The sequence below is a fragment of the Polaribacter sp. M10 genome, assembly GCF_054968445.1.
Genome location: NZ_JBSSBG010000004.1, coordinates 115,343 through 201,556 on the forward strand (window position 1 = coordinate 115,343; position 86,214 = coordinate 201,556).

The 86,214-nt window shown below is 29.6% G+C and carries 74 protein-coding genes, 1 other RNA gene and 2 pseudogenes (1 of these 77 running past the window's edge); 43 read left to right on the forward strand and 34 right to left on the reverse strand.

Annotation, left to right across the window (positions count from 1 at the left end):
- Positions 1–59, reverse strand: the start of a protein-coding gene (locus ACWYN7_RS06420; protein WP_462859033.1) for an SDR family oxidoreductase. It extends 745 nt beyond the left edge of the window; 59 of the gene's 804 nt are visible here — the first part of the coding sequence; its start codon is at positions 57–59; its stop codon lies off the left edge, out of view.
- A gap of 73 nt (positions 60–132) precedes the next feature.
- An RNA gene (gene ffs, locus ACWYN7_RS06425) (signal recognition particle sRNA small type) lies at positions 133–231 on the reverse strand.
- Between the two features lie 169 nt (positions 232–400).
- Between ffs and ACWYN7_RS06430 the strand changes: the two genes are divergently transcribed.
- The 4 genes from ACWYN7_RS06430 (at position 401) to ACWYN7_RS06445 (ending at position 5,549) form a co-directional block, all read left to right on the forward strand.
- Positions 401–919, forward strand: coding sequence for a DUF4199 domain-containing protein (locus ACWYN7_RS06430; protein WP_462859034.1), 519 nt, complete (start codon positions 401–403; stop codon positions 917–919).
- A gap of 77 nt (positions 920–996) precedes the next feature.
- A complete protein-coding gene (locus tag ACWYN7_RS06435) occupies positions 997–1,953 on the forward strand; it encodes a glycosyltransferase family 2 protein (protein WP_462859035.1) in 957 nt (318 codons plus the stop codon).
- Positions 1,954–2,004: 51 nt separating this feature from the next.
- Positions 2,005–3,720, forward strand: a complete 1,716-nt coding sequence (locus ACWYN7_RS06440) for a phospho-sugar mutase (RefSeq protein ID WP_462859036.1) — start codon at positions 2,005–2,007, stop codon at positions 3,718–3,720.
- Positions 3,720–5,549 (forward strand): ABC transporter ATP-binding protein, encoded by a 1,830-nt coding sequence (locus tag ACWYN7_RS06445; protein ID WP_462859037.1) that lies wholly within the window; start codon positions 3,720–3,722, stop codon positions 5,547–5,549. Before ACWYN7_RS06440 ends, ACWYN7_RS06445 begins: the two co-directional genes overlap by 1 nt.
- A gap of 57 nt (positions 5,550–5,606) precedes the next feature.
- Here ACWYN7_RS06445 and ACWYN7_RS06450 read toward each other — a convergent pair whose 3' ends face one another.
- Both ACWYN7_RS06450 and ACWYN7_RS06455 read right to left on the reverse strand, forming a co-directional pair.
- On the reverse strand, positions 5,607–6,257 hold the full coding sequence (locus ACWYN7_RS06450; protein ID WP_462859038.1) for a DUF1647 domain-containing protein: 651 nt from the start codon (positions 6,255–6,257) through the stop codon (positions 5,607–5,609).
- 79 nt (positions 6,258–6,336) lie between these two features.
- Positions 6,337–7,752, reverse strand: coding sequence for a CCA tRNA nucleotidyltransferase (locus ACWYN7_RS06455; protein WP_462859039.1), 1,416 nt, complete (start codon positions 7,750–7,752; stop codon positions 6,337–6,339).
- Positions 7,753–7,871: 119 nt separating this feature from the next.
- Here ACWYN7_RS06455 and ACWYN7_RS06460 point away from each other — a divergent pair, with 119 nt between their 5' ends.
- Together ACWYN7_RS06460 and ACWYN7_RS06465 are read left to right on the forward strand one after the other, a co-directional pair.
- Complete coding sequence (locus ACWYN7_RS06460) at positions 7,872–8,675, forward strand: alpha-1,2-fucosyltransferase (RefSeq protein ID WP_462859040.1); 804 nt, start codon at positions 7,872–7,874, stop codon at positions 8,673–8,675.
- On the forward strand, positions 8,672–9,421 hold the full coding sequence (locus ACWYN7_RS06465) for a glycosyltransferase family 25 protein (RefSeq protein ID WP_462859041.1): 750 nt from the start codon (positions 8,672–8,674) through the stop codon (positions 9,419–9,421). Before ACWYN7_RS06460 ends, ACWYN7_RS06465 begins: the two co-directional genes overlap by 4 nt.
- A gap of 3 nt (positions 9,422–9,424) precedes the next feature.
- Here ACWYN7_RS06465 and ACWYN7_RS06470 read toward each other — a convergent pair whose 3' ends face one another.
- Both ACWYN7_RS06470 and ACWYN7_RS06475 read right to left on the reverse strand, forming a co-directional pair.
- On the reverse strand, positions 9,425–10,174 hold the full coding sequence (locus tag ACWYN7_RS06470; protein ID WP_462859042.1) for a glycosyltransferase family 2 protein: 750 nt from the start codon (positions 10,172–10,174) through the stop codon (positions 9,425–9,427).
- Positions 10,175–10,188: 14 nt separating this feature from the next.
- Positions 10,189–11,004, reverse strand: coding sequence for a 2,3,4,5-tetrahydropyridine-2,6-dicarboxylate N-succinyltransferase (locus ACWYN7_RS06475; protein WP_462859043.1), 816 nt, complete (start codon positions 11,002–11,004; stop codon positions 10,189–10,191).
- Positions 11,005–11,192: 188 nt separating this feature from the next.
- Between ACWYN7_RS06475 and ruvX the strand changes: the two genes are divergently transcribed.
- The 4 genes from ruvX (at position 11,193) to mazG (ending at position 13,585) form a co-directional block, all read left to right on the forward strand.
- Positions 11,193–11,603, forward strand: coding sequence for a Holliday junction resolvase RuvX (ruvX, locus tag ACWYN7_RS06480; RefSeq protein WP_462859044.1), 411 nt, complete (start codon positions 11,193–11,195; stop codon positions 11,601–11,603).
- 82 nt (positions 11,604–11,685) lie between these two features.
- Positions 11,686–12,276, forward strand: a complete 591-nt coding sequence (def, locus tag ACWYN7_RS06485; RefSeq protein ID WP_462859045.1) for a peptide deformylase — start codon at positions 11,686–11,688, stop codon at positions 12,274–12,276.
- Positions 12,277–12,303: 27 nt separating this feature from the next.
- Positions 12,304–12,720 (forward strand): DUF5606 family protein, encoded by a 417-nt coding sequence (locus ACWYN7_RS06490; protein WP_462859046.1) that lies wholly within the window; start codon positions 12,304–12,306, stop codon positions 12,718–12,720.
- Between the two features lie 85 nt (positions 12,721–12,805).
- Positions 12,806–13,585: a nucleoside triphosphate pyrophosphohydrolase gene (mazG, locus tag ACWYN7_RS06495; protein ID WP_462859047.1), complete on the forward strand. Its 780-nt coding sequence runs from the start codon at positions 12,806–12,808 to the stop codon at positions 13,583–13,585.
- A gap of 155 nt (positions 13,586–13,740) precedes the next feature.
- Here the strand turns inward: mazG and ACWYN7_RS06500 are convergent, their stop codons facing one another.
- From ACWYN7_RS06500 to rpmH, 8 genes are all read right to left on the reverse strand, one after another.
- Positions 13,741–14,847: a lycopene cyclase family protein gene (locus tag ACWYN7_RS06500; protein ID WP_462859048.1), complete on the reverse strand. Its 1,107-nt coding sequence runs from the start codon at positions 14,845–14,847 to the stop codon at positions 13,741–13,743.
- Positions 14,848–15,017: 170 nt separating this feature from the next.
- On the reverse strand, positions 15,018–17,084 hold the full coding sequence (locus ACWYN7_RS06505; RefSeq protein ID WP_462859049.1) for a hypothetical protein: 2,067 nt from the start codon (positions 17,082–17,084) through the stop codon (positions 15,018–15,020).
- 95 nt (positions 17,085–17,179) lie between these two features.
- Positions 17,180–17,932, reverse strand: a complete 753-nt coding sequence (locus tag ACWYN7_RS06510; protein ID WP_462859051.1) for an MBL fold metallo-hydrolase — start codon at positions 17,930–17,932, stop codon at positions 17,180–17,182.
- Positions 17,929–18,348, reverse strand: coding sequence for an acyl-CoA thioesterase (locus ACWYN7_RS06515; RefSeq protein ID WP_462859052.1), 420 nt, complete (start codon positions 18,346–18,348; stop codon positions 17,929–17,931). Before ACWYN7_RS06515 ends, ACWYN7_RS06510 begins: the two co-directional genes overlap by 4 nt.
- Before the next feature lie 31 nt (positions 18,349–18,379).
- Complete coding sequence (locus tag ACWYN7_RS06520) at positions 18,380–18,547, reverse strand: DUF5320 family protein (protein WP_462859053.1); 168 nt, start codon at positions 18,545–18,547, stop codon at positions 18,380–18,382.
- A 2-nt stretch (positions 18,548–18,549) separates the two neighbouring features.
- On the reverse strand, positions 18,550–18,957 hold the full coding sequence (locus ACWYN7_RS06525) for a DUF134 domain-containing protein (RefSeq protein ID WP_462859054.1): 408 nt from the start codon (positions 18,955–18,957) through the stop codon (positions 18,550–18,552).
- A gap of 162 nt (positions 18,958–19,119) precedes the next feature.
- The gene (gene carB / locus ACWYN7_RS06530) at positions 19,120–21,975 is read right to left on the reverse strand and encodes a carbamoyl-phosphate synthase large subunit (RefSeq protein WP_462859055.1); all 2,856 of its coding nucleotides are present in this window, start codon (positions 21,973–21,975) and stop codon (positions 19,120–19,122) included.
- A gap of 106 nt (positions 21,976–22,081) precedes the next feature.
- Positions 22,082–22,243, reverse strand: a complete 162-nt coding sequence (gene rpmH / locus ACWYN7_RS06535; RefSeq protein ID WP_026775082.1) for a 50S ribosomal protein L34 — start codon at positions 22,241–22,243, stop codon at positions 22,082–22,084.
- Between the two features lie 224 nt (positions 22,244–22,467).
- On the opposite strand from rpmH, the gene ACWYN7_RS06540 reads away from it, so the two are divergent.
- The 3 genes from ACWYN7_RS06540 (at position 22,468) to ACWYN7_RS06550 (ending at position 27,647) form a co-directional block, all read left to right on the forward strand.
- The gene (locus tag ACWYN7_RS06540) at positions 22,468–24,081 is read left to right on the forward strand and encodes a CTP synthase (RefSeq protein ID WP_462859056.1); all 1,614 of its coding nucleotides are present in this window, start codon (positions 22,468–22,470) and stop codon (positions 24,079–24,081) included.
- Between the two features lie 143 nt (positions 24,082–24,224).
- Positions 24,225–26,096 carry a membrane protein insertase YidC gene (gene yidC, locus ACWYN7_RS06545; RefSeq protein WP_462859057.1) on the forward strand — a complete coding sequence of 624 codons (1,872 nt, stop codon included), beginning with the start codon at positions 24,225–24,227 and terminating at the stop codon, positions 26,094–26,096.
- Between the two features lie 120 nt (positions 26,097–26,216).
- Positions 26,217–27,647 (forward strand): pyridoxal phosphate-dependent decarboxylase family protein, encoded by a 1,431-nt coding sequence (locus ACWYN7_RS06550; RefSeq protein WP_462859058.1) that lies wholly within the window; start codon positions 26,217–26,219, stop codon positions 27,645–27,647.
- Between the two features lies 1 nt (position 27,648).
- Here ACWYN7_RS06550 and ACWYN7_RS06555 read toward each other — a convergent pair whose 3' ends face one another.
- Complete coding sequence (locus ACWYN7_RS06555; protein ID WP_462859059.1) at positions 27,649–28,650, reverse strand: isoaspartyl peptidase/L-asparaginase family protein; 1,002 nt, start codon at positions 28,648–28,650, stop codon at positions 27,649–27,651.
- Between the two features lie 156 nt (positions 28,651–28,806).
- On the opposite strand from ACWYN7_RS06555, the gene ACWYN7_RS06560 reads away from it, so the two are divergent.
- A complete protein-coding gene (locus tag ACWYN7_RS06560; RefSeq protein ID WP_462859060.1) occupies positions 28,807–31,596 on the forward strand; it encodes a M16 family metallopeptidase in 2,790 nt (929 codons plus the stop codon).
- A 46-nt stretch (positions 31,597–31,642) separates the two neighbouring features.
- Here the strand turns inward: ACWYN7_RS06560 and ACWYN7_RS06565 are convergent, their stop codons facing one another.
- The gene (locus ACWYN7_RS06565; protein ID WP_462859061.1) at positions 31,643–32,599 is read right to left on the reverse strand and encodes a glycosyltransferase family 2 protein; all 957 of its coding nucleotides are present in this window, start codon (positions 32,597–32,599) and stop codon (positions 31,643–31,645) included.
- A gap of 176 nt (positions 32,600–32,775) precedes the next feature.
- Here ACWYN7_RS06565 and ACWYN7_RS06570 point away from each other — a divergent pair, with 176 nt between their 5' ends.
- Complete coding sequence (locus ACWYN7_RS06570; protein ID WP_462859062.1) at positions 32,776–33,018, forward strand: hypothetical protein; 243 nt, start codon at positions 32,776–32,778, stop codon at positions 33,016–33,018.
- Positions 33,019–33,053: 35 nt separating this feature from the next.
- Positions 33,054–33,326 (forward strand): annotated as a pseudogene (locus ACWYN7_RS06575) (type II toxin-antitoxin system RelE/ParE family toxin); the annotation flags it as partial.
- Positions 33,327–33,537: 211 nt separating this feature from the next.
- Here the strand turns inward: ACWYN7_RS06575 and ACWYN7_RS06580 are convergent.
- Positions 33,538–34,344: an enoyl-ACP reductase FabI gene (locus ACWYN7_RS06580; RefSeq protein WP_462859064.1), complete on the reverse strand. Its 807-nt coding sequence runs from the start codon at positions 34,342–34,344 to the stop codon at positions 33,538–33,540.
- Between the two features lie 147 nt (positions 34,345–34,491).
- Positions 34,492–36,147: a DNA repair protein RecN gene (gene recN, locus ACWYN7_RS06585; RefSeq protein ID WP_462859065.1), complete on the reverse strand. Its 1,656-nt coding sequence runs from the start codon at positions 36,145–36,147 to the stop codon at positions 34,492–34,494.
- Between the two features lie 620 nt (positions 36,148–36,767).
- Here recN and ACWYN7_RS06590 point away from each other — a divergent pair.
- Positions 36,768–37,001: a helix-turn-helix domain-containing protein gene (locus ACWYN7_RS06590; protein WP_462859066.1), complete on the forward strand. Its 234-nt coding sequence runs from the start codon at positions 36,768–36,770 to the stop codon at positions 36,999–37,001.
- 45 nt (positions 37,002–37,046) lie between these two features.
- Here the strand turns inward: ACWYN7_RS06590 and ACWYN7_RS06595 are convergent, their stop codons facing one another.
- The 11 genes from ACWYN7_RS06595 to ACWYN7_RS06645 form a co-directional block, all read right to left on the reverse strand.
- On the reverse strand, positions 37,047–37,520 hold the full coding sequence (locus tag ACWYN7_RS06595; protein WP_462859067.1) for a hypothetical protein: 474 nt from the start codon (positions 37,518–37,520) through the stop codon (positions 37,047–37,049).
- 94 nt (positions 37,521–37,614) lie between these two features.
- Complete coding sequence (porD, locus tag ACWYN7_RS06600; RefSeq protein WP_462859068.1) at positions 37,615–38,505, reverse strand: type IX secretion system protein PorD; 891 nt, start codon at positions 38,503–38,505, stop codon at positions 37,615–37,617.
- A gap of 68 nt (positions 38,506–38,573) precedes the next feature.
- Positions 38,574–39,785, reverse strand: coding sequence for a bifunctional phosphopantothenoylcysteine decarboxylase/phosphopantothenate--cysteine ligase CoaBC (gene coaBC / locus ACWYN7_RS06605; RefSeq protein WP_462859069.1), 1,212 nt, complete (start codon positions 39,783–39,785; stop codon positions 38,574–38,576).
- On the reverse strand, positions 39,786–40,106 hold the full coding sequence (locus tag ACWYN7_RS06610) for a DNA-directed RNA polymerase subunit omega (RefSeq protein ID WP_462859070.1): 321 nt from the start codon (positions 40,104–40,106) through the stop codon (positions 39,786–39,788).
- 8 nt (positions 40,107–40,114) lie between these two features.
- Positions 40,115–40,981: an outer membrane protein assembly factor BamD gene (locus ACWYN7_RS06615; RefSeq protein ID WP_462859071.1), complete on the reverse strand. Its 867-nt coding sequence runs from the start codon at positions 40,979–40,981 to the stop codon at positions 40,115–40,117.
- A gap of 249 nt (positions 40,982–41,230) precedes the next feature.
- A complete protein-coding gene (gene dapA / locus ACWYN7_RS06620; protein ID WP_462859072.1) occupies positions 41,231–42,106 on the reverse strand; it encodes a 4-hydroxy-tetrahydrodipicolinate synthase in 876 nt (291 codons plus the stop codon).
- A gap of 97 nt (positions 42,107–42,203) precedes the next feature.
- Positions 42,204–42,710 carry a DUF6913 domain-containing protein gene (locus ACWYN7_RS06625; protein WP_462859073.1) on the reverse strand — a complete coding sequence of 169 codons (507 nt, stop codon included), beginning with the start codon at positions 42,708–42,710 and terminating at the stop codon, positions 42,204–42,206.
- A 181-nt stretch (positions 42,711–42,891) separates the two neighbouring features.
- Positions 42,892–43,248, reverse strand: coding sequence for a helix-turn-helix domain-containing protein (locus tag ACWYN7_RS06630; protein WP_462859074.1), 357 nt, complete (start codon positions 43,246–43,248; stop codon positions 42,892–42,894).
- Between the two features lies 1 nt (position 43,249).
- Entirely contained in the window at positions 43,250–43,543 is a 294-nt protein-coding gene (locus ACWYN7_RS06635) for a type II toxin-antitoxin system HigB family toxin (protein WP_462859075.1), read from the reverse strand.
- Between the two features lie 158 nt (positions 43,544–43,701).
- Positions 43,702–47,358, reverse strand: coding sequence for an ABC transporter permease/M1 family aminopeptidase (locus ACWYN7_RS06640; protein WP_462859076.1), 3,657 nt, complete (start codon positions 47,356–47,358; stop codon positions 43,702–43,704).
- An 86-nt stretch (positions 47,359–47,444) separates the two neighbouring features.
- Entirely contained in the window at positions 47,445–48,335 is an 891-nt protein-coding gene (locus ACWYN7_RS06645; RefSeq protein WP_462859077.1) for an ABC transporter ATP-binding protein, read from the reverse strand.
- A gap of 133 nt (positions 48,336–48,468) precedes the next feature.
- On the opposite strand from ACWYN7_RS06645, the gene ACWYN7_RS06650 reads away from it, so the two are divergent.
- The 11 genes from ACWYN7_RS06650 to ACWYN7_RS06700 all read left to right on the forward strand — a co-directional run bounded on the left by ACWYN7_RS06650 (position 48,469) and on the right by ACWYN7_RS06700 (position 59,073).
- Entirely contained in the window at positions 48,469–49,557 is a 1,089-nt protein-coding gene (locus ACWYN7_RS06650) for a M42 family metallopeptidase (protein WP_462859078.1), read from the forward strand.
- 279 nt (positions 49,558–49,836) lie between these two features.
- Entirely contained in the window at positions 49,837–50,211 is a 375-nt protein-coding gene (locus tag ACWYN7_RS06655; protein ID WP_462859079.1) for an Hpt domain-containing protein, read from the forward strand.
- A gap of 13 nt (positions 50,212–50,224) precedes the next feature.
- Positions 50,225–51,781, forward strand: a complete 1,557-nt coding sequence (locus tag ACWYN7_RS06660) for an NAD(P)/FAD-dependent oxidoreductase (RefSeq protein ID WP_462859080.1) — start codon at positions 50,225–50,227, stop codon at positions 51,779–51,781.
- 55 nt (positions 51,782–51,836) lie between these two features.
- Positions 51,837–52,277 (forward strand): ATP-dependent zinc protease family protein, encoded by a 441-nt coding sequence (locus ACWYN7_RS06665; protein ID WP_462859081.1) that lies wholly within the window; start codon positions 51,837–51,839, stop codon positions 52,275–52,277.
- Positions 52,274–53,149 carry a 30S ribosomal protein S6--L-glutamate ligase gene (rimK, locus tag ACWYN7_RS06670; protein ID WP_462859082.1) on the forward strand — a complete coding sequence of 292 codons (876 nt, stop codon included), beginning with the start codon at positions 52,274–52,276 and terminating at the stop codon, positions 53,147–53,149. The genes ACWYN7_RS06665 and rimK overlap by 4 nt, the downstream gene beginning before the upstream one ends.
- Entirely contained in the window at positions 53,139–54,089 is a 951-nt protein-coding gene (locus tag ACWYN7_RS06675) for a succinylglutamate desuccinylase/aspartoacylase family protein (RefSeq protein WP_462859083.1), read from the forward strand. The genes rimK and ACWYN7_RS06675 overlap by 11 nt, the downstream gene beginning before the upstream one ends.
- 288 nt (positions 54,090–54,377) lie before the next feature.
- Positions 54,378–55,322: an SDR family oxidoreductase gene (locus ACWYN7_RS06680; protein WP_462859084.1), complete on the forward strand. Its 945-nt coding sequence runs from the start codon at positions 54,378–54,380 to the stop codon at positions 55,320–55,322.
- Between the two features lie 113 nt (positions 55,323–55,435).
- On the forward strand, positions 55,436–56,254 hold the full coding sequence (locus ACWYN7_RS06685; RefSeq protein ID WP_462859085.1) for an AraC family transcriptional regulator: 819 nt from the start codon (positions 55,436–55,438) through the stop codon (positions 56,252–56,254).
- Positions 56,255–56,273: 19 nt separating this feature from the next.
- Entirely contained in the window at positions 56,274–56,774 is a 501-nt protein-coding gene (locus ACWYN7_RS06690; RefSeq protein ID WP_462859086.1) for a hypothetical protein, read from the forward strand.
- Positions 56,775–56,870: 96 nt separating this feature from the next.
- A complete protein-coding gene (gene trmD, locus ACWYN7_RS06695; RefSeq protein WP_405565854.1) occupies positions 56,871–57,545 on the forward strand; it encodes a tRNA (guanosine(37)-N1)-methyltransferase TrmD in 675 nt (224 codons plus the stop codon).
- Positions 57,546–57,579: 34 nt separating this feature from the next.
- Entirely contained in the window at positions 57,580–59,073 is a 1,494-nt protein-coding gene (locus ACWYN7_RS06700) for a glycosyltransferase family 39 protein (RefSeq protein WP_462859087.1), read from the forward strand.
- Here ACWYN7_RS06700 and ACWYN7_RS06705 read toward each other — a convergent pair.
- Both ACWYN7_RS06705 and ACWYN7_RS06710 read right to left on the reverse strand, forming a co-directional pair.
- A complete protein-coding gene (locus ACWYN7_RS06705) occupies positions 59,048–60,544 on the reverse strand; it encodes an ArnT family glycosyltransferase (protein ID WP_462859088.1) in 1,497 nt (498 codons plus the stop codon). The genes ACWYN7_RS06700 and ACWYN7_RS06705 overlap by 26 nt on opposite strands.
- Positions 60,544–61,233 (reverse strand): phosphatase PAP2 family protein, encoded by a 690-nt coding sequence (locus tag ACWYN7_RS06710; protein ID WP_462859089.1) that lies wholly within the window; start codon positions 61,231–61,233, stop codon positions 60,544–60,546. Before ACWYN7_RS06710 ends, ACWYN7_RS06705 begins: the two co-directional genes overlap by 1 nt.
- A 255-nt stretch (positions 61,234–61,488) precedes the next feature.
- Between ACWYN7_RS06710 and rplS the strand changes: the two genes are divergently transcribed.
- From rplS to ACWYN7_RS06780, 14 genes and pseudogenes are all read left to right on the forward strand, one after another.
- The gene (gene rplS / locus ACWYN7_RS06715; RefSeq protein ID WP_215993135.1) at positions 61,489–61,839 is read left to right on the forward strand and encodes a 50S ribosomal protein L19; all 351 of its coding nucleotides are present in this window, start codon (positions 61,489–61,491) and stop codon (positions 61,837–61,839) included.
- A gap of 802 nt (positions 61,840–62,641) precedes the next feature.
- Entirely contained in the window at positions 62,642–64,861 is a 2,220-nt protein-coding gene (locus tag ACWYN7_RS06720; protein ID WP_462859090.1) for an NADP-dependent isocitrate dehydrogenase, read from the forward strand.
- Between the two features lie 96 nt (positions 64,862–64,957).
- Positions 64,958–66,205 carry an efflux RND transporter periplasmic adaptor subunit gene (locus ACWYN7_RS06725; RefSeq protein WP_462859092.1) on the forward strand — a complete coding sequence of 416 codons (1,248 nt, stop codon included), beginning with the start codon at positions 64,958–64,960 and terminating at the stop codon, positions 66,203–66,205.
- A gap of 8 nt (positions 66,206–66,213) precedes the next feature.
- Positions 66,214–67,581, forward strand: a complete 1,368-nt coding sequence (locus tag ACWYN7_RS06730) for an ABC transporter permease (RefSeq protein WP_462859093.1) — start codon at positions 66,214–66,216, stop codon at positions 67,579–67,581.
- A gap of 2 nt (positions 67,582–67,583) precedes the next feature.
- Positions 67,584–69,038 (forward strand): TolC family protein, encoded by a 1,455-nt coding sequence (locus ACWYN7_RS06735; RefSeq protein ID WP_462859094.1) that lies wholly within the window; start codon positions 67,584–67,586, stop codon positions 69,036–69,038.
- A 97-nt stretch (positions 69,039–69,135) separates the two neighbouring features.
- A complete protein-coding gene (locus ACWYN7_RS06740; protein ID WP_462859095.1) occupies positions 69,136–71,505 on the forward strand; it encodes a TonB-dependent receptor in 2,370 nt (789 codons plus the stop codon).
- A gap of 4 nt (positions 71,506–71,509) precedes the next feature.
- A complete protein-coding gene (locus ACWYN7_RS06745; protein WP_462859096.1) occupies positions 71,510–72,340 on the forward strand; it encodes a DUF4249 family protein in 831 nt (276 codons plus the stop codon).
- A gap of 234 nt (positions 72,341–72,574) precedes the next feature.
- Positions 72,575–72,955 carry a DUF3800 domain-containing protein gene (locus ACWYN7_RS06750; protein ID WP_462859097.1) on the forward strand — a complete coding sequence of 127 codons (381 nt, stop codon included), beginning with the start codon at positions 72,575–72,577 and terminating at the stop codon, positions 72,953–72,955.
- A 20-nt stretch (positions 72,956–72,975) separates the two neighbouring features.
- Positions 72,976–73,305 (forward strand): annotated as a pseudogene (locus ACWYN7_RS06755) (hypothetical protein); the annotation flags it as partial.
- A 282-nt stretch (positions 73,306–73,587) separates the two neighbouring features.
- The gene (gene murQ, locus ACWYN7_RS06760) at positions 73,588–74,400 is read left to right on the forward strand and encodes an N-acetylmuramic acid 6-phosphate etherase (RefSeq protein ID WP_462859098.1); all 813 of its coding nucleotides are present in this window, start codon (positions 73,588–73,590) and stop codon (positions 74,398–74,400) included.
- Positions 74,397–74,639 (forward strand): DUF6095 family protein, encoded by a 243-nt coding sequence (locus ACWYN7_RS06765; RefSeq protein WP_462859099.1) that lies wholly within the window; start codon positions 74,397–74,399, stop codon positions 74,637–74,639. Before murQ ends, ACWYN7_RS06765 begins: the two co-directional genes overlap by 4 nt.
- A gap of 3 nt (positions 74,640–74,642) precedes the next feature.
- Positions 74,643–75,647 carry a DUF6695 family protein gene (locus tag ACWYN7_RS06770; protein ID WP_462859100.1) on the forward strand — a complete coding sequence of 335 codons (1,005 nt, stop codon included), beginning with the start codon at positions 74,643–74,645 and terminating at the stop codon, positions 75,645–75,647.
- A 118-nt stretch (positions 75,648–75,765) separates the two neighbouring features.
- Complete coding sequence (locus tag ACWYN7_RS06775) at positions 75,766–78,672, forward strand: PEP/pyruvate-binding domain-containing protein (RefSeq protein WP_462859101.1); 2,907 nt, start codon at positions 75,766–75,768, stop codon at positions 78,670–78,672.
- 2 nt (positions 78,673–78,674) lie between these two features.
- Positions 78,675–79,994: a serine hydrolase gene (locus tag ACWYN7_RS06780; protein WP_462859102.1), complete on the forward strand. Its 1,320-nt coding sequence runs from the start codon at positions 78,675–78,677 to the stop codon at positions 79,992–79,994.
- A 3-nt stretch (positions 79,995–79,997) separates the two neighbouring features.
- Here ACWYN7_RS06780 and ACWYN7_RS06785 read toward each other — a convergent pair whose 3' ends face one another.
- From ACWYN7_RS06785 to ACWYN7_RS06795, 3 genes are all read right to left on the reverse strand, one after another.
- Complete coding sequence (locus tag ACWYN7_RS06785) at positions 79,998–82,823, reverse strand: Npt1/Npt2 family nucleotide transporter (RefSeq protein WP_462859103.1); 2,826 nt, start codon at positions 82,821–82,823, stop codon at positions 79,998–80,000.
- A 21-nt stretch (positions 82,824–82,844) separates the two neighbouring features.
- A complete protein-coding gene (locus tag ACWYN7_RS06790) occupies positions 82,845–83,819 on the reverse strand; it encodes a serine hydrolase (RefSeq protein ID WP_462859104.1) in 975 nt (324 codons plus the stop codon).
- A 92-nt stretch (positions 83,820–83,911) separates the two neighbouring features.
- Positions 83,912–84,397, reverse strand: coding sequence for a DinB family protein (locus ACWYN7_RS06795; RefSeq protein WP_462859105.1), 486 nt, complete (start codon positions 84,395–84,397; stop codon positions 83,912–83,914).
- A 232-nt stretch (positions 84,398–84,629) separates the two neighbouring features.
- Here ACWYN7_RS06795 and ACWYN7_RS06800 point away from each other — a divergent pair, with 232 nt between their 5' ends.
- Positions 84,630–85,499 (forward strand): hypothetical protein, encoded by an 870-nt coding sequence (locus tag ACWYN7_RS06800; protein ID WP_462859106.1) that lies wholly within the window; start codon positions 84,630–84,632, stop codon positions 85,497–85,499.
- The last annotated feature ends 715 nt before the right edge of the window (positions 85,500–86,214 follow it).

The following is an 86,214-nucleotide window of genomic DNA, read 5'->3' on the forward strand; positions in this document are numbered from 1 at the left end:
GTTGCAATCGATTTTCCTATTCCAGAAGAAGCTCCAGTAACTAAGACTACTTTAGACATGTTTTTTTAAAATTATAATTATGAAACAAATATCAGAAAAGATAAAAGAAGAAACGTAAATTTAGGGCACAAAAAATGGCAAGCTATCTACATCACACTGCTACAACCTAATACCCTTGCTGTGTTCCCACCCTGGGGGATTCAAAGGGAGCTAGTTGTGTAGGACTTGCCACTGCAAATTTACAATCTATTTTTATACTAACAATTAAAAATTAATATTTATTTAATGTAACATTTCTAAAGTATTGTATACTAATAAGATGTTTTGAATATTTTTTTTAAAAAAAGTATCAAACTGAATTCATTTATATTTGTACAACTAACTAAATTTAAAAACACAAATGGAAAATCAAGCAAGTAGTAAAAACATTATTCTAAACTATGGATTATATTATGGTGTAATATCTGTAATTTTAAGTCTTATTATGTATGCCACAGGTAATCATTTAGAACAAAACATGATTGGTATGCTATTAGGATTTGTTATTATGATAACCTTTATAGTTTTAGCAACTAAAAAATTTAAAGATGATAACCAAGGATTTTTATCTTGGGGACAAGGAGTTAAAACTGGAATGGGTGTTGTTTTAATTGGTATTATAATTTCAGGGATATATACTTATCTTTTTGCTAACTTTATTGAACCTGATTTTAAAAATCAAATAATTGAAAAATCTATAGTTCAATGGCAAGATGCAGGTATGACATCTGATCAAATTGAAATGTCAACTAAAATGACAGAAGATTATTTTTATCTATCTCTTTATGGAGGAATGATTATAGGTGGTCTAGTATTAGGTTTTATTTTTTCTGCAATTACAGCAGCAATTATGAAAAAATCTGAAGAAGAAACTTACTAAAATTTAAAGTTTAGCGTTCAATAATTCATAAAAGTGTAACTTTGACTTTTAGAAATTAAATTTTTTGAACTCAATATATGGAAATTTCGGTAGTAATACCACTTCTTAACGAAGAAGAATCCTTAAAAGAATTATTCGATTGGATTGCAAAAGTTATGCAATCCAATCGTTATTTATATGAAGTTATTTTTATTGATGATGGTAGCACAGATTCTTCTTGGAATGTTATTGAGCAACTATCAAAAAAAAATAATGAAGTTAAAGGAATTCGTTTTCAAAAAAATTATGGAAAAAGCCAAGCTTTAGATGCTGGTTTTGAGCTAGCTCAAGGTAAAGTGGTAATTACAATGGATGCTGATTTACAAGACAATCCTGAAGAAATTCCTGAATTATACCAACTAATTACTCAAGAAGATTTCGATTTAATTTCTGGCTGGAAAAAGAAAAGATACGATAATGTAATCACCAAAAACATACCTTCTAAACTTTTTAATGCTGCTGCCAGAAAAACATCAGGATTAAAATTAAACGACTTTAATTGTGGCTTAAAAGCCTATAAAAAAGAAGTTATAAAAACCGTAAATGTTAGTGGAGAAATGCATAGATATATCCCAGTTTTAGCTAAAAACGAAGGCTTTACTAAAATAGGCGAAAAAGTTGTGCAACATCAAGCCAGAAAATATGGCGAAACCAAATTTGGTATGGATCGTTTTATCAATGGTTTTTTAGACCTAATTACCATTTCCTTTTTGTCTAAATTTGGTAAAAGACCCATGCATTTTTTCGGACTTTGGGGTACATTAATGTTTATTTTTGGAACAACATCAGCTTTTTACATTGGCGCTTACAAACTTTACAAAGTTTTTAACGGAATAAAAACAATTTTGGTAACCGATAATCCTTGGTTTTATATTGCTTTAACTTCTATGATTCTAGGAACTTTATTATTTTTAGCTGGTTTTATAGGAGAGCTAATCATAAAAACAAAAAGCAACGAAAAACACTACAAAATTAAAGAAAAACTCAATTTCTAAATAGTATATTTGTATCACATAAAATACCATCACTAAAAAAAACTATTAAAAATGAACGAAATTTTAGACAAAGCAAAACAATGGTTAACTCCAATTTTTGATGAAGAAACTCAAACAGAAATTCAAGAATTAATTGCTAATAATCCTGATGATTTAGCAGATAGATTCTACAAAGATATGGCTTTTGGAACTGGAGGAATGAGAGGTTTAATGGGTGCTGGTACTAATAGAATTAACAAATATACATTAGGTAGAGCTACACAAGGTTTGTCTAATTATTTAATAGAAAATGTAAAAAAAGATGAATTAAGTGTTGTTATTGCTTACGATTGTAGACATAACAGTAAAAAATTCGCAAAGGTTGTGGCTGATGTTTTATCAGCAAATAATATTAAAGTTTTTCTTTTCGAAGATTTAAGACCAACTCCAGAATTGTCTTTTGCAGTTCGTCATTTAGGTTGTGATGCAGGTATTGTATTAACAGCTTCACACAATCCGCCAGAATATAATGGTTATAAAGTATATTGGGCAGATGGTGGTCAAATTGTTCCGCCAAATGATGGTGGAATTATCAACAAAGTAAATTCGTTAGATTTTTCTGAAATTAAATTTGATGCAAACGAAGATTTAATTGAAGTTATTGGTAAAGATGTAGATGATGTTTTTATTAAAGAATCTATTAAAAATGGTTCTTTAGCTGATGATATTAAAAGAGAAGATTTAAAAATTGTTTTTACTTCTTTACACGGAACTTCAATAATGTCTGTACCAGATGCTTTAGCTGGTGCTGGTTATAATGATGTTCATATTGTTGAAGAACAAAGAAAACCTGATGGAGATTTCCCAACTGTAAAATCGCCAAACCCAGAAGAACCAGAAGCACTAAAAATGGCTACTGATTTAGCTGATAAAATAGGTGCAGATATTGTAATTGGTACAGACCCTGATTGTGATAGATTAGGTGTTGCTGTAAGAGATTTAGAAGGTAATATGAAGTTAATGAATGGTAACCAAACTATGGTTGTGATGACAGAATTTTTATTACGCAAATGGAAAGAAGAAGGCAAATTAAATGGCAAACAATTTGTAGGTTCTACTATTGTTTCTACAGAATTGGTAAATGATGTAGCTGCTCAAAAAGGAGTTGAAACTAAAGTAGGTTTAACTGGATTTAAATGGATTGCCAAAATGGTAAAAGATTTCCCTGAGTTAGATTTTATTGGTGGTGGAGAAGAAAGTTTTGGGTATATGGTTGGTGGTTTTGTTCGCGATAAAGATGCTGTAACAGCTACTCTTTTAGCTTGCGAAGTTGCTGCTTATGCAAAACAAAACGGAAGTTCTTTTTATCAAGAATTATTAAATATTTATGTAGAAAATAAATATTACAAAGAGCACTTAATTTCTATCGTTAAAAAAGGAATGGATGGCGCTGCTGAAATTCAACAAATTTTAAGTGATATGCGTAACAATCCATTAACCGAAATTGATGGAGAAAAAATAGAATCGCTTTCTGATTATGATGCATCAACAAAAAAGAATTTAATTACTGGAGAAGTTACTGAAATAGATTTACCAAAATCTAATGTATTAATTTATCAAACAGCTTCTGGTACTAGAATTGCAGCTAGACCTAGTGGAACTGAACCTAAAATTAAATTCTATTTTAGTGTAAATAGCGAATTAGATGCCACCGAAAATGCTGATAAAGTTGAGGCTGAATTAGACGCAAAAATTCAACGAATTATAAAAGAGATGAAATTAAATTAATGAGTCACTTTAAGGACATTCTTAAATATGAAAGAGAATATAGAAAGTTTACGCTTTTAAATATTCTCTTTAATATTTTTTACGCCATATTTAATGTTTTATCTGTCTTGGCTTTTATACCCCTACTAAATATTCTGTTTGGTGTAAAAAAAGCGATTATTAAAAAACCTACTTATGAAGGCATTACCAATTTAGGATCGTATTTAGAAGGCAGTTTTAATTATTTTATATCAAACAAAATAGAAGAAGATGGTCAGATAAATGTATTGCTATTTATCTGTTTGTTATCGCTTTCTTTATTCTTTTTCAAAAACTTGTTTCGTTATTTGGCATCTTATGTCATTACTTTTTTAAGAACAGGAATTGTTAAAGATTTAAGAGATAATTTATATCGTAAAATTGTAGAATTGCCAATCTCTTACTTTACAGAAAAAAGAAAAGGAGACATTATTGCAAGGATGACTGCTGATGTGCAAGAAGTAGAAAACTCAATTTTAACATCAATAGAAACCTTAGTTAGAGAGCCTTTAACAGTGATAATTTCTATTGGAATAATGCTTTTTATAAGTGTAGAATTAACTTTATTTGTCTTTGTTCTTTTGCCTGTTTCTGGTTTTATTATTTCATCTATCAGTAAAAAATTAAAGTCACAATCAATTAAAGCACAAAAAGAAACCGGTACATTTTTATCTTTTATAGAAGAAACTTTGAGTGGTTTAAGGGTGATAAAAGGCTTTAATTCAGAAAGAATTATTGAAAGAAAATTCAACGAATCTACAACTACATTTAGAAGGCTAATGACTAGTGTTTTTCATAGACAAACTTTGGCATCGCCTATGAGTGAATTTTTAGGATCTGCAACTATAATTACCATTCTTTGGTATGGAGGTACAGATGTTTTAGAAAAAACAAGCTCTTTAGAAGCTGGTAAATTCATGGGGTATATTGTGTTATTTTATACTGTTCTAAATCCTATAAAACTAATAACAACTACATTTTACAACATAAAAAAGGGAGAAGCGTCTGCAGAAAGAATTATGCAAGTTTTAAATACTGAAAACAGCATAAAAGACAAACCTGAGGCTATTGTGAAACAAGATTTTTTAAGCGAAATTGAGTTTAAAAACATTTCTTTTAAATACAAAAAAGAATATGTTTTAAAAGATTTTTCTTTAACAATAAAAAAAGGACAAACAGTTGCTTTGGTTGGCCAATCTGGAAGTGGAAAATCTACACTTGCCAATTTAATTACCCGTTTTTACGATGTTAATAAAGGTGATATTTTAGTAGATGGCATCAGCATAAAAGATGTTACTAAAAAATCTTTAAGAGGTTTAATGGGTATTGTTACGCAAGAATCTATTTTGTTTAACGATTCTGTTGAAAATAATATCAAATTAGGTTCAGAAAATGCATCAGAAACCGAAGTTATAGAGGCTGCAGAAATTGCAAATGCTATGGAATTTATTAAGGATTTACCAGAAAAACTTAAAACAAATATTGGTGATAGTGGAAACTCTCTTTCAGGTGGACAAAAACAACGTTTATCTATTGCCAGAGCTGTTTTAAAAAATCCACCAATAATGATTTTAGACGAAGCTACTTCTGCCTTAGACACAGAATCTGAACAATTGGTACAAGTGGCTTTAGAAAAAATGATGCAAAACAGAACATCTTTAGTAATTGCGCACAGATTATCTACCATTCAAAAAGCAGATATAATTGTAGTAATGAAAAAAGGGAAAATTGTAGAGCAAGGAAAACACGACGTTTTATTAACCAAAAAAGGTGAATACTTTAAGTTAGTTTCTATGCAAAGTTTAGGTTAAAATATAGATCTAACTAATCTATATCTTGATGTGTTTTAAAACCAAATTTTCTGTACGTCATTTTTTTGCCAATATCAAATAGATGTTTAAAACTAAAACAGATAAAATTGCTTGATCTTGTCTGTGATTCTCTCTGCTGCTTCCTTGTGGAGCAATACAATCTTTAGTTTTTGCAGCATCGCTCCAATTTTTAATTACCTGTCTAGCTTTTATATTATTATAATCAACAGCAACACAAGCACCATTTAAATTCTTCTGTTTCAATAAATTCTTATCATTTAAAACGTCTAAATACTTTAATGATTTTGGGTGAGTCCAATCAGAAGTTATCCCTTTAGAAAAAGGGGAATAAAGTCCGTAAAATTCTATCACTTTTCTAAGTAAAATTAGTGGTTTTGTTACTTTATTACCTCCATCTAACCAACAAACAGATGTTTTACATTCATTTAAAACATCATTAATAATTACAGGTTTCCAAGCATATTCTCCTGCGTTTATTTTAATATTAAAATAAGATGGGTATTTAGAATAGTCAAATTTTCTTAGCTCAAAATCAGAAAAATCATTTTTTAAAATTTCACTTTCTTGAGCTGTTATTCCCAAATCGTAAATTAAAACTTTGGTATTTTTTTCATACAGATATAAACTAACTAAAAGTTGGTATAAGCTTTTAAAATGTGAACTATCAGAACCTGTAACAATTACCAACTCTTGTTTACTTTAAAAAAAAAGCAATCTTAACTCTAAAACTACTGTTCTAAGTTCTGTAAATAATTTCATAAGCTTTTTATTGAGAAATTGTTAAGCCTAAAGATTTCCCTTTTTCAAGCATAAAGTCATAAGAAGCTTGGTGTTCATTAGGTATTTTACCATCTAAAATTGCTTCTTTAATCGCTTCTTTAATTTGACCAATTTCTCTACAAGGTTTTAAATTAAAGGCTTCCATAATTTCTTCGCCAGTAACAGGTGGCTGAAAATTACGAACACGATCTCGTTCTTCTACTTCTTTTATTTTTTTTCTAACTAAATCGAAATTTTGATGATAACGTTTAAATTTTCTCGGATTTTTAGTGGTAATATCTGCCTCGCACAATGTCATTAATGCATTAATATCATCACCAGCATCAAAAACCAAACGTCTTACAGCAGAATCATTTACATCCGAAGCTAACACAATAGGTCTAGAACTTAATAACACCATTTTTTGCACAAATTTCATCTTGTTATTCAAAGGCATTTTTAATCTTTTAAAAATTTTATACACCATTTTAGAACCCACAAATTCATGTGAATGGAAGGTCCAACCTACTTTTTTAGAAAATCTTTTTGTAGGTGCTTTTCCAATATCGTGCAATAATGCAGCCCATCTTAACCAAACATCATCTGTATGTTTTGCAATATTATCTACAACCTCGAAAGTATGGTAAAAATTATCTTTATGCTTCTGCCCTTCTACTTCTTCTACTCCTTTTAAAGCTATCAATTCTGGTAAAATTTGCGGCAATAATTTTGTTTTTTCTAACAATAAAAATCCAATAGAAGGTTTTGGCGATGATAAAATTTTGTTCAATTCATCTACAATTCTTTCTCTAGTAATAATTTTAAGTCTATGTGAGTTTTCACCTATAGCTTTAAGAGACTCTTCTTCTATTTTAAAATTTAATTGTGTTGCAAAACGGATGGCACGCATCATACGTAAAGGATCATCAGAATAGGTAATATTAGGATCTAAAGGTGTTCTAATCACCTTATTTTGTAAATCTTCTATTCCGTTAAAAGGATCTAAAAGTTCGCCAAAATTACCTTCATTTAAACTTAAAGCTAATGCATTAATGGTAAAATCTCTTCTATTTTGATCGTCTTTTAAAGTCCCTGCTGTAACTTCAGGATTTCTGCTTTCTTCTGTGTACGATTCTTTTCTTGCACCAACAAACTCAATTTCTACATCTTTAAAACGCAACATTGCTGTGCCATAGGTTTTAAAAACCTGAACTTTAGGTTTATTGGGTAATAATTTAGACACTTGTAATGCCAAATCGATTCCACTACCTACAGCAACTACATCTATATCTTTTGCTGTACCTCTTTTCAGAAAAAAATCGCGCACAAAACCGCCAATCACGTAAGAATCGATATTGATTTCTTTTGATGCTTTAGAAATTACGCTAAATATTTCTGATGAAATTGCTTCTGTATACTTCATATTTATAAAAGTGAAGCAAATTTATAATTTTCTATCCTTTTAAACCTAAAATTGATAAAAGAATATCGTGATAACATTTGTACTTTTGTGTTAAATTGATGTCAGAAATTCGAATTTAAATGATTATTGTTAGAATAGTTGGTGGTCTTGGAAATCAAATGTTTCAATATGCATATGCAAAATCGCTGCAACAGCAAGGTTTTGAAGTGCAAATTGATATTTCTAAGTTTAAAACCTATACACTACATGGTGGATATCAATTAGATAAATATAAGATTGATTTAGATACGGCTGATGAATTTTCTACTTTTTTAGGTAAAATTAAACTCAAAAAAAACATTAGAGAAAAAAGCCTTTTGTTTGATGAAAAATTATTCCGTTTATCGGGTAATGAATACGTAAAAGGATATTTTCAAACCGAAAAATATTTTAAAGAAATAAGAGCAATTTTATTAGAGCAATTTACCATTCAACAAAAATTATCAGAAACTACCATCAATTATAAAAAAGAAATAAATAATTGCACAAATTCTTGTGCTGTACATATTAGGAGAGGAGATTACATTTCTGATAAAAAAGCCAATAAAATTCACGGAACTTGCGATTTAACCTATTACAACAAGGCCATAAAACGGATTAAAGAAAAACAGAAAAACATTTATTTCTTTGTTTTTTCTGATGATATTGCTTGGACAAAAGCTAATCTGAATATTAAAAATGCAACCTATATAAACCATAAAACAATACCTCACGAAGATTTGTATTTAATGAGTTTATGTCACCATAATATTACTGCAAACAGCAGTTTTTCTTGGTGGGGAGCTTGGTTAAATCAGCATCTTGATAAAATAGTAATAGCTCCAAAACAATGGTTTGTAAATAAAGAAAATGAGGTGGCTTGTAAAAATTGGATACAATTATGATGTCTTATAAAGTCTATTATATCAACCTAGATAAAAGCACAGAAAGACGTGATTTTATGGAAGATCAGTTTGCCAAATTGAAAATTCCAATTACAAGAATTTCTGCAGTTTATGGCAAAGAGCTAGGTGTAGATGTTTTAAAAGAAGAAAAAAAGAAACATAATATTTTAGCTCATTTTCCTTATCCAAATGATGGTGAAATTGGTATATGCTTAACACATTTTAAATTGTGGGAATTTCTCTCTCATCAACCTGAAGATTTTTCGATTATTTTAGAAGATGATGCTCTGATTCAAAATGGTTTTTTTAACGATTTAGAGCAACTGTTATCAAAAATAACCATTAATGATTTTTTAGATATTTCTGGTAAAAAAGGATTTTATCCTCTAGAAAAAGACCAATTTAAAACCAAATTTTTAATGCCACCAGTTTTAATGATTGGGCAAATAATTGGCAAAAATGCAGCCAAAAAACTTTCTGATAATTTAAGTGATTATTACGCGCCTATAGATGTAATGAAACAAGACGTTTACAAACATAAAGTGCAATTATTTTCTACTAATAAACAATATGTAATTAGTGTTGATAAAAAAATGGGAGGCAGCACCATTCAACAAAATAATATGATTGCTTGGAAAAAAGTAATTCGAGAAATTTTACGTCCTTTTTGGCAATTCTTTACTCTATTTACCTATAAGCTAAATAGATGTGTAAGAAATTACTTTTTTTACAAGTCTAATAAATAAAATTTATTTTTCGCTTCTGTTAAGCAACCAAAGCTTAATATATCTTGTTAAAACAGCATAACCTTGAGTTATGGATAGTACTAAACCAACATAACCATCTAAAAACCCTTTTTTTAATACAAAGTGAGAAAAAACTCTAAAAGGTGGTTTTACTAATAAATGAAATGCATTTACAGTTTTACCTTTTTCGTGTAATTCTTTAGCCTTTAGTTCTCCATATTGATGAATTTTAGATATAAAATGATTGTAATCTTTATAACCAAAATGATCTATTTTGTTTTTAAAAAAACCTAATTCACCATTCGCTTTTATAGTTTCATGAACAATACCTTGATACCTACAATCCTTCTTTAAAAACAAACGCACTACTTTATCTCTTTGCCAACCAGAATACTTAATTTTTTTACCAACAAAATAAAAGCATCTTCTTACATAAAACCCAACTTTATCTTTAGGGTTTTGTACCGCTTTTAAAATTTCTTTTTCTACTTCTGGAGTAACTCTTTCGTCCGCATCTAAAATATAAATCCAAGGATGTTTTGCTTGGTCTATAGCAAAGTTTTTTTGAGAAGAAAAATCATCAAACTCTCGTTTGATGATTTTTACATTATGTTTTTCAGCTAAAACTACTGTTTTATCTGTGCTATATGAATCAATTACAATAATTTCATCAGCAAATTGCACAGATTTTATAGCTGCTTCTATATGAATTTCTTCATTTAAAGTAGGAATAATAGCAGTAATCTTAGTCATAGAATTTTTAATCTTTAAACAGCCACATCATACTCACGTAGCGCATCATTTAAAGAGGTTTTTTTGTTGGTACTTTCTTTTCTTTTTCCAATAATTAATGCACAAGGTACATTGTATTCTCCTGCGGCAAATTTTTTGGTATAGCTACCTGGAATTACAACAGATCTTGCTGGTACAACTCCTTTTGTTTCAACAGGTTCATCACCAGTAACATCTATAATTTTAGTACTCATTGTTAACACAACATTAGCACCTAAAACCGCTTCTTTTTCTACTCTAACACCTTCTACAACAATACATCTAGAACCAATAAAAGCGCCATCTTCTATAATTACAGGTGCAGCTTGTAATGGTTCTAAAACACCACCAATACCAACACCACCAGATAAATGTACATTTTTACCAATTTGCGCACAAGAACCCACTGTAGCCCAAGTATCGACCATAGTACCTTCGTCTACATACGCACCAATATTTACATAACTAGGCATTAAAATTGTACCTGGAGAAATATACGCTCCATGTCTTGCAACTGCATTTGGCACTACTCTAATACCTCTTTCTGCGAAGTTTTTCTTTAAAGGAATTTTATCATGATATTCAAAAATACCAGCTTCTAAAGTTTCCATTTTTTGAATTGGGAAATATAAAACCACAGCTTTTTTTACCCATTCGTTAACTTGCCAACCTCCTTCTGTTGGTTCTGCAACTCTTAATTCTCCTTTATCTAATAAATCAACAACTTTTCTTATGGTATTAATCGTATTTTCTTCTTGTAATAATTCACGATTTTCCCAAGCAGATTCTATAATTTTTCTAATATCTTCCATCTTAATAAATTATTTTTTGCAAATATAATTTGAATGCTAAAAAACTAAGCGAATATACGTTTTTTAAACAGATATAAATGGTTTGTTTAAAATACAAAAAGCACTTTATTTTTAACTAATTGATTTTATTCGCTTTAATTTATATTATTAAAAGTTTAAACTTTATTTTTGCAAAAAAAGTATATAATTTGGGAAGAATTTTAGCCATCGATTATGGAAAAATAAGAACAGGTATTGCAGTTACAGATCAATTACAAATTATTGCTTCTGGGTTAACTACTGTAAATACTACTGAGCTTTTTTCTTTTTTAAAAGACTATATATCAAAAGAAAAGGTAGAACTTTTTTTAGTTGGCAAACCCAAACAAATGAATAATTCTGATAGCGAAAGTGAGGCTTTAATACTTCCTTTTTTAGAGAAATTGGCTAAAGAAATTCCGCAAATTCCTGTAAAAAGAGTAGATGAACGATTTACCTCTAAAATGGCTTTTCAAACCATGATTGATGGTGGCCTAAAGAAAAAACAACGCAGAAACAAAGCTTTGGTTGATGAAATTAGTGCTACCATTATTTTACAATCGTACTTGTACAATCAATAATTATTTAGGATGAATTTATGAATCCAAAATTTGGGATTACGGATTTCTAAATCGTACTTTTGCAAACAATAAAAAACACAAAATGATATTACCAATTGTAGCTTATGGAGACCCTGTTCTTCGTAAAGAATGCACAGAAATAACTGCTGATTACCCTAATTTAAAAGAGTTAATTAGCAATATGAAAGAGACTATGTATAATGCTTCTGGTGTTGGTTTGGCTGCCCCTCAAATTGGCAAAGCCATTCGTTTATTTGTCATAGATGCATCTCCTTTTGCAGAAGATGAAGATTTAGATGATAGTGATAGAACTGCTTTAAAAAACTTTAATAAAGTATTTATAAATGCACAAATTTTAGAAGAAGAAGGAGAAGAATGGGCTTTTAACGAAGGTTGTTTAAGTATTCCTGATGTTCGTCAAGATGTTTATCGTCAGCCAAAAGTTACCATAGAATATCAAGATGAAGATTTTAATACTCATACCGAAGTTTTAGATGGTTTAGCTGCAAGAGTTTTTCAGCACGAATACGATCATATAGAAGGTATTTTATTTACAGACAAATTATCATCACTTAAAAAAAGATTGATAAAAAAGAAGTTAGAAAACATTTCTAAAGGGAAAATAAATGCAGATTATAGAATGCGTTTCCCAAATTTAAAAAAAGGTAAATAGTCTTAAAAAAAGACAAAAAATATACAAATGGAATTTAGTAAAATTATATCAGTAACTGGTAAACCAGGATTATTTTTAGTAGTAACACAATCTAAAAATGCAATTATTGCAGAAAATATTTCAGATAAAAAACGCTTGGCAATCAACTCTACACAAAATGTAAGTTTGTTAGAAAATATAGCCATTTATACTTACGAAGAAGACATGCCATTATTAGATGTTTTTAAAGCCATAGCAGAAAAAACAGAAGGTAAAAAAGCGATTTCTCACAAAGAAAGTGGTAATAAATTAGCAGCTTTTTTTGCTGAAGTTTTACCAAATTACGATGATGAAAGAGTGTACACTTCTAACATTAAAAAAGTAATTCAGTGGTTTAATTTACTAATAGACGCTGGTTTTGATTTTTCTAAAACAGAAGAAACTGTTTCTGACGAAGAAGAATAAATAGCAAATCGATTTTAATATTAAAATCGATTCGCTTTAGTATTTTTACTGCTAATGTTTTGCAAATTGGCAACTTTATAAAACTATGAATTCTAGAAAAGAACAACTTGCTGCATTTAATCGTCTGTTAGATATTATGGACGAGCTTCGTGAAAAATGTCCTTGGGATAAAAAACAAACTTTAGAAAGTTTACGTCATTTAACCATAGAAGAAACTTACGAATTGGCAGATGCTATTCTTGATAACGACTTGCCTGAAATTAAAAAAGAACTGGGTGATGTTTTGTTGCACATTGTTTTTTACGCAAAAATTGGTAGCGAAAAAAAAGCTTTCGATATTGCTGATGTTGCCAATTCAATTTCTGATAAATTAATAGACAGACATCCTCATATTTATGGTGATGTAAAAGTTGAAAACGAGGAAGATGTAAAACGCAATTGGGAACAACTAAAATTAAAAGAAGGTAAAAAATCGGTTTTAGAAGGTGTGCCCAAAAGTTTACCAGCTGTTGTAAAAGCCAATAGAATTCAAGATAAAGTTGCTGGAGTTGGTTTTGATTGGGAAAAACCCGAACAAGTTTGGGCAAAAGTACAAGAAGAACTTACAGAATTAAATGCTGAAATTAAAGCTGGCCATAAAGAAAATATAGAAAAAGAATTTGGAGATGTTTTATTTTCTATGATTAATTACGCTCGTTTTATTGATGTAAATCCTGAAAATGCATTAGAAAAAACGAATAAAAAATTCATAAATCGTTTTCAATATTTAGAGCAAGCTGCGCAAAAAGAAGGTAAAAATCTTTCGGATATGTCTTTAACTGAAATGGATGTATATTGGGAAAAATCGAAAGAATTTTTTAAATAATTTTTTTATATATTTATTCAAATCACTTTTAAAGGTAAGTTTTGAATAAAAAAAGAAAAATTATAATTGCAGCTATTGTTTTAATTGTCTTACTAATTATTTACGTAGAATTGGCTGTTGGTATTTTTGGTAGTCCATTTGCAGGCTCTTAACACCTAATTGTTTTCTAAACCATACTCGCCAGATAAAGAGGTTACACATCTTTCATCGCTAATAAATTTAGAAATAAATAAAGTATAATCCATTAACCAATTGTTTTGAGAATATTTCACAAAACGATTTTGTGCTCTTTTAGAGCGTTGGTAATTTAACAGAAATCTGTTTTTCCAATCTTTTTCATATTCAGTTAAAAGCGTAATATTATTTTCTTCTAAAGCTGTATGTATAGCTTTACTTGCCATAATTGCAGCTTCGAAAATAAACTTATACCCTTCGCCTACAATTGGGTTTACTTGCGAAACAGAATCGCCAACACAAACTAAATTGTTAATCACAAATTTATCTAAAACTGGAGTTATTGGTATACTTCCTCCTTCTACTTTATCATTATCTTTTTCTACCAACTTTTTAATTTTAGGGAATTCTAAAATTTTATGCAAACGGTTTTTTAAATCTTTCACAATCTCATCATCAAAAGAACCAAAACCAATAATTGCTCTTTTATTTTTTAGAGGAAAAATCCAACCATAACCTCCTTGATACTCTTTACCCATTAATAAATGCAAATCAGTTTTGTTGCCTTTGTATGCAACATTATACTCAACACCAGTGGCTAATTCCGTCTTTTTTGCAATTAACCCCACCTTTTTACTAAGTACACCATTTGTACCAGAAGCATCAACAAAAATTGTAGCTGAATATTCGTTTTTATTTTTATCAACTACAGCTATAAAATTTCCATTTTTATCTTGATGAATGTTTTTAATGTTGATATTCGTTAAAAATGTAACATAATTAGTATCTACATTATTTAAAATTTCTTGATGGACTTTTTTCTTATCTAAGACGTATAAATCTGTTTTAAGTTTTCTGGTAACATTTTTAGAATGAAAACAAACTGTATTAATATCTTGAGCTACAACATCTTTAGTAAGTTCAAATTTTTCTAAATTGATAAAACTACCCAAAGTGTTAAAAGAGAATTCTAAAAGGTCTTTTTTTCGATCTAAGACTAAGGTTTTCTTTTTAAGTTTCCCTAATTCTCTTGCCAAAATTATACCTGCTGTACCAGCACCAACAATAACAACATCAAACTTTTTCATACTTTTATTTTGTAATTGCAAAGTAGTTTTATTTTTACAAGTCTCAAAAAAATGACTTCAATTTTAATAAATTATAAGTTGATTTTTTTATTTGAATAAAACTTTGCTTTTATCCGAATAAAAAAAGCACCCAAATTTAATATGGATGCTTTTTTTTAATTATGGCCTTTTTAATCTAGTAAATCTGGTTTACTTAAAATTAAATCTATTTTCTTAATAATTACTGTTATTTGATCCATTTGTAATTCTATATTTCTAAAATACATACTAATATCTCTATTTACCCAACTTTCAGATATTACTCTTGCTCCTAAACTAATTCTTAAAACTGCACTTTGTAAATCATCTCCATATTTTACATTTACAGCTTGACCTATATGACATTTTTGAGCAGCTAATCTTACAATTTCTAAAGGTGCGTTTTTAAACTCTTTAGAAATATCAGCATTTAATAATAAATACAATTTTTTTACTTTATCAACTGGTAATGCTTGGTTATTTTTAAGAATAAAAAACGGAAAAATTGTTCGTATATTTCTAATACTAAATTCTTTATTATTAAAATCATTTACTCTGGTTTCATTGCTATAAATAGGTTCTAAAAAAGAAGCGTCTTTTATAGAATCTTCAACAAAATTGCAAAACATTTCTATTCCCATATTTCTATAAAGAACTGGTGTTTTAAAATATCTTTCCATTTCTACAATGGCAGCTTTCCAACGCATATATGAGCCGTAATTAAATCCTTCAGATAAATCTTTAGAACAAACCCATTTTGCTGGCCAATCTGAATGATTAAAATACTCTGTTAACCCTTTTGGCAATTGTTTTTTTGATGCTTGTATGGATTTACTTACACTTTCTGGAAAAATTAATGCTCCAGAATAAGGAGGTCCTGTAAAATATTTACTACCTGTAATACTTACAATATATCCTTTGTTTAAATTATCTTGAATATCTTTTGGATCTAACCTAACTTGAGCAGCATCTACAACTACTTGAATTGATAAATTATTTAAACTATTAATTTTTTGCATCATTTCTTCGCTAGGGGATTGATATCCTAATTTAGAATGATCCATTATATGCAAAACAATATGCTTGCCTAAATTGTTTGTTTCTGAAATAGCAGAAAACACTTCTGTATCTAATAAGGTTTGAGATTTCAACTCTCCTTTTTCATCTCTAAAAGGAATTTTAATCAACTCAATATCTTTAAAACCATCAATTTTATCACCTTTCTTTATTGACAAATTAAGCGCTGTTGTGTTTTCGAAATGACAACCTTTTAAGGCTGCAGGAACTCCACTACCAGTTTCATCAGAAGCTACTAAAATATGTGTAATTTCTTTGTTTGTAACTATTTGTGTTAACGCTGCTATTTGTAATGATGAATCTGTACCTGAAGGCGAAAATATAATTTCTGAAGCTTGGTTTAATTTAAAAACACTTCTAAGATTGTCTTTTAAAGACTCAGAAAAATTAGTAGTAGTTTTTTTAAAATCGTCTTTTAAACTATTTTTTATTAAAATACTTCTTACTTTATCTGCTTTATCAAAAGCAAAATTTGAGACACTTGTTGCTGTTGATGAGGCAAAAGTAAATGCATCTGGTCTTGGAAAAGGCCTACAACCATATTTATTTAACAAATAAACTTCATCAATATTTAGTCTTAAATCTCCACCATCCATCAATAAATATTCTGTTGGTTTTGCTAAATTTTCTAAAATCGGTTCCCAACTTTCTTTAAATACATTTTTATTCTTTTGTTTATGCATCCCTTCTAAATCTTTATATTTTTCTAAAGATTTAGTATCTATATGTTCTTCTTTAGTAATAAAATTTAATAAACAGAAGTCTAAATTCTCTAACTTTTCTTTATCCTTTTTAGTTAATAATTTATAAAAAATACGTGTTACTTTTAAAGCAGCAACATCACATAAAATAGTATCTTTTTTATCGCTTAAATTTTTATACCAAAGTTGCCATTCAATACCATATCTTAAATAAACTAAAGCTAAAACTGGTTTTTTTAAATACAAAGAGCCAATAATAATAGATTCGTTTGGTATAATTTTAAAAACATCTTCTACTGTATTAGAGGTAATAATATTGATGTTGTTTATTTTAGGTACAGTGTTAAACCGTTTTAAAACATGAACCAGATAATTCACATTTTCTTTTTCAAACAAACTTGTTCTATTATATTGATTTTCTAAGGATATATTATTTGTCATAATTATTTTCATTAAAGCTCTTTCAAGCTCACTTCTTTTAGGATATTTATTGTTATTTTAATGTTTCTTTAAATATGCAAAGTCATTCCTGTTTTTTATTGTTCCATTTCAAAACTTTCTACAAAAGCAGCTAGTGCTGGTAATTGTGTACAATGTGAAGGATAAATATTATTAATATTTTTTTCTTTTAAATATTTAATAGTTTGTTTCGTTTGTACACCATTTTGTTTTAGATGAAAGCCACCCAAAACCGTTTTTACTTTATTTATACCAGTAATTTTACAAGCATACTCAATTATATTGCAAATACCAGCGTGAGAACAACCTGTTATAATTATTATTTCGTTATTTTGAATTACCGCTAAAGCTGAATCGTCTTCTACAAAATCTGGTTGATTAAAATCATCTATAAAATTTGTTGATTTTGCTTCAAAAGAATTGTTTCTAGGTATTGAACCTAAAAATATAATGTCTTTTGTAAGATAGTAAGGTTCAGAACTTTCAATCAAATTAAATTTTTCTTGAATTTCTTCTTTTGATAATTTCAATTCTATGTTAGAATTATCTTTTTCTCTGTACCTTTTTATAAAACTTTTTGGATGTGTAATTAAAGTTTTATTTTTTAAATATCGCAAACCATTTCCATGATCCCAATGTCTATGACTAAGCACTACTGTTTCAAGATCATCTATGTTAATATCTAAGGCTTTAGCATTTTTTATAAAAACATCTGTATTACCAACATCAAATAAAAATTTCACATTTTTATATTCAATAAAATAAGATAAACCATGTTCTCCTAAAAAGCCAGAACCAGCAAAATTTTCTGTAAGAATGGTTATTTTCATCCTACAAAACTTTTAAATTTATTAGCAATAACATTTTCTATAAAATGTGGAATCTTTTTAGGTAATCGCGATTTACTATCAACAAATACAACAGTAGATTTAGCTTTACTTAAAATTGTGTTTTGATCGTTTATAATTTCGAACTCAAAACTAAATCTAACTTTTGGTATCTTTTTAATTATTGTTTTTATAAAAATTTTTTCATCATAATGAGCAGGTTTTTTGTAAACGATATCAAAAGAAATTACAGGTAAAAGTATCTGATTTTTCTCTAAATTATTATCATCCAAATCTAATTTTCTTAACAACTCTGTACGCGCTTGATGACAATAAGACACATAATTTGCATGATAAACATACCCCATTTGATCCACTTCTCCATAACGTGGTCTTAGTTCAAAAATATCCGTAATCATTATAATAATTATATTTTTAAAACACTTAATATTACAATTGTTTTATTAAAGTACAATTCGATTTTTTTCTTCGACATTGACTAAAAGGTCTATTTTCTGGATACTTAAACTTTTCATCATCAGATTTTTTACATTTACCCAATTTCATACCTGTTTTAGGACCTAAATTTTCTGGACCACGTCTATTACAATTTGGCATAATTATTTATTTAAATTTATTAATTCATTTTTTTCATTATCAGGACAATCACCACAAATCTTAGGATCTTTAATTCCATCTATTAATTTGTAGCAAGTTTTACATTTAAACCAATTTTTATTAAACTCAAAATCTCCACCAGTTATTAAAATTGATTTTCCTTCTACAAAACCTTGTGCTACTTTTTTTATTGCACTATTATAAATTCTGGTAAGTGTTGGCCTAGAAACTTCCATTTTTGTGGCTGCCTCATCATGAGATAAATTATCATAAACAACTAACTTAACAGCCTCATATTCTTCATACTGCATAAAAATACGCTCTGTATTTCTAAACCTTATACCAAAAGGCTTAAACCCTAGCATTTTAGGGGGGTTATTAACTTTACGTTTTTTCTTTGGACGAGGCATTTTATAATTTTCTTACAAATATAATGAACTCACGTTCATTATAAACTTTTTTAGAGATTCAATTCTGAATAAAAAGTTAAAATGTTAATGAAACTTTTATCCATAAAAAAAGCATCCAATTTTAATTTGGATGCTTTTTTAAAATATCAAAAATAGAAAACTCTATTTACTCAAATACATTTTTCTGCGTGAGTATAAATCGTAAAAATCGTCGTCTTTTAAACTATCTATAAATAAAATACTTTCTCCTGTAGATTTCATTTCTGGTCCTAAACGTTTGTCTACATTTGGAAACTTATTAAAAGAAAAAACAGGTTGTTTTATTGCATAACCTTCTAATTGTGGGTTAAAATTAAAGTCAGTTACTTTCTTTTCTCCTAACATTACTTTTGTTGCAAAATTAACATAAGGTTCTTTGTACGCTTTTGCAATAAAAGGTACAGTTCTAGAGGCTCTTGGGTTTGCTTCTATAATGTAAACAATATCGTCTTTAATGGCAAATTGAATGTTTATTAAACCTACTGTTTTTAACTCTCTTGCAATAGTATGTGTATGGTCTATAATCTGTTGCATTACCAAATCTCCTAAATTAAAAGCGGGTAAAGTAGCGTTAGAATCTCCTGAGTGAATTCCACAAGGTTCAATATGCTCCATAATTCCGATAATGTACACATTACCATCAGCATCGCAAATTGCATCAGCTTCTGCTTCTATTGCACCATCTAAATAATGATCTAACAACAATTTGTTATTTGGTATTTTACGTAATAAATCTACTACATGTTCTACCAATTCTTCTTTGTTGATTACAATTTTCATTCCTTGGCCTCCTAAAACGTAAGAAGGTCTTACCAAAATTGGGAAATCTAATTGATCTGCCAATTCTAAAGCTTCGTCTGCATTTTCTGCCACACCAAACTCTGGATAAGGAATATTATTTTCTTTTAATAAAGTAGAGAATCTTCCTCTATCTTCTGCAATATCTAGAGCTTCAAAAGAAGTTCCTATAATTTTAATTCCGTATTTGGTTAACTTTTCTGCTAATTTTAGTGCAGTTTGTCCACCTAATTGTACAATTACACCTTCTGGTTTTTCGTGTCTGATGATATCGTAAATGTGTTCCCAAAATACTGGTTCGAAATATAATTTATCAGCTGTATCAAAATCCGTAGAAACAGTTTCAGGATTACAGTTGATCATAATAGTTTCGTAACCACATTCTGCAGCTGCTAAAACTCCATGCACACAACAATAATCGAACTCAATTCCTTGTCCAATTCTATTTGGTCCAGAACCTAAAACAACTATTTTCTTTTTATCTGTAACTATACTTTCGTTAGCAATTACAATATCTCCATTAGGAGTTTCGATCTCATTTTCGAAAGTTGAATAATAATAAGGTGTTTTTGCTTTAAATTCGGCAGCACAAGTATCTACTAATTTAAAAACACGTTGTACTTTTAGTTCGTCTCTTTTAGCATAAACTTCACTTTCTAAACAATCTAGCATGTGTGCTATTTGTCTATCTCCATAACCTTTTTGCTTGGCTTCTAAAAGTAAATCTCTTTGAATAGTGTCTATAGTATATGTAGATATTTCTTTTTGCAATTGAAATAACTCTTCATATTGCTTTAAATACCACATGTCAATTTTAGTGATAGCATAGATTTTACTCAAAGGAATTCCCATAGCAATGGCATCATAAATAGCAAAAATACGATCCCAACTTGCATTGGTTAATTTTTCTATGATTTCATTGTAATTGGTATATCCTTTACCATCTGCGCCCAATCCATTTCTTTTAATTTCAAGAGATTGTGTTGCTTTGTGTAATGCTTCTTGAAAAGAACGTCCAATACCCATTACCTCTCCAACAGCTTTCATTTGTAAACCTAAAGTTCTGTCTGAACCTTCGAATTTATCGAAATTCCAACGTGGTATTTTTACAATTACATAATCTAATGTTGGCTCAAATAAAGCTGATGTAGATTTTGTAATTCCATTTTCTAATTCATCTAAAGAATAACCAATGGCTAATTTCGTTGCCACTTTTGCAATAGGATAACCAGTTGCTTTACTCGCTAATGCTGATGAACGAGATACACGTGGATTAATTTCTATAGCAATAATATCTTCTTTTTCGTCTGGAGAAACTGCGAATTGCACATTACATCCACCTTCAAAATCTCCAATAGAACGCATCATATGTATAGCCATATCACGCATTTTTTGGTATGTTTTATCAGAAAGTGTCATTGCAGGAGCTACTGTAATAGAATCTCCTGTATGAATACCCATTGGATCCATATTTTCGATAGAACAAATAATTACAACATTATCATTCTTATCGCGTAACAATTCTAACTCATACTCTTTCCAACCCATCATGGCTTTATCAATCATCACTTCATGAATTGGTGATGCTTCTAAACCTCTTCTTAACAATTCATCAAAATCTTTTGGGTCGTATACAATTGATGCACCTGCACCTCCTAAGGTATAAGAAGATCTAATTACTAATGGAAAACCAAAGTCTTGCGCTATTTCTTTTCCTTTTAAGAAAGAAGTTGCAGTTTCTTGTGGCGCCATTGGAACTCCAATTTTACCCATTAGTTCTCTAAACTGCTCTCTATCTTCTGTAACATTAATGGCATTAATGTCTACACCTATCATTTTAACATCGAAGTCTTTCCAAATTCCTTTATCATCTGCTTCAATACATAAATTTAAAGCAGTTTGCCCACCCATTGTAGGTAAAACAGCATCAATTTGTGGATGCTCTTTTAAAATTTGAATAATTGATTTTGTAGTTAATGGCAACAAATAGACATGATCTGCCATTGATGGATCTGTCATAATAGTTGCTGGATTAGAATTGATTAAAATAGTTTCAATTCCGTCTTCTCTTAAAGAACGTAAAGATTGTGATCCAGAGTAATCGAATTCACAGGCCTGACCAATTACAATAGGTCCAGAACCAATAATTAAAATGGATTTAAGGTCTTCTCTTTTTGGCATTGTGTGTTATTAAAATGTTAAGTAATACAAAAATAGTTAGTGTTTGGGTATAAAAAAAGGCGTTACTAAAAAAGTAACACCTTATATATTAACAATTGTTAATCATTTATTTTTTATGTCTAGTTTCAGATGAAACAGAAATTTTCTTTCTTCCTTTTGCTCTTCTACGAGCTAATACTTTTCTACCATTAGCAGAAGCCATTCTCTCCATGAAACCGTGTTTGTTTCTTCTCTTTCTCTTTGATGGTTGATACGTTCTTTTTGGCATTATAATGTATTTTTAAAATCTTCTTTATTATTTTTTTGCTTAACGTTTTACCCCGTTAAAAGCGTGGGCAAATATACAACTGTTTTTATTTATGACAAACACAAATTAAAAAAAAATTAAAATATTTTTTAGAAGCACAAAATTAAGGATTTTTTGAATGTTTTTAGCTTTTTTATTTGTGATAAAAACAAGAGTTACTACTTTTGTACAAACCTAAAGTAAACATGCATAAAACTAAATACGTTTTTGTAACAGGAGGCGTAACATCTTCACTTGGAAAAGGAATTATTGCAGCTTCATTAGCTAAATTATTGCAAGAAAGAGGCTTTTCTGTAACTATTCAAAAACTAGATCCTTATATTAATATAGACCCAGGAACATTAAATCCGTACGAACATGGAGAATGTTATGTTACTGATGATGGTGCTGAAACCGATTTAGATCTAGGGCATTATGAACGTTATTTAAACATACCTACAAGTCAGGCTAATAACGTAACTACTGGTAGAATTTATCAATCTGTCATCAACAAAGAAAGAAAAGGAGACTTTTTAGGAAAAACGGTTCAAGTTATTCCTCATATTACTGATGAAATTAAACACAGAATCCAAATTTTAGGAGAAACTGGCGATTACGATATTGTAATTACAGAAATTGGTGGAACTGTTGGTGATATAGAATCTTTACCATATGTTGAGTCTGTAAGACAAATGTTGTGGGAAAAAGGAGAAGAAAATGCTATTGTTATTCACTTAACTTTAGTACCATATCTTGCTGCTGCTGGAGAGTTAAAAACAAAACCAACACAACACTCTGTAAAAATGTTAATGCAAAGTGGAGTGAGCCCTGATATTTTAGTATGTAGAACAGAACACGATATTTCTGATGACATTAAAAGAAAATTAGCATTATTCTGTAATGTTAAAAAAGAAGATGTTATACAATCTATAGATGCAGAAACTATTTATGATGTACCTAACTTAATGTTAGAAGAAGGTTTAGATACTGTAGTTTTAAAGAAATTACATTTAGAGTCTAAAAAAGAACCTAAATTAGAAACTTGGAACAACTTTTTACAAAAGCATAAAAATCCGACTTCTGAAGTAGAAATTGCTTTGATTGGTAAATATATAGAGTTACAAGATTCTTACAAATCTATTACAGAAGCATTTATTCATGCAGGTTCATCTAACGAAACCAAAGTAAATGTACGTTGGATTCACTCAGAAAGTTTAACCATTGACAATTACGAAGATCTATTAAAAGGTGTAAACGGAGTTTTAGTAGCACCAGGTTTTGGTGATCGTGGAATTGATGGTAAAATTAAAGCTGTACAATATGCAAGAGAAAATAATATTCCTTTCTTCGGAATTTGTTTAGGAATGCAAATGGCAGTAATTGAGTTTTCTAAAAATGTTTTAGGTTTAGTTGATGCTTTTTCTACAGAAATGAAAAAGAATTGTAAAAATCCAGTAATTAACTTAATGGAAAGCCAAGAAGATGTAACTGAAAAAGGGGGTACAATGCGTTTAGGTGCTTGGGACTGCACCCTTTTAGAAGGATCTAAGGCTTATAATGCTTATCAATCAGAAAAAATTAGCGAACGCCACAGACATCGTTATGAATTTAATAACGATTATAAAGATCAAATAGAACTAAAAGGAATGAAAGCAACTGGTATTAACCCAAAAACAGGTTTGGTAGAAGTTGTAGAAGTTACGAATCATCCTTGGTTTGTTGGTGTTCAATATCATCCAGAATATAAAAGTACGGTTCTAAAACCTCATCCTTTATTTGTAGATTTTATTAAAGCTGCCTTAAAACAATCTAAATTATAATTTTCGGAATACTAATTGAACTACTAAAAAGTATATAATTTAAAGCATAAAAATCAACCTAAATTCTGCTTTTTAACTACATTTGTCGCGATTTTCTCGAGAGATTTTCTTGAGTTAATGACAAATTGACATTTAACTTACACATGGAACAAAAAAAATTCGATTATAATTCTTTTATTGGAATGATTCTTCTTGGTGCAATAATGCTTTGGTATTTAAACACCAACAAACCAGAAGATATTGAGCAAAAATCTACTCCAGAAGTAGAAGAAACCACTGTTAACAATACAAACACAGCTAAAAGTGTTGCTCCTAGTTTTGCAAACGATTCTTTAAAACAAGTAGCTTTAACCAATAAATTGGGTGCGTTTGCACAAAGTGCCATTAATGGTACAGAAGGTACAACTGTAATTCAAAACAATCTTGTAAAATTAACGATTGATAATAAAGGTGGACAGATTGTAAAGGCTTTAATTAAGAATTATAAAACGCACGATTCACTTCCTTTATATATGATAAATGATAATAACGCATCATTTAACATCAATTTTGGAACAACAGACAACAGAATTTTAAATACGAAAGATTTATTTTTTGAGCCAAATTTATCTAAAAACGGAGAAAACTCAGTGTTATCAATGAAACTTAAAGTTTCTGATACTCAGTTTTTAGAATATAGATATGAAATTAAGCCTAAAAAATATATGGTCGATTTTTCTATACGATCGCAAGGTTTAAACTCGGTAATTAATTCTTCTAATCCTATTCATTTAGATTGGTCTTTAAAAGGATTTAGACACGAAAAAAGTATTAAAACTGAGAATACGATGTATACTAACTTATATTATAAATCTGAAGATGATGTAGATAATGTAAGTGCTGGTAATACTGAAGTTTTAAATGATGTAGATTGGGTTGCTTATAAACAACACTTTTTTACGTCGAATTTATTAACAGATACTCCTTTCGAAAATGCAACTGTAACTTCTAAAGACTTAGTAGAAAACGAAGAAATTGATACAGTTTTTACTAAAAGTTTTGCATTAAAAACACCATTGACTTTAGCTGGTGGAGAGTTGAATTATAATATGAAATGGTTTTACGGGCCAAGTGATTATAATTTATTAAAAACTTACGAAGGCACAGATTTAGACGAAACAGCAGATTTAGGTTGGGGAATTTTCGGTTTCTTAAACAGAACTGTTTTTTATCCTGTATTTAATTTCTTACAAGGCTTTTTATCAAACTACGGATTAATTATCATTTTAATGACGATTGTTGTAAGAATCTTAATGTCTCCTTTAGTATATAAATCATATTTGTCTAGTGCAAAAATGAAGGTCATCAGACCAGAGTTAACTGCCTTAAATGAAAAATATCCAGGAAAAGAAAATGCGATGAAGCGTCAACAAGAAACCATGGCAATTCAGCGAAAAGCTGGTGTTAATATGCTTTCTGGTTGTATACCAGCCTTATTACAAATGCCAGTATTCTTTGCATTATTTAAATTTTTCCCTACAAATTTAGCTTTAAGACAAGAAAGTTTTTTATGGGCACCAGATTTATCTTCTTACGATATTATTTTTAAATTACCATTCTCTATTCCTTTTTATGGAGACCATGTAAGTTTATTTCCAATTTTGGCATCTGTAGCTATTTTCTTTTATATGAAAATGAACCAAAGTCAGCAAGCAAATATGCAAGCGCCAACACAAGAAGGTATGCCAGATATGAGTAAGATGATGAAGTACATGATTTACTTCTCTCCTATTATGATGTTATTTTTCTTTAACAACTATGCAAGTTCATTGAGTTTGTATTACTTTATTTCTAACTTATTAACCATTACAATTATGTTAGTAATTAAGAATTATGTTATTGATGAAGATAAAATTCATGCACAAATAGAAGAAAATAAAAAACGTCCAGAAAAGAAGAAAAGTAAATTCAGACAACGTATAGATGATGCCATGAAGCAAGCTCAAGAACAACAAGCAAGACAACAAAAAAAATAAAGGGCAAAGCCTTTAGATTAGTTAAAACCCAAAGCAGTATTGTTTTGGGTTTTTTGATGACATTTATTACCAACATTTTAGATGCAAATCGTATTTTAGTAATCCAAAATTTAAGCATTTATGCAATCAAATCGTACATTAACGCTTTCTGAAGAAGAAATGAGAGCTTATGGTTATAAAGTAGTTGATACTATTGTAAATCACTTTAAAAATCAACATAAAAAAGACCCCATTTTTAATGCAAGCAGAAAAGAAATGGACTCTTTATTTTTAGAGCAAGCTCCAGAAGAAGGCAAAGACGCTGCAGAAGTTTTAGATTTTGTAATTGACAATGTTTTAGAAGCTACTGATATTTTATCACATCCTAAATCGTATTCTTTTGTTCCTGGGCCAAGCAACTATATTAGTGCAATGTCGGATAGTTTAGCTACCGGATTTAATATTTTTTCTGGTGGATGGGTTAATGCTCCTGCAGCTGCAGAATTAGAAATTGTTACTATAAATTGGCTTTTAAAATTATTTAAATTTCCAACTAAAAAAGGAGGAGGAATTTTTACAAGTGGTGGTTCTATGGCTAACTTAACTGCTTTAGTAACAGCTAGAAGACAAAAATGTGGAGATGATTTCTCTAAAGCTGTAATTTACCTTTCTGACCAAACGCATTCATCAAACATAAAAGCCATTAGAACTATTGGTTTTCGTAAAGAGCAAATACGAATTATACCCACAGATATTGAGTTTAAAGTTTCTATAAACAAATTAAAAAATGCTATTGCTAAAGACAAATTAGAAGGTTTACAACCTTTTTGCTTGATTGGAACTGCTGGTGCAACCAATACAGGAACTGTAGACCCTTTAGTAGCCATGAGTAAAATTTGTAAAGAAGAAAATATTTGGTTTCATGTTGATGCTGCTTATGGAGGTGCTGCTATTTTGGCAAAAAACGGACAACAATTATTAAAAGGAATACAAAAAGCAGATTCGATTACTGTAGATCCGCATAAATGGTTTTTTCAACCCTATGAGATGGGCTGTTTGTTGGTAAGAAATCACAAATGGTTGAGTGCTACATTTACAGAAAAACCAGAATATTTAAGAGATATTGAAGGTAATACTTCTGAGATAAATTTTTATGACCATGGGATACAACTAACAAGACGATTTAGAGCCTTAAAATTCTATATGTCTATTAAAACATTTGGTTTACAATCTTTTAGAGAAGCCATTGATTACTCAATTCAACTTGCAGAAAAAACAGAAGCTTTTCTAAGAAAAAGTGCCAATTGGGAAATTGTATCTCCTGCTACTTTAGGAATTATTAATTTTAGGTATAACCCGATTGTAAAAAAGCTATCAGAAAAAGATTTAGATCAACTCAATCAAAAAATATCTCAAGAAATTATAAATGCTAAAGAAGCCATGTTGGTTACAACTGTTTTACAAAAGCAAATTGTTTTACGAATGTGTTTGATAAACCCAAGAACTACTTTTGATGATGTAAAACAAACCTTAAAGCAATGTGAGGTTTATGGAAGAAATTTAACCGAATAAATTAGGCTTTATTATAAAAATCTGATGGAATATTTTTATTTTGTTTGTTCTTATACAAATTATAGCTAAAATGTTTGTGAATAGAATACGCACCAATTTCCCCCTGTTTATTTACAGCAATGTAACCCACTTGAAAATTTTTATAATTACTATTAGGTTTACTAACAATTCTAGCAATAGCTTCTTCGCAAGCTTCTTGTGGCGATTTTCCTTGTCGCATTAACTCTACAATTAAAAAGCTACCTACAGTTTTTAAAACTTCTTCTCCTAAACCTGTTGCAGCTGCTCCTCCAATTTCATTATCAACAAAAAGTCCACCTCCAATTATTGGAGAATCTCCTACTCTTCCTGCCATTTTAAACGCCAATCCACTTGTGGTACAAGCACCAGAAATATTTCCGTTTTTATCAATTGCTAACATTCCAATAGTATCATGATTTTCGATATTAATGATAGGTTTATATTCTGATTTTACTTTCCATTCTTCCCAAGCTCTTTTACTATTTTCAGTTAATAAATTTTCTCTTTTAAAACCTTTAGAAACTGCAAATTGTTCTGCTCCATCACCAATTAACATTACATGAGGCGTATCTTCCATTACTTTTCTAGCCACAGATATTACATGAGTTATATTTTTAACACCCAAAACTGCTCCATAATTCCCTGTTTCATCCATAATACAAGCATCTAAAGTTACATTTCCATCTCTATCTGGTAATCCTCCTTTACCAACAGTTTGATTTTTAATGTTAGCTTCTTCAATTCTACAGCCTTGCTCTACAACATCTAAGGCAGAAGCTCCTTTTTCTAAAAGTGCTGCTGCAGTATCTACAGCTAAAGGAGTTCTCCATGTAGCAATTACCAAAGGTTTAATTGCTTTATTTTGAGGCAAAAGTTTTTTTTCTTCTAGTTTAGAATTGGCTTTCCCCATAAATGATGATGCCATTGTTAACAAACCCAAACTTGTTACAGACGTCTTTTTTATAAAATTTCTTCTCTTCATTATAACTTCTTTAGTCACTAAAATCTAAAATACAATCCTAAAGTTAAATTAAAGATAAAAAAAACTTAAATTCTCATTAAATTCAACTAAAAACTTAGTTTTATGAATGAATACTAATTATATTAGCTATATAAATTAATTTAAACCCAAAATTCTATGAAAAAAACATTATTAATTTTATTTCTAGCTGTTTGTACAAAATCTTTTTATGCACAAACTAAAATGGATAACAAAATACCAATTGATGCAAGCGTTAAAATTGGAAAACTTTCTAACGGATTAACCTATTACATTAAAAACAATGGCAAACCAGCCAATAAAGTAGAACTTCGTTTGGCTATAAATGCAGGTTCTATTTTAGAAGACGAAGATCAATTGGGTGTTGCACATTTTATGGAGCACATGAATTTTAATGGAACTAAAAACTTTAAAAAAAATGAATTAATAGATTATTTACAATCTATAGGAGTAAAGTTTGGTGCAGATTTAAATGCTTACACTGGCTTTGACCAAACTGTTTATATTTTACCTATTCCCAGTGATGATGAAGCCAAACTAGACAAAGGATTTCAAATTATTAGAGATTGGGCTGGTAGTGCATTGTTAGAAGATAAAGATATTGATGACGAACGTGGTGTAGTTTTAGAAGAATATAGATCTAGACGTGGTGCAGACAGCAGAATGATGGAAAAATATTTACCAAAATTAATGTACGGTTCTAAATATGCAGATCGATTACCTATTGGAACTGAAGAAAGCATTAAAAACTTTTCGTACGAAAGCATCAGACGTTTTCAAAAAGATTGGTACAGACCAGATTTAATGGCTGTAATTGCTGTGGGTGATGTTGATGTTGCGCAACTAGAAAACAAAATTCAAAAGTATTTTAGTGATATACCTACACAAGAAAACCCAAGAGAAAGACCTTCGTTTTCTATAAAAAATCACGAAGAAACTTTTATCTCTATAGAAGCAGACAAAGAATCTCCTTTTTCTAGAGTACAATTAATGTATAAAGATTACGAAGACGCTAAACCAACAGAAACTGTTGTAGCTTTCAGAAAATCTATCATAGAATCTTTATTTTCTCAAATGCTAAATAATCGTTTAGACGAATTAAGAAATGGAGAAAATCCGCCATTTATTTTTGGTTTCAGTTATCATGGAGGCACTTATGCAAGAAACAGAGAAGCTTATCAATCTGTAGCAAACACAAGTGCAGATGGTCAATTAAAAGGTCTTGAAGCTTTGTTAGAAGAAAGTGAACGCGTTAAACGTTATGGTTTTACAAGTGGCGAATTAGAAAGAGCCAAAAAGAATGTTTTATCGCGTTTAGAAAAATCTTATAATGATCGTGATAAAAATGAATCTGGTAGAATTATAAGCGCATATATCAATCACTTTTTAGATAAAAGTCCGATTCCAGGAATAGCTTGGACTTTTGAGATGAATAAAAAATTATTACCGACAATTAATCTAGAAGAAGTAAATAAAGTTATCCAAAATTTTATTCATGATGATAATAGAGTAATCATTATTACAGGGCCAAAAAAGGTTGTTACAGATCAGCAAGTTTTAGATGCTTTAAACAATGTAAAAACTAAAGAATTAAAACCTTACGAAGACAAAGAAGTTGCAGCATCTTTAATTACAGATCTACCAACAATGGGTAAAATTGTTAGCGCTTTTAAAAATGATGAATTAGGCACAAAAACTTTTGTTTTAGAAAATGGAGCAAAAATAACTTACAAAAAAACTGATTTTAAAAATGATGAAATCTTATTTACAGCCTTCAGTTTTGGTGGAACTTCTTTATATTCTGATGACGAATTAAAAGCAACTTCGTTTGCCAATGGCGCTTTAACTGATGCTGGTGTAAATGGCTATACCATTTCTGATATGAGAAAAATGATGTCTGGTAAAATTGCTCGTGTAAGACCTTACATTAGTGGTTTAAGCGAAGGTTTTAATGGTTCTGCTTCACCTAAAAATTTAGAAGAACTTTTTCAGTTGGTACATTTATATTTTACAGCTTTAAATAAAGATGATAAAGCTTTTAAATCTTCTATAAATAAAAACAAAAGCTTTTTAGGCAACTTATTAGCAAGCCCTAATTTCTATTTCCAGAAAGAAATGTCAGATTTTATGAACAAAGGCAATACTAGATATACAGGTTTTCCTTCTGAAGAAAAATACGATGCTGCAGATTATGATTTAGCTTACGCCAAATACAAAGAGCGTTTTGCAGATGCTGGAGATTTTAATTTTTATTTTGTTGGTAATATTGATGAAAGAAAATTAGCAGAATATGCAATGAAATATATTGCAAGTTTACCTGGCAAAAATGCTAATGAAACCTATAAAGTAAGTACTTTTAGACCTCTAAAAGGTTCTCATACCAAAATAGTAGAAAAAGGAAAAGACCCAAAAAGTAATGTAAGAATTACTTATCAAGGAGAAACTACTTTTGATAAAAAAGAGGCTTTGGCTTTTAAAAGTTTAAGTGATATTGTTGGTATAAAATTAACCGAAAAATTACGCGAAGAAGAAGGTGGCGTGTACTCTTCTAGAACAAGTGGAACTATTTCTAAAATTCCTTATGGACGATATAGCTTTACCATTTCTTTTCCTTGTGCTCCAGAAAATGTAGACAAACTTAAAGATATTGCCATCGCAGAAATTAATGCTATTGTTAAAAATGGGCCTTCTGAAGAAGATTTAATGAAAACTAAAAAAGCACAAATTTTAGATCATAAAGAAAGTGTTAAGAGAAATAGATATTGGCTAAACTTGATTAAAAATATCGATTATTTAAAAAATGATGTTGCTGATGCTTCTAATTTTGAAGAAAAAGTAAACGCTTTAACCAAAGAAGATATACAATTGGTAGCTAAAAAATATTTAACTAAAGGTTATATTTTAGGAATATTAAATCCGGAGAAATAACAGACAAACATTTTTACAAATATAAGCTCTCAAGAAATTGGGAGCTTTATTTTTTACGCAAAAACTGACTTTGTAAAAAACCCAAACCATAACCAAAAAACTGAGTGACTGAAGTTATAATACTTAAAACAGCAACTAATACTCCGTTTTTAAAAAGTGAATCGAAAAATATAGCTAAGAAATACAAATAATAACAACTAAATAAGGTTAAAGAACCAAATAATGCTAATAAAATACTTAGGGTAAAACCAACAATAAAAACACTTGGAAACCAATAGGTTATTTTTGCTGATGTTGGATATTTCCGATTTAAAATAGGTCTTGCTGTTCCAAAACCAAAAGTTTGTTTAAAAAATTGTGGAATAGAACTTCTGCGTTTATGATACACAAAAGCAGTTTCTATTAATTGAGTTTCGAAATTATTTTCCCAAAGTCTAAAAGTTAAATCGATATCTTCTCCGTTTTTCATTTTAGAAAAACCTTGTGTTTTTTCGAATGCTATTTTAGACAAACCAAAATTAAAACTTCTTAGTTGAAATTTACCCACTGATTTTTTTTTGCCTCGAATTCCGCCAGTAGTTAATACAGAAGTCATGGAATAATTAATGGCTTTTTGTAAAACTGTAAAATTTTTATGTGCTGCATCTGGACCACCAAAAGCATCTGTATAATTAGTTTGTAGTGTTTTTGCTACTTCTGACAAATAGTGTTCTGGAACAATTACATCCGAATCTAAAACAATATAATAATTGCCAGAAGCTTTTTGCATTCCGAAATTTCGGCTTGCTCCTGCTCCACTGTTTTCTTTAAAAAAGTATTTTAAATTTAATTTCGATTTGTACTTTTCTACAATTAATTCACTTTTTTCTGATGAACCATCTTCTATAATTAAAACTTGAAAATCTTCTGAATACGTTTGTTGTGTTAAACTTTCTAATAACTCGTCAATTTCTTTTGGACGATTATAAACAGGTATTATTAAAGAAAAGTTTAGTTTTTTCAAGTGTTCTGTGTTCTGTGTTCTGTGTTCAAAAGTAAAAAATGCAAACCGAAATTGATTTGCATTTTTTAATTTTTATAAAAAGTATTTATTAATTTGATGTAATGATTTAAAATTCATGAATCTAGTGAAAGTAATATTGAAATGATATTTTCGTATCTTTGATAAAAACGTTAAAAATGGATTTACAATCAAGAAAATTAGAACTTATACAAGAATTATTAAAGGTTCAAAGTGAAGATGTGATTATACGCCTTGAAAAAATCCTAAAAAAAGAAAATAAAAACTCTGAAAACTCTGATTTTAAACCAATGACAATTGAAGAATTTAATTCTCGAATTGACAAATCTATGAATGACTCCAGAAATGGTAAATTAATAGAGTCAAGTGAATTAAAAGCTGAAATTGATAAATGGAATTAAAATTATTTTGACCAGATTTCTCTAAAAAAGAACTTGCTAAAATTTATAAATACTACAGAGAAAAAGCAGGAATTAGAATTGCTAAAAAACTTGTAAACGGAATTCATTCTGAGGCTCTAAAACTTAAAAACCAACCAGAAATGGGGCAAGAAGAAGAACTTTTAAAAAATAGAGAAGAAGATTTTAGATACTTAGTCTATAAAAATTATAAAATCATTTACTGGATAAATTACAAACAGAATCAAATTGAAATAAATGATATTTTTGATACACGACAAAATCCAATAAAAATAGAACGAAAAACATAGCAACAAAATTATTAACTAATTAGATGATAATAGAGTTTTTTATATATTTTATTCTACCTGTAAATTTCAGAAATTACACAGCTTTACATTTATAAACTAAACAAGTTTGCAATTCGCTTGCAAACTTGTTTAGCCCAGATTGAAGTGGCATCCTTTTTTTGTTTTTTCAAAAAAAGATATAACGTAAAGCTGGAAATAGCTTCTAAAAATATTACTCAAACTTTTCCATTACAGGATCGCTTACTCCCATATTAGAGAATCCACCATCGTGAAATAAATTCTGTAAAGTAACTTTTCTAGTTAAATCTGAGAACATAGAAATGGTATAATCTGCACATTCTAAAGCTGTTGCATTACCTAAAGGACTCATTTTTTCGGCATATTCTATAAAACCATCAAAACCTTTTACTCCACTACCAGCTGTTGTTGGTGTTGGCGATTGAGAAATTGTGTTTACACGAACTTTATGATCTCTACCAAAAAAGTAACCAAAACTACGTGCAATACTCTCTAAATAAGCTTTGTTGTCTGCCATATCATTATAATCTGGAAAAACTCTTTGTGCAGCCATATAGGTTAATGCTACTATAGAACCCCACTCAGACATTGCTTTTTTGTTATATAAAACATTCATTACTTTATGAAAAGAAAGTGCTGAAATATCCCAACCTTTTGTGGTGAAATCGTAATTTGGATCTGTATAATGTTTTCCTTTTCTTACGTTTACAGACATACCTATAGAGTGTAAAACAAAGTCGATTTTACCTCCTAAAATTTCCATAGATTGTTCTACTAAAGCTGTTATATCTTCTAAAGAAGTTGCATCTGCAGCAATTACTTGAGAACCTGTTTTTTCTGCAAGTGCATTTAATTGCCCCATTCTTAAAGCAATTGGCGCATTTGTTAACACAAATTCTGCACCTTCTTCATGCGCTCTTTCTGCTACTTTCCAAGCAATAGATTGCTCGTTTAAAGCACCAAATATAATTCCTTTTTTTCCTTTTAATAAGTTGTACATAATACTAGTTATAGGCTTCTCTGTTTTTAATAATTTTTTAAACTGTAATAAAAAGAAGCGGTTTAGATTTGTTAATTTAATTGTGCAAATATATCTATTACTTGCTTTTATTAAAACATAAGTTGTTCAAAAAATTCGTTAAGAAATTTATAAACTTAAAAGTTCTTTTGCGTGTGTTAAAGCAGAATCAGAAATATCTTTACCACTTAACATTTCTGCAATTTCTTTAATTCTTTCTTCTGTAGTTAATTGCTTTAAATTGGTAGTTGTAACCCCTTTTACTTCTTTTTTAAATACCTTATAATGGTTTTTTCCTTGAGATGCAATTTGTGGTAAATGCGTTATTGCAATAACTTGCATATGTTTGCCCATTTGCTGCATTATTGCTGCAATTTTGTTTGAGACTTCACCTGAAACTCCTGTATCTATTTCATCGAAAATAATGGTTGGTAATTGTGTGTTTTCTGATAAAACTTTTTTTACAGACAGCATTATTCTTGATAACTCTCCACCAGAAGCTACTTTTTTCAATTCGCCAAAACTACCGCCTTTATTTGCAGAAAATAAAAATTCTAATTCGTCTTTTCCGTTAGAAAAATAGTTTTTAGTTGGGTTTATTTTGATAGAAAATCTTGCGTTTTCCATGCCTAATTCCGATAGTAAAAATTGCAATTCTTTAGTTAATTTAGGTATTGAAGCTACTCTGCTTTTTGTAATTAAACCTGCTAGTTTGTCTAATTTACTAGCAACATCATCAATCTCTTTTTGTTTGTTATTGATGGTTTCTTCTGCATTTTCTACTTGACTTACTTTTTCTGATAGATCTTCTAAAACTGATAGTAATTCTTTATTAGAAGCCACAGCATGTTTTTTCTGTAAATTGTAAATCAGTTGTAAACGATCGTTTAATTCTTCGATTTCATTCGGATTAAAATCGACGTTTTCATTGGCATTTTCTAGTTCAGAAATTACATCATCAATTTCAATTTTTACTGATGTTACTCTTTCTGATAATTCTTGATATTTTTTAGAAAAAGAAGCTATTTTTATCAATCTATTTTCTAAAGTATTTAATAAACTTTGTAAACCAATTTCTTCGTTTATAGAAATTTCTAAAGCTTCTGATAAATTGAGCTTTATGTCTTCTATATTATTTAATTGCTCTAGTTTTTCTTCTAACTCTTCTTGTTCATCAACTTTTAAATTGGCCTCTTCTAATTCATTAAACAAATGCAAATTGTATTCGTATTGCTGATTTGCTTCTTTTTGAACAGCTTCTAATTCTCTTAGTTCTTTTTTTAGCTGATTAAGTTTTGCATAACCTCTTTTGTAAGAAGCAATTTTCTCTTTGTTTTTTGCTAAAGCATCTAAAATAGAAAACTGAAAACTGTTGTCTGATAATTGCAAAGTTTGATGTTGTGAATGCACATCTATTAACTTTGTTCTTAATTCGTTTAACACAGATAAACGAACAGGTGTATCATTTACAAAAGCACGTGATTTACCTGATGGTAAAATTTCTCTTCTAATGATGGTTTCATTTTCATAATCTAAATCGACATCATTAAAAAAATCGTTTAGATTATAATTTGCAATATCTAACCTGGCTTCTACAACACATTTTTTAGAAGTATCTTTTAAAGAAGATAAATCTGCTCTATTACCTAAAACCAAACCAAGTGCACCCAACAAAATGGATTTACCTGCACCAGTTTCTCCAGTAATTATAGATAAACCAGAAGAAAAATCAATAGCTAATTGATTGATTAACGCGTAGTTATTTATAGAAAGTTGTGTAAGCAAGTTCTCTTAATTTTAAACAATAAAATTAGTGAAATTTTAAAGAATACTAAACTAGTTTTTTTAATAATCATTGTAAAAATTTGGTTAGATTATTTGGGTCTTGTAGGTTGTTAAAAAAAAAAGTAATAATTCTACATTCTTTGTAGTTATTTGGCAGTATAAAGTAATTTGTTTTAGAAATTCTACCTTATGAATAGTTATATCTTTTTCCCATTTTTTAAAAGTTTCTGGGCTTAATTTTAAAATTAATTTCTACTTTTTCTGATCAATGTGTTTCTAAATAATCAATATTTGTAAAAATGTACTTATTAGAAAACAAAAAAAGAGTGAAATAAAATTCACTCCTTAAAAATAATTATAAAATCAATTCAAAATACTATATAATATATTTTTAAAAATCAAAGTTTTAATCAGAACATTTAAGTAAGGACTAACATAGCAATGATACTGTAAATTTAAAACAGAAAAACTATTTTGTCAATATCAAAAAAATTATAAATTATAAGTTTATCAGCTCCCCATTTATAGGGAGGTTTCTCCCCATTTATGGGGAGAAAAAGAATTTACCTTCTATAGAGATTGCACAATTCGGTTTATCTTATTAAATTAGAAATAAAAAAATGGAAGAAAAATTAATTGCTATTAGAAAGAAAATAAAATTTGCTCGCTTAAAAAAAGAATACTCTCAATATTATATGGGCTGCAGATTAAGCACAAGTCAAATTGCTTATCATAATTTAGAAAACGGAAAAAGCAATATTAAAATAGATACATTGTTAAAAATAGCAACTATTTTAGAAGTGGATGTAAAAGATTTTTTTGATTTTGAAGAGTTAAAGAATAAGAGAAGTTAATTAATAGTATCAATCTCTATTTTATAGAGATAAACTACACAAAAATTAAGACTCAAGCCTCTTCTTACTATTTTTTAAGATCAGAAAACACGCACCTATTAGTATTACAGAAACGATTGCAGCTATAATCGTTTTTTGATAACTTATAGGAATTAGCACTTGATTTTTAGAATGAAAGTAATACGTAAAAGGATATTCTTTGGGTAGAAAAATAGATAAATACATTTTCTTATCAATATAATCCATGAGATTGGCCATAAAAAAACCAAAAACTGAAAATTTTAGATATTTTAAACCAAGAAAAAACATTAATACCAAAGACCATAAATAAACAGCAACTTCAATGAATAGCATTTCTTGCATGGTTTTATAAGGAGATTCACCAATGAAGTCTAAAATATAATGAGAGGCAAAAGCAAGAATTCCACCAATAATAAAAGTTTTCTTTTCGCTTTTAGTAATTATATAGCTTGCTGTTATAATAGCAATACCTATTGCTCCATGTGTGCTTGCATGCATTTTTTATTTTTATAAAATTTTGATTAAATACCTTAAAAGTTTACTGTTTTTTAGAAAATTTAAACTCTAAAAACCCAAAATAAAACTAATACAATTATTCAATATTTCTCCACTTAGAGTTATTGTTAGGAGAAATTCTTTTTAAGGTTGATGATAATTTTATGGCATTTCTTGTTCTAGGACCATCAGAATAAATGTTTACCAATTCATCAGCTTTGGCATCAAAAAACATTCTAATTAAATAATTACCAACAGTTTTGTTGTACAGATTTTCCATTTTAAAAGCACTATCTTCTATGGTCTGTTTTGCGTATTCTTTGTTTGTTCCAAAATTGTCTAAACCTTTTATATGATAATCATACATTACATCTCTGTAGGTTTTTAATTTTGGCGCTAATAAATTGTCTATCAACAAAAAACGATTTTGCTTACCTACCACATTTTGCCAAGCAGATAAACCACTTTGCTGTGCTTGCAACATAACATTTTGCGCTTCTTCTAATTCAGTTTGACCACCGTATTTAGAAAATGAATCTGCATCAACACCTAAAATTGTGTATACATAAAATACAATAGTAGATACTAAATTACTATCAAAAGAATTTCTATTGTAAATTAAAGGATCGTATTCATTGTATCTAAACGTAAAATCGTTGTCTTTTAAATTTAATAAAGGGCTTGCATAACTTGAGCCGTAAACAGGTCTTGTAGATTGTACTTGTAGTGTAGCAGTGTAATTATTGTCATTTCTTTCTGTAACAATAATATTCATAACACAGTCTACTTTTTCTTCTGTTTGTACAACTCTGTCTGTCCATTTTGTTTGATTTACAAACTCGGTTAAAGATTTTTGTAAAGTTTCAAATACTTGTCTGTTAGAACCTGCAATTTGATCGTAATTAATATTTACCAAACAGTTTAATTCTTGCGAATTTACATTCGCAATAGATAGAAATATGGCAATAAGTAAGACTATTTTACGCATTTCTGTTTTAATTGTACTTGATACTTTTTTTTACTTTATCAAAAAAATCACTCAAAATGGAAATGATATCAACCCTTAAGATGATTTACAATCTCATTCATTATATCTTCAGCTACTTCTACTTTCGACTTTAATTCGAATGGTTTTTCATTCAAATTTTTATCAATAATAGTAATTTTATTTGTGTTAGTGGCAAAACCAGCTCCTTTATCTTGCAAAGAATTTAAAACAATTAAATCTAAATTCTTACGTTTTAGTTTGCCTTTTGCATTCTCAATTTCATTATTTGTTTCTAATGCAAAACCAACCAAAAGCTGATGTTTTTTACTTTCACCTAAAGAAGCTAAAATATCTTTTGTAGGTGCTAACTCAATGGTTAACGAAGAATCTTTCTTTTTTATTTTCTGACTAGCAACATTTTTTGGTTTGTAATCTGCAACAGCTGCCGATAAAATAGCAACATCTACATCATTAAAATATTGGTGTGCTGCTTTATACATGTCTTCAGCAGAAACTACATCTATTCTTTTTATTGATGAATGTTGTATTTGTTGATGACTTGGCCCAGAAATTAAAAACACTTCTGCACCTAAATTTGCTGCCGATTTTGCTATGGCAAATCCCATTTTGCCTGATGAATGATTTCCAATAAAACGAACAGGGTCTATAGCCTCGTAAGTTGGGCCAGCTGTAATTAATACTTTTTTACCTTTTAAAGGCAGTTTGTTTAAAATATCATTTTCAATAAAGGTAACAATATCTTCTGGCTCTGCCATTCTACCTTCGCCAACTAAACCACTAGCTAATTCTCCTGAAGTTGCAGGAATTATAATATTACCAAAACTTTTTAATTTGTCTAAACTTTTTTTGGTGGAAGGATGAATATACATATCCAAGTCCATAGCTGGTGCTAAATACACAGGACATTTAGCAGATAAGTAAGTTGCCAGTAATAAATTATCGCAAGTACCATTTGCCATTTTAGACATGGTATTTGCAGTTGCAGGAGCTATTAAAAAATAGTCTGCCCATAAACCAAAATCAACATGATTATTCCAAAGTTCATTTTCTTCTTCTTTATCGAAAAAAGTAGAATGAACAGGATTTTTAGAAAGTGTAGAAAGAGTGAGAGGTGTTATAAAATCTTTAGACGCAGGTGTCATTATTACTTTAACATCTGCGCCTAATTTTATAAATAAACGAACTAAAGAAGCCGTTTTATATGCAGCTATACCAGCAGTAATGCCTAAAAGGATTTTCTTACCACTTAAAACAGACATTTATTCTGTTTCTGGAGTTCTAAAATATACTTTACCTTTTAACCATTCATCTACAGCAATTGCAGTTGGTTTTGGCAAACGCTCGTAAAATTTAGAAACTTCAATTTGTTCTTTGTTTTCAAAAACTTCTTCTAAACTGTCATTATACGTAGCAAACTCATCTAATTTATCTACTAATTCTTTCTTTAAATCAGCATTAATTTGATTTGCTCTTTTTGCAATAATAGATATCGCTTCGTAAATATTTTCTGTTGGAGCTTCTATGATATCTTTGTTGTAAGTAATAGTACTTAATGCAGCTTCTGTATCTTTATAATCCATAATATATATTATTTCTCTTTGGTGTTCTCTTTTTGTAATTCTTTAATCTGAGCAATAATGCCTTCAATTCTTTTTTGTTCTTCTTTAAGCGTTGCTAACATTTCATTAGATTCTTCCATATATTGAGATTCTGGAAAATTTCTTTCTAATTTTTCGTAAGCTTCAATAGCATCTTTAATTCTGCTTTCTTTTCTTCTGTCTGTGCTTTTTAACACAAAATCGTGCGCACATTTTAATCTATAGTACAAAGCTTCTTCTTTAAATTCAGAACCTAAATAATCTGATAAAAGATTATCGAAAGCTTGAATTGCTGCTTTGTAATTTCTAAAATCGTAATCTGCTGTTGTATAATAGGTTTTAGCGATTTCGAAGTATTTTTTCTGTAATTTATATCTTAAATCTTTATAATGTTGATTAGCTTCATCAATTTTATCAGAATTAGGATAAGTATTTATAAAGCTTTGAAAAGCTTCTAAGGCTTTATTGGTATCTGTAGGATCTTTGCTAAAAACAGGTGAAGCTAATTTGTAACTTAAAGCAGATAGAAAAGAAGCCTCTTCATTTTTAGAACTTTTTGGATAATTTTTTGTAAAACGATCAAAATAATAACCTGCAAGTCTATAATTTTTTTCGTTAAAATTAGCCTGAGACACCATAAACTGAACACGCTCCATTTGAGGTTTACCTCTGTAAGCAGGCGTTATTTTTTCAAATATGCGTAAAGCTTTTGCGTAATTATTAGTTTCGTACATTTTTACAGCCATCTTGTACTGCTCATCTACACTACCTTTATTTAGTACTTTTTGATACTCTCCACAAGAGAATAACATTACACTAAACACTACTAAATACGCTAAATTTTTAATTTTTTGCATCGGGCAAAATTACTAATTAATTATGGATAATAAAAGAATTTATTTTTTGTAAAATAATTCTTTTCTATTTGATACTGAAATCATTTCTGCTCAACAATTTAAAATAAAATTTAATCAGCTATTTTTAAAAAAAATGGTTTACTTTAAAACGCTTTTTAATACTTTAAATTGGGTCTTGCAATAATCATCAAAAAAGCCTTAAAAAAGTAATAAACTGATACTAAAAGTTTGTTAAGATTCAACCTATGTTTAAAAAGCTTTAACGTATGCCGCTATTTTTTCATGCAATTGTGTACTTGCTTTTACTAATGGCAAACGCACGTTGTTATTACAAATTTCTAACTCTTGTAAAACTGTTTTAATTCCTGCAGGATTGTTTTCTTCAAAAATATAATCAACAATATCCATCATTTTAAAATGGATTTTATAAGCTTCTTTGTTTTTACCTTCTAAACCTAATTGTATCATTTTAGAGAATTCTGCTGGAAAAGCCTGTCCAATTACAGAAATTACACCAGATCCACCAGCTAAAGTTACGCCTAATGCTAAATCATCATCACCAGAAATAATTAAGAAATCTTCTGGTTTATCTTTTAACAATGTATTGTATTGTTGTTGGTTGTTACCTGCTTCTTTTACAGCTACAATATTGCTAAAATCTTTTGCCAAACGCAATGTAGTTGCTGGCTCCATATTTTTAGCAGTTCTGCCAGGTACATTGTATAAAATTATTGGTAAATCTGTAGCTTCTGCAAGTGCTTTATAATGCTGATAAAAACCTTCTTGAGTTGGTTTACTATAATATGGTGCTACAGATAAAATACCATCTATACCTGTAAAATCTCTAGTTTTTAATTCTTTAACAACTTCTGATGTATTGTTACCACCAACTCCTAGAACTAAAGGCACACGCTTGTTTGTCGCTTTTATAATTACATCTATAATCAGCTGTTTTTCTTCTTTAGAAATTGTAGCACTCTCTGCTGTTGTACCATTAATTACTAAATAATTAGTGCCGTTTTCGATGTTAAAATTCACTAAATTTTCTAGTGCTTCTACATCTACAGATAAATCATTTTTAAACGGTGTAACCAAAGCAACACCTGTACCAATAAATTTTTGCATTATTTAATTTTTAAAGCGGCAAAATTACAATTTTCAAATTGAATTTGTATTGAAAAAATTATTTCTAATTAAGAAAACACAAGTTTTAATTTGAAGTTTAATTTTTGAGTTTATTTAAAACGATTAGATATTTTTTTAATTCAGATAAAAAACTATCAACATTTGTTGGTATTTCTGCAATTTCCATATCATATAAACTTGGGTTTACGTTTGCAAAACCTACTTTAAATTTTGCATTAGAACGTAAAACTGCATTTTCTAAATAGAGATTATTTTTATTAAAATACCCAATTAATAAATCGTGTGGTTCTTCTATAAAAGATTTAAAAGTTTTGTTTTTTGGTTCTCCTTTCCATGTAAAATCTTTTTCTGTAAAATACTTAAAAGAAGGAATATTTTTTTTGCTATAAGGCCTATAATTATAAACTCTTACATTACCTAAACCTAAAATACGCTCTATATCATCTTGAATTTTTAACCATTTTGTAACTTCATCAGAAGCAATTACACCAACTGTATACACCTCTTCATTACAGACTACTCTATTTTCTTCTTTTTCTTTTAATAATTTATTGAACCGTTTTTGAATAAAAGATTTTTTCAATTTGAAATATGAATGTTAAGATTAAGCTTGTGTAAAAATACTATTTATTTTCTTTTGATAAAAAGGCGACAAACTTATCATTTTTATTTTTTATTTAAGAATTTAAAGGTTTTAGATAAATAATCTTAAAATATTTACATCAATTTTATGAAAATCAGAATAATAAGATAGTAATACAATTTTAATAATCTTGCACTAAAACATCTGTAGGTATGTTTAGCTTTAAGCTTAAGCTTCTAATCATTTCTAGGGTTAATTTTCTTTTTTTGTTTAAAATTTCACTAACTCTACTTTTAAAACCAACAACTTCTGCTAAATCTTTTTGTTTTAATCCCATTTGCTCCATTCTAAACTTAATAGCTTCAATAGGATCTGGATAACCAATGGGAGTATTCTCATTTTCATACTTATCAATTAAAATTGAAAGTATTTCTAATTCATCTCCTTTTTTTGTATCTTTTTTTGAGTCGAAAATCACCTCAAGTCTCTTAAGAGCATTTTGGTAATCGGTTTCGTTTTTTATAGGTTTAATATTCATTTTAAATTTTGTTTGCGTCTATTTTATCATATTCTGCGTGAGTTCCTATAAATCTAATCCAACATAACTGATAATCTAAATTAAATTTAACAATTAATCGATAATGGTTACCCTTAATATTAAATACAACTCTGTTATCTTTTAAAATACTTGCACTTGGATATTCCTTTTTTAACTCATTTAAAGATTCCCAGTTTGCTTTTTCAGTTTCTCTAAACCAAGCTGTTAATTGTTGTTCAGAATCTGAGTGTTTTTCCCAGAAATCTCTTAAAGTCCTTTTTGAAATAATCCTCACAATATAATTCTATGATACAAAAATAATACAAAAAAGTTACCATTTTGGTATTTTATTAATTCTTTTTTTACCTTTAAACTTTAAAAAATTGTTCATCTAAATTGCCAATCAAAAATTAATTGATAAAATCTCAAATTTTAATATAAAAAATTAAAAACCTACAACTTCTGTCTGTTGTCTGCAGATTGCGTATCTATCAATTTATTATAAGGATCTATACCTACTTCTGTTGGTTTAGCATCAACAATAATTGAAACTGTATTGTTTATTTTCGTTATTTTATGTTTTTGTAAATACAGTTCTACTTCTTTATTTACGCCATCAATTTCTTGTTCGCCAAAAATACCAACATCAATATAATCTTCTAGTTTTACAGATAATATTGGTTTCTTTTTATCTTTTGGAGTATAACTTAAAGTGTCTCCTACTTTTTCGCCATAATATTTTTTTCCTTTTTCGTCATTTCTATATTTTGCCACCAGAAAATCGATATCAACTTGATATTTTCCATTTTCTAATGGAGTTGAAGTAACATCAATAATTTTGTTTTGATATAAAGTAATCGTCTCAAACATGTCTTTAATTACATATTGCAAAGAATCAGGAGTAACTTCTTTAATATAATCTACCATTTCTATGGATGTGGTATAGGGAGGTTCTTGAAATTTTACTTTTTCTACATATTGTTTTAATGCTGCATTTAATTTTTCTTCGCCAATATAATCGCTTAAAGCATAAAAAACCAACGATCCTTTTTGATAATGAATATAACCTTGTCCATCATTATACATCAGCGGTTTTTCTCTTTTGGTTTCGAAAGTTCTTTGCATTAAATAACCATCTAAAGCATCCTTTAAAAAAGTACGCATTTTAGTTTTTCCATTTTGATGTTCTAATACTTTTAAAGAAACGTATTCTGATAAACTTTCGGACAACATTGTAGCCCCCAAAACATCTGCCCCAATTACTTGATGCGCCCACCATTGATGTGCAACTTCGTGAACTGTAACTGCAAAAGGATAATCTACACCATCATCATTTTTATCGTCTACATCTGCTATAAAACCAAAACCTTCAGAAAATGGAATTGTATTTGCAAAAGATTGTGCAAAGGTTCCAAATGTTCTAGGAAACTCTAAAATTCTTAGTTGTTTGTGTTGATAAGGACTAAAATTCTTTTCGTTATAATCTAAAGAAGCTTTCATCCCTTTTAGCATTCTATCTAAATTAAACGTATGTGGTTTGTGATAATAAATTTCTAAACTCACACCTTTATACATTTCTTTTTTAACCTGATATTCTGCAGAATTAAACGCATAAAAATTTAAGATTTTACTATCCATTTTATAATGGAAATATTTACGATTGTCTTCTACCCATTCTTTTTGCAAATAACCTGGCGCAATTGCAATTTGATCTTTTGAAGTAGAAACTGTGGCTTCAAAATCTATCCAATCTGCATCTTTAGAAATATAAGTATCTCCTAAAGCAGTTGAATCTGAAGGATGTGCTTGTAAATCGTTTGGAGGTAAATCGTATTTTTTTCTTGTTTTATTGTCTGTTAATTCTCCTTGAGAAGAATATCCTAAAGAAGGAAACATCGAAAAATTATTGATAAACGTTCCGTTCTCGATTATAGGCGATTTTTGTCGAAAGGTAGAATTTTCTTCACTTTTTACATGAACAGTTAATTGTAAAGAATCTCCGGGATTTAATTTTTTAACTAATTGATAAATATCAAAATTAAAAACAGTGTCTTCTAAAACTAGATTGTTTGGTTTATTAAACTCAAACGTGTTTTCTAAAGAATTATGATTCAACAAAATACTATCTATAGCTTTATCTGTTTTGTTTACCATTGTATAAATGGCTTTGGCTTTGTACGTTCTTTTCTTTGGATAAATATCTACATCAGCCTTAACAGCCACAATTCTTGGTTGCTTGTAATTTTCGTATTTTTTATAGGTTTTTTCCCATTCAACTGCATCTAATTCTGCTTGTTTTGATGATGAGTTTTCGCTGTCGGATTTAATCTCTAAATAAATAAATGTTCCTAAGGTTACAAATGCCATAAAAACCACTGAAAATGTAATAATTTGCGGTAATTTAAAACGCTGTACTGCAATATGAATACGCTCTGCAAATGAGCTTGGCAAACCTCTAACCCAAAATAAAACACTTAAAATTAAAAGGATTGATCCGCCTAAAATCCAATAGATTTTGTACCATAAATATCTGGATAACGAAGTTCCATATCCATTCATATCAGAATAACTAAAACTAGGACCTTGATTGTATTTAAAAATGGACAATTCTATACCCACAATCGATAATAATGGCATAGAAACTGCAATAATCAACACAATAAAAAAGCCTAAATATTGATTTTTAACCAACGTCTGAATAAAAATAGACAACAAAGCCCAAACTAAATAATTCAAGAATTTTAAACCAAATAATTCTTGCAGATACTGTCCGATTTCAAAATTATAATAACCTCTGTAAACCTGAAATAATATACCAGCAACCATAATTACTGCCAACAACACAAGTTGCATTTTTAAAAGTGCAATTAACTTTGAGAAAAGCAATGTCCAATTTGGCACAGGTGTACTATCTACCAAATGATTTATTTTAGCAGTATTTGCTCTTTGCACTAACATACCTGCATATAAAAAGGTACACACATTTAATACAAAAAAAGTAAACACATTACCTCCACTCAACATTTGCCAAGTTACAGGCAAAGTATCTGTTCCAAAAATTTCGCTAGAAACAAACAAAGTAGCCACTAAAATAATAACACCAACAATTAAAATACATATAAAAGGCAAACTTTTAAAAATGTATTTAAAGTCGATATTAGACAACCTCCACATTGTTTTTAATTTCTGCAAAAAGGAATAATTGTAAGTTACTTTAGGCAAATTTATTCTTGTAATTCCGCTAAAATTTCTTTTTGTAACACGCTCAGCTTTTACTTTTCTGAATGATATTGTAATTGCATTTTGACTGAATTTAAAATACTTAAATACCAAACCAAAAACTAAGGAAGAAATGAACAACCATAACAATCTGTTGTAAATGATAAACTTTTCTAAAGGCACTTGCAATTCATTTTGCTCGGACATTGTCCAATATTTTGTGTATTTGTTTAAAGCGGAAAATCCAAAAGGATCTAATAAAGCTAAAAGTTCTTCTTGCTCTGGTTCAGAAAAAATTGCACCCATTGCACCTTGAAAAAACATTAAAATAATTACAGTAATAAAACCTGCACCTTCACTTCTAGAAAAAGTAACCACTGCAAAAACCACTGCTCCAAAAAACAACATATTTGGCAAAATATATACCAAATAAGCGTTTAAATAACTTGTTAAATTTAAATCGCCAACAATATCTGAATTGGTTCCTGGAAACCGAAAACCAATCATCATACCTAAAGCGATTGCAAAAAGAATAATTGAAACTACTACAATACCACTTAAAAATTTTGCAAATAAATAATTTGCCTTTGTAAAAGGATATGAAAACAAAATGGTATGCATTTCGCTCTTAAAATCTCTGTAAATAGAAACGCCAATTATAGAAGGGAATAAAAAGTACATAAAAGTGGTAAAAAGACTAAAATTACCAATGATATTTATGGGCGAATTTACGATTCTTGATGAACCAACTGTACCTGTAATATTATCCCATATACCAGCAGAAGTTGCCGAAATAAAAAAAGCAATTAAAACAAAAATTGCCATATAAATATAAAATAAAGGTCTTTTAAACCAATAGTTTAATTCTTGTTTGAATATTGTTGAAAACATAATTTTGTAAAGTGATGAGTGATGAGTTTCTGTTTTTTGAGAATATTTTTCAGAATTTTATCTCTGAACTTTTTAATTTTAAACTCTTAACTTGTTAAAACTGGTTCATCTTGTTTTAAAGCAATAAAATACACATCATCTAACTGAGGAGTAACCGCTTCAAAATCTTCACTAGGTTTTTCTGGCGAAAATACTCTTATGTTTAAAGTATTATCTTGATTGTAGTTCGATGATAAAATATTGAACATTTTTTCATTTTCTTCTAAATCATCTCTGTTGATTATTTTTTTCCAGATTTTACCTTCAATTTCTTTTGTAGCTTCTTGTGGAGTTGTGTGCTTTAAAATTTTTCCTCCATTTAAAATGGCCATTTCATTACACAACTCTTTAACATCTTCTACAATATGAGTCGAAAAAATAACGGTACAATTTGTACCTACTTCTCTTAAAACATTTAAAAAACGATGTCTTTCTGCAGGATCTAATCCAGCAGTTGGTTCATCAACAATAATTAATTTTGGGTTATTTAAAAGCAATTGTGCAATTCCAAAACGCTGTTTCATTCCTCCAGAATAACCTGCCACATATTTATGCCTAACTTCGTATAAATTGGTAATTTCTAAAACTTCTTTTATTAATTTTTGTTTATCAGATTTATTGGAAATTCCTTTTAAAGTGGCAAAATAATCTAACAATTCTTGTGCAGACATTTTAGGATACACCCCAAAAGATTGAGGCAAATAACCCAACACTTTTCTTAAAGACATGTTATCTTCTAAAACATTAATATCACCAAAAGTTATAGATCCAGAATCTGGACTTTGTAAAGTTGCAATGGTTCTCATTAAAGACGATTTACCAGCTCCATTTGGCCCTAACAAACCAAACATTCCTGTGCCAATTTCTATACTTAAATTATCTATTGCTTTTACTCCGTTTTTATAGGTTTTGGTTAAATTTTCAATTACTAGCTTCATTTTTGTTGATTTTATTATGTTTTCACATTTGTGACAAATGTAAAAATAAGAAGTTTAGTTCCTTTTTTTTATACTTTTTTAAATGATATTCCTAAAAATTCGTTTTATTTTTACACAAAACAGAAAAGATATTATGTCAGAAAAATCAATTTTAAACGAAAAATCATTAGAGTTTTTAGAAAAATACTTAAATAATGCTGCTCCAACTGGTTATGAGTGGGAAGGTCAGAAAATCTGGATGGATTATTTAAAACCTTATGTAGATACCTTTATTACAGACACCTATGGTTCTGCTGTTGGAGTTATTAATCCTGATGCAAAATACAAAGTTGTAATAGAAGGGCATGCAGATGAAATTTCTTGGTATGTAAACTATATTTCTGATGATGGATTAATTTATGTAATTAGAAATGGAGGTTCAGATCATCAAATTGCGCCAAGTAAAATTGTAAATATTCATACCAAAAACGGAATTGTAAAAGGTGTTTTTGGTTGGCCAGCCATTCATACAAGAGATAAAGCCAATGAACAAGCACCAAAACCAGATAATATTACTATAGATACAGGTTGTACTACCAAAGATGAAGTTTTAGCTTTAGGCATACATGTAGGTTGTGTAATTACTTATCCAGATGAATTCCATATTTTAAATGGAGATAAGTTTGTTTGTAGAGCCTTAGACAATAGAATGGGTGGTTTTATGATTGCTGAAGTTGCTCGTTTATTAAAAGAAAATAGTAAAGAATTACCTTTTGGTTTATATGTAACCAATTCTGTACAAGAAGAAATTGGTTTACGTGGCGCAGAAATGATTACACAAACAATTAAACCAAATGTTGCCATTGTTACTGATGTTACTCATGATACTACCACCCCAATGATTGAACCTAAAAAAGCAGGTTTAATGGAATTGGGTAAAGGACCAGTAATTGCTTATGCACCTGCTGTACAACAAAAATTACGCGATTTAATTATAGATACTGCAGAGGCTAAAAACATTCCTTTTCAACGTTCTGCATTATCTAGAGCAACTGGTACAGATACAGATGCCTTTGCATATAGCAATGGTGGTGTAGCTTCTGCATTAATTTCTTTGCCTTTAAGATACATGCACACAACTGTAGAAATGGTACATAGACAAGATGTAGAAAATGTAATTAAAATGATTTACGAATCGCTTTTAAACATTAAAGACGGAGATACTTTTTCTTATTTTGATTAAAATTAAACAGTTTCAAATTTCGCTAATTTTTCAATTAATTGATGTAAAATTAGCGAAATTTGAAATTGTATATTTTATGTACATCTGATAAAATAAGAAGCTCTAAAAGAAAGATAATCAAAGAATCCGTATTAGCTAATTCTTTTCTTAATCTTATTTTTATAGAGTTGTGATAAATTTAATTCAATCTAACAAATCCATTACATAGAAATTAAAGACTTGTTATCTATTTTATTATCTTTGTAGCACTACACTAATCCCCTAAATTATAAATGTATTATGGAAATCGAGAAAATTTTAACTAGTAACGTAGTTGATTTATCTTCTATTAAAAGTTTTTTTGCTAATGATAAAGATATGTTGATTCAATTAATTGGCGTTTATTTATCAGACACATCTCCAAGAATAGAAACCTTAGAAAAAAGTCTAGATACAGTAGATTATGAAGAAGTAAGAGGCATTTGTCATTTCTTAAAATCTTCTTTTGGCTTAATGGGCATAAGTTGTTTAGATGATGTTGCCAACTTAGAATTACTTGCCAAAGATTTTGAAAGCGAAACTATTATTAAAGAAAAACTAAACCATATTTTACCTATTTGTAAAGCAAGCATTACAGAATACCAATCTATTTTAAATAAATTAGAAGCATTATAATTTTAGTTTTTAAATGATAAAAGAAATACAGTTACGAGTAAATTTAATAGAAGAACGCAAAGAAAACATCCTAAACTACAAAGCTGCTAAACAGCTTTCTATTAATACCACAGAAATAACTGCTATTAAAGTTTTACGAAAATCTATAGATGCCCGTAAAAAAGACATCATTTTTAATTATAAAGTTGCAGTTTACATTAATGAAGAAATTCCTGAAAAATCGAAATATATTTTTGAATACAAAGATGTTTCTAAAGCTAAAGAAGTTCATATTGTTGGTTTTGGACCTGCAGGGATGTACGCTGCTTTGCGTTGTATAGAATTAGGGTACAAACCTATTGTTTTAGAACGAGGTAAAAACGTACAAGACCGAAGACGAGATTTAAGAGCCATTAATCAAGACCATTTTGTAAACGAAGATTCTAATTATTGTTTTGGCGAAGGTGGTGCAGGAACATATTCTGATGGGAAACTCTACACAAGAAGTTTAAAAAGAGGCGATGTAAGACGTATTTTCGAAAACCTTGTTTTTCATGGAGCTACAGAACAAATTTTGGTTGATGCTCATCCTCATATTGGTACAAATAAATTACCAAAAATTATTAAAAACATTCGTGAAACTATTTTAGAATTTGGTGGCGAAATTCACTTTCAGAGCAGGGTTACTAACATCATCATCAAAAAAAATAAAATACAAGCAATAGAAATTAACGACCAACAAGAAATGGCAGTAAATGCTGTTATTTTAGCTACAGGTCATTCTGCAAGAGACATTTACGAATTGCTTCACAAAAAAGAAATTTCACTAAAAGCAAAGTCTTTTGCTATGGGCGTTCGTGTGGAGCATCCTCAAGAAATTATAGATCAAATTCAGTATAGCTGTTCAGGAACTAGAGATGAATTGCTGCCAGCTGCTGCCTATAGTTTGGTGCATCAAGTAAATAACAGAGGTGTATATTCTTTTTGCATGTGTCCTGGAGGGTTTATAGTGCCAGCTGCAACTGCTAATGGAGAAGTTGTTGTAAACGGAATGTCGCCAAGCAGAAGAAATAATAAATTTGCCAATTCTGGAATTGTGGTTGAATTAGATATTGATAAAGATTTTAAAAAATACGAACATTTTGGGGCTTTAAAAGGATTAGAGTTTCAGAAAGATTTAGAAAAAATTGCCTTTTATGCAGGTGGTAGAACTCAAACTGCGCCAGCACAAAGATTGGTAGATTTTGTAGATGGTAAACTTTCTAACGATTTAAATGATTGCTCTTATCAACCAGGATTAAAATCGGCACCTTTACATTCTTTATTACCTAAAATAATTGGTAGTAGATTGCGAAAAGGCTTTGCTGCTTTTGGGCAAAAAATGCACGGTTATTATACAAATGATGCCAATATTGTGGGTGTAGAATCTAGAACCTCATCACCTGTAAACATTCCAAGAAAAGAAAATTTAGAACACACAGAAATATTAGGCTTATATCCTTGTGGAGAAGGTGGTGGTTATGCTGGCGGAATTGTTTCTGCAGCCATGGATGGAGAACGTTGTGCAGAAGCTGCAATTGCTAATCTCTAATCTTTTACAATTTAACTCAATAAGTTTTATTAATTTTACTTTATTATTTAATCATATGAAAATTACAATTGGTAGAGTTGATAAAGCCGATTTTCCTAAATTATCTTTAACAGATATCGATGTTAAAATAGATTCTGGTGCTTACACTTCTTCAATACATTGCGCAAATTTTAAAGAAATAACCCTAAATAATGAAAATTATTTAGAGTTTGTTTTATTAGATAAAGAACATCCTTTATATAATAACAAAGTGTTTAGAACAAAAGAGTATACTTCTAAAATGGTAAAAAGCTCTAATGGTATTGCAGAAAAAAGATTTATGATACAAACAGAAATCTTTATCTTTAATGCTACTTTTTCTATATATTTAACATTAAGCGAACGAAAAGACATGAAATTTCCTATATTATTGGGAAGAAAATTTCTAAACACGAAATTTGTAATCGATCCAATTAAAAAAAACCTATCTTTTAAATTAAAATATCCTACTAAATGAGAATAGTTATACTATCTAGAAACCCAAAATTATATTCTACAAAAAGATTGGTTGAAGCCGCTATAAAACGTAAACATGAGGTTTTTGTGGTAGATCATTTAAAATGTAACATTGAGATTGAAAAAAAATCGCCTAAAATCTATTATAAAGGAGAATATATTACAGATATAGATGCCATTATACCAAGAATTGGAGCTTCTGTTACTTTTTACGGAACAGCTGTAATTCGTCAGTTCGAAATGATGAAAGTTTTTACTTCTGTAACCTCACAAGCATTAACCAGGTCTAGAGATAAATTAAGCAGTTTACAAATTTTAGCAAGAGCTGGAGTTGGTTTACCAAAAACCGTTTTTACAAACTATACAAAAGATGTAGAGCATGTTGTAGATTCTGTTGGTGGTGCTCCATTAGTATTAAAATTATTAGAAGGTACACAAGGTTTAGGTGTTGTTTTAGCAGAAACAAAAAATGCAGCAACTTCAGTTTTAGAGGCTTTTAATGGTTTGGGTGCAAGAGTTATTGCTCAACAATTTATTAAAGAAGCTGGTGGTGCAGATATTAGAGCATTTGTGGTTGATGGTAAAGTAATTGGCGCTATGAAACGTCAAGGTAAAGAAGGCGAATTTCGTTCTAATTTACACAGAGGTGGTAATGCAACAGTAATTGAATTAACAGACGAAGAAGAAAAAACGGCACTAAAAGCAACCAAAGCTTTAGGTTTAGGTATTGCTGGTGTAGATATGTTACAATCTTCTAAAGGACCTTTAGTTTTAGAAGTAAACTCTTCTCCTGGTTTAGAAGGTATAGAAGTTGCCACAGGAAAAAATATTGCCAAAGAAATTATTAGATATTTAGAAATACATGCAGAATAACCCTTTTGTACTTTTAGGAGAAGTTATTCCTGAAGGAAAACGTACTGTTTTAGATTTAGAGGTTGCTAAATTACATACAAGAACTACCATAAAAGTTCCGTTAATTATTGAGCGTTCTAAAAATCCTGGGCCTGTAGTTTTATTAATGGCAGGTATTCATGGTGATGAAACAAATGGTGTTGGCATCATCAGAGAAATTATAAATCAGAAATTAAACAAACCTAAAAACGGAACTATTATCTGTTTGCCTGTTTTTAATATTTTTGGTTATCTAATGCAAACTAGAGAATTCCCTGATGGTAGAGATTTAAATCGAGTTTTTCCAGGTTCTAGCAAAGGTTCTTTAGCCAGCCAATTTGCTTATCAATTTATCAACGAAGTTGCTCCTTTTGTAGATTATGTAATCGATTTTCATACTGGAGGAGATCAACGTGATAATGTTCCTCAAATTCGTTGTAACAAAGATGATGACAAAGGATTAGAATTGGCAAAAATATTTAATCCGCCAATTATTATGTATTCCAATAATATTGTAAAATCTCTAAGAGAAACTTTACATAAAATGGGTAAAACTGTTTTATTATTCGAAGGCGGAAAAACCAAAGAATTAGACCCTACAGTAATTAACGAAGGTGTAAATGGAACTAAAAACGTACTGATTCACTTAGGTTTAATTGAAGGAGAAATAACTGTAAGAGAAACACCTATTTATGTAAAAAAATCGAAATGGTTGCGAGCTTTGCATTCTGGCATGCTTAAGGTAATGGTTAAAAATGGAAGTTATGTAAAAAAGAAAGACATTTTAGGTGTAATACAAGATCCTTTTGGAGAGTTTAAAAAAAGAGTTTATGCTCCTCATAATGGTTATGTATTTTGTATTAATAAAACCCCAATTGTAAACAAAGGTGATGCTATATTTCACGTTAGTATGGAAGATTAAAAAAAACCTATTTAAAATAAAAAAACAGCTATGAAAAACTACTTTTTATTATTCGCTTTTTTTCATTTTTGATACATAAAATCATCTAAAGAGATAATTTAATAAAATTGATAATTTGAAGCCTATTCAATAAAAAAATATTGTATTTCGAATTCATTACAAAATAAAAAAATACATACACGAAACTTTTTAACAAACATAAAAAGACTTTTAAACAAAATTTTTACTTAAATTCCTTTAGATCTTTGTACCAAAATAAAAAAAGTATAAAATCTAAATAAAATAAAAATGAGTAATCAATTTGGTAAACAAGGTTGGACACCTGATAGAATCGAAAATTTAAAAGATAAAACATTTGTTATAACTGGCGCTAATGCAGGTGCAGGTTTCGAAGCTTCAAAAATATTATTAAGCAAAGGCGCAGAAGTTGTAATGTTAAATAGAAATGAACAAAAATCAATTGCAGCAATCAACGAACTTAAATCTGAATTTGGTGCAAATGCAAACGTATCCTTTATAAAAATGGATTTAGCATCACTTTCTTCTGTAAGAAATGCGGCTAAAGAAATCTTAAAAACACTGCCAAAAATTGATGCTTTACTTTGCAATGCTGCTGTTGCTCAATTGGCAAAACAAGAATTTACTTTAGACGGATTTGAAAGCCAATTAGGCATCAATCATTATGGGCATTTTTTATTAATCTCTCTTCTTTTTGATAAAGTTGAAGCATCAAAAGGTAGAATTGTAGTGGTTGGTAGTGAAGGTTATAAAATGGGATTAAAAACCATTCAGTTTAATGATATGAATTTTGATAAAAACTATCATCCAAACAACACATATTGCCACAGTAAATTAGCTCAAATTATGTTTGCATACGAACTGCAAAACAGAATTAAAGAAGCAAACAAAGACGTAAAGGTATATGTTTGTCATCCAGGAGCATCAAAAACATCTTTAATTAAAAAAGATGCACCTTTAATTACCAGAATTACGTGGTCTATTCTTTCTAATTTACCCATTGTACAATCTGCAGAAAAAGGAGCTTATCCAGAATTAATGTGTGCTACAGAAAAAGACTTAAAACAAAAAGCCTATTATGGACCAACAGGAAGAAATAATTGGACAGGTCCTGTAGGTGAGTGCGAAGTAGAATCTTTTGTTTACGATAGCGAAATTGCATCAAAATTATGGACAGTTTCAGAAAAAGCAACTCAACAAAAATTTACGTTGTAAATCAATTTAAAATTAAAACTCTAAATTATTTTTTACTGATAAAACTGTGAAATTTATTAGTAATTTAGAGGTTAAAGAACAAGTAGTAATCAATAATCTTATCTTGCACATTTATGGAAGCTATTGAAACAACTGAAAAAGGCAAGGTTTTTATGACCTGTAAAATTGATAAAGAATACACCTGGGAAAACGTATATCATCAACATATTATAGCCTTTATTTATTCTGGTGAATTAGAAATTACTTACGGAAAAAATACTGTGAATTTTGTGGAAGGTGATACTATTTTGGTTCCTAAAAATCAATTGTCTAGAAGTATTAAAAAACCAATTGATGGGCAACCTTTTAAATGTTTATCCATGGCAATTCCTGAAAAAAACTTGCGCGAATTTTATGCAAATAGAACTGTTTTAGAAACTTGGAGCGAAAATGCATTAAAAGAAAGACCTGTAAAATCGAACACGTTATTAAAAAGTTATTTTAGTTCTTTATTGCCTTATTTTGAAATGCAAGACGAATTGCCTGCACCTCTTGTAGACATTAAAATTCTAGAAGCCTTAACTATTATAGATGCTGCAGACAAAAGAGCAAGTGCGGTTTTAGGCACTTTTAGCGAAATGGGTAAAATCGACTTAAAAAATTACATGGAAGAGCATTATATGTACAATCTTCCGTTAGAAAAATTTGCTGCATTAACAGGCAGAAGTCTCACCACTTTTAAATCTGATTTCAAAAAGATTTTTAAAAATACACCTGGCAAATGGTTAACTGAAAAAAGACTGAATTTAGCTCATTATAAACTAAATGCAGAAAAACTAAAAACTTCTGATGTGTATTTATCAGTTGGTTTTGAAAACCTTTCTCATTTTTCTTTTGCTTTTAAAAAAGCCTTTGGATACAATCCAAGTACATTGGCCAACAACAATTATTAAACAAAATAAATTTTACATAATGGACATTTTAAAACTAGCTACAGAATGGGCAAAAGATGAAGTTTTTTCGTCTAAATTTTTCATCTTTTTCGGGATTCTTTTTCTTTTAGCAACCATAGGTTTTTGGCAACTAGGCAAAACAGAAATTGCTAAAGCATTTATTTATCCAACTTTAGTTGCAGGCATTTTAATCTTAACAGTGGGTGTTGGTTTACTGTATGCAAACACCACAAGAATTAAAACTTTTACAGAAGATTACAATACTGATGCTTCTGCCTTTGTCAAATCGGAAATTGTTAGAGCAGAAAAATCTATGGGCGAGTATAAACTCATTGTTTTTAAAGTAATTCCGATAATGATTATCATTGCAGCCTTATGCATCATTTTTTTTGATAAACCAATTTGGCGTGCCATAAGTACCACAACCATTGCAATGCTTGTTGTAATTTTATTGGTTGATAATAATGCCAATGCTAGAATTGTAAATTATCATCAACAATTAATATCCATAAAAAAATAAAAATATTTTGGTTGATGCTGTTTTTCGATAACCAAACTTTCTTAAACTTTAAAGAAGCATATTTTTAAAACTATTTAAATATCCTACATTTGCAATATGCGAATAGATATTATTTCAGTTGCACCAAATTTATTAGAAAGTCCTTTTAATCATTCTATTGTAAAAAGGGCGCAAGAAAAAGGTTTGGCAAAAATTGTAATTCACGATTTACGTAAATACGGTTTGGGCAATTACAAACAAATAGACGACACCCAATTTGGTGGTGGTGCAGGTATGGTTTTAATGATAGAACCAATTGCCAATTGTATCAAAGATTTACAAGCAGAGAGAACGTATGATGAAATTATTTATATGACTCCAGATGCAAAAACACTAAATCAAAGTACAGCAAACACACTATCGTTAAAAGAAAATATTTTAATTCTTACAGGGCATTATAAAGGTGTAGATCAAAGAATTAGAGACAAATACATTACCAAAGAAATTTCTATTGGTGATTATGTTTTAACTGGTGGCGAATTGGCTGCAGCAGTTTTGGTTGATGCTGTTGTGCGTTTAATTCCTGGGGTTATTGGTGATGAACAATCTGCCCTTACAGATTCTTTTCAAGACAATTTATTATCACCTCCTGTTTATACAAGACCTGCAGATTATGAAGGTATGAAAGTTCCTGAAGTTTTATTATCGGGTAATTTTCCTAAAATTGATGATTGGAGAAGCGAACAAGCTTACAAAAGAACAGAAGAGATTAGACCAGATTTAATAGATTAATAGACATTTCAGGTTTTATAAAAAACAAGCCCTTTTGAATACAATAACAAGCTTCATAAAAAATAACAAAGCCATTTCTTGGGTTTTAGGATTTCAATTATTTCGATTGATTTTACTCCCATATATGGGATTAATGCCACAAGATGCTTACTATTATTTATATGGTCAGAATTTGTCTTTATCTTATTTCGATCATCCAGGAATGATAGGTTATTGTTTACGGTTTTTTACAGACATTTTTGGGCAAACTGTGTTTGTAGTAAAACTTACAGATTTTGTAATTACGTCTTTAACCTTATTCAGTTTTTACAAATTGGCGTCTTACTTTTTATCCAAACAAAAAGTAGAAAATGCCATTGTTTTACTAGCTTCTACCCTATTTATTTCTATTTTATCTTTTAATTCTACACCAGATGTACCCTTATTATTATTCTGGACATGGAGCATCATCTGTTTATACAAAGCAATTTTCGACAACAAAAAAGCCTACTGGATTCTTGGCGGAATTGCAATGGGACTCGCTTTTAACAGCAAATACACAGCTTTAGTTTTACAAATCGGATTAATTTTATTTGTAATTTTTTCGAACAAACACAGAAAACTTTTACTTTCTCCTTGGTTTTGGTTGAGCTTAATCATTTCTGTGGCAATCACTTTTCCTGTTTGGTATTGGAACTATCAAAACGAATTTGCTTCTTTTGCTTTTCAATCTTCAGAAAGAACCAGTTCTATTTCAGAATTTAAATTGAATCCTGGTTTTTTCTTTGGGGCAATTGGGCATCAACTATTTTTATTACTACCTGTTTTGTTTTTGGTGTTTATCACATTTACTTTTAAATTTATAAAAAGAGCCCTTTTAAAATTTAAATTGCCAGCAGCCAAAACCTTATTTTTACTGGCATTTTTTATCCCAACTTTTGTTGGTTTCTTTAGTTTAACCCCTATTTATTGGGTAAAACTAAACTGGATGATGCCATCTTACATTACCGGAATTATTTTGGCAGGAATGTTCATCAACAAAAAATTGCTAAAAATTCAAGTTATTTTTTCTGTTGTTTTTCATGTTTTAATTGCCCTGCAAATTTTGTTTTATTTAGTACCCATTAAAAGCGATGATACTTGGGTAGGTTGGAAAGAATTGGCCATAGAAACCGAAAAATTACAAGAAAAATATACCAATACTTTTGTTTTTTCTGATGATAATTACAAAACTTCGGCTTGTTTAAATTTTTATATGGATGATAAAGTGTATGCACAAAACATCATTGGTTTGCCTGCTTTACATTTCGATTATTTGGGTGATGATTTATCGACCTTAAATGGAAAAAATGCCATTTTTATAGATTCTGACAAACGTTTTGAAAACAAAGATAAAAAAGGCGAAAATCATCCAAAAATTGATCATTATTTTGATAAAGTAACAGAACTAACCCCAATTATCATCAATAGAAATGGCAAAGAAATTCGTAAATATTGGGTATTTTATTGCGAAAATTATAAGGCTAATGCTTTAACATCACATAAATAAAAACATTTTTTACAGCTTTTGTATTTCTGGTAATCTCAATGGTTTCTACAAGCTGAAATTCATCAAATTGTGTAAAAATTTCTTCAGGATTTTTATAATTTCTACTGTCTGTAATGTACAGGACTTTTTGGTCATTTAATTTCGGATGTTTATTATTAATCCAATAATATTTATGAATTGCTGGCAACTCACCCACTCCATAAACCAACATATTATTTGGTCTGGCTATATAATAATCGATGTGTGCTGCTGGAAACCATTTTTCAGATACAATTGGCAAATGCGTTAATTGATGATCAATTAAAACTTTACTTACTTTTTGGGAAGCTTGTTGCCAACCATATAAATCCATTAAAGCATCATTCTTTCCTAACCTTTCTTTTTTTTCTGATTTTGATGCGGGTAAAAACCAACCATTATTAATTTCTAAGGTTACAAAACTTAGTAATAGCAACAAAAAACAAAAACCTCGAATTAAATTTCTTTGGATGTTTTTTTGATTCGAAATAAAAACGGCCAACAAAGGCATTAAGGTTAAATAAGACACTCCAGACCAATGAGGTAAAGTATCTCTAGAAATAGAAAGGTAAATTGTAGTGGCAATTAGTGGCAATGAAAACAGCAAAAAAAAGCTGGTTATTTGGGTATTAAATTGAAATTTCTTTTTAACCATGGCAATAATCATTAGAATAATAGAAACAAATACATAAGGATTATTGTAAACCAATTGCCCTAAAATTTCTCTTAAAAAAGAATCTTTATTTAAAGATAAACTAAAAAATGAAACTCGATTATTATGGAATTTATAACTGATAAAATCGTTTTGGAAGTTCCAATAAAAAATCAGCAAAAGAGCACAAATAGGAAAAATAAAAGCCAAATAAAACTGTATTTTCTGCAACCATTTTCTATTAAAAAAAAGCACAAACAAGCAAACACCTACCAATAAATAAATTGCCTGATATTTAGAATACACAGCCAAACCTATACAAAGAAAGCCTAAAATAAGTTTTAATGTATGGGCTTTTTCTGGTGATTTTGGTAACACTTGTATCAAAAAATAAACACTTAACAACCAAAACAAAACCATTGGTGCATCTGGTAAAATAAAAGTACCAGAAATTATTAATCCGTAAATACTGATGTTGAATAATAGAACACTTAAAAAACCGACAAATTCGTCTTTAATATATTTACCAATTAAAAACAGCACATACATCGCCAAACTAATGGGCAGAATTGAAGCTAATCGAATGGCAATCTCCGCATCAAAAAAAAGATTGAACGTAAACAATTGTATAAAAAAACCAACCATTCCTGGATGATCAAAATGACTAATGTCTGGATATTTTGCATACAACCAATAATATACTTCATCATTACCAAATTCAAGTTGACTAGCCCAAAATATTCTAAATAGTGCACTAATTGCAATTAAAAGCAATGCATAATTTTTGTACGATTTTTGCATTAACTCACTTTATTTGCTTTGCAAAATATAGACATACTTGCAATACCTATTATGATGCCTATAAATGAGCCAAAAAAGATGTCTATTAAAAAATGCTGAGATAAATATACTCGAGATAAACCTGCAATAATGGCCAAAGAAACCCATAAATATTGCGATTTGCACTTTGCGAAATACAAACACAAAATGGTAAAAATTGCAAAAGCTGTAGTGGTATGCCCAGAAGGAAAAGAATTTAACATTGCCATTTTTACGCCATCTACCAAATGCAAAGTTTCATCACTTAGAGCTGCTGCTGGTCTTAAAATTCCTTTGAATAAGATTTTTTTAAACAAATGCGTAATTAATAAAGTTAACACGCCACTAACTACAAAAACATAAAACATTTTTCGTTTTATAAATAAGAACACAACTGCCAAAACTGCAAATACAGCACCATCACCCAAAAACGTAGAATATTTAAAAAAGACATCAAAAAAAGAAGTATGAAATTGATTTATTTTTAAATGCAAAACATACTTATTAAAAATTGAAATAAAAATAATGGAAGCCGCAAAAAATAAAGAATAAATAAAAAACACCTCTCTTTTTACCACCATTACATTTGCCACTAATCTACTTTGTACTTTAAAAAGTAAAGAAAATATTTTGTTTGATGATTTATTAGAGATCGTTACAGTTTGTTGCATAGTAATTTTATTAATTACTCAAAACTAGGGCAGCATTGTAACTGTAATATTATGGCAACTTTAAAATTTGATAAAGTAATGAGAGATAATCTTCTCTTACACAACCATTTCTTAAAACTAAACCAATGAAAATTAATACAAAATAAATCTTTTTTTAATGTTGCATTTTAATAAAATTGTATAAATTTGCACTCGCTAAACTAACCTCTGACGAGAATCGTGAATGTTGCTTTAGAAAACTATAAAATATAAAAGATGGAATCTTTAGTAAAATTTGTTCAAGACGAATTTGTAACCAAAAAAGAATTTGCAGAATTTGCTGCAGGTGATACTATTACAGTGTATTACGAAATTAAGGAAGGAAATAAAACTCGTACTCAGTTTTTTAGAGGAGTTGTTATTCAAAGAAGAGGTGCTGGTACTTCTGAAACATTTACAATCAGAAAAATGTCTGGTACAGTAGGTGTAGAAAGAATTTTCCCTGTAAACTTACCTTCTATTCAAAAAATTGAAGTTAACAAAAGAGGTAAAGTACGTAGAGCACGTATTTACTACTTTAGAGGTCTTACTGGTAAAAAAGCTAGAATTACCGAAAAAAGAAGATAATACTTCTTACATAAAAAGATTAAAAAGCATTGCGAAAATTCGCAATGCTTTTTTGTTGTTAACAATTGTTAATAAGTCTGGTTTACAACGTGTTAATTAGTTTATGTCTAATAATTTTTCATATTCATAAAATACCAGTAAATTTATTACGGAATTTACAATTGAAGCCATTGATTACTATAAAGTAAATAAATGAATTGCTGTAAATTCTAAAATAAAGTTCTTTATAAATATTGTTTTATCATTTAAACTTTATGTGCTTCAGTAAAATATAATTTATTGAAAAAAGTTCAGTAGAATAGCATTCATTTTTAAAGTTAATTAGAAGCTAACAAAAAATTATATTTTTTATAAAAGCTAATTAAAATTAAAAAGGCTAATGAAACCTGATAGCAAAAAGCTTAAAAGAAAAGCAATCCGAAACATTTATAAATACTAGAAAAGTAAATACTTTTTATCATTTTTAAAAATGTTTCAAAAACTAAAATAGTGAAGGTAATTTCTCTTAAAATTTGAAATCTAAAACCCAACTTTTATTTGATTCTGTTGCCATAAAATGCAGTACATGAACTATTTTAAAGAAGCCATATCAATACAAAAAATTGTATGATATGGCTTTTATTTTCATTACAAATAAAAATTCGCAATAATCCTTACAATTTATTATTAATTACTTATAAAACCATAGTAATTAATAATAACTTATCATTAATAATATCATTATAAATTCATAAATTTGCTCCGCTTTTTTTTACGAAATCATTTTCGTAAAAGAAAAATAACCAATAAAATTTATCTAAAAATGAGCAATAAAGCTAAAATTGTATACACTAAGACAGATGAAGCTCCAGCCTTAGCAACCCGATCATTCTTACCTATTGTAAAAGCTTTTACAAAATCTTCTAATATAGAAATAGAAGTTAAAGATATTTCTTTAGCTGCTAGAATATTAGCCAACTTTTCAGACTATTTAACTGAAGAACAGAAAGTAGAAGATGCTTTGGCTTTTTTAGGAAATTTAGCTACAAAACCAGAAGCAAATATTATAAAATTGCCAAATATTAGTGCTTCTGTACCTCAATTAAAAGCGGCAATTGCAGAATTACAACAATTAGGTTACGCATTGCCTAATTATCCTGAAGAAGTTGTAAGCGAAGAGGATAAAAAAGTGTTAGCACTATATAACAAAGTAAAAGGTTCTGCTGTAAACCCTGTTTTACGTGAAGGAAACTCAGACAGAAGGGCTCCTAAAGCCATTAAAAACTATGCTCGTAAAAACCCACATTCTATGGGTGCTTGGAGTTCAGATTCTAAAACTCATGTGGCCACAATGTCTGCAGGAGATTTTGCACATAACGAAAAATCGGTAACTATAGATACTGCTACTAGTATTAACATTGTACACGTAGCAACAGATGGCACTAAAACAATCTTAAAAGAAAATTTAGCTTTATTAAATGGCGAAATTATAGATGCAACTGTTATGAGTAAAAAAGCATTGGTTGCGTTCTTAGACGAACAAGTTGCTGATGCTAAAGAACAAGAGGTATTGCTTTCTTTACATATGAAAGCAACCATGATGAAAGTTTCTGATCCAATTATTTTTGGTCTTGCTGTAAAATCTTATTTTAAAGAATTGTTTGACAAACACGAAGCTACTTTTGATGAAATTGGAGTTGATGTAAGCAATGGTTTGGGTAATTTATTAAGCAATTTAAACGAACTTCCTGCTGAAAAGAAAGCCGAAATTTTGGCGGATATTGATGCCATTTTAGAAAAAAATGCTGATTTGGCAATGGTTAATTCTGATAAAGGGATTACCAATTTACACGTACCTTCTGATGTAATTATTGATGCTTCTATGCCAGCAATGATTAGAACTTCTGGTAAAATGTGGAATGCTAAAGGAGAATTACAAGACACAAAAGCCATTATTCCTGATAGTTCTTATGCTGGTATCTATGCTGCAACTATCGATTTCTGTAAAAAAAATGGTGCTTTCGATCCTACAACAATGGGTACTGTACCTAATGTTGGTTTAATGGCTAAGAAAGCTGAAGAATATGGTTCTCATGATAAAACTTTTCAAATGACTGCAGATGGTAAAGTAATTGTAACTGATACCTCTGGAACTACTTTAATAGAGCACACAGTAGAAGAAGGTGATATTTGGAGAATGTGCCAAACTAAAGATTTACCAATTCAAGATTGGGTAAAATTAGCAGTTACTAGAGCTAGAGCTTCTGAAACTCCTGCTGTATTTTGGTTAGATGAAAATAGAGCTCACGATGCAGAAATCATTAAAAAAGTAAATGTTTATTTAAAAGATCACGATACAGAAGGTTTAGACCTTAGAATTTTAGCTCCAATTGACGCTACAATATTTACTTGCGAAAGAATTGTAAAAGGTGAAGATACTATTTCTGTTTCTGGTAACGTTTTACGTGATTATTTAACAGATTTATTTCCAATTTTAGAAGTAGGTACATCAGCAAAAATGTTATCTATTGTTCCTTTAATGAATGGTGGTGGTTTGTTTGAAACTGGTGCAGGTGGTTCTGCTCCAAAACACGTACAACAATTTGTAGAAGAAAACCACTTACGTTGGGATTCTTTAGGAGAGTTTTTAGCATTAGCAGTTTCTTTAGAGCATTTAGGAAATGCTAATGACAATGAAAAAGCGTTAGTTTTGGCAGAAACACTAGATGATGCTACTGATAAATTCTTAGACAATGACAAATCGCCATCAAGAAAAGTTGGTGAAATCGATAACAGAGGAAGCCATTTCTATTTAGCAAAATACTGGGCAGAAGGATTAGCCAATCAAGATAAAAATGCTGAATTAAAAGAAGAATTTACTTCAATTTCTGCAGCTTTAAATGAAAACGAAGCAAAAATTATTGCACAATTAAATGAAATTCAAGGTAGCCCAGTAAATATTGAAGGGTATTATTTACCGAATGAAGAATTAACTGTAAATGCAATGAGACCTAATGCTTTACTTAATACTATTTTAGCGTAAAATTTTAACAAAAATTTTGATAAAATATTAACAAAAAGGAGTGCAATTTGCACTCCTTTTTTAATTAGCTTTGGTTTTCTCTCCAAAAAAATTGAAATGAATAAAAAGCGAATTGTCATTATCTCTGTTATTTCCTTAGTTTTAATTTACTTTATTTATAGCTATTTTTCTCCGGATGCAGATGGTAAAGTTTATCTAACTACACAAGTTCAGAAAGGAAATTTTGTAAGCGAAGTAATTACTTCTGGTGAAGCTCAATCTACAAGTCTTAAAAAAATTAAAGGTCCAGATAACCTTAGAAAATTTAGATTAAACAATCTTAAAATTCAAGATTTAGTCGCTGAAGGTACTATTGTAAAAAAAGGAGATTATGTAGGGCGTTTAGACCCAAGCAGCGTAAACGAGCAAATTCTAGACGAACAATTGAACCTAGAAACTGCTATTTCTAAATACACCCAACAACAATTAGACACTACACTTACTTTAAAACAAGAAAGAAATGCCATAAAAGATTTACGCTTTAGTATGGAAGAAACTTCTTTAGAACTAAAACAATCGATTTACGAACCACCTGCAACCATTAAAAAACTAGAAATTAATCTAGAAAAAGCAGAAAGAGATTTAAAAGAAAAACTAGAGAACTACAAAATAAAAAAGAGACAAGCCAATGCTAAAATGGTAGAAGTGGGTACGCAAGTTTCTAAAACTAGAAAAAAATTAGACGATTTATTAAAACTACTCAAATCTTTCACCATTTATTCTGATGGTAATGGAATGATTACCTACGATAAAAATTGGGATGGCACTAAAAAAACAGTAGGATCAACGATAAGTCCCTGGAACCCAACCATTGCAAGTTTACCAGATTTAACTAAAATGGAATCTAAAACTTATGCAAACGAGGTAGATATCAGAAAAATAAAAAAAGACCTTCCTGTAAAAGTTGGTTTCGATGCTTTTCCTGATATAGAAATGGATGGTATTGTTACAGCTGTAGCCAATGTAGGCGAAAAAAAACGTGGCTCAGATATTAAAGTTTTTCAAGTTTTAATAAAGTTAAATGGTTCTAATGATAATATTAGACCAGGAATGACAACATCAAACAAAATATTAACTTTTGAGAAAAAAGATGTGTTAAGCATTCCTTTAGAAGCACTTTTTTCTAAAGATTCTATTACTTACGTGTATAAGAAATCAGGATTTTCAGTGACCAAAAAACAGGTTAAAATAGGCGATTCTAATAACGATTCTGTAATAATTACAGAAGGTTTATCTGAAAATGATGTAGTATACCTAAACAAACCAGAAGGTTATGATAAGGAGCAAATAGCAAAACTAAACTAGTTTTTTTTATGTTTGATAAAATCTATATAGAAAAGCTAAAATCTAATTTTAGTGAAGCTGTTCGTGTTATTTTAGCCAATAAAGTAAGAACTTTACTAACATCGTTAGGAATCATTTTTGGAGTTGCAGCCGTAATTACCATGTTAGCCATTGGTAATGGTGCAGAAAAAGAAATTTTAGCGCAATTAGAATTGGTTGGCGTAAATAATATTGTAATTACGCCCATACCTGATGAAATTGAAGATGAAAACGAAGAGGAAGAAGATGCTGGAGGAGGTATTACTCCCAAACGATTTTCTAAAGGATTAGATATTTTAGATGTTAATAGCATTAAAAAACTTGTACCTTCTGTTAAAACCGTAAGTCCTGAAATTATTTTAGATACTTATGTGATAAAAAAAGGAAGGCAAAGTCCTGTTAAATTAATCGGAGTTACTTCAGATTTTTTTGCTACTGCTAACATAGAAATTGAAAGTGGTAAAAACTTTTCTACTGCTCAAACAGAGAATTCTTTACCTGTTTGCATTATTGGTAAAAAAATAGAAAAAAAGCTTTTTACTGGCGAGAGTGCCATTGGCAAACAAATAAAAGTAAAAGATGTTTGGTTGCAAGTTATTGGAGTTATCGAAGAAAAATTTATTTCAGAAAATGCCCAAGAAAACTTAGGGATTCGCGATTTAAATCAAGATGTGTATATCCCTATTACAACTTTTTTAGTGCGTTATAAAGATCGCAAAATTATTAGCGACAAACCTTTACCCGAAGGCAATGTGATGATTATTGGCGGACAAGAAGGTCCGAAAAAGAAAATTCCAAGAGGTAATTATCATCAAATAGACAAACTTACCATTCAAGTTAACAATTCAACTGAATTAAATGCAACTGCAGATGTGTTGAATAGAATGCTAAAAAGAAGGCATAATGACATGCTAGATTTCGAAATTTCGATTCCTATTCAGTTATTAAAACAACAGCAAAAAACAAAACAAATTTTTAATATTGTATTAAGTATTATTGCAGGAATCTCTTTATTAATTGGTGGTATTGGTATTATGAATATTATGTTGGCTTCTGTGTTAGAACGTACCAAAGAAATCGGAATTATTAGAGCTATTGGTGCTACACAAGAAGACGTAATTCTTCAATTTTTAACAGAATCTGTTTTAGTAAGTATAGGTGGTGGAATTATAGGGATTTTCTTAGGCGTATTTGCCTCCTATATTCTAGAGATAAGTACAGGCATAGAAACTATTTTATCTGTAAGTTCTATTTTATTATCCTTTTTTGTTGCTACATTAATCGGATTAATTTTTGGAATAGCACCCGCAAAATCTGCTGCAAATAAAAGCCCAATAGAAGCTATTAGACACGAATAACTATGAAAAAAATTCTTATTACTTTTTGCTTTTTACTAACCATTGCCTTGCATAGTCAGCAGCAAATTACGTTGGAGGAAGCCATTGAAATTGCTCAAAAAAAATCTCCAGAATACAAGGCATTAATCAATCAAAACCAAGCTAGTTATTGGCAATTTCGGAATTACCAAGCTGGTTTTTTACCTCAATTGCGTTTAGATGCCACTTTACCTTCGTACTCAAATTCCATCAATCGTTTAACAAACGATCAAGGTGAAGATATTTTTGTGCAAACCAATCAATCTAGATTAGAAGGTGTTTTATCTTTAAATCAGAATTTAGCATTTACAGGTGGTACATTATCCTTCAGTTCTCAAATAGAAAGAGTAGATCTTTTTACTACTGATGCCACACGATTTTCAGTAATTCCTTTTTCGATCAATTACCGTCAAAATTCTTTATTCTACAATGCATTTAAATGGGATAAAAAAATTGAACCTTTACTTTATGAAGAAGCAAAAAGAGAATTTATTGAGGGCATGGAAGATATTTCTTTAAATACCACCAGAAGATATTTTGCTCTTTTAAAAGCGCAAGTACAATCAAGAATTGCCAAATCGAATTTATCGAATCAAGATACTTTATTTCAAATTTCGAAAGGAAGGTTTAAAATGGGTAAAATTGCAGAAAACGATTTGCTACAAATAGAATTGTCGGTTTTAAATTCTAAAAATGAAGTCACCACTAATGAGATTAACATTAAAAGAACCTCACAAAATTTATCGCGTTATTTAGATTTAGATACAGAAAATATTTTGCTAAACACACCCAAAGAATTATCAACATTTACAGTAACAGTAGAAAAAGCTTTGGCAGAAGCAAAATCGAATCGAAAAGCGGTAATTGAATTTAGACGAAGAAGATTGCAAGCACAACAAGATGTAGCTGAAGTTAAAGGGAGCAACCGACTGCAATTAAGACTGAATGCCAATTTTGGAATATCGCAACAAGGTGATGTATTTAACGATTTGTTTCAAAATTACAATCAGCAACAAAATGTTTCTTTATCTCTAGGAATTCCTATTTTAGATTGGGGCGTATCTAAATCTCGTAGAAAATTAGTTGAAGCAAATAAAGATTTGGTAAACACAAACGTAGAACAAGATGAACAGGAATTTGAGCAAGAAATTTATTTACACACTTTAAATTGGCAAAACCAACGTAATTTTTTAGAAACTGCTAAAAAAGCCCAAGAAATTGCCATTCGTAGGTACGACATTACCAAAAAAAGATTCATTTTAGGTAAAATTACCATTACCGATTTAAACTTAGCATTGCAAGAAAAAGACAGATCTGTATTAAGTTATTTAAACTCTTTAGAAAAATTCTGGACAGATTACTACACCTTAAGACGATTAACTTTATACGATTTTATTAAAAACGAAAAAATTAAAGTAGCAGATATTATCTACGATTAAAATTCATTATTAACGTTTTTTTATCTTTCTACTATAATTTTATAATTGTACTTTTGTTTAATATATTTTTTTATTTATCAAACAAAAAATACACAATTTGAAAAAAGTCTACATTCTATTTTTCTTCATCTCTTCCATAATTTGGAGTCAAGAAAAATTTACGGTAAGTGGTACTGTTTATGATAATTCTAGTAACGAAACTTTAATTGGAGTTTCTATTTACATCCCCGAATTAAATGCAGGAACCACCACAAACGAATATGGTTTTTATTCCATAACCATTCCAGAAGGTACATATAAATTACAAGTAAGCTACCTAGGTTTTACAACACTTTTAGAAGAAATTAACTTAAATAAAAAGCTTACCAAAAACTTTAAGTTAACAGAAGAAGCAGAAAGTTTAGAAGAGGTTATTATAGAAAGTAACATCGAAAAGCTAAATGTAAGGTCGCCACAAATGAGTGTAAACAAACTTACAGCTTCTACTATTAAAGAAATTCCTGTGGTTTTAGGGGAAGCAGATATTATAAAATCTCTAATTCTATTACCTGGTGTTACTAGTGCTGGAGAAGGCGCTTCTGGATTTAATGTAAGAGGTGGTGCAGCAGATCAAAACTTAATATTGTTAGATGAGGCTGTTGTTTTTAACTCTTCTCACGTTTTTGGATTTTTCTCTGTTTTTAATCCGGATGTAATTAAAGATGTTAAACTATTCAAAGGAGGAATCCCTGCAAAATACGGAGGCCGTTTATCTTCTGTTTTAGATATTTATCAAAAAGAAGGAAATAGCAAAGACTTTAATATTACTGGAGGTATTGGGTTAGTTTCTAGTAGATTACTGATTGAAGGCCCTATTCAAGAAGAAAAAATCTCTTTTTTAATTGGTGGTAGATCTTCTTATGCACATTTATTTTTACCTCTTTTTGGTAATGATAATACTGCTTATTTTTACGATTTAAACACCAAATTAAACTATAGAATTAACGATAAGAACAACGTTTTCTTTTCGGGTTATTTTGGTAAAGATGTTTTTGGCATTAGCGATAGTTTTGTAAACACCTACGGAAATCAAGTTGCCAATTTACGTTGGAATCATCTTTTTTCTGATAAGTTATTCTCTAATTTATCTCTAATTTATTCTGATTATTTCTACGGATTAACCTTAGACTTTATTGGTTTTGATTGGGATTCTGGTATTACCAATTACAACATAAAGTACGATTTTAATCACTACATCAGCGAAAAAACAAAATTGAGTTATGGTATTAATAATATTTACACCAAATTTAATCCTGGTGAAATAAAACCAAACAGAGAAGATTCTGGAATACAGCAAGAAAAATTAATCGACAAATATGCCAATGAATTTGCTGTCTATTTGGATGCAGAGCATAAAATAAGTGATAAATTCAGATTGCAATATGGGGTACGTTTTAGCAATTTTACAAGATTAGGTCAAGATGAATTAAATATTTATGAAAATGATGAACCTGTTATTTATGATGAACAATTCAAAAAATATGAATCTGCAGAAGCAATTGGTACAACATCTTACACTAGAAGTGATGCCATAGCAACTTTCAGTAATTTTGAACCAAGAGTTTCTGTGTCTTATGTTTTAGATGATAACACCTCATTAAAAGCAAGTTATAACAGAATGGTACAATATTTACATTTGTTATCTAACACCTCTTCTCCTACTCCTTTAGATGTTTGGACACCAAGTGGAAAATACATTAAACCTCAGCTATTAGACCAATATGCTGTGGGCTATTTTAAAGCGTTAAAAGATGGCGATTATTCTATAGAAACAGAAGCATTTTACAAAGACATAGACAACAGAATCGATTATATAAATGGTGCAAATTTAATTGCAAATAACGAAATTGAAACTGTTATTTTAAACGGACGAGCAAGAGCTTATGGTTTAGAATTGTTAATCAAAAAAAATGAAGGTAAATTTAAAGGCTGGTTTGCCTATACTTTATCGAGATCTGAACAGCAAACTGAAGGTAGAACTGCCATTGAACCTGGAATTAACAACGGAAATTGGTACAGCACACCTTATGACAAAACCCACGATTTTTCTATAAATGGAAGTTACGAATTGAACAAAAAATGGAAATTTAACTCCAATTTTGTATTTCAAACTGGGCAACCTACCAATTATCCTGTAGGTCAATATGAATTTCAGGGTTTAAACGTACCTATTTATGATGATAATAGAAGAAATGCAGACAGACTGCCTGCCTACCATAGATTAGATATTTCTGCCACATTAACACCAGAAAAAAATAAAAATAGAAAATGGCAAGGAGAATGGGTTTTTGGAATTTATAATGTTTACGGTCGTCAAAATGCGGCTTCTATCAACTTTAGTCAAAATAGAGAAACCTTACGAAATGAAGCTGTACAAACTTCCATTTTTGGCATGGTGCCTTCAGTTACCTATAATTTTAAATTTTAAGAAGATGAAAAAGATTTATATTCTACCTATATTCATATGTTTCTTTTTTGCAAATTGCGAAAAAGTAATCGATGTTGATGTTCCTTCTATAGCTCCAAAATTAGTAATTGATGCCACTTTTGAGGTTTTGTTTGATGAAGATCCTGTAAGAGCAAACACAGCTGTAAAACTGAGTTTATCTGCAGATTATTTCGATGATGAAATTCCGCCAGTAACCAATGCCACCGTTTTTGTAACTAATTTAGCAAACAATACAATTGTTAATTTTACGGATGCCAATGCAGATGGAACTTACACACCTACCTCTGCTTTTATCCCTGCAGATGATGTTACTTACGAACTTACCGTAATTTATGAAAACGAGACTTACAAAGCAGAAGCTACCAAAGTAAAATCGACACCTTTTGTATCTGTAGTTCAAGGTGATGAAACTTTATTTACGGGTGATGAAATTCAGTTAAAAATAGAATTCCAAGATGATGAAACTGTCGAAAATTATTATCTATTAGATTATACCAACAATGTATTTTTAGCTTTAGACGATCGTTTTTTTAATGGCTCTTTGTATAATTTTTCCTCTTTTTATCAAGAAGATGAAATAGAAGTACCAACTACTGTAACTATAAAAATGCACGGAATTACAAAAGAATATTTCACATATTTTGAGGTGTTAATTAGTCAAAGTGGTCAAAATTCTGGAGGTCCTTTCGAATCTGTTCCAGCTTCATTGTTAGGAAATATCATCAATACTACTAATGATGATAATTTTCCTTTGGGCTATTTTCATATTTCTGAAACAGATACATTTACCATTGATTTAGTAGAAAACGAATAAAATTTATCCTGCAAGGTTTCAAAAACCTTGTAGGTATGTTTTTAATCCAAGAATATCTTAATTTAAAATTTATCCTGCAAGGTTTAAAAACCTTGTAGGTATGTTTTAGTTCATAAATATCTTAATTTAGTAATAATGGTATTTTTACGTAAATAATGTTTTATATTTTTGGAACATATGTTTATACTATAGTTGTGTTTTATATCACAAAAACACCAATACAGATTATAATTTATGACAGAAAAAGGAGACTACATTGTTTATGTAGATGAATCAGGAGACCACGGATTGAAAAATGTAGACAAGAATTACCCAATATTTGTTTTGACTTTTTGTTGTTTTAAAATATCGGATTACATAGAACAAGCAGTTCCAGAACTTCAACGTTTCAAATTCAAGTATTTTGGTCACGACCAAATAGTTTTACACGAAATAGATATTAGAAAGACTAAAGAGCCTTTTAAGTTTTTACGAACTAACAGAGAGTTAAGAGAAAACTTTATGTCGGACTTATCTAAAATTATCGAAGACATACCTTTTAAGATTGTGCCTATCGTTATTGACAAAAGAAAACTAATGTCTAAATACAATAAACCTTTAATCCATATCATTTAGGTTTACGTTTCGGTTTAGAAAAGCTAAACCAACTATTATTATACAACGGTCAAGAAGGAAAAGAAATTACTTTAATTTTTGTAAAAAGAGGAAATAACGAAGACAAAGATTTAGAACTTGAGTTTTTAAGAATTTGCACAGATAATGAACAGTTTGGATACAAGAATATAAACTTTGGAAAAATGGTATATAAATTTTTAATCTCAGACAAAAAAACAAACTCTAGTGGATTGCAATTAGCTGACCTAACAGCTAGACCAATTGGTTTGAAATATTTGAAGCCAACACAAGTAAACAGAGCTTATGATATAATTGAAAAGAAGAAATTTGGCTATAAGGTATTCCCATAAAAAACAAAATCCCCAGTAAAGACCGAGGAAAAATGCCGACCGGGTAAAGCCCAATCCGAGTACAAATATACATATAATATATGTATTAACCAAAAAACAAAGTACGAAATCATACACAACAACGTTTACAATAATTAATTTCATTTTATAAACTCGGCTTTGCGTTAGGGATTGAAACGACATCCTTTTTTTATTTTTCATAAAAAAAGATACAGTGTAAAGCCCGTTAAAACGCCCAAAAAATAATACCTAATTTTATATAGAAATCTGTATTTTTGATTGATGGATTTTACAAAAACAACCGAGCAAGACTCAAAATACAATCATTTAGAAAAAATGTCTATTTCTGAATTATTAAGTAACATTAATAAGGAAGACAAAACTGTGCCATTAGCCGTAGAAAAAGCGTTGCCACAAATTGAAGCTTTAACTGCACAAATTGTTCAGAAGTTAAAAAATGGAGGAAGACTGTTTTACATAGGTGCAGGAACTTCTGGCAGATTAGGTATTGTAGATGCTTCTGAATGTCCACCAACTTTTGGAGTGCCTCACGAATTGGTAGTGGGTTTAATTGCTGGTGGAGATATTGCCATTAGAAAAGCGGTTGAATTTGCAGAAGATTCTACCAACCAAGGTTGGATCGATTTGCAAGCACATCACATTTCTGATAAAGATGTTGTCGTAGGAATTGCTGCATCTGGAACTACGCCTTATGTAATTGCAGCATTAGAAAAATGCAATGACAATAACATTATTACTGGTGCTATTTCTTGCAACAAAAACAGTCCTTTGTCTTTAACAGCACAGTTTCCTGTAGAAGTAATAGTAGGGCCTGAGTTTGTAACTGGAAGCTCTAGAATGAAAGCTGGTACTGCACAAAAATTAGTATTAAACATGCTTTCTACAGCAACTATGATTCAATTAGGAAAAATTAAAGGCAATAAAATGGTTGATATGCAACTCTCTAACAATAAATTGGTAGAAAGAGGACAAAAAATGTTAGCCAAAGAATTAAACATCGACCAAGAAAAAGCAGGAGAATTATTAGCTAAATTTGGTAATGTTAGAAATGCAATAAAAAACTATAATTCATGAGTACAGATGTAAATTTATTAGGTAAAGGTTTAAAATATTTAGGCATTTTAATATTCCTTTTTATAGCTGCTCCTATTTCTTTAACAATGGGATTTAAAGCGTTAAAAAAGTTTGAAGATACACCTAACGAATATTTGTCTTACTTAATATTATTACTCGCAATCGTCTTAACAATTTTTGCGATTTACTTTGCTTTTAAGACGTTTAAAGTTATACAAAGTGCTTTATTTACCAAATAAAATATGTCTGCATCTAATGGCATAATTATAATTCTTTCTTACCCAGATACTGTTGTAAGACCTGCATATTGGGAACCTTTTAGCAATTTTTGGACTAAACTAGGTATTGGTAGCAAACACGCTGTACAAGCTGGACATGCAGCATTATTGTTGCTCGAAAAAGGAAAATCAGAAATCAATTATTATGATTTTGGCAGATATATTACCAGTTATGGAAATGGTAGAGTTCGATGCAAAGAAACTGATCCTGAATTAGAAATACCGATAAAAGCTGAATTTAAAAATGAGGAGTTCATCAACTTAAAAGAAGTTTTACTTTGGTTGGAAAAGCACCCTAAAAAAACACATGGAGATGGACGATTAATAGCTACTGTAAACACAGATATTGATTATAAATTAGCGCTTCAATTTATACAAGAACTCATCAAAAAAAAAGAAATTCCTTATGGTGTTTTTGTAAAAAAGGGTAGCAATTGCGCTCGTTTTGTAACGGATACGTTAATTGCATCATTAACCAACAAAAAAATAAAACTACATTTAAAGACATCTAATTTACTTACTCCTAGCCCAATTGGTAATGTTATAAAAGCAAGTACTCATAAAACTATTTTTCATGTTTACCAACAAGAAATAAAACATTACAAAAACAGGTCTATTCTAAAAGAATACAAAGATTCTTTCTTCAATAAATTTGATATGGAGCCCAATTTAATAGGAACTGAAAAACCGAACAAAGCCATTTTTGAATTAGAAAAAGGTACTTGGTTAGGAGGAATTGGAAGTGGTGCTTGGTTTCATATCGAAAAACAAATTGATAAAAACAATTACCTCATTGCCAGATATAATTCTACTGGAATAAAAGATTTTGAGGGCCAATTTAGTATTAATAATAATTCTTTTTCTGTTGATAAAGAATATCAATTTACGTATCCAACAAACTGCCAAGAGATGGTTGTGCTACAAAATAATGTAGAATATATTTTTACGATTAAAAACCCTTCTTTATAGCGTAAAATATAAGTTAAAAAAAAAGTTTTAACTCATATAAAAATTATCTGAACGCTATAGATTTCATTTGTTACTTTATTCAAAAATTAGAACTAACTTTGAGTAAATCAACTAAAAAATGAAAAAAAATATCCTTAAAATACTTATAATTTTCTTTGTATTCAGTTCTAATTCTTTTGCACAAGAGCAATCAACTTCACAACTTAAAGAACTTGTTGAAACTTATAAAAATGATATTAGAGGCCCTTATTACAGAATAAAATGGTTTTGTAAAGATGGCAGTATTAGAGATGCAAAAGATCCTTGTCCTGATGATATTGATGGTATTCAACACGCAAGTTTTAAGCAATCTGCTTTAGATTTAAGAAAAACAAATCACTTATATTTTGGTGAAATTTTAGCGGCTACAAAAACAAATGATTTTTTAGATGCCAACCATAATTACAGCAGGTTAAAACAATATCAAATTGGTAAATATTTAGCGAGTATCGATAATGGTTGGATTTTAAGAAAAGGGCAATATTATAGGGGTGCAATACAATCTGAAGACGAAGAAGCTTGGGGAAAAGATTTTTTTGAAACCATATTAAAAGATGATGATTTTTTAAAAACCCATTATTATTTAATTCGTCAAGCCTTAAAAGATATTCCTCATCATGGAGACACCAATATTGGTCAATTAATGAGAAGTGAATCTAAAATTTTGGCTGAAGAAATTCCGAGTTTTATGGACATCAGAATTAAAATCCACGGAAATCCGCAGAAAACAGACATTGATTTAGTTGAGCATTTTATTCAGAAAAATGACAGTAAATTATCACTTAAAGAAAAGAAAAAATTAAAAGATTTAGTAGTTACTATGGAGCAATTTTACGCTCCTTTAGATTTTAAAAAGATCGATAAAGAAGTGGCTAGTTTAAATGGTAATGCAATGGTTGTAGAAGAAATTAAAAACTTCTCTACTTATTATAGTGATAACAATTCATCCAAAAAAATTGTTGAAAATTCAGCCAGTATTCTAGCGAATATTAGAGGTACTATTTTAGAGTTTAAATCTGCCAAAGACCGTTTAAAATTACTAGACATTAGCAATCAATTAGAAAATGTTTTGTTGATAGAAACTCAGAATTGGAAAACCGTAAATTTAGAAGAAACTATTCATAAAATTGAGGTGCTAACTTGTGCTTCTTTGGGTGCTGGGTTGTTAGAGTTCTGGGAATATGATCAAGTTGAAAATAACTTGAAAAATAGCCTGAAACAAGAAAACATCACTATAGAAGAATTGAACAATGTGCTAAATACATCTAGAAGTATTGTTGAATGGAGTGCCTCTTTAATAAAAGCAAATTACAATGAAAATGTTTTAAAATACAACGAGTTTGAGCCTTTGGCTTATGGGTTTATAGACGATAGAGTTAGAAATAGCATTGCCCTAAGTTTAGGAGAAACTGTGAGCAAATTAGGTACGTTTGTTGCCAAAATTTCTAACATCAACAATAAGGTAATGTCTATAGATAATCAAAGTGCAATTCGTGGATTAAATCCTGGTTATGCCTTTGGTGAATTGGTGGTGGTTGATGGTAATCCTGATGCAATTGAAGTGAATACCAACAAGATTTACATTTTTCAAAATCCGCCTTCAGATTTAAAACCAGTTGCAGGAATTATGACCGTTTCTGAAGGAAATCTAGTTTCTCACGTTCAATTATTAGCAAGAAATTTAGGAATTCCAAATGCTGCTTTATCTAACGAAAATTTATCCGCATTAAAAAAATACAATGGTAAAAAAGTTTTTTATGCAGTTTCTAATAAAGGAAATGTGATTCTTAAAGAGGAAGATGAAATGAGCAATGAAGAAGAAAAACTATTCGAAAAAGTGGAACGTAGCAAAAATAGGATTGAAGTACCTGTTGATGATATACGTTTAGATGTTTCTAAAGTGATTAATATGAAAGCTGTTAATGCTACTGATTCTGGAAAGTTATGTGGCCCAAAAGCTGCAAATTTAGGTGAGCTAAAACAACTTTTTCCTGATCAAGTTGTAGAAGGTTTAATTATCCCTTTTGGTGTTTTTAAGGCGCATATGAATTTGCAAATGCCCAATGAAAACAAAACTTATTGGGAATATTTAAATGCTACTTTTAAAGAAGCATCTACAAAAAAGAAAAATGGTTCTTCTGATGAAATGGTTGAGCAATACGTATTAACTGCTTTAGAAAAACTGCATAAAGCGATCTTAAATATTGATTTAGATAACAGTTTTGTAAATGATTTAAAATCTAATTTTCAGTCTGCTTTTAAAAATGATATGGGTAAAGTACCTGTGTTTTTAAGAAGTGATACCAATATGGAAGATTTAAAAGAATTTACAGGTGCTGGTTTAAATTTAACTTTATTTAATATTAAAGAAGAAGCTAAAATTTTACAAGGCATTAAACGTGTTTGGGCTTCTGCTTATACAGAAAGAAGTTTTAAATGGAGACAAAAATACTTATTGAATCCTGAAAACGTCTATCCATCCATTTTAATTATACCAAGTGTAGATGTAGATTATTCTGGAGTTATGATTACCAAAGGAATTAACGCTGGTACAGATAATGATTTAACTGTGGCTTTTTCTAGAGGTGCAGGTGGTGCTGTAGATGGCCAATCTGCAGAAACAAGATTAATCACCAAAACAGAAAATTACCTTTTAGCACCTGCAAGACAAGCAGATTACATTCGTTTGCCAAATTATGGTGGCACAAAAAAATACTATACCTCTTTTGATAAAGAAATTTTAAATACTAATAATATAGATGAAATCAGAAAAATAGCATCAAAAGTAAGAAAGAAAATAGGCGAAAAATCAGAAAATAAAAATCAGGCTTATGATGTAGAATTCGGTTTTAAAGATGATAAATTATGGTTGTTTCAAATAAGACCATTTGTAGAAAACAAACAAGCCAAAAGTTCTGAGTATTTAAATTCAATTACTCCCAAAATAGCAAGTTCAAAAAAAATTAACATCAACCAAAAAATATAACTATGAAAACAAAATATCTATTAATTATTGCATGTATTGTCATTTCATTTGGTTTTGTGAGCTATTATCCTATTGATGGTTATGAGTATACAGGCATTAAAAGATTGTACCAAATAAGACAATTTCAAAAAGACAGTGTTAAGTATACTAGAATCCCAAAAGGAGCTTATAAAGAATGGGCTGATATTAAATTAAACCTTACTCATAAAACCACAGATAGTGTAGCAGATCTATTTACTGTTGATAGCGATTTTAATCAAAAAATAAAACGAATTACGCCTCAAGGTAATTATTCTTTAGCCATTATGGATATGAGTAATCCTGATGATTTAAGGTATGCAGAACACAGAGAAAATGTGGGTTATCAACCAGGAAGTGTAGGTAAAATTGCGGTTTTATTAGCTGTTTTTGATCAGCTTGCAAAACTATGTCCTGATTCACATGAAGAAAGAATTGCCTATCTTAAAAACATAAAAGTAACCAGTAGATATTGGGGTTTAGGCGATCATCATACCATACCCATATATGATATCGAAAATGACAAATTAACCAAAAGACAAGTTATTGCAACAGATGAATTTTCTTTGTTTGAATGGTTAGATCATATGGTTTCTGTAAGTAACAATGGTGCAGCAAGTATTATGTACAGAGAAGCTATGTTAATGGCTGCTTTTGGTCAAGATTATTTCTTTTTAGACGAAGAAAAAGCCGAGAACTATTTTAAAGAAACACCTAGAGATTCTTTAACCAACTTAGCAAATACTGTTGTAAATCAGCCTTTAAGAGATTTAGGAATTACCGAAAATGAATGGAGATTAGGAGGCTTATTTACAAGACCACCAGGAAAATACGTAGGTAGAAAAGGGGGTAGTATTGGTACTCCAAAAGGCTTAATGAAATTTTTAGTAAAACTAGAACAAGGTAAAGTTATTGATAAAGCATCTAGTTTAGAAATGAAGCGATTATTGTATTTAACAGACAGAAGAATTCGTTATGCAAAATCGCCAAGATTAGATGATGCTGCTGTGTATTTTAAGTCTGGTAGTTATTATAAATGCGATCGAGAAAAAGACCCAAATTGTGCAAGTTATGCTGGTAATGTTTTTAATTATATGAACTCCGTAATAATTGTTGAACATGACAATGGTGTAAAATATATTGTTTGTTTAATGACCAATGTTTTAAACAAAAACTCTGCAGGCGCACACATGTATTTAGCCAGTAAAATAGATGATGTTGTAAACGAAACTGCAAATATTAATAAACCAGAAATAAAAGAAGAAAAATATATCGAAAAGAAAGACGAATCTTCAGATCATTAAAATTTATACATTTTTAAGCATCCTTAACGTATCGTAAGCCAATTGTTTTACAGTTGGATTGCGATATTTTTTTAGGGGTAATAATGCAGGTATTAAAGTTTTGTCTTTAGCATTTTTAATATAATTTACAGCCGAAAGTCGTACTCCACTACCACTAACTTTCATCAATTTTTTAAGTAAGGCCAGCTCTGCAAATATGGTAAAAGGGATTGTGTTAGAATTGTAATGGTCTTTTTCTAAAACCTCGTGTTCTAAAATAGGCAAAACCGCAGTTTTTACAGTGCTTTCTAAAAGATTCTCTAATAATTCTAAAGCATTAATTTTTGCTTCTTTGTTTTTACTTTTAAACGCATTAAAAGTAATCTGAATATCTTCTTCTGTATACAATAAGCTTAATAGATTAAAAAGAATAACAAACGATTTTTTAAGTTCTTCTTCTAAAGCATCACTTAAATTTTTTCTGCCTTCGTAAAGCGTTTGTTTTTTAGGATTTATTTCATCAACCAAATCTTTATTAATTAAATGTTGAATAGAAATATTCGCTTCTAAAATATTTTTGTAATAGTTGGTTTCTTTGGTGATTTGCTTTTTTAAAATACGTTTAGAGATTGTAATCTCTGCATTCTTACTCAGAATTTTACGCAAGGCTTTTGAGGCCTCTAATCTACTTGTAGCATTGGGACTTCTTAAAATTTTGATTAAAATTTGAACCGATTTTTCATTGTTAAATGCACCTACAATTTTAGGGACATGTTTTCTGATGTTTGAATTTAAATCGTCTTCTTTTTCTAACTTTTGCAGTACATCTATAATTTTAGGTCCGTAGTTTTTTAAAGCTCTAATAGCCCTTTTTCGATGTCTTTTTTTATCTAATAAATTCAATAAATCTTTAATAAAAACTTCTTGAGATGTAATACCAGCAGCAATAGTTGCAAATTTTATAAGATATGGTTTTTTGTTTTTTAAGTGTTCCGCAATAAAATTATAATGATGCTGCATATCTGCATACGCAATACTCAACAATAGCCCAGCAACTATTTCTTTACGAACAGTATCTCTATTTACAATATAATGCTCTATTTTATGCTCTAAACGCTGCTTTAAATTGTAATAATTACCAAGATTTTGATTGTTGCTGCTAAGTTTTGCCAGCGTTAATAAAGCTCCATTTGCAATATATTCTTGCTCATGATCGAGATAAATATTAAAAAAAGTTCGGTCTTTTTGATTGGAATGCTCCAATACATATTCCAAAGCAACATATACTAAAGTTTCATCATTATCGTAAATAAAAGAAGCTACTTCTTTAAGGATGTTATTATCATCAAAAGCATCTAAAAAATCGATGGCAGCCACTTTTATTTTGGGTGATGGGTGTTTTAAAAGTTGAATTACAGGCTGCTGAAAAACCTTAAATTTATAACCTTTTAAACGATCGAACATGTTTAAAATTTCTTCTTCATCGCCATTTTCAAAAACATTTTTAATCTCTAAAAGATTGTTTTCTTTTTTAGAAATTTCTTTTGGGTCTTTGTTGATAAAAGATAAATTTTTCTGAATATTTTTTTTAAACGATTCAAAATAAGCTTCACGTAATCTATAGATCAACACAATCCAAATAAAAACAAAAAACAGGACAATTACGGTAATATAAGCAGTACTTAAATTTAATTTTCTGATAAAAAACAGCAACATAAAACCAGATAAACCTGTAGCAATACTATCAATAGCAACATCGATATAAGATTTTGCCTGATTTTTTATATGCAAAGGAATTGGCATTATAGACAGTTCTACAGCTGCTTTATTTAAGCTCTGTTTAAAGCTGCCATCAATCCCTTTAATAATGATTAATACCCACAGTTCTGGAAAAGTTAAAAATAGCAAACTACTTAAACCAATGGTTAATGGCAATACCAAAAGAGAAGATGAAACCCCTAATTTATTTACAATTTTATTGGTTAAAAATAATTGAATAGTTAAAGCAACTACATTAAATGTAGAAAACCAAAATCCGAAAAAAGCGGCTAAATCATCTGAATTTGTAATGGATTTATTGGCAAAATCACTGAATTGAAAATCTATCAATTTTGCTACTATTACACCTATCCCTGTAATTATAGCCAAATAGCTTAGGTGTTTAGACTTCGAAATCAATTGTAAAGAAGAACTTTCTAATCTATCTTGATTGGCAATTACTTGTTTTCTTTTAAACGTATTTAAATACTGTATTTTTAATTGATACACTTTGTTTAAAATAGGAATACACAACAACAATAAAATGGATGCTAAAAAAATGGTGTACTCTTTACCCAAACTACCTGCAATAATACTGGTTAAATAGCCTCCAAAAATTCCACCTGCAATAGCTCCAGCACCTATAAAACCAAAAATTCTTTTAGCTTCTCTGGCGTTAAAAACCATATTGGCAAAAATCCAAAATTGCGAGGTAGCAACTACAGCAAAAAGCGAAACAAATACATAATAAAAGTACAGTAAAAATGGAGTGATGATTTCGAAATGAAACAGCAAACCTAAAACAGCAAATACAACACTAAATAAAATTAAAGAAATTACTGTAATTTTTACCAAAGAGTGCTTTCTAATGGCTTTACTGTAAAAATATGTGGTACAAACCGCAGTTAAGGCCACCAACAAATAACCAAAAGGCAAATTGTCTGCTCCTAATTCAGAAACAAAAATTGCGTTTACAGTAGGCTTTACAATAAGCAATACTGTAATAATTAAAAAAATATACAACTGCATTAAAAAAGAGATGAAGATTTCTCCATCTCTTAATCCAAATGTTTTATAAATTAACTTTTTCAATTGGCTATTTGTCTTTTGGTGCTATAAAGAACGTGAATTTTTTAATACTTTTTCTAAAGGCACCACTAAATCTCTGATGGTTTGCTCACCAAAATTATCATGAATTAAAGCCACAATAATGTATTTTCTATTAGGTCCCCAAACCAAGGCTGAATCTGAATGGTAGTTTCGCCAAGAACCAGACTTTCTATAAATGTCTGCCTTGGGTGCTATTCTATCTAAAGTGTTTACAAATTTATGATGTAATTCTGGCTTTTTCATAATCTGTAACATTTCTTTAGAACGTTCTGTACTTATTAAATTACCCAATGCCAACTGATAATAAAAACTACACACTTGTCTTGTGGTTGCAGCATGACTTAATCCTTTCATGGGGTCTGGATATCTTTTACCGGAAGCAGCATATCTTTTACCAACCCATAAGCCACCTCCTACTTGTTCATCGTACAATTTGTGTTTGGGCGCTCTTAAAACTTGTTCAATTTTTTTGTATCCCACGCGATCTATATTTCTAGTAGAAGCTCTATTGTTCGATTTACTAATCATTAATCGCAAATCATTTTTAAGTTCTTTAGTATATTCTAGTTCACCTTTATCAATAGCATCCATAACCGCTAAAAGAATCGCAATTTTAGGTAAACTCGCTGCATACATCATAAAATTATCGTTAACACCTGCATACCTAAAGTTTGTGCTATCGCTTAAATCTACCAAAGCTACCGACATTAAATTCTGCTTTACCAGCCGTTTCCAATGTTTGTTTTTAAAGATTTCTTTTTCTAAGGTACTTTGCAGAATTGGATCTTCTATTTCGTTAATCGGTTTTATCGCAGTATTTAACTTTATTGGCAAATCTACTTTAGAGTTTTTATAAACGTCTTTTAAATTCACATAAAACTCACCAAAAGTAGCTCCACTATTTTGTGCTACAAATGGCAATGTAAAAAGTAAAATGAGTAAAGTTAATAAGTGTTTTATTTCTGTTTTGTAAATCATATTATATTTAAAAAAAAATTGTGTTTCTATAATTTACAAAACAAATGCCAACTGCTAAATTATTCGTGTTAATATTTTCTAAAACTCTTGTTTCACGATTTTTTGGGTGTAGTAGGATTAAATCCAAAATCGGGATCTGGCCACTGAATGCCCAATTGATGAATAATAACTCCCACACTTGCATAATGATGTATGGCATGGCTTTGCGCTTGTATTAATACTGCCCCTAAAGTAGAAGTAGCTGTAACTTTACCCAAACCTAAATCGTCTGTAACTTGAATTTCTGTTTTTAAATCTTCTTGGGTTAAAGATTGAATTTGTTTTAATACGGATTCGAAATAAGCAATTCCGCTTGCCGTTTTTATTTCGATGGTTTCGTTTCTTTCACGCAGGGTAAGGTCTATTTTTCGATCTGGAAAACCTGTTAACACACAAGTAAACACATCTAAAATATGACGCATATGGCAACCAATACTCGAAAAATATGGAGGTATGGAATTATTTGCATAAGCATCATCAGAAATAGTAGTTAATAATTTTACCCCTCTTTGTAAATTTTGGGCAATGGCAGCTATCATGCAGTATCATTTTGAATCTAAGTCGTAAATTATAAAAAAAATTACTTTTAGAATTCACTTTCCATAAAAAAATATACTTAAATTTAAAATACTGATTATCAATATTTTTCACATCCAAAGAAACAAATCATTTGCATTACTTTAAATTTTTGGCACACCTTTTGAAATTACATCAACAAATGCGAAAGCCGAAAAGCATAAAGAGTAGGCAAAACCCTTTAAACCACATATTATGAAAAAAGGTGTACTTATATTATTAGGAATGTTCATGATGGTTTCTACAGTTGAAGCCAAAAATGGCGATGAAAATTTAAATTACAGGGTAGATTACTCTTACAACAATGCTGTTAATTTTTTTGAAAATGGAATCGAATTTTTTGTATTTACCAACGGTGATTTTGATTTTGATACGTATGGTAACAACAGGCAAATTAGAATTGATAGAGATTTTAGAGGACGTATTAGAAGAATTAACAATACCACTTTAAGTTACGATATTAGAGGAAATGTAAGCAGAATTGGTAATGTTTACATGAGGTATTTTAGAAATCGTATAACTAGAGTTGGACAACTAAGAGTAGATTACGATCGTTGGGGAAATCCGATTTTTGATGGCCAAGTAAGAGATTATTATTACGACAATGGCATTCGTTTTAGCATTAATTTTGGTGATGTATTTAGTTACCACCACAACTTTTTTAATCATAGAGATTTTAGAAGCAATTATATACAAATAAGAGAAGATCGAAACTTTTATTACTATAGAGCAAGACCAAATGCTAAAATTGGGAAAAGAAGTCGCATTATTAAGCGAAGAAAACCTGCTGCTACTGTTAGAAAAAATGATAATATTAGAAGAAAAAGCAATACTACCTACAGAAAAAATAATGTAGATAAAAGGGCTACTTCAACAAAAAACAACAGGTATTCTAACAAAAATACAGAGCGTACGCAAAGATCAAATGCGAACACTAGTAGAACCCAAAGAAAAGTGGATACTGCTAGAAAAACGAAAAATGCAAAAGGTAAAACAACAACAAGAAAAACAAATGCAAAAAATAAAAAGTTAGAGAACAACAATAAAAGATCAAAAAGAGGATAATACACTTCTAAACAAATACATTAGGCAACCTTCTAAATCTTTACTTGTAGATTTAGAAGGTTTTTTTATGGGTGACTTTTCTTAAATTTTTGTGTCTTATAGATAGAAGGTTAAGTAAAACTTTGCAGTTCTAAAGATTAGTAATTTAATAAGCCCCCAACCATGTTAAAAAACATCATTCAAGAAATATTTATATTTAGTATTTCTTCATTTATCGTCTTTAAAACTTTAGAGTATTTGTTAATTGTAGATCATTTAAAATCGTGTATAGATTATGGAATCCGATTCTTATTTTTTTTCACATTCATATTATTTTTAAATTATTTGGCAAGATTAATAAGTAGGTTAATTGATTTGTTCTAAAACTCATACTCCCCCAATGAGCAGTAATTCCCCCAAAAACAACTATTCCCCCGAAGATTACAATACGTTGTAGGTTATAAATAGCCCCAAAAAACAAAGCTTTTTTGGGGCTATTTCATTACACTATAAAAAAGGCAAACTCCAAACACGTTGTTTAAATAAAAAAACAGAAACTAAAAACAATTGCTTGTCTTTGGTTTCTGTTTTGATGATTTTAGGGGTGCAAGATCTAATTTGTATAGGTATCGTTTTTTTCAGTTTAAAATGGGGGACTGTTTAGGGGTTTTCACTGAATTGTTGATCTATATATTTAATGAGTTGCAAATTTGATTAAGAATCTTAAACTTTTTCG

Bases quoted from the DNA above. Each gene is read 5' to 3' on its own strand.
- ACWYN7_RS06430 (WP_462859034.1), top strand. From the start codon at position 401: ATGGAAAATCAAGCAAGTAGTAAAAACATTATTCTAAACTATGGATTA.
- ACWYN7_RS06435 (WP_462859035.1), top strand. From the start codon at position 997: ATGGAAATTTCGGTAGTAATACCACTTCTTAACGAAGAAGAATCCTTA.
- ACWYN7_RS06440 (WP_462859036.1), top strand. From the start codon at position 2,005: ATGAACGAAATTTTAGACAAAGCAAAACAATGGTTAACTCCAATTTTT.
- ACWYN7_RS06445 (WP_462859037.1), top strand. From the start codon at position 3,720: ATGAGTCACTTTAAGGACATTCTTAAATATGAAAGAGAATATAGAAAG.
- ACWYN7_RS06455 (WP_462859039.1), bottom strand. From the start codon at position 7,752: ATGAAGTATACAGAAGCAATTTCATCAGAAATATTTAGCGTAATTTCT.
- ACWYN7_RS06460 (WP_462859040.1), top strand. From the start codon at position 7,872: ATGATTATTGTTAGAATAGTTGGTGGTCTTGGAAATCAAATGTTTCAA.
- ACWYN7_RS06465 (WP_462859041.1), top strand. From the start codon at position 8,672: ATGATGTCTTATAAAGTCTATTATATCAACCTAGATAAAAGCACAGAA.
- ACWYN7_RS06470 (WP_462859042.1), bottom strand. From the start codon at position 10,174: ATGACTAAGATTACTGCTATTATTCCTACTTTAAATGAAGAAATTCAT.
- ACWYN7_RS06475 (WP_462859043.1), bottom strand. From the start codon at position 11,004: ATGGAAGATATTAGAAAAATTATAGAATCTGCTTGGGAAAATCGTGAA.
- def (WP_462859045.1), top strand. From the start codon at position 11,686: ATGATATTACCAATTGTAGCTTATGGAGACCCTGTTCTTCGTAAAGAA.
- ACWYN7_RS06490 (WP_462859046.1), top strand. From the start codon at position 12,304: ATGGAATTTAGTAAAATTATATCAGTAACTGGTAAACCAGGATTATTT.
- mazG (WP_462859047.1), top strand. From the start codon at position 12,806: ATGAATTCTAGAAAAGAACAACTTGCTGCATTTAATCGTCTGTTAGAT.
- ACWYN7_RS06500 (WP_462859048.1), bottom strand. From the start codon at position 14,847: ATGAAAAAGTTTGATGTTGTTATTGTTGGTGCTGGTACAGCAGGTATA.
- ACWYN7_RS06505 (WP_462859049.1), bottom strand. From the start codon at position 17,084: ATGACAAATAATATATCCTTAGAAAATCAATATAATAGAACAAGTTTG.
- ACWYN7_RS06510 (WP_462859051.1), bottom strand. From the start codon at position 17,932: ATGAAAATAACCATTCTTACAGAAAATTTTGCTGGTTCTGGCTTTTTA.
- ACWYN7_RS06515 (WP_462859052.1), bottom strand. From the start codon at position 18,348: ATGATTACGGATATTTTTGAACTAAGACCACGTTATGGAGAAGTGGAT.
- ACWYN7_RS06520 (WP_462859053.1), bottom strand. From the start codon at position 18,547: ATGCCAAATTGTAATAGACGTGGTCCAGAAAATTTAGGTCCTAAAACA.
- ACWYN7_RS06525 (WP_462859054.1), bottom strand. From the start codon at position 18,957: ATGCCTCGTCCAAAGAAAAAACGTAAAGTTAATAACCCCCCTAAAATG.
- carB (WP_462859055.1), bottom strand. From the start codon at position 21,975: ATGCCAAAAAGAGAAGACCTTAAATCCATTTTAATTATTGGTTCTGGA.
- rpmH (WP_026775082.1), bottom strand. From the start codon at position 22,243: ATGCCAAAAAGAACGTATCAACCATCAAAGAGAAAGAGAAGAAACAAA.
- ACWYN7_RS06540 (WP_462859056.1), top strand. From the start codon at position 22,468: ATGCATAAAACTAAATACGTTTTTGTAACAGGAGGCGTAACATCTTCA.
- yidC (WP_462859057.1), top strand. From the start codon at position 24,225: ATGGAACAAAAAAAATTCGATTATAATTCTTTTATTGGAATGATTCTT.
- ACWYN7_RS06550 (WP_462859058.1), top strand. From the start codon at position 26,217: ATGCAATCAAATCGTACATTAACGCTTTCTGAAGAAGAAATGAGAGCT.
- ACWYN7_RS06555 (WP_462859059.1), bottom strand. From the start codon at position 28,650: ATGAAGAGAAGAAATTTTATAAAAAAGACGTCTGTAACAAGTTTGGGT.
- ACWYN7_RS06560 (WP_462859060.1), top strand. From the start codon at position 28,807: ATGAAAAAAACATTATTAATTTTATTTCTAGCTGTTTGTACAAAATCT.
- ACWYN7_RS06570 (WP_462859062.1), top strand. From the start codon at position 32,776: ATGGATTTACAATCAAGAAAATTAGAACTTATACAAGAATTATTAAAG.
- ACWYN7_RS06580 (WP_462859064.1), bottom strand. From the start codon at position 34,344: ATGTACAACTTATTAAAAGGAAAAAAAGGAATTATATTTGGTGCTTTA.
- ACWYN7_RS06590 (WP_462859066.1), top strand. From the start codon at position 36,768: ATGGAAGAAAAATTAATTGCTATTAGAAAGAAAATAAAATTTGCTCGC.
- ACWYN7_RS06595 (WP_462859067.1), bottom strand. From the start codon at position 37,520: ATGCATGCAAGCACACATGGAGCAATAGGTATTGCTATTATAACAGCA.
- porD (WP_462859068.1), bottom strand. From the start codon at position 38,505: ATGCGTAAAATAGTCTTACTTATTGCCATATTTCTATCTATTGCGAAT.
- coaBC (WP_462859069.1), bottom strand. From the start codon at position 39,785: ATGTCTGTTTTAAGTGGTAAGAAAATCCTTTTAGGCATTACTGCTGGT.
- ACWYN7_RS06610 (WP_462859070.1), bottom strand. From the start codon at position 40,106: ATGGATTATAAAGATACAGAAGCTGCATTAAGTACTATTACTTACAAC.
- ACWYN7_RS06615 (WP_462859071.1), bottom strand. From the start codon at position 40,981: ATGCAAAAAATTAAAAATTTAGCGTATTTAGTAGTGTTTAGTGTAATG.
- dapA (WP_462859072.1), bottom strand. From the start codon at position 42,106: ATGCAAAAATTTATTGGTACAGGTGTTGCTTTGGTTACACCGTTTAAA.
- ACWYN7_RS06630 (WP_462859074.1), bottom strand. From the start codon at position 43,248: ATGAATATTAAACCTATAAAAAACGAAACCGATTACCAAAATGCTCTT.
- ACWYN7_RS06640 (WP_462859076.1), bottom strand. From the start codon at position 47,358: ATGTTTTCAACAATATTCAAACAAGAATTAAACTATTGGTTTAAAAGA.
- ACWYN7_RS06645 (WP_462859077.1), bottom strand. From the start codon at position 48,335: ATGAAGCTAGTAATTGAAAATTTAACCAAAACCTATAAAAACGGAGTA.
- ACWYN7_RS06650 (WP_462859078.1), top strand. From the start codon at position 48,469: ATGTCAGAAAAATCAATTTTAAACGAAAAATCATTAGAGTTTTTAGAA.
- ACWYN7_RS06655 (WP_462859079.1), top strand. From the start codon at position 49,837: ATGGAAATCGAGAAAATTTTAACTAGTAACGTAGTTGATTTATCTTCT.
- ACWYN7_RS06660 (WP_462859080.1), top strand. From the start codon at position 50,225: ATGATAAAAGAAATACAGTTACGAGTAAATTTAATAGAAGAACGCAAA.
- ACWYN7_RS06665 (WP_462859081.1), top strand. From the start codon at position 51,837: ATGAAAATTACAATTGGTAGAGTTGATAAAGCCGATTTTCCTAAATTA.
- rimK (WP_462859082.1), top strand. From the start codon at position 52,274: ATGAGAATAGTTATACTATCTAGAAACCCAAAATTATATTCTACAAAA.
- ACWYN7_RS06675 (WP_462859083.1), top strand. From the start codon at position 53,139: ATGCAGAATAACCCTTTTGTACTTTTAGGAGAAGTTATTCCTGAAGGA.
- ACWYN7_RS06680 (WP_462859084.1), top strand. From the start codon at position 54,378: ATGAGTAATCAATTTGGTAAACAAGGTTGGACACCTGATAGAATCGAA.
- ACWYN7_RS06685 (WP_462859085.1), top strand. From the start codon at position 55,436: ATGGAAGCTATTGAAACAACTGAAAAAGGCAAGGTTTTTATGACCTGT.
- ACWYN7_RS06690 (WP_462859086.1), top strand. From the start codon at position 56,274: ATGGACATTTTAAAACTAGCTACAGAATGGGCAAAAGATGAAGTTTTT.
- trmD (WP_405565854.1), top strand. From the start codon at position 56,871: ATGCGAATAGATATTATTTCAGTTGCACCAAATTTATTAGAAAGTCCT.
- ACWYN7_RS06705 (WP_462859088.1), bottom strand. From the start codon at position 60,544: ATGCAAAAATCGTACAAAAATTATGCATTGCTTTTAATTGCAATTAGT.
- ACWYN7_RS06710 (WP_462859089.1), bottom strand. From the start codon at position 61,233: ATGCAACAAACTGTAACGATCTCTAATAAATCATCAAACAAAATATTT.
- rplS (WP_215993135.1), top strand. From the start codon at position 61,489: ATGGAATCTTTAGTAAAATTTGTTCAAGACGAATTTGTAACCAAAAAA.
- ACWYN7_RS06720 (WP_462859090.1), top strand. From the start codon at position 62,642: ATGAGCAATAAAGCTAAAATTGTATACACTAAGACAGATGAAGCTCCA.
- ACWYN7_RS06725 (WP_462859092.1), top strand. From the start codon at position 64,958: ATGAATAAAAAGCGAATTGTCATTATCTCTGTTATTTCCTTAGTTTTA.
- ACWYN7_RS06730 (WP_462859093.1), top strand. From the start codon at position 66,214: ATGTTTGATAAAATCTATATAGAAAAGCTAAAATCTAATTTTAGTGAA.
- ACWYN7_RS06735 (WP_462859094.1), top strand. From the start codon at position 67,584: ATGAAAAAAATTCTTATTACTTTTTGCTTTTTACTAACCATTGCCTTG.
- ACWYN7_RS06745 (WP_462859096.1), top strand. From the start codon at position 71,510: ATGAAAAAGATTTATATTCTACCTATATTCATATGTTTCTTTTTTGCA.
- ACWYN7_RS06750 (WP_462859097.1), top strand. From the start codon at position 72,575: ATGACAGAAAAAGGAGACTACATTGTTTATGTAGATGAATCAGGAGAC.
- murQ (WP_462859098.1), top strand. From the start codon at position 73,588: ATGGATTTTACAAAAACAACCGAGCAAGACTCAAAATACAATCATTTA.
- ACWYN7_RS06765 (WP_462859099.1), top strand. From the start codon at position 74,397: ATGAGTACAGATGTAAATTTATTAGGTAAAGGTTTAAAATATTTAGGC.
- ACWYN7_RS06770 (WP_462859100.1), top strand. From the start codon at position 74,643: ATGTCTGCATCTAATGGCATAATTATAATTCTTTCTTACCCAGATACT.
- ACWYN7_RS06775 (WP_462859101.1), top strand. From the start codon at position 75,766: ATGAAAAAAAATATCCTTAAAATACTTATAATTTTCTTTGTATTCAGT.
- ACWYN7_RS06780 (WP_462859102.1), top strand. From the start codon at position 78,675: ATGAAAACAAAATATCTATTAATTATTGCATGTATTGTCATTTCATTT.
- ACWYN7_RS06790 (WP_462859104.1), bottom strand. From the start codon at position 83,819: ATGATTTACAAAACAGAAATAAAACACTTATTAACTTTACTCATTTTA.
- ACWYN7_RS06795 (WP_462859105.1), bottom strand. From the start codon at position 84,397: ATGATAGCTGCCATTGCCCAAAATTTACAAAGAGGGGTAAAATTATTA.
- ACWYN7_RS06800 (WP_462859106.1), top strand. From the start codon at position 84,630: ATGAAAAAAGGTGTACTTATATTATTAGGAATGTTCATGATGGTTTCT.